The sequence below is a fragment of the Nitratireductor sp. J20-h4 genome, assembly GCF_056780505.1.
Genome location: NZ_CM165557.1, coordinates 3,316,684 through 3,432,026 on the forward strand (window position 1 = coordinate 3,316,684; position 115,343 = coordinate 3,432,026).

At 64.3% G+C, this 115,343-nt stretch carries 89 protein-coding genes and 1 pseudogene (2 of these 90 only partly in view); 34 read left to right on the forward strand and 56 right to left on the reverse strand.

Annotated features, from left to right (window positions below; all coding sequences use genetic code 11):
• The 3 genes from ACT2B0_RS15985 to ACT2B0_RS15995 form a co-directional block, all read right to left on the reverse strand.
• A protein-coding gene (locus tag ACT2B0_RS15985; protein WP_473459146.1) for a sugar ABC transporter ATP-binding protein crosses the window boundary here: on the reverse strand, window positions 1-144 show its beginning. 1,416 nt of this gene lie to the left of the window's left edge; the window shows 144 of its 1,560 coding nt (coding positions 1-144); its start codon is at window positions 142-144; its stop codon lies beyond the left edge, outside the window.
• 33 nt (window positions 145-177) lie between these two features.
• Window positions 178-1,149 carry a substrate-binding domain-containing protein gene (locus ACT2B0_RS15990; RefSeq protein ID WP_473459148.1) on the reverse strand — a complete coding sequence of 324 codons (972 nt, stop codon included), beginning with the start codon at window positions 1,147-1,149 and terminating at the stop codon, window positions 178-180.
• A 328-nt stretch (window positions 1,150-1,477) separates the two neighbouring features.
• On the reverse strand, window positions 1,478-2,386 hold the full coding sequence (locus tag ACT2B0_RS15995; protein WP_473459150.1) for a dihydrodipicolinate synthase family protein: 909 nt from the start codon (window positions 2,384-2,386) through the stop codon (window positions 1,478-1,480).
• Between the two features lie 129 nt (window positions 2,387-2,515).
• Between ACT2B0_RS15995 and ACT2B0_RS16000 the strand changes: the two genes are divergently transcribed.
• The 5 genes from ACT2B0_RS16000 to ACT2B0_RS16020 all read left to right on the forward strand — a co-directional run bounded on the left by ACT2B0_RS16000 (window position 2,516) and on the right by ACT2B0_RS16020 (window position 7,576).
• Window positions 2,516-3,154 carry a GntR family transcriptional regulator gene (locus tag ACT2B0_RS16000; protein WP_473459152.1) on the forward strand — a complete coding sequence of 213 codons (639 nt, stop codon included), beginning with the start codon at window positions 2,516-2,518 and terminating at the stop codon, window positions 3,152-3,154.
• A gap of 136 nt (window positions 3,155-3,290) precedes the next feature.
• Window positions 3,291-4,811: a UxaA family hydrolase gene (locus tag ACT2B0_RS16005; protein WP_473459154.1), complete on the forward strand. Its 1,521-nt coding sequence runs from the start codon at window positions 3,291-3,293 to the stop codon at window positions 4,809-4,811.
• Window positions 4,812-4,988: 177 nt separating this feature from the next.
• A complete protein-coding gene (locus tag ACT2B0_RS16010) occupies window positions 4,989-5,969 on the forward strand; it encodes a helix-turn-helix transcriptional regulator (RefSeq protein ID WP_473459156.1) in 981 nt (326 codons plus the stop codon).
• A 207-nt stretch (window positions 5,970-6,176) separates the two neighbouring features.
• Window positions 6,177-6,974 (forward strand): SH3 domain-containing protein, encoded by a 798-nt coding sequence (locus ACT2B0_RS16015; RefSeq protein WP_473459158.1) that lies wholly within the window; start codon window positions 6,177-6,179, stop codon window positions 6,972-6,974.
• A 59-nt stretch (window positions 6,975-7,033) separates the two neighbouring features.
• The gene (locus ACT2B0_RS16020) at window positions 7,034-7,576 is read left to right on the forward strand and encodes a hypothetical protein (protein ID WP_473459160.1); all 543 of its coding nucleotides are present in this window, start codon (window positions 7,034-7,036) and stop codon (window positions 7,574-7,576) included.
• Between the two features lie 152 nt (window positions 7,577-7,728).
• Here the strand turns inward: ACT2B0_RS16020 and ACT2B0_RS16025 are convergent, their stop codons facing one another.
• The 20 genes from ACT2B0_RS16025 to dctP all read right to left on the reverse strand — a co-directional run bounded on the left by ACT2B0_RS16025 (window position 7,729) and on the right by dctP (window position 29,676).
• Window positions 7,729-8,775, reverse strand: coding sequence for a permease (locus ACT2B0_RS16025; protein WP_473459162.1), 1,047 nt, complete (start codon window positions 8,773-8,775; stop codon window positions 7,729-7,731).
• 435 nt (window positions 8,776-9,210) lie between these two features.
• Window positions 9,211-10,326, reverse strand: a complete 1,116-nt coding sequence (locus ACT2B0_RS16030) for a nucleoside hydrolase (RefSeq protein WP_473459164.1) — start codon at window positions 10,324-10,326, stop codon at window positions 9,211-9,213.
• Between the two features lie 13 nt (window positions 10,327-10,339).
• A complete protein-coding gene (locus tag ACT2B0_RS16035; protein WP_197434996.1) occupies window positions 10,340-11,200 on the reverse strand; it encodes an ABC transporter permease in 861 nt (286 codons plus the stop codon).
• 1 nt (window position 11,201) lies between these two features.
• Complete coding sequence (locus tag ACT2B0_RS16040; RefSeq protein WP_473459167.1) at window positions 11,202-12,104, reverse strand: ABC transporter permease; 903 nt, start codon at window positions 12,102-12,104, stop codon at window positions 11,202-11,204.
• Window positions 12,105-12,157: 53 nt separating this feature from the next.
• Window positions 12,158-13,504: an ABC transporter substrate-binding protein gene (locus ACT2B0_RS16045; RefSeq protein ID WP_473459169.1), complete on the reverse strand. Its 1,347-nt coding sequence runs from the start codon at window positions 13,502-13,504 to the stop codon at window positions 12,158-12,160.
• Between the two features lie 21 nt (window positions 13,505-13,525).
• Window positions 13,526-14,587, reverse strand: coding sequence for an ABC transporter ATP-binding protein (locus ACT2B0_RS16050; RefSeq protein ID WP_473466036.1), 1,062 nt, complete (start codon window positions 14,585-14,587; stop codon window positions 13,526-13,528).
• Window positions 14,588-14,715: 128 nt separating this feature from the next.
• Complete coding sequence (locus ACT2B0_RS16055) at window positions 14,716-16,134, reverse strand: L-fucose/L-arabinose isomerase family protein (protein WP_473459171.1); 1,419 nt, start codon at window positions 16,132-16,134, stop codon at window positions 14,716-14,718.
• Window positions 16,135-16,250: 116 nt separating this feature from the next.
• Window positions 16,251-16,988: a GntR family transcriptional regulator gene (locus tag ACT2B0_RS16060; protein WP_473459173.1), complete on the reverse strand. Its 738-nt coding sequence runs from the start codon at window positions 16,986-16,988 to the stop codon at window positions 16,251-16,253.
• 44 nt (window positions 16,989-17,032) lie between these two features.
• Window positions 17,033-18,511: an aldehyde dehydrogenase family protein gene (locus ACT2B0_RS16065; protein WP_473459175.1), complete on the reverse strand. Its 1,479-nt coding sequence runs from the start codon at window positions 18,509-18,511 to the stop codon at window positions 17,033-17,035.
• On the reverse strand, window positions 18,508-19,428 hold the full coding sequence (locus ACT2B0_RS16070) for a tagatose 1,6-diphosphate aldolase (protein WP_473459177.1): 921 nt from the start codon (window positions 19,426-19,428) through the stop codon (window positions 18,508-18,510). Before ACT2B0_RS16070 ends, ACT2B0_RS16065 begins: the two co-directional genes overlap by 4 nt.
• Window positions 19,425-20,444: a dihydroxyacetone kinase subunit DhaK gene (locus tag ACT2B0_RS16075; RefSeq protein WP_473459179.1), complete on the reverse strand. Its 1,020-nt coding sequence runs from the start codon at window positions 20,442-20,444 to the stop codon at window positions 19,425-19,427. Before ACT2B0_RS16075 ends, ACT2B0_RS16070 begins: the two co-directional genes overlap by 4 nt.
• Entirely contained in the window at window positions 20,441-20,989 is a 549-nt protein-coding gene (locus ACT2B0_RS16080; RefSeq protein ID WP_473459181.1) for a DAK2 domain-containing protein, read from the reverse strand. The genes ACT2B0_RS16075 and ACT2B0_RS16080 overlap by 4 nt, the downstream gene beginning before the upstream one ends.
• Complete coding sequence (locus ACT2B0_RS16085; protein ID WP_473459183.1) at window positions 20,986-21,822, reverse strand: sugar phosphate isomerase/epimerase family protein; 837 nt, start codon at window positions 21,820-21,822, stop codon at window positions 20,986-20,988. Before ACT2B0_RS16085 ends, ACT2B0_RS16080 begins: the two co-directional genes overlap by 4 nt.
• Window positions 21,823-21,879: 57 nt before the next feature.
• A complete protein-coding gene (locus ACT2B0_RS16090; RefSeq protein ID WP_473459185.1) occupies window positions 21,880-23,529 on the reverse strand; it encodes an acetate--CoA ligase in 1,650 nt (549 codons plus the stop codon).
• A complete protein-coding gene (locus ACT2B0_RS16095; protein ID WP_473459187.1) occupies window positions 23,522-23,905 on the reverse strand; it encodes a Zn-ribbon domain-containing OB-fold protein in 384 nt (127 codons plus the stop codon). The genes ACT2B0_RS16090 and ACT2B0_RS16095 overlap by 8 nt, the downstream gene beginning before the upstream one ends.
• The gene (locus ACT2B0_RS16100; protein WP_473459189.1) at window positions 23,902-25,065 is read right to left on the reverse strand and encodes a thiolase family protein; all 1,164 of its coding nucleotides are present in this window, start codon (window positions 25,063-25,065) and stop codon (window positions 23,902-23,904) included. Before ACT2B0_RS16100 ends, ACT2B0_RS16095 begins: the two co-directional genes overlap by 4 nt.
• Window positions 25,062-26,255 carry an MFS transporter gene (locus ACT2B0_RS16105; protein WP_473459191.1) on the reverse strand — a complete coding sequence of 398 codons (1,194 nt, stop codon included), beginning with the start codon at window positions 26,253-26,255 and terminating at the stop codon, window positions 25,062-25,064. Before ACT2B0_RS16105 ends, ACT2B0_RS16100 begins: the two co-directional genes overlap by 4 nt.
• Window positions 26,256-26,685: 430 nt before the next feature.
• Window positions 26,686-28,017 carry a TRAP transporter large permease gene (locus ACT2B0_RS16110; protein ID WP_473459193.1) on the reverse strand — a complete coding sequence of 444 codons (1,332 nt, stop codon included), beginning with the start codon at window positions 28,015-28,017 and terminating at the stop codon, window positions 26,686-26,688.
• Complete coding sequence (locus ACT2B0_RS16115) at window positions 28,014-28,553, reverse strand: TRAP transporter small permease subunit (RefSeq protein WP_473459195.1); 540 nt, start codon at window positions 28,551-28,553, stop codon at window positions 28,014-28,016. The genes ACT2B0_RS16110 and ACT2B0_RS16115 overlap by 4 nt, the downstream gene beginning before the upstream one ends.
• Window positions 28,554-28,620: 67 nt before the next feature.
• Entirely contained in the window at window positions 28,621-29,676 is a 1,056-nt protein-coding gene (dctP, locus tag ACT2B0_RS16120; RefSeq protein WP_473459197.1) for a TRAP transporter substrate-binding protein DctP, read from the reverse strand.
• Window positions 29,677-29,905: 229 nt separating this feature from the next.
• Here dctP and ACT2B0_RS16125 point away from each other — a divergent pair, with 229 nt between their 5' ends.
• From ACT2B0_RS16125 to ACT2B0_RS16135, 3 genes are read left to right on the forward strand one after another with little or no spacing between them, the layout of a single operon-like run.
• A complete protein-coding gene (locus ACT2B0_RS16125; protein WP_473459199.1) occupies window positions 29,906-31,240 on the forward strand; it encodes an FAD-dependent oxidoreductase in 1,335 nt (444 codons plus the stop codon).
• Between the two features lie 9 nt (window positions 31,241-31,249).
• The gene (ilvD, locus tag ACT2B0_RS16130) at window positions 31,250-32,917 is read left to right on the forward strand and encodes a dihydroxy-acid dehydratase (RefSeq protein WP_473459201.1); all 1,668 of its coding nucleotides are present in this window, start codon (window positions 31,250-31,252) and stop codon (window positions 32,915-32,917) included.
• Between the two features lie 19 nt (window positions 32,918-32,936).
• On the forward strand, window positions 32,937-33,623 hold the full coding sequence (locus tag ACT2B0_RS16135; RefSeq protein ID WP_473459203.1) for a GntR family transcriptional regulator: 687 nt from the start codon (window positions 32,937-32,939) through the stop codon (window positions 33,621-33,623).
• 612 nt (window positions 33,624-34,235) lie between these two features.
• Here the strand turns inward: ACT2B0_RS16135 and ACT2B0_RS16140 are convergent.
• The 12 genes from ACT2B0_RS16140 to ACT2B0_RS16195 all read right to left on the reverse strand — a co-directional run bounded on the left by ACT2B0_RS16140 (window position 34,236) and on the right by ACT2B0_RS16195 (window position 48,233).
• Window positions 34,236-35,258, reverse strand: coding sequence for a phosphotransferase family protein (locus ACT2B0_RS16140; RefSeq protein WP_473459205.1), 1,023 nt, complete (start codon window positions 35,256-35,258; stop codon window positions 34,236-34,238).
• Window positions 35,259-36,848, reverse strand: a complete 1,590-nt coding sequence (locus ACT2B0_RS16145) for an AMP-binding protein (protein WP_481658412.1) — start codon at window positions 36,846-36,848, stop codon at window positions 35,259-35,261.
• A 23-nt stretch (window positions 36,849-36,871) separates the two neighbouring features.
• On the reverse strand, window positions 36,872-38,080 hold the full coding sequence (locus tag ACT2B0_RS16150; RefSeq protein WP_473466039.1) for an acyl-CoA dehydrogenase family protein: 1,209 nt from the start codon (window positions 38,078-38,080) through the stop codon (window positions 36,872-36,874).
• 10 nt (window positions 38,081-38,090) lie between these two features.
• Complete coding sequence (locus tag ACT2B0_RS16155) at window positions 38,091-38,846, reverse strand: SDR family NAD(P)-dependent oxidoreductase (protein ID WP_473459209.1); 756 nt, start codon at window positions 38,844-38,846, stop codon at window positions 38,091-38,093.
• Window positions 38,847-38,979: 133 nt separating this feature from the next.
• Window positions 38,980-39,897: an alpha/beta hydrolase gene (locus ACT2B0_RS16160; RefSeq protein ID WP_473459211.1), complete on the reverse strand. Its 918-nt coding sequence runs from the start codon at window positions 39,895-39,897 to the stop codon at window positions 38,980-38,982.
• A gap of 65 nt (window positions 39,898-39,962) precedes the next feature.
• Entirely contained in the window at window positions 39,963-41,999 is a 2,037-nt protein-coding gene (locus tag ACT2B0_RS16165; protein WP_473459213.1) for an alpha-ketoacid dehydrogenase subunit alpha/beta, read from the reverse strand.
• Window positions 41,996-42,769, reverse strand: a complete 774-nt coding sequence (locus ACT2B0_RS16170; RefSeq protein WP_348488485.1) for an SDR family NAD(P)-dependent oxidoreductase — start codon at window positions 42,767-42,769, stop codon at window positions 41,996-41,998. Before ACT2B0_RS16170 ends, ACT2B0_RS16165 begins: the two co-directional genes overlap by 4 nt.
• A complete protein-coding gene (locus ACT2B0_RS16175; RefSeq protein WP_348488484.1) occupies window positions 42,766-43,551 on the reverse strand; it encodes an SDR family oxidoreductase in 786 nt (261 codons plus the stop codon). Before ACT2B0_RS16175 ends, ACT2B0_RS16170 begins: the two co-directional genes overlap by 4 nt.
• Window positions 43,552-43,556: 5 nt before the next feature.
• Window positions 43,557-44,561 (reverse strand): ABC transporter permease, encoded by a 1,005-nt coding sequence (locus ACT2B0_RS16180; RefSeq protein ID WP_473459216.1) that lies wholly within the window; start codon window positions 44,559-44,561, stop codon window positions 43,557-43,559.
• On the reverse strand, window positions 44,558-45,553 hold the full coding sequence (locus ACT2B0_RS16185) for an ABC transporter permease (RefSeq protein WP_473459218.1): 996 nt from the start codon (window positions 45,551-45,553) through the stop codon (window positions 44,558-44,560). Before ACT2B0_RS16185 ends, ACT2B0_RS16180 begins: the two co-directional genes overlap by 4 nt.
• Window positions 45,540-47,009, reverse strand: coding sequence for a sugar ABC transporter ATP-binding protein (locus ACT2B0_RS16190; RefSeq protein WP_473459220.1), 1,470 nt, complete (start codon window positions 47,007-47,009; stop codon window positions 45,540-45,542). The genes ACT2B0_RS16185 and ACT2B0_RS16190 overlap by 14 nt, the downstream gene beginning before the upstream one ends.
• Before the next feature lie 105 nt (window positions 47,010-47,114).
• On the reverse strand, window positions 47,115-48,233 hold the full coding sequence (locus tag ACT2B0_RS16195) for a sugar ABC transporter substrate-binding protein (protein WP_473459222.1): 1,119 nt from the start codon (window positions 48,231-48,233) through the stop codon (window positions 47,115-47,117).
• A 281-nt stretch (window positions 48,234-48,514) separates the two neighbouring features.
• On the opposite strand from ACT2B0_RS16195, the gene ACT2B0_RS16200 reads away from it, so the two are divergent.
• The 5 genes from ACT2B0_RS16200 to ACT2B0_RS16220 all read left to right on the forward strand — a co-directional run bounded on the left by ACT2B0_RS16200 (window position 48,515) and on the right by ACT2B0_RS16220 (window position 54,666).
• Window positions 48,515-49,513, forward strand: a complete 999-nt coding sequence (locus ACT2B0_RS16200) for a LacI family DNA-binding transcriptional regulator (protein ID WP_473459224.1) — start codon at window positions 48,515-48,517, stop codon at window positions 49,511-49,513.
• A 104-nt stretch (window positions 49,514-49,617) separates the two neighbouring features.
• Window positions 49,618-51,087 (forward strand): sugar ABC transporter substrate-binding protein, encoded by a 1,470-nt coding sequence (locus ACT2B0_RS16205; protein WP_481658413.1) that lies wholly within the window; start codon window positions 49,618-49,620, stop codon window positions 51,085-51,087.
• Complete coding sequence (locus ACT2B0_RS16210) at window positions 51,084-52,652, forward strand: sugar ABC transporter ATP-binding protein (protein ID WP_473466042.1); 1,569 nt, start codon at window positions 51,084-51,086, stop codon at window positions 52,650-52,652. Before ACT2B0_RS16205 ends, ACT2B0_RS16210 begins: the two co-directional genes overlap by 4 nt.
• Window positions 52,621-53,634 (forward strand): ABC transporter permease, encoded by a 1,014-nt coding sequence (locus ACT2B0_RS16215; protein ID WP_473459228.1) that lies wholly within the window; start codon window positions 52,621-52,623, stop codon window positions 53,632-53,634. Before ACT2B0_RS16210 ends, ACT2B0_RS16215 begins: the two co-directional genes overlap by 32 nt.
• Window positions 53,635-53,646: 12 nt before the next feature.
• The gene (locus ACT2B0_RS16220) at window positions 53,647-54,666 is read left to right on the forward strand and encodes an aldo/keto reductase (protein WP_348452654.1); all 1,020 of its coding nucleotides are present in this window, start codon (window positions 53,647-53,649) and stop codon (window positions 54,664-54,666) included.
• A gap of 180 nt (window positions 54,667-54,846) precedes the next feature.
• On the opposite strand, the gene ACT2B0_RS16225 is transcribed toward ACT2B0_RS16220, so the two are convergent.
• Window positions 54,847-55,224, reverse strand: coding sequence for a hypothetical protein (locus tag ACT2B0_RS16225; RefSeq protein ID WP_473459230.1), 378 nt, complete (start codon window positions 55,222-55,224; stop codon window positions 54,847-54,849).
• 314 nt (window positions 55,225-55,538) lie between these two features.
• Between ACT2B0_RS16225 and ACT2B0_RS16230 the strand changes: the two genes are divergently transcribed.
• Together ACT2B0_RS16230 and ACT2B0_RS16235 are read left to right on the forward strand one after the other, a co-directional pair.
• Window positions 55,539-57,533, forward strand: coding sequence for a beta-ketoacyl synthase N-terminal-like domain-containing protein (locus tag ACT2B0_RS16230; RefSeq protein WP_473459232.1), 1,995 nt, complete (start codon window positions 55,539-55,541; stop codon window positions 57,531-57,533).
• 58 nt (window positions 57,534-57,591) lie between these two features.
• Complete coding sequence (locus ACT2B0_RS16235; RefSeq protein WP_473459234.1) at window positions 57,592-61,734, forward strand: SDR family oxidoreductase; 4,143 nt, start codon at window positions 57,592-57,594, stop codon at window positions 61,732-61,734.
• Window positions 61,735-61,946: 212 nt separating this feature from the next.
• Here the strand turns inward: ACT2B0_RS16235 and ACT2B0_RS16240 are convergent, their stop codons facing one another.
• From ACT2B0_RS16240 to ACT2B0_RS16250, 3 genes are all read right to left on the reverse strand, one after another.
• Window positions 61,947-70,466, reverse strand: a complete 8,520-nt coding sequence (locus tag ACT2B0_RS16240) for an SDR family NAD(P)-dependent oxidoreductase (RefSeq protein WP_473459236.1) — start codon at window positions 70,464-70,466, stop codon at window positions 61,947-61,949.
• Window positions 70,467-70,807: 341 nt separating this feature from the next.
• Window positions 70,808-71,659, reverse strand: coding sequence for an ACP S-malonyltransferase (fabD, locus tag ACT2B0_RS16245; protein WP_473459238.1), 852 nt, complete (start codon window positions 71,657-71,659; stop codon window positions 70,808-70,810).
• A 193-nt stretch (window positions 71,660-71,852) separates the two neighbouring features.
• Complete coding sequence (locus tag ACT2B0_RS16250) at window positions 71,853-72,737, reverse strand: 4'-phosphopantetheinyl transferase family protein (protein WP_481658414.1); 885 nt, start codon at window positions 72,735-72,737, stop codon at window positions 71,853-71,855.
• Between the two features lie 171 nt (window positions 72,738-72,908).
• Here ACT2B0_RS16250 and ACT2B0_RS16255 point away from each other — a divergent pair, with 171 nt between their 5' ends.
• Complete coding sequence (locus ACT2B0_RS16255) at window positions 72,909-73,745, forward strand: amidohydrolase family protein (RefSeq protein WP_473459242.1); 837 nt, start codon at window positions 72,909-72,911, stop codon at window positions 73,743-73,745.
• A gap of 51 nt (window positions 73,746-73,796) precedes the next feature.
• On the opposite strand, the gene ACT2B0_RS16260 is transcribed toward ACT2B0_RS16255, so the two are convergent.
• From ACT2B0_RS16260 to ACT2B0_RS16285, 6 genes are all read right to left on the reverse strand, one after another.
• Entirely contained in the window at window positions 73,797-75,482 is a 1,686-nt protein-coding gene (locus ACT2B0_RS16260; RefSeq protein WP_473459243.1) for a beta-ketoacyl synthase N-terminal-like domain-containing protein, read from the reverse strand.
• An 88-nt stretch (window positions 75,483-75,570) separates the two neighbouring features.
• Entirely contained in the window at window positions 75,571-76,614 is a 1,044-nt protein-coding gene (locus tag ACT2B0_RS16265; RefSeq protein WP_473459245.1) for a MupA/Atu3671 family FMN-dependent luciferase-like monooxygenase, read from the reverse strand.
• A gap of 108 nt (window positions 76,615-76,722) precedes the next feature.
• Window positions 76,723-77,658 carry a sugar ABC transporter substrate-binding protein gene (locus ACT2B0_RS16270; protein WP_473459247.1) on the reverse strand — a complete coding sequence of 312 codons (936 nt, stop codon included), beginning with the start codon at window positions 77,656-77,658 and terminating at the stop codon, window positions 76,723-76,725.
• A complete protein-coding gene (locus ACT2B0_RS16275) occupies window positions 77,655-78,650 on the reverse strand; it encodes an ABC transporter permease (RefSeq protein ID WP_473459249.1) in 996 nt (331 codons plus the stop codon). Before ACT2B0_RS16275 ends, ACT2B0_RS16270 begins: the two co-directional genes overlap by 4 nt.
• Complete coding sequence (locus tag ACT2B0_RS16280; protein ID WP_473459251.1) at window positions 78,650-79,648, reverse strand: ABC transporter permease; 999 nt, start codon at window positions 79,646-79,648, stop codon at window positions 78,650-78,652. The genes ACT2B0_RS16275 and ACT2B0_RS16280 overlap by 1 nt, the downstream gene beginning before the upstream one ends.
• Window positions 79,645-81,144 carry a sugar ABC transporter ATP-binding protein gene (locus ACT2B0_RS16285; protein WP_473459253.1) on the reverse strand — a complete coding sequence of 500 codons (1,500 nt, stop codon included), beginning with the start codon at window positions 81,142-81,144 and terminating at the stop codon, window positions 79,645-79,647. The genes ACT2B0_RS16280 and ACT2B0_RS16285 overlap by 4 nt, the downstream gene beginning before the upstream one ends.
• Window positions 81,145-81,477: 333 nt before the next feature.
• Here ACT2B0_RS16285 and ACT2B0_RS16290 point away from each other — a divergent pair, with 333 nt between their 5' ends.
• From ACT2B0_RS16290 to ACT2B0_RS16305, 4 genes are all read left to right on the forward strand, one after another.
• Window positions 81,478-82,182, forward strand: a complete 705-nt coding sequence (locus tag ACT2B0_RS16290) for a GntR family transcriptional regulator (protein WP_473459255.1) — start codon at window positions 81,478-81,480, stop codon at window positions 82,180-82,182.
• 7 nt (window positions 82,183-82,189) lie between these two features.
• Window positions 82,190-82,519 (forward strand): L-rhamnose mutarotase, encoded by a 330-nt coding sequence (locus tag ACT2B0_RS16295; protein WP_348452527.1) that lies wholly within the window; start codon window positions 82,190-82,192, stop codon window positions 82,517-82,519.
• A 292-nt stretch (window positions 82,520-82,811) separates the two neighbouring features.
• Window positions 82,812-84,323, forward strand: a complete 1,512-nt coding sequence (locus ACT2B0_RS16300; protein ID WP_348452525.1) for a UxaA family hydrolase — start codon at window positions 82,812-82,814, stop codon at window positions 84,321-84,323.
• Window positions 84,324-84,429: 106 nt separating this feature from the next.
• Window positions 84,430-84,957, forward strand: a complete 528-nt coding sequence (locus ACT2B0_RS16305) for a flavin reductase (RefSeq protein WP_473459258.1) — start codon at window positions 84,430-84,432, stop codon at window positions 84,955-84,957.
• Window positions 84,958-84,985: 28 nt separating this feature from the next.
• On the opposite strand, the gene ACT2B0_RS16310 is transcribed toward ACT2B0_RS16305, so the two are convergent.
• Window positions 84,986-85,969: an aldo/keto reductase gene (locus ACT2B0_RS16310; protein ID WP_473466045.1), complete on the reverse strand. Its 984-nt coding sequence runs from the start codon at window positions 85,967-85,969 to the stop codon at window positions 84,986-84,988.
• A gap of 237 nt (window positions 85,970-86,206) precedes the next feature.
• On the opposite strand from ACT2B0_RS16310, the gene ACT2B0_RS16315 reads away from it, so the two are divergent.
• Window positions 86,207-86,953, forward strand: coding sequence for an SDR family NAD(P)-dependent oxidoreductase (locus ACT2B0_RS16315; RefSeq protein ID WP_473459260.1), 747 nt, complete (start codon window positions 86,207-86,209; stop codon window positions 86,951-86,953).
• A gap of 12 nt (window positions 86,954-86,965) precedes the next feature.
• On the forward strand, window positions 86,966-87,805 hold the full coding sequence (locus tag ACT2B0_RS16320; protein WP_473459262.1) for a fumarylacetoacetate hydrolase family protein: 840 nt from the start codon (window positions 86,966-86,968) through the stop codon (window positions 87,803-87,805).
• A gap of 172 nt (window positions 87,806-87,977) precedes the next feature.
• Here ACT2B0_RS16320 and ACT2B0_RS16325 read toward each other — a convergent pair whose 3' ends face one another.
• Window positions 87,978-88,220 carry an acyl carrier protein gene (locus tag ACT2B0_RS16325; RefSeq protein ID WP_473459264.1) on the reverse strand — a complete coding sequence of 81 codons (243 nt, stop codon included), beginning with the start codon at window positions 88,218-88,220 and terminating at the stop codon, window positions 87,978-87,980.
• 30 nt (window positions 88,221-88,250) lie between these two features.
• Complete coding sequence (locus tag ACT2B0_RS16330) at window positions 88,251-89,795, reverse strand: SidA/IucD/PvdA family monooxygenase (protein ID WP_473459266.1); 1,545 nt, start codon at window positions 89,793-89,795, stop codon at window positions 88,251-88,253.
• Between ACT2B0_RS16330 and ACT2B0_RS16335 the strand changes: the two genes are divergently transcribed.
• Window positions 89,776-94,074 (forward strand): non-ribosomal peptide synthetase, encoded by a 4,299-nt coding sequence (locus ACT2B0_RS16335; RefSeq protein WP_473459268.1) that lies wholly within the window; start codon window positions 89,776-89,778, stop codon window positions 94,072-94,074. The genes ACT2B0_RS16330 and ACT2B0_RS16335 overlap by 20 nt on opposite strands.
• A 291-nt stretch (window positions 94,075-94,365) precedes the next feature.
• On the opposite strand, the pseudogene ACT2B0_RS16340 reads toward ACT2B0_RS16335, so the two are convergent.
• Both ACT2B0_RS16340 and ACT2B0_RS16345 read right to left on the reverse strand, forming a co-directional pair.
• Window positions 94,366-94,476, reverse strand: a pseudogene (locus ACT2B0_RS16340) (IS630 family transposase); the annotation flags it as partial.
• A 653-nt stretch (window positions 94,477-95,129) separates the two neighbouring features.
• Window positions 95,130-96,232 (reverse strand): IS3 family transposase gene (locus ACT2B0_RS16345; RefSeq protein ID WP_473458804.1). Its coding sequence is split into 2 segments (ribosomal slippage): window positions 95,130-95,971 and window positions 95,971-96,232, totalling 1,104 coding nucleotides; the frame shifts between segments, so codons are not numbered across the junction.
• Window positions 96,233-96,496: 264 nt separating this feature from the next.
• On the opposite strand from ACT2B0_RS16345, the gene ACT2B0_RS16350 reads away from it, so the two are divergent.
• On the forward strand, window positions 96,497-97,186 hold the full coding sequence (locus ACT2B0_RS16350) for a UTRA domain-containing protein (protein ID WP_473459271.1): 690 nt from the start codon (window positions 96,497-96,499) through the stop codon (window positions 97,184-97,186).
• 15 nt (window positions 97,187-97,201) lie between these two features.
• Here ACT2B0_RS16350 and ACT2B0_RS16355 read toward each other — a convergent pair whose 3' ends face one another.
• Genes ACT2B0_RS16355 through hutI form a run of 5 tightly spaced genes read right to left on the reverse strand, consistent with a single transcriptional unit; the run spans window position 97,202 to window position 103,041 of the window.
• Window positions 97,202-97,771, reverse strand: coding sequence for a HutD/Ves family protein (locus ACT2B0_RS16355; protein ID WP_348393611.1), 570 nt, complete (start codon window positions 97,769-97,771; stop codon window positions 97,202-97,204).
• A gap of 1 nt (window position 97,772) precedes the next feature.
• Window positions 97,773-99,470: a urocanate hydratase gene (gene hutU / locus ACT2B0_RS16360; protein ID WP_473459273.1), complete on the reverse strand. Its 1,698-nt coding sequence runs from the start codon at window positions 99,468-99,470 to the stop codon at window positions 97,773-97,775.
• A gap of 13 nt (window positions 99,471-99,483) precedes the next feature.
• Complete coding sequence (gene hutG / locus ACT2B0_RS16365) at window positions 99,484-100,299, reverse strand: N-formylglutamate deformylase (RefSeq protein ID WP_473459275.1); 816 nt, start codon at window positions 100,297-100,299, stop codon at window positions 99,484-99,486.
• Complete coding sequence (gene hutH / locus ACT2B0_RS16370) at window positions 100,299-101,828, reverse strand: histidine ammonia-lyase (protein WP_348393608.1); 1,530 nt, start codon at window positions 101,826-101,828, stop codon at window positions 100,299-100,301. The genes hutG and hutH overlap by 1 nt, the downstream gene beginning before the upstream one ends.
• On the reverse strand, window positions 101,821-103,041 hold the full coding sequence (gene hutI / locus ACT2B0_RS16375) for an imidazolonepropionase (protein WP_473459277.1): 1,221 nt from the start codon (window positions 103,039-103,041) through the stop codon (window positions 101,821-101,823). Before hutI ends, hutH begins: the two co-directional genes overlap by 8 nt.
• A 104-nt stretch (window positions 103,042-103,145) precedes the next feature.
• On the opposite strand from hutI, the gene ACT2B0_RS16380 reads away from it, so the two are divergent.
• Window positions 103,146-104,483: a formimidoylglutamate deiminase gene (locus ACT2B0_RS16380; RefSeq protein ID WP_473459279.1), complete on the forward strand. Its 1,338-nt coding sequence runs from the start codon at window positions 103,146-103,148 to the stop codon at window positions 104,481-104,483.
• A gap of 34 nt (window positions 104,484-104,517) precedes the next feature.
• Here the strand turns inward: ACT2B0_RS16380 and hisC are convergent, their stop codons facing one another.
• Window positions 104,518-105,633 (reverse strand): histidinol-phosphate transaminase, encoded by a 1,116-nt coding sequence (gene hisC / locus ACT2B0_RS16385; protein ID WP_473459281.1) that lies wholly within the window; start codon window positions 105,631-105,633, stop codon window positions 104,518-104,520.
• Between the two features lie 71 nt (window positions 105,634-105,704).
• Between hisC and ACT2B0_RS16390 the strand changes: the two genes are divergently transcribed.
• From ACT2B0_RS16390 to ACT2B0_RS16430, 9 genes are all read left to right on the forward strand, one after another.
• A complete protein-coding gene (locus ACT2B0_RS16390; protein ID WP_473459283.1) occupies window positions 105,705-106,481 on the forward strand; it encodes an SDR family NAD(P)-dependent oxidoreductase in 777 nt (258 codons plus the stop codon).
• Between the two features lie 107 nt (window positions 106,482-106,588).
• Complete coding sequence (locus ACT2B0_RS16395; protein WP_348393605.1) at window positions 106,589-107,761, forward strand: ABC transporter ATP-binding protein; 1,173 nt, start codon at window positions 106,589-106,591, stop codon at window positions 107,759-107,761.
• Window positions 107,758-108,855, forward strand: a complete 1,098-nt coding sequence (locus tag ACT2B0_RS16400; protein ID WP_348393604.1) for an ABC transporter substrate-binding protein — start codon at window positions 107,758-107,760, stop codon at window positions 108,853-108,855. Before ACT2B0_RS16395 ends, ACT2B0_RS16400 begins: the two co-directional genes overlap by 4 nt.
• A gap of 193 nt (window positions 108,856-109,048) precedes the next feature.
• Window positions 109,049-109,948: an ABC transporter permease gene (locus tag ACT2B0_RS16405; protein ID WP_348393603.1), complete on the forward strand. Its 900-nt coding sequence runs from the start codon at window positions 109,049-109,051 to the stop codon at window positions 109,946-109,948.
• Complete coding sequence (locus ACT2B0_RS16410; RefSeq protein WP_473459286.1) at window positions 109,945-110,742, forward strand: ABC transporter permease; 798 nt, start codon at window positions 109,945-109,947, stop codon at window positions 110,740-110,742. The genes ACT2B0_RS16405 and ACT2B0_RS16410 overlap by 4 nt, the downstream gene beginning before the upstream one ends.
• Before the next feature lie 49 nt (window positions 110,743-110,791).
• The gene (gene hisD / locus ACT2B0_RS16415) at window positions 110,792-112,120 is read left to right on the forward strand and encodes a histidinol dehydrogenase (RefSeq protein ID WP_348393601.1); all 1,329 of its coding nucleotides are present in this window, start codon (window positions 110,792-110,794) and stop codon (window positions 112,118-112,120) included.
• Window positions 112,120-113,118: a zinc-dependent alcohol dehydrogenase gene (locus tag ACT2B0_RS16420; RefSeq protein ID WP_473466048.1), complete on the forward strand. Its 999-nt coding sequence runs from the start codon at window positions 112,120-112,122 to the stop codon at window positions 113,116-113,118. The genes hisD and ACT2B0_RS16420 overlap by 1 nt, the downstream gene beginning before the upstream one ends.
• Before the next feature lie 77 nt (window positions 113,119-113,195).
• Window positions 113,196-114,419, forward strand: coding sequence for a hypothetical protein (locus ACT2B0_RS16425; RefSeq protein ID WP_473466051.1), 1,224 nt, complete (start codon window positions 113,196-113,198; stop codon window positions 114,417-114,419).
• Window positions 114,416-115,343: the 5' portion of an alpha-hydroxy acid oxidase gene (locus ACT2B0_RS16430; protein ID WP_348393598.1), read on the forward strand. 242 nt of this gene lie beyond the right edge of the window; the window shows 928 of its 1,170 coding nt (coding positions 1-928); its start codon is at window positions 114,416-114,418; its stop codon lies off the right edge, out of view. The genes ACT2B0_RS16425 and ACT2B0_RS16430 overlap by 4 nt, the downstream gene beginning before the upstream one ends.

Genomic DNA, 115,343 nt, shown 5'->3' on the forward strand with positions numbered 1-115,343 from the left:
GATCTCGCCGTGTCGCATGGCGAGATCCACGCCCTTGAGCGCGTGCGTCCCCGGAAAGCGCTTATGAACGTCCTTGAGTTCGACGAGAAACCGCTCTTGCTGGCTGGTTTCAGCGGTTCCGCGTGGTTGATCAAGTAAGGTCATCGTCTCCCACCGGGTTGGTTCTTGCGCGGACTCTCAGTCGATTTTCGGGTTGAGCAGTTCCTGCGAACGCTCGCTGCCCATATTCTCCTGGGTGATCACGTTGACCCCGGTGTCGACCATCTCGGGCACCTTTTCGCCCTTCGAGGCCGCATAGGCAATCTTCACCCCGTCATAACCCATCCGCATCGGATCCTGGATGATGAGCGCGGCGACGATGCCGTCGGCAAGATGCTGAACCAGCTGCTCGTTGCTGTCGAAAGCCACGATCTTGATCTGGTCCTGAAGGTTGTTCTCCGCCACGGCCTGGCTGACGGCGACCGCCATCTTTTCGCTGCTCGCGAAGATGCCACGCAGCTTGGGATTGGCCAGGATCACATCGTTGGCGATGTTGAGCCCGGTCACGATCTGGCCGTCCGCGACCTTGTCGGCCACAATGCGGATATTGGGATATTTGTCGGCCAGAACGGCTTTGAAACCCTCTGCCCGCTGATCGAGCGATTCCGCGCCCGGCACCGAGGTGATGAGCATGACGTCGCCCTCGGCGTCGCCATGAGCCTTTGCGATCGCCGCGGCCAGCGCCTCGCCAGCCGCGCGGCCGCCTTCGACATTGTTGGTGGTGACGAAGGAGGCGTAGGCATCGCTGTTGGCGCCTGAATCGACACCCACCACGATGGTCTTGGTTGCGGCCTCGTCGATTGGCTTGCCGAGCGCCTCGTATTGCGACGCGGCGATCACGACCGCGAGCGGATTGTTGGCCACGGCATTTTCGAGTACCGAGATCTGTCCGTTGATGTCGGAATCGGTCTGGGGACCGAGTTCGGCGATCTCGATGCCGAGTTCGTCGCCGGCCTTGCGGGCGCCCGCCAGAAGCACGCGCCAATAATAGGTCGAGGTATTTTTCACGATCACCGGGATCGTGCCTTCGGCGGCGGCAGTCGTCGGCGTTGCGGCGTGCGCCGCTAGCCCGATGATCGCCGCCGCGATCAGGCTTCTGGTTTTCAGCATGGTCCTCTCTCCCTTTGTTGCCCGGCCCCATGACCGGGCTTTCGGACATGTCCCGGTTCCGGGTGGAACCGCGACCGTCTCTCGTTCAGTCGGCCCGGTCGCCTGCCGCGTCCGGACACTGGGTCCGGACGCGGACTGACGCGATGTCAGGGCCGACCGGATCGGTCATCGCCGCGCGAACGGTTCTCCTCCCGTCCGGCGCCAGGCGACTGGTTCATGCGGGACAGCGGTAAACGCGCCCTTATCATTCGTCTTCGTCACGCCACGCGCCCTCCGCCGAAACGGGGATGCCGGGCGCGCAACCGCCTCCGACCCGGGGCCGGCCGCGTCAGGCCGCCTCTGCGGCCCGCTGCTTCAGCGCGGCGATCGCCGCCTTGACCACCGCCTCGACCTCGGCCCGCTCCTCACCCACAAGATCGAGCCGCGGGCGACGGACATGTTCGGGCGCGCCGTAGACGAGATGCTCGGCAAACTTGATGTACTGGACGAGCTTGACGCTGGTATCCAGATGGAACGCCGGCATCAGCAGCCGATAGAGGGCGCGCGCCTCGGCGTAGCGGTCGGCCTTGCACATCTCGAACAGGGCGACGCACTCGGCCGGCCACACATTGGTCATGCCCGATACCCAGCCGACCGCACCGACGGCGACGCTCTCCACGATCAGGTCGTCGATGCCGCAGAAAACCGCGTAGCGATCCCCGACCCGGTTGTAGATGTCGGTGATGCGGCGCGGGTCGCCGCACTCTTCCTTGACGCACATGATCGTGTCGACATCGGCGAGCGCTTCCAGCTCGTCAGGCCCGACATCGACCCGGTAGGCGAGCGGATTGTTGTAGATCATGATCGGCAGGTCGCTCGCCGCACCGACGGCGCGATACCATGCGACCGTCTCGCGCGGGTCGGTGCGATAGGCGAGGCTGGGAAACACCATCAGCCCGTCGACGCCCATGCGGAGATAGTCGCGCGCAGCCGCCGCCGCGGCGTCCTCGGAAAGATCGGCCAGACCGGTCAGGACCGGCACGCGGCCCGCCACGACGTCGCGCGCCGCCTCGATGACGGCTTCCCGCTCATCGGCGCGCAGCGACGCGTTTTCACCCAGCATCGGCAGCATGATCACCGCCGAAACCCCATTGACCACCAACCGGTCGACGCTTCTGCGCGTGGCGTCGAGATCCAGGCTCCCATCCGCCTTGAGTTTCGTCGTTACGGCTGGGAACACCCCGGTCCAGTTGATCATTGGTCGTCCCTCTCATTCTGCAGACCGGTCGCCACCGGCTATTTGCCGAATGTATACATTCTTCATTCGACCTTGCAAGAGGGAAACGAAACGCATAGCAATATTTGTCACCAGATGGATTCCCGCTCCATGAACAAACCCCTGATCGAAAAGAACACGGTTGCCGACCAGGTCTGCGTCGAGCTCAGGCGTCGCATCGTTGCCGGCGAGTACGAAAGCGGCATGCGGCTGCGGCAGGAAGAGATCGCCGCCGAGCTTGGCATCAGCCGGAGCCCGGTGCGCGAGGCGCTACGCCAGCTCGAGGCCGAGGGGCTGGTCACGCTCACCTCGCAAAAGGGCGCCAAGGTCGCGCCGATTCTCGCCGAGGAGATCACCGAACTCTTCGAACTCCGGCTGCTGATCGAGCCGCACCTTCTCGCGCTGGCGATCCCCGCCAGCACCGAAGCGGACTTCGAAGCGGCCGAAAAGACCATTTCTGAGATGAAAAACGCCGATATGTCGCAATGGAGCAAGCTGAACTGGCAGCTTCACTTGCAGCTCTACCAGCCTGCCCAGCGGCCGACGACACTTGGCAAGCTCGAACGAATCCACCAGACGATCGACCGCTATCTGCGCGTTCAGGTGACGCTGACCGACGGCCGCGAAAAGGCGCATGAAGAACATCAGGCGATCCTGCAGGCCTGCCGTGATCGCGATACGGAACTGGCCACGGCAATGCTGCGCAGTCACATCCTGGCTGCGGCGCGCTCCTCGCGCGGCGTGAGCTAGGCCCGCGCCCGCGGGACTTTGCGCGCCGATGCAGGGGCAGCCGGCGAGCGCCAGCGCGCCGTATGCGCATCGCCCCTCGACGGCGGCGTCTAAATGTGCTCAAAATGCATAATGTCGACATTTTGAGGAGTGAGAGATGCCCGACCGTTTGCTGCGGCTATCGCCGAACGACCACGTCGCCGTCGCGCTGACGGCGCTGGAACCGGGCGAGACGCTGTCGCCCTTTTCAGACGCCACGGTTCGCGACCCGGTGCCGGCCGGGCACAAGGTGGCGCTGCGTCCGGTCGGGACGGGCGAGCAGGTTCTGCGCCTCGGCCAGCCGATCGGCATCGCCGCCAGGCTGATCGCGGCGGGCGAGCATGTCCACATGCACAATCTCGACTATCCGGGCTCGCTCGCCGGCCACACCATCACCGTGACTCCGCCGCCCGCTTTGACCAACCGGGAGCCGCCGACCTTTCTCGGCTATCGCCGCGACGATGGCCGGGTCGGCACGCGCAACTATATCGGCGTCCTGACGACAGTGAACTGCGCCGCCGGGGTCGCCCATCTGATCGCCAATCGCTTTGCCGACCCGGCCTGGCGCAACGACCATCCCCATATCGACGGGGTGGTGGCGCTGAGCCACGGCAGCGGCTGCAGCGTCTCTGACGGCAGCCCCTCGATGGACATGCTGCGCCGGGTGCTCGCCGGGTATGCCCGCCACCCCAATTTCGCCGGCGTGCTGATCGTCGGCCTCGGCTGCGAGGACAATCTGATCGAGCTTTTGTGCGAGCAGGAGGGGCTTGAGCTCGGCGGCACGGTGCGCAGTCTCACCATCCAGGAGGTCGGCGGCACCCGCGCGACGGCCGATGCCGGCGCCGCGATCGTGCGCGAGATCATGGCCGAGACCGGCAACCAGGGCCGCGAACCCTTTCCGGTTTCGCAGCTCTGTGTCGGCCTGCAATGCGGCGGCTCCGACAGTTTTTCCGGCATCAGCGCCAATCCGGCGCTCGGCGTCGCCGCCGACATCCTGGTCGGTTACGGCGGAACCGCGATCCTGTCCGAAACGCCGGAGATCTACGGCGCGGAGAACCTGCTCCTGCAGCGGGTCGCAAGCGAGGATGTCGGCCGCCGGCTGATCGAACTGCTCGACTGGTGGAAGGACTACACCGCGCACGAGCCCAAGGGTTTCGACAACAACCCCTCTCCCGGCAACCGCGCGGGCGGCTTGACGACGATCCTGGAAAAGTCCCTGGGTGCCCTGTCCAAGGGCGGTTCGACGACGCTTATGGAGGTCTACCCCTATGCCGAAGCCGTGCGCAAGCGCGGCCTGGTGTTCATGGATTCGCCCGGCTACGACCCGATCTCGGTCACCGGCCAGATCGCCGGCGGTGCCAATCTGATCTGCTTCACCACCGGGCGCGGCTCCTGTTTCGGCTGCCGGCCCTCTCCCTCGCTGAAGATCGCGACCAACAGCGCCATGTATCGGCGCATGCAGGACGACATGGATGTCAATTGCGGCACCGTGCTCGACGGCGAGGCCTCGCTGGAGGAAGCCGGCCAGGCGATTTTCGAGGCGATGGTGCGCACCGCCTCCGGCGCGCCGACAAAAAGCGAGCTGCTCGGTTACGGCGAGCACGAGTTCCTGCCCTGGCACGTCAACGCCTGGGTCTGAGACCGGCCCGGACAGGCGACCGCCACGACGATGCAAACCGCAAGCGTGGGCTTGACAGTGCCGCCGATTTTGCTGCCATCGGCGCGCCGCGTCCGTTTACAGGACGCGGCGGTCTCGAAGCGACGACGCTCGACATGTGGCGCGGCACGGGCACCGGAATGAAAGACGAAGCGGCCGATGCGGGAAAAAGCTGAAAATATTTCGGAATTTCTTCTCGGCCTTTACGCCCACGCCGCCGAATCGTCCCCGGACGAATTCCGCCGCCAGACCTTGCGGCGGCTCGGCGGGCTGATCGCATTCGACTTCGCGCTCTGGGGCGGCGGCCGAGCCGACGACAGACAGGTGAGCGACCTGACCGCGCTCGGTCAAACGCCGCGCGTGCTCGATGACTGGTCGGCGGTGGCCGACACGGATGCCTTTTGCGACATCACGCTGAACCGGCTCGGGCAGACCGCGCGTTTCGACGACGTCGAGAACTATCGCCGCACCCCCGCCTACAACGAGCACTGGAAGCGTTTTGGCGCCCGGCAGATGATGGCCACCATCGCGGCCGAACCGCAGGACGGGTATGTCAGCTTCGTCGGGCTCTGTGCCGACACCGAAAACGCGATCTTTTCCGATACCGCGCGCAGGCTCAAACACACGCTGATGCCGCATCTGTCGGCTGCACTGCGCATCAACCGGCGAACGACGCTCTACCGTCACGCCGACCGCGACGAGGCCGTCGGCCTGATCGATCGCGACGGCTGGGTGCTGGCCTCGCACGGGGCGTTTGCCGAATTGCTGCGCGGCGAGTGCGACCGGCCGGACCGGCTGCCGTCCGCGCTGCGCGCCGCCCTGCCGCGCGGGTTGCCCTGGCAAGGCCGGACGATCGCCGCGACCGCGGAAAAGCTCGGCGAACATTTTTTGCTGCGTGTGCGCCGTCTCGGACCGCTGGCCCGTCTGTCCGCCCGGGAGCGCGAGATCGCCCGACATTACGTCCACGGCCTGACCTATCGCGAAATAGCCGGCACACTCGGCATCGCCCCGTCGACGGTCCGCAACCACATCTTCAATCTCTACGCAAAGCTCGAGATCGCCAGCAAGATCGAACTGGCGCAACTCCATCGCCAGGAAACGGGCGCCGCGTCGCGTGCCGGTGCGCCGCAACCCGCCTGATGCGCGCCTCGGCGCCTCCTTGTCTCAGCCTCACGGCACTTGCTTTCTTCTCACATAGTCGGCGGTGGGGCATTTGGCCCATTCACGCCGAGCGTACCTGTTTGATATTGCTCTTTGACGCGCCGCTAGCGGATCGCTCGCGACGGCAATCTGTACTGCGGCTACGATCACGCCCGGGCTAAATCGCACATGGCGGAGGATGAAGAAATGAGACAGGGACGCGACGGCGGCAGGAAACTCCTGATGGGATGGGTGATCGCGGCCGCGCTCGCCGCCGGTTCCATGCCGGCGCGCGCTGAAATCGACGGCCATGGCCCCGACGCCTGGCGGGTGACCGGCGTCGCCGCACGCGACGTGCTTTATGCCCGCATGGGACCGGGAACGGCCTATCCGGTCTTAACCCGGTTCTCCTCTGACGAGCGCGGCATGCAGCAGGTCACCTGCGTGCCCTATTACACGCCCGCCCATCGCGCCGCGATGTCGCCGGCCGAATTTTCCGCCCTGCCGCCACGCTGGTGCCTGATGCGCAGCGCGGACCTGGCCAGGGCCGGCTGGGTCAACGCCGCCTATCTCGACCCCGATCATGGCGGGCCTGCCGGCGGCGACGTCGGCCACGAAACGGGCGACGATCTCATCGTCGCGGCGGAGGAACTGGTCAGAACCCTTTATGAGATGCGCTCGATCGAGGATTCGGGCGGCAACACCGGGCTCTACCGTCTTCAGGGTGCAAAACGCTATTTCCATCTCGAGGTCGCCAGGGCGTTCGTGTCGGGCCAGGCCGGCGCCGATCCGATCTATGGCGCGCAGGATTTCGACGGCCGCTGCGAGGAGCCGCGTCGGGACGCCGACAGGCCGATGTTTCGCGGCATGATCACCGTCCATGTCGACTGCGTCAATTTCGGCCGGCCGCAACGCGCGACCTACAGCCTGCGGGCCGATCCCGATCAGGCGGGAGCGCCTGTACGGATTTTCCGTATCGATCATGACGGCTGGTCCTTCCCCTGATGTCTCCCGCGCCCTGCGCCGCTACGTCCCCATCGCCACCGCACGAGGAAACCTGGATCATGCACAGTTCCGTTCGCCGCATCGCCGCACTGACGCTGACAACCGCCGTGGTCCTGTCCGCGGGAAAGTCCATCGCGGTGGAAACCACCCCGCTGGGGACCGTCACCGCGGTCATCGACACGCAGGCCTATCAGGGCGAAACGCTGCGCGTTCCCAGCGAGGGCTCGGCGACGGCGACGCTGCGTGATTTCGGCCCGCTCAGCCGCGTCTCCGTTCAGGCACACGCCGTGGGCGGCAAGAGCCGGATGACGAACGTCCTGGTCCTGGAGTTCTCCTTGATGGGTGCGGGACCGGACGCGCCGATTTCCGATCTGAACCTGTCCTGGTGGCCCGAAGGCATGGGCGCGCCGTTTTATGTTGCCGGCGACGAGGGCGGCTCGGTCGAGATGACCCTCGACGCCCTGACGCTCGCCGGCGATCCCGAGATATCCGGTGCCTTCGTCGCACGGCTCTGCCGCAAGCAGGGCATGTTTTCAAAGCCGGATGCCGACGCTTGTATCGACGCGAACGGCACGTTCGAGACCACTTTGGTCAAGGAGTAGGCCGGCACCAAACGGCTCCGGCGTGTCGGCCAGGAAATTGCCTGGGCCGCGTCCGCGGCCGGCTTGACCGGCGGACAGGCCGGGCGGCCGTGCGGCGACGAAGCCGGTCTTTGCTCTCCGGGCCACGCTACGACCCCGGGCCTATCGAGCCGTCATAGCCATGCCTGGTAGAGAAATCCGCTCGCCAGCGATCCGGCCAGAGCCAGGACGATATAGAGGGCAAACACCGGACGGCGCACGAGGGCGAAGACCGCGATCGCCGCGGGCAGCGACGTCACGCCGCCGGCCACGAGAAAGGCAAGCCCTGCCCCCGGCGCCATGCCCTGCTCGATCAGGCCCGACACCAGCGGCAGCGCCGCATAGCCGTTCAGATAGGCCGGAACGCCGACCAGTGTCGCCGTGACGATCGGCACGAACCCCGAACCGCCGAGCGCCAGGGCGATCCATTCCTGCGGAACATAGGCCAGCATCAGGCTTTCCAGCAGAAAGGCGAGGCTGAGCCATTTGACAAGAAACAGCGTCGCTGCGCCGGCTGCGCGCGCAAAGCGGGCACGCCGCTCGGGTTCGGACCAGAACGCCCAGGCGACCGCGCCTGGCGCGCGGATTGCAGATGCGCCGCAGCCGCCATTGCCAACGCCCGGCCGCAGCGGCTCGCCGAGAAACCCGATCCGCATCAACGCATGGGTCGCATAGCCGCCGAACAGGCCGAGCCCCACGGCCGCGAACGTCTTGGCGAGCGCGAACTCGAACCCGAGAAGCCCGGATGTCAGAACGAACATTGACGGGTCGATCACCGGTGAGGCGAGCCAGAACGCCATCACGCCGGACAGCGGAACCCCCATGGTCAGAAGCGCCGCGATCAGCGGGATGACCCCGCACGAGCAGAACGGCGACAGGGCGCCAAAGGCGGCGGCGACCGCGATCATGACCAACGGCGAACCGGCAAAGACGCGGGCGATCAGAATGTCGGCGCCGCTCGCCGTCGCATAGGCCGCAACCGCGATCGAAAGCACGAGATAGGGCGCCGTCTCGATCAACGAGCCAATCACGAACCCCAGGCTGAGCCGCGCCTGGGCCGGCGCCACGACGGCGAGCAGGGCCAGGATCAGGGCGGTGACGAGCCAAACGCCGCCGCCGCGCCACGCCTCGCGGAAAAGTCCGGATCCCCGATTTCCGATCCGCAAAAAAGTTTCCGTCATTTCGACCTGTCCGTTTTCGCTTTCATCGCACAAAGGACACGCTTTGCCGCGCCATGATCCGACACGCCTTCAGCGCGCGAACGCGTCCGTCGCTGTGGCAGCACGCCCACAAACTATATATCTAGTTTTTTAGTTTAATCAAGTGTCTTCGAGCCCGGTCAACCGGGTTCCGGAGATCGACCTGCGCGCCGTCGCCGCCTCGAAAGAGGTCCTCGATACGGTCCGCCGGGGGACCGCGCTGCGCATTGCCCACGCAGTTAACCATCCGGCAGGAGCAAAAGCCCTGACCTGCCGCGGACAGACACCGGCCTTTTGGGCAGCGCCACCCGGCCGGCAATCGCCTCGATCAATTGTCGCTGTCCGTGAAAACCGCGCGGCTGGAGATCGGCTTTCCCGCCCCGGTCCGGTGGAACGAAACGGCGCCGGCTTGACGCCTCAGCGCGGCGGCTGGCGCTCGAGCACGGCGTAGAAATCCTCAAAGATCGCGTCCCGGTTGATGTCGAAGGCTTCCAGCATCGCATGCCGCCCGCCGGGATGGCGCCAGCAAAGCTCCTCGTCGAGGACGGGGGATGTCGTCAGCGTGGTGGCGACGTAGCCTGGGTCGAACAGCCAGGCGATGTTGATCACGTCCCAGATCACCCAGGTCTTGGTCTGCGGCTCGCTGATCGCGAACATCTCGTGCAGCGGATTGTGGGTGTAGAGATGGAAGAGATAATCGCCGATGGCGCCCCGGCCTTTGACGAAGCGCTCCATCTCCGGCAGCGATATCTTGAGCTGCGCGCCGACATGGTAGCCCGGCAAATAGACATGCGGCACGCCGCAATCGAACAACAGCCGCGAGGCCAGCCGGTCCTGCACCAGATTGAGCGACGGCTTGTTGGAAAACGGCGCGTGCGAGGGAAAGCCCGAGGTCCACACCACCACGATGTTTTCGATGATGTCGGGTGCCATCAGCAGGGCCGAGGCGACATTGGTCAACGCCCCCATCGCGGCGATGTAGAGCGGCCCGTCGCCTTTGGCGCGCGCGCGCTCGATGATGAACCGCGCCGCCGGCGTGTCGAGCGGTTCCTCCAGGCTGGTCAGATAGCCGGGCGAGCCGCGAAACGCCTTGCCGGCGGCCGGCAGATGGCACTTGTCGAACACGCGCAAAATTTCCTGATAGGAGAGCTCCGCACCCTCCTCGGGCCCGACGAAGCGGATGTCCTCGGCCCGCCGCCCGGCCGCGACCACCCGTTCGGCCCAGCCGCCGAGCCCGCCCATGAAGCGCTCCTCCTCGGCGTCCTTTGGCCCGCCGGCGCGCACGATTTCGGTGCTGCGGATCAGCCCGTCGCGATGATGCGCAAAGGAAAACGGCACCGCGGTCACCCCTTCCAGATCGAGCCGCCCGGGACAAAGCAGCGCCCAGGCGAGCGCGTACTGGTCGTCGATCTCGTTGGCCGCGTCGGTGTCGATGATCACCCGCGGCCGCGCCGCGGGTCGTCCCAGACGTTCTCTCACCAGCTCGGGAGAAAGAGTGGGGAAGCGCTCCAGGATCGAAGCCGGTGTCGTCATGATGGTCGTGTCCTCAATTTCCGAAACCCTTGCCGAACGCCTCTTCCTTGATGAAGCGTTCCGACAGGATGAGCAGGATGATCCCCGGCAGGGTGACGATCAGCGTGATGCCGGCGGCCGAGGCGTCGAGCGTGCCGCCGGAGATCTTGGAAAACAGCAGCGTCGGCAGCGTGACGATCTGGCCCTGGCCGAGGAAAAAGGTCAGGAGGAAGATGTTGGTCGACACCAAAAAGGTAAACAGCGCCCCCGCCACCACGCCCGGCAGCAGCATCGGCAGCGTCACGCGCCACAGGATCTGCCGGCGATTGGCGCCCAGGATCATCGCCTGTTCCTCGAAATCCCGGCCCAGCCCCTGATAGACCGCCGTCAGCATGCGCACCATGTAGGGAATGGTCGGGATCAGATGGGCGATGATGATGCCGACATAGCTGCCGGCCAGGCCGAGCCGGATGAAGATCATCAACAGCGCGATGCCGATGGCGGCCTCCGGCACGATTAGCGGCAGGGACAGGAAGAACTCGAACGCGCTCTTGCCGCGAAAGCGCTCCCGCGCAAGAACCCTGGCCGCGGGCAGGCAGATCGCCAGGCAGATCACCGTGACGACGCTGCCGATGAAAACGGTATTGACCGTCGCCTCCCAGACCCGCGAATAGGGCGAGAACACATAGTCCCAGGCGAGCGGCAGCATCGACTTGTCGCGCTGCTCCAGCCACCAGGTCGACGGCAGCAGGTCCGGCCAGGCCCAGCGGAATGCGAAACTCTGGATCAGCAGCGGAATGAACGGCCCCAGAATGAACCCGGCGATCACGATCAGATAGAATTTCTGAAACGGCGACAGGCGCTCCGACAGGCTCTGCACGTTTTTGAAGGCCATCTCAGTTCCGCCCCATATTCATCTCGTAGCGCCGGTAGGCGGCCAGATAGGCGAAAAGGATGACCCCGGAGACGAGGCCGATCGACACCACCGTCGCCATGCCCTGAAGCTGCAGCGTGTAGTCGGCGTCGTTGAAATAGCGCCACGCCACCACCGGCAATGTGTCGGGAAAGCCGCCGCCGAGGATGAAGGGCGCTTCGAAGGCGCCGACATTGAAGGCGAAGCAGATCAGCGTCGAGGACACGATACCGGGCAGGATCTGCGGCAGGGTCACGCGGAAGAAAATCGTCTTGCGGTCGGCCCCCAGGATCGCGGCCGCCTCTTCCGTCTCGCGCCCGATACCCAGCAACACCGCATAAACGGCAAGCGTGATGAAGGGCACCTGTTTCCACACATAAACGGCGATGATGCCCCAGCCGTAATGGGTCTTCAGGATCTGCGGAAACTGGCCCGGATCGTCGATCAGCCCGGCAAAGGCGGCGAGCCTCGACAACATGCCGCCATTGCTCAGCATCAAGACGGCGAGCGCGATGCCGACCGTATAGGGGATCATCAGCGGCAGCTTGTAGAGATATTTGTAGAAGGTCTTGCCGGGAAACGCCTTGATCAGGGCCAGCGCGAGCAGCACCGCCAGCACCAGCGCGATCACCGTCGACACGGTGGCGTAATAAAGCGTCAGCCCGAGCGACCACCAGAACGATGCCGACGACCACAGCGCCCCGAAATAGGAAAAATCGGGAAACGTGTTGACCCCGAACCAGGGCGCGAAGCCGAGCGACTGCAGCACCGCCAGCACCAGCGCCCCGCCGAACAGCACGAACAGCACCGCCAGGATCGGCGTCAGTTGCAGGATGACGCGCAGCCGCTCCCGTCTGCGCATCGTCTCGTGTCGTGCCTGTGTCACCGTAACCTCCGGGCGCGGGCAGCCGCCGCCGCGATGCGGCGGCGGCGATACCGTTACTTGCTCAGGTTTTCCGCCGCGCGCGCGACGATGTCGGCGATCGGCGCGTCGCTGCCGCGCTCGATATAGTCCAGCCAGGTCGCCTCGATCACGTCGACCAGAGTGGCGTTGGTGTCGGGGGCGGTGTTGGCGTCGAGTTCGGCCGGGTCCACGCCGGTATGGCCGGGCGAGGCCGCCGCGAGTGCTGCCGCGTCTTCATCCGACAGTTTCCAGGGGTCGATGCCGGCCGGCATGCCGACATTCTTCAGCTTGGAGACCTGCGAAGCGACCGACGTCATGTAGTTGACGAGCACCAGCGCCGCGGCCGGGTTCGGCGCGTTCGCCGGAATCGCCAGATAGTTCTTGTTCTTGATCATGTTGCCCTTGGGAAAGATGAATTCCTGCGCTTTTTCCGGATAGGTGCCGGTCGCAAGGCCGGTCGCCACGGCATAGAGGCCGAACTTGCAGTTGAAGTTCACCTCGCCGTTGAGGAACAGCCCGTCCAGCGCGGCATTGTCTTCGGGATAACGCGGCTTGCCGCCATTGGCGTCCAGAAGCAGCGGCTCCAGCCCCTTGAGGTATTCCAGACCCGGCGTGATCAGGCGGGCGAGTTCGGCCGCACCGATCTCGTCGAGCGAGGCCTGGAAGGCCTCCGCGCCGTTGCCGTCCGGATTATGCGCATAGATCGCGGCCTGGACGAAGGTGTTGCCGAGATAATGCGGCGGCTTGATATAGGTGAACTTGCCCGGATTCTTCTCCAGATAGGCGCGCAGTTCCTCAAAAGTCGACGGCACATCGCCGGCCTCGACCCGGGCCGCATTGACCGCGCACACATATTGCTCGCCCGACCACGGCATTTCCTTGCCCTCGGTCTCGACGCCGAAATCCCGGAAATTGAGCAGCGAGCGGCTGTCGGACTCATCCCATTCGATGTTGACTGCGTTCGGCAGCAATTGTGCGAAGCTGCCGAACAGCGCGTCCTGGCGTTTCAGGGTGGCGAAATTCTCGCCGTTCAGCCAGATCGCATCGACGCTGCCTTCGCCGACGCCCTTGCCGGAGTTCATCTCTGCCAGCACGAGGTCGATGGCGTCCTTGGTGCCGGTGATGCGCACGGGATTGAGCTTGACGCCCTCCGCCTCGAGCGCCGGCGCGACCACGCGGTCCATCCACACGTTCAAGACGTCGTTGCCGCCCCAATAATAGAGATTGACGGTTCCTTCCTCCTTGGCCCGCGCCTGAACGTCCTCCCAGCCGGCCGATCCGTCCAGAAACGCGGCGCGGAACTGCTGGGCCTGTTCATCGGCAAAGGCCGCTGTGCCGTACATCACGAGCGCGGCGGCGAGAAATTGTGGGGTCGATCGCATAGTTTCCTCCCGTTGGTGCAATCAAGTCTCGGTTTGGATCGTTCGTCTGGGCATCAGCCAGATCCGGTCCGGCGCAATGTCGAGCCACACGGTGCTGCCGACATCGACAAGCCGGCGCGACTGCTCGCTGACGGATAGGCGCGCCTCGCCGCACGCCACCGTGTAGTTCACGTTGGCGCCGAAAAAGTCGCGCGCCACGATCTCGCCGGACAGCGCCTGGTGGGTCGCCGCGTCGGGCCGCTCGAGCATGTCGATCGCCTCCTCGCGCAGCACCACGTCGATCTCCTCGCCGGTCCGCAAATCCGCGCGCGGCGAGACCTTGAGCGTGCCGAAGGCCGTTTCGGCACGGTCGGGCGCGGCAAGCCGGGCGGCAAACAGATTGCTCGCCCCCATGAAGTCGGCAACGTCGGTCGAGCGCGGCTGTCGGTAAAGCGTGTCGGGCGTGTCGTACTGGGCGAGATGCCCGTCGAAAATCACCGCCACCCGGTCGGCCAGTTCCATCGCCTCGACCTGGTCGTGGGTGACGAAAATCGTGGTGATGCCGAAACGCTGCTGGAGATCGCGAATGAAGCGCCGCATCTCGCCCCTGAGCTTGGTGTCGAGATTGGCCAGCGGCTCGTCCATCATCAGCACCGACGGCTTGGTGATCAGCGTGCGCGCGATCGCCACGCGCTGCATCTGGCCGCCGGAAAGCTGGGCGGGAAACCGATGCCGAAACCCGCCGAGCTGAACGACGTCGAGGATCTCGGCGAGCCGTTCTTCGATTTCCGCCTTGGGCACCTTGCGCACGCTCAGTCCGAAGGCGACGTTTTTTTCCACCGTCATGTGCGGAAACAGCGCATAGCGCTGAAACACCATGCCGACATTGCGGTCCTGCACCGGCAGATGCGACACGTCCTGATCGTCGAACATGATCTCGCCGCTGGTCGGCGCTTCAAGCCCCGCGACCATGCGCAAAGTGGTGGTCTTGCCGCAGCCCGAGGGCCCGAGCAGCGCGACCAACTCACCGGATTCGATCGTCAGATCGATATTCTCGATGGCGGTGAAGGTGCCAAAGACCTTACGCACACCGCTGAGCTGCACCTTCGTCAAGCGCCGGTCTCCTCCCTGGCTCTACCGCATCCAACCAATTTGTTAATACAAATTAATTCTAATCACGCGACTGTGTCAACCGGGTTCGGGCATTTCCCGAGGCGGCTGACAAACTGTTTTCAGGCCGGCAAACCGGTGTAAGCGCGGATAGGCCTGAGCCGCGCGAGCGCGCCCCAGGCGGCGAACTCTTCGAACACCTGCGCCCAGCATCCCGCAACGAGAACGAAATGATGTTCGAGCCCGTGTTCCATGACCGTTGTGACGACGTCGTGAGCGCTGAGCGGCCTGTCCGACGCGGGCGCGGCGAAACTGCCCACCCATCCTCGACAGCCGGTAAAGCCGCTCTCCGGCGCGCCGTGCACGGCAGCCTCGAGCGCGAACAGGGCCTGACCGTCTCGCGCGACGCGCAGGATCGTCACCGGACCCTCGGCGAACTGGTAGTCGGCGATCGCGCCGAAACACGGGCCCGCCTCGGTCCCGCGCCCGATCATCGGATGGTTGATCCACGCCGGGCGCTGCTTGGCCATGTAAAGCGGCCCGCCGCCGCCATGCCACATCAGGATGCGGTCGGCGTCGAGATCGGGCGATGTCATGTCGAGCAGGCAGCCCACCCGCCCCGTCGCGGCGGAAACCGCGAGCTGGGTCACCGCGCCGAGCACGTCGCCCTCGGATGCGACCGGCAGATTGTCGACCTCTTCCAGCCAGCTGAAGGCCGCGCCCGGATGCATGCCCGGTGCCTCCTGCAGCGCCGGCCAGTCCGACACCGCCAGCGCATCGTAGTCTCCGTCGCGGGCGATCGCGCGCAGCGCCAGCACGGCGCGCGCGGTGAGCGCCATCTGTTTATCAGACACACCGCGAATATCGGCCGCCGCCGCCATGCGCGAGACCTCCTCGGCGACGGCGCCCTCGCCCGCCGCGGCCATGCCGGCCGTCATGCGATGCATATGGATATGGTCGACTTCGACCCCGAGTTCCGCCTTCAGCGTGTTGATGGAAACGTCCATATTGTAGAAAGTCGGCGCCAGCCCGCCGACGACGCCGATGCGCGCCGTCCGCAGCGCCGCGCGCGCCGACAGCGCCCTGATCGTCTGGCCGAGCCGGGACTGCAGGGCGGGATCGCCGGGCGCGCCGAAATACCACTGCACCGGAGCACGGGCGAGGTCGCGCACGCCGCGCGCAATCGACATGCTCATATTGAGCGACACGAAATTGTTGAGCTGGATGTCGCCTTCGTGGCACGGCTCCGGCGTCGCCCACACGCCCATCGGCACGCCCGCGACGGCGATCTGGCGCGCGACGTCGCCCATCGTAAACCCGCCATGCAGCAGGAGCAGAAACTCGGCCCCTTCCGCCAGGCAGTGGTCGACCGCCTTCTGGGCGGCGCGGCCGTCCATCGGGATCTCCGGCGCAACGACCAGGCGGGCGCCAAGCGCGTCCAGAAACGACTCGAGCATGGCGACGGCCTCGGTGAAGACGCCGTGCCGCTCCGGAAAATAGCTGGGCAGCGACGCCCGGATCAGACCAACGGTTATCGGCATTGCAAACGAGCTTCCCTGTGGAACGGCCTCATGACCGCGCGCCGGTGCTGCGGGCCAGGCGGCGATGAAACGGGCAGAGTGAGCGGCATCGCCGAAACCATGAAATCAAAACCGCGTTAGCTGAGCTGTTCCTGGCGCCGGCTGCCGCCGAGATTGAAGGTGATCGGCGTGTTGCGGAAAACCTCTTCGAAAAACACCGTGCCCTGTTCGTCGTCGAAGGCGGTGCAGGCCTGGACCAGCAGCGGCGTCTGCACCGGCACCTTCAGGAAGGCCCCGATTTCGTCGGACGCGACGCAGGAGCGGATCGTCTCGCAGGCGCGGCTCCACTCCAGGCCGAAACGGCCGGACAGGACCCGCAGGATCGACTGGTCCTGCCCGGTTTCGGGAAAATCCTCTTTTGAGATGCCTGCCACCCGTGCGGTGGGCAGCCAGGTATTGACCAGCATTTTGGGTTCGCCGTCGACGGTGCGCAGCCTGCGGATGCACACCACCGCATTGCCCAGCATGTCGCTGATCGCCTCGGGCGCGTCGTCGTCGAAAAACGTGATGTCGATAAACCTGGCGCCGGGCTCGCGGCCCTCTTTCAGCACCGAATCCGTGAACGAGGTCAGGCAGGTGCTCGATGGCGGCGACAAGGTGTCGACCAGATAGCCGCTGCCTTGGCGCGCGACGAGATAGCCTTCGCTCACCAGCATGTCGAGCGAGCGGCGCACGGTGACGCGGCTGACATCGAACGTGGTGGCGAGCGCGTCCTCGGTCGGCAGGCGCGTGCCGACGGAATAATAGCCGTCCTGCAGGCGCTTGCGCAGCGTGTCGTAGACGCGCTTGTATTTCGGACCCGGCTTGTCGTTCATGGCGTCACCACCCGCATTAAGATCAATTTGTCCGACTCTATTGATCACAGTGTGGATTGCCAAACGCTCTTTGTCTGGCTGTAGAGCGCGATCGCCTCGCGTCCCATCTCGCGGCCATAGCCGCTTTGTCCCATGCCGCCGAATGGCGAGGCCGGATCGGTTTCGCCCCAGCAATTGGTCCAGATCGTGCCGGCTTTCAGCGCCGCCGCCATCCGGTTGGCGCGTCCGAGATCGCGGGTCCACAGTCCAGAGGCGAGCCCGTAGATCGTGTCGTTGGCGCGCGCCAGCACCTCGTCTTCATCGGCAAAAGGCAGCACGCACAACACCGGACCGAAGATTTCCTCGCGCGCGACCCGCATGTCGTCGGCAACCCCGGTCAAAATGGTCGGCGCGACGAAATAGCCGGAGCGATCAAGCCGTACCCCGCCGGTCGCGCACGCGGCCCCCGCGGCGACGCCGTCTTCGACATAGGAAAGCACCGTGTCCATCTGCTTGTGCGAGATGACGGGCCCCAGATCGTGGCCGGGCTCTGCCATGCCCGGTCCCACCGACAGCGCATTCGCCAGCTTCGTCAGGCCGTCCACCACCCTGTCGTGGATCGTCTGATGGACATAAAGCCGGGCGCCGGCGGTGCATGACTGGCCGTTATTGCCAAATAGCGCCCAGAAAGCGCCGGGGATCGCGCGCTCCAGATCCGCATCGGCGAAAAGGATATTCGCCGCCTTGCCGCCGAGTTCCAGCGAGACCTTTTTCAGGTTTCCGGCCGAAGCCTCGACGATCCGCCGGCCGGTTTCCGTCGAGCCGGTGAAGCCGACCTTGCCGACGCCTGGATGGGCGGCAAGCGCTGCGCCGGCCTCGTGGCCCAGGCCCGGCACGACATTGAGCACGCCCGGCGGGAAGCCGATCTCCAGCGCCAGGTCGGCGAGATAAAGTACGCTGAGCGGCGTCTGCTCGGCCGGTTTCAGGACGACCGCATTACCCGCGGCAAGCGCCGGCGCCAGCTTCCACGCCGCCATCAGCAGCGGATAGTTCCACGGCGTGATCAGCCCGCACACGCCGACCGGCTCGACACGCGTGTAGTTGAAACGATCCGGCACCGAGACCGGAACCGTCGCACCCTCGATCTTCGACGGCCAGCCGGCGAAATAGCGAAAATGCCGGGCCGAATAGACCGCGTCGACGTCGCGCGCCACCGCAAACGGTTTGCCGTTGTCGAGCGCGTCGAGCTGGCCGAAAACGTCCCTGCGCGCCTCAACCGCCTCGGCGAGCCGCCACAGAAGCTGGCCGCGATCGTGCGGCGTCATCCGCCCCCAGGGGCCGGCCATGGCCGCGCGCGCGGCCTCGACCGCGGCGTCGATCTCGGCCACGCCGCCGGCGGCGACCTCTGCGATCACCGCTTCCGTCGACGGGTCGACCACCGCCAGCCGCGACGCGGCCGCGACGCGGGCGTCGCCGATCCGCGCCCCCTGCGGCGTCGCCAGGAACGCCTCGACCTGTGGCAGCGGGGAAAGGCTTGTGTTCATGACACCACGGCGGCCAGCCGCGCGAGCCGCTCGCGGCCCGGTCCGCGCATCCACGCTTCGGCCGCTTCCGGCCCCTCGGCGCCGTAAACGGCAATCGCGTCGCTCCAGATCGCACGCCCGCACATGAAACCGGCCATGTCGACGCCCGCCGCCCGCGCCAGGCCGAGCGCGCCCTCGAACTGCTCGAACGTGACCCCGGCGCTCAGATAGACGATCGGAATGTCGCCAGCGGCGTCTGCGGCGCGGCGAAACGCGGCCTCGGCGTCCTCCCGGCTCATCGACGGTTCGCCAAAACCCTCGACAAAATTCAAATTTACCGGGACTTCGACCTTCAAAACGTCGATTTCGAAGCGCGGATCGGCAAAAATACGTGTCGCCTCGGTCACAAGTTGAGGTTTTAGGGCGGCAAAATCCGACGAGGCGCCGTCCGGCACCGCCCGGTCATAGACGATCGGCTCGAACAGGAACGTCACCCCGGCCGCGCTGCATTGCCGGCCGATATCGGCGACGAGGGCGAATTTCCTCTCGTTGATTTCGGCCGGGTCGCGCGGCCCGAAATAGAGAAAGAACTTCAGCACGCGCACACCGAGGCCGGGATAGTCGGAAACGCTTAGATTGTCCGGCAGCACGGTGATCCGGTCTTCGTTGGAGATCCGGTAGACGTCGGCCTCGAAGGCCAGCATTTTCTCGCAGCCCGGCGCGAAATGCGGCAACAACTCGCGCCCATGGGCGGCGTCGACCAGCAAGGTCGTCGCCTGGCCGCTGAGCGCCTCGACCACGAGCTGCTTGAAGCGGAACAGATCGTCCGGCGCCGCCGCCGGCCCGCGCGCCTCGCGCAGCGCCTTTTCCAGCCCGCTGCCCTGGTCGATCGCCACGCCGCAGATCGGCTTTTTCAGGAAAGATCCGGTTGCGGTCATGCGCAGTGGTCCTCGATACGTGGAAAGAAGGGGCTGTCGGAGGGGGCGCACCACAAGTCGAGCATGCGCTTGTCGGGCTCCAGCAGCGAAATCGAAAACCCGCCCATCTCCTGGGTGGTGACGTAGGAGCCGATCATCGGCGCGACCGCGTCGATGCCGCGCCGGGTAAGCGCGGCGCGGGTCTCGCGGTAGATGGTCAAGAGCTCCATCAAGGTGGTGCCGCCCATGCCGTTGACGATCACAGCCGCCTTCGCGCCCTTGGCGATCGGCCGGTCTGCGAGCAGCGCGGCGACCATGCGCTCGACAAGCGCGTCCACAGGTCCGACCTTGACCCGGCCGATGCCGGGTTCGCCGTGCACGCCCATGCCGAGATAGATTTCATCGTCGGGCAGGCAAAACATCGGCTTGCCGGTCAGGGGCGAAACGCCGGGCCCGACCGCCGCGGCCAGCGTCGCGGTGCGCGCGCGAACGGCTTCGCCGAGCGCGACAAGCGCGTCGAGCTCCATGCCCTGTTCGGCCGCCGCGCCCAGGATCTTGTAGATGAACATCGTGCCCGGCGCGCCGCGCCGGTCGTGCAGCCGGTCGCGCGGCGCCGAGGAAATGTCGTCATACATCGGCAGCGCGCGGACCTTCAGCCCTTCTTCCTCAGCCAGCATCACCGCCGCGCGGCCGTTGATCATGTCGCCCGAATGCTGCGAGATCAAAAGCAGGGCGCCGGCCGGTCCGGCGACTTCGCGAATGCCGTCGAGGATCAGATCGGCCGAGGGCGCCGCAAAGACGTCGCCGACCACGTTGGCGTCGAGCAGTCCCACGCCGACGAAGCCTATCGCGATCGGCTCGTGCCCGGACCCGTTGCCGATCAGCAGCGCCACCTTGCGGGCGGGGTCCTTGACCTGCCGCGCCCGGACCACGATCCGCGTGTCCTGCGCGCCGCGCCGAACCTGCGGGTAGGCCGCGACATAGCCGTCGATCATGTCGTCGACCATGCGCTCGGCGCTGTTGAAGAGCTTTTTCACGACACGTCTCCGGTTTCGGCCAGCGTCTCGAGCAGATGAACAACCGAGGTCGCGCCGGGGTCGACATGACCGACGCCGCCGCCCTCGACATATTGCGCCCGCCCGCGCCGCGCGGCCAGATCGCGCGTGGCCTCGCGCCCGGCCGCCGCAGCAGTCACCGCCTGCGCCAGCGAACCGCGGCGGGCAAGCGCGCGCACCGCCGGCGCCAGCGCGTCGACCATGCTCTTGTCGCCCTCGGCCACCTGGCCGAGATCGCAAATGCGCGCCTCGGCCCGCGCCAGCCCGTCGGCGAGCGGCGTGCCCGCGTCGAGATGCAGTTCGATCTCGTGCAGGATCAGCCCGAACAACGTCCCGGAAGCCCCGCCGGACGCACGCATGAACGCCTTGGCCCGCAAGCCGGACCCGGCGGCGGCCGCCTTGACGAGGCCGCGCCGCATCGTCGTGCCGTGATCGCCGTCGCCAAGCGCCGCGTCGAGCGTGTTGAGCGGCTCGACCAGCCCGTCGAAACGGGCGGCGAGTGCGGTGAAATAGGCCTCGGCGCTCATGAAAACACCCGCTTCATGAAGGAAAGCGCCGCGCGCGCGGCCTCTGTCGGATCGGCCTCGATCGCGCGCCAGATGTTGAGATCGGCGCTGGTGGGATGGCCCGGCACGACGAACATCTCCGCCGTCACCCAGCCCCGGTAGCCGATGGCGCGCAGCGCCGCGGCGCTGGCGGCGAAATCGTAGCGGCCCGATCCGGGTACGCCGCGATCATTGTCGGAGACGTGGAAATGGAAAAGCCGGTCGCCGGTCGCCTGGATCGCGGCGGCCGGATCCTTTTCCTCGATATTCATGTGAAACGTGTCGAGCAGCACGCCGATCTGGGCCGAACCGGTCGCTTCGGCGATTGCGCCGGCCTCGGCGGCGGTGTTGGTCAGGTCGGTCTCGAAACGGTTTACCGCCTCGATGCCGAGCCGCACCCCGCCATCGCGCAGCCGGCCGTCGAGACGGCCGAGCGTTTCGGCCGCGCGCGCGGCGCGGTCGGCCTTGCGGGCCGGCTCGAAAACACCCCACGGCGCCGCCACCACGCCGGCCAGGCTTGCCGCGCCGAGCGCCTGGGTCGTGGCGATCGCCTCGGCCATGACCGCCTCGGCCCGCGCGCGCATCGCGGAATCGTCGGAGGTCGGATCGGCATCGGCGCCCAGACCGGTGGAACAGGTCAGTTCCAGGCCGAGCGCCTGCGCCTGGCGCCGTAGGTCCGCGGCCCGATCGAGCCCGATGCCCAGAAGCGAGAGCTCGACGCCGTCGAAGCCGATATCGGCCGCTGTCGCCAAGATCGGCGCCAGGTCGTCCGACCAGCTCCGCATCCAAAGTCCGGCGTGGATTCCGAATTTCATTGCGACATGCCCCAAGGCTAAATGTACGAACAGATTAGTATGAACGAATTTGTTACGTCAACCGCCTTCTGCCGCGCGCAGCGCCTTGCGGTTGATCTTGCCCGACGAGGTCATCTCGAACGCCTCCACATAGGCGATCTCGCGCGGCGCCTTGTAGGGCGCCAGGCGTTGGCGCACATGCGCGCGCAGATTCTCGCCGAGTGCGGCATCGCCGGCATGGCCGGCCGCCAGCCTGACGAAGGCCTTGACGATCGCGCCGCGCTCGGCGTCCGGCTTGCCGATCACCGCCGCCTCGGCGACCGCCGGATGGGCAAGCAGGCATTCCTCGATCTCGGCCGGACCGATGCGGAAACCCGAAGATTTGATCAAATCGTCGGAGCGGCCCTTGTACCAGAAATAGCCGTCGGCATCGCGCACCGCGAGATCGTGCGTGCGCATCCACGGGCCAAGCCGCAACTCGGCTTCCTTGTCCGGGTTGTTCAGATAACCGAGAAAGCGGGTCGGCGCGCCGGCAGGCGTGACGATCTCGCCGGGCTCGCCATCTTCCACCTCCCCGCCCTCCGCGTCGACCAGGCGCACGACATGGCCGGGATAGGCGACGCCCATCGAGCCGGGTTTGCGCGGGTAAAGCGCCGCGCAATTGCCGATCAGATGATTGACCTCGGTCATGCCGTAAAACTCGTTACAGACCACGCCGAGCCGGGTCTCGGCCCAGTTGAGCGTGTCGGCCGCCAGCGCCTCGCCGCCGGTGCAGATCACCCGCAGCGCCAGATCGTATTCGGCGCGCGGCTTGGCCGTCTGCGCCAGGCGCTTGATCGCCGTCGGCGCCAGGAAGGTGTGGGTCACCTTGTGACGCGCCATGAACCGGTAGGCCCAGTCGGCCGAAAACCGCGCCTCCGACGTGACCACCGGCCGGCCGGCGAGCCAGGCCGGAAACAGCATGTCGAGCAGTCCCCCGACCCAGGCCCAGTCCGAGGGCGACCAGAAGACGGAGTCCCCGTCGCCCAGCGACAGATTGAAGAACAGATTGATCGACGGCCGATAGGAGGCAAGCACCCGGTGGCCGTGCAGAATGCCTTTCGGCATACCGGTCGACCCGGACGTGTACATTAACAACGCCGGATCGTCGGCGCCGGTATAGGCGGGCTCGAAATCCTCGGGCGCCGGCCCCGCCAGGATGGCGGCGAGATCCGGCTCGCCGCCGGCCGCGCCGCTGACCAGCACGTCGTTGAGATCCGGGAAAAAGTCCGCCGCCGCCTGTCGCAACGGCGCCCAGGCCGCCTCGGTGGTCAACAGGCAGCGCGCCGCGCAATGGTTGAGCGCATGCGCCAGCGCGTCCGGACCGTAGAGCTGCGACAGGGTCACCGCCGTGCCGCCGAGCTTGCAGACCGCCATATGCGCGATCGCGGTTTCGGGCCGCATGCCGGTATGGATGCCGATCAGGTCGCCGCGCCCGTAACCGAGCGTACGCAGATGCGAAGCAAGCGCCGTCGCCGCGCGGTCGATGTCGCCGAAACTGTAGGAGACGGTCTCGCCGTCGGCCTGTTCGAACACCATCGCCGTGCGCGAACGCGCGCCGGCGCCGAGATGGCGCCCGACCGTCATGGCGAAAATATTGGCGTCGGCCGGAATGTCGATCGCCAGCCCGTCGCCCTCCCGCTTCAGGCCGATCCCGGCCAGCGCCTCGGCGCTCCACTGATCAAGCATGATCGTCGTCCTCGTTTTCCAGATAAAGCCAAAGGCCGGGCCGCGCGTCGGGCGGCGGCGCCAGCCGCCCGGCGGCGTGTCGTCGGGCGGGATTGACGAGCGCCACCGTCGCCAGCCCGTCGGCCCCGTCGAAACGGGCGAGCGCGAACGCGCCGTTTTCGGTGTCGGCGCGCCGCACGACCCGCGCCCGGCCCGTCAAGGCCCGCCAGGCCATCTCGCGCCCGCCGCACGCGCCGCAGATCGGCCGCGGCGGAAAGCTGGTCGCTGCGCACGAGGTGCACTGCGCGGCGAGCGCCCGCCCGTCTCGAAGCGCGTCGAAATAGGGCGCCAGCGTCCCTTCCGGCACTGTGTAGTCGAGGGTCAGCCGATATTTCATCGCGCGCCCTCCAGAATGCTGACCGCGTTCAGCGTCGCCACGCCGCCATGCGTGTCGGCGAGCGCATAGCGCGGCGGCGTTGCCACCCTGCGCCCGAAATAGCGCCCCTCCAGCTGCAGCGCGCAGGCCAGCACCTGCGCCACGCCGGTCGCGCCGACCGGCGCCCCCTGGCCGAGGAGGCCGCCCGACAGATTGACCGGCAGCGCGCCCTCGGCGGCAAACACGCCTTCGCGCTCGGCCCTGACGACGTCCACGGCCAGGCCGAGACCGTCGAGCGCCTGGAGCTGCGCGCCGGAATAGCTGTCATAGATCTCGGCAAGACCGATCTCGGCCACCGTCGTGCCGGCTTCGGCGAGCGCGCGCCGCATCGCCACGCCCTTGGCCTCGAAACGCCCGGGCCGGGCCCGCTCGCCGAGCCGCACCCGGTCGTTGGCGACCCCCATGCCGGCGATCCGCGCCCGTCCCGCCCCGACATCCGGCAGCGCCGCCGCGCCGGCCAGGATCACGCAGGCCGCGCCGTCGCTGAGCGGCGAGCAGTCGAGCCGGCGATAGGGCTGGGCGATCACCGGCGACGCGGCGACGTCGGCGGCTGCGATGTCGAGCGGCAGATGGGCGTTGGGATTGGCGCGCGCGTTTTGTCGGTTGCGCGCCGCGATCGCGGCGAAATCGGCCTCTATGGCGTCGGTCTCCTCCATGAAGGCCTGCACCGACAGCGCGTAGAGGCTGGTCGAATCGATACCGGTCATACCGTCGGTCCAGGCGTCGAAGGAGAGGCCGTAAAGCGCCCCGACCGCGGCCCCCCGCAGGTGCGAGGCCGACGGCTCCAGGCCGAGCACGGCGACACGACGCGCGCGCGCCGCCATCACCATGGCCGCGCCGGCGTGAACCGCCAGATGGCCCGACGCGCCACCGCCCTCGACGCGTTGCGCGGCGATGCCGAAAAGTCCGAGCTCGTCGGCGATCAGGGCTGCGGGATTGAGCTGCAGGGTGAAGAAATCGCTTTCCGAGGCCAGCACCAGCGCATCGATGTCGCGCGCTTCCAGCCGCGCATCCGACAACGCGTCGAAGAAGGCCGCGCGCGCCCAGTCGCGCAATCCGCTGCCGTCCTTGCGCCGGTTGAACGGCGTCATCGCGCCGCCGGCCACCACCACACCGCTCATGATCGCCTCGCCATAGTGGGCACGGCGCCGGGCGGGTCGAGCCTCATCAACAGGCCAAGGCCGACCGCGTTGACCGCAAGCGCCAGCCACAACAGCCCGGAAAAGCCGAAGCGGGCCTGCGCCAGCGCGCCGAGCGCCGGGCCGAGCGCCATCATCAACAGGCCGATCATCGCGATGACGCCGAGCGCCCGGCCGATGGCGCGGCTGCCGAGATGGCGTTCGGCCGTCTCCGGACGCAGCACGGTGTGGATGCCGAAACCCGCGCCCTGCAAAAGCACCGCGACAAGCGCAAGCGCCGGCAATTCCGGCGCCGCCAGCAAAAGCAGCGGCGGCACCAGCATGAAGACGAACACGACCCGGCACAAAAGCACGCTCGACACACCCGGCATCGCGCCGAGCGCCAGCCGGCCGACGATCTGCGCCGGACCGATCAGCGCCAGGATCAGATGGGCCGACGCGCCGAAGCCGGGCCGGCCGGCGAGCGCCGCCGGCAGGTGAAACAACAGCATGCTGTGCGACAGGATCAGCGCTGCGAAACTGGCGCCGATCAGAAGCGTGCGCGCGCGCAGGCTGGCTGCAAGCGGCGGAGCGGCCACGCGCTCGCGCGCCTCGACGCCCTCCGCCTCGCCCGGCAGGGCAAGCGCTGCCAGAACGGCTCCGGTCGCAAAGACAAGCACGATGCCGCGCCAGTCCAAGACCGCGCCCAGCACGGCGGCCAGCGGAAAGGTCACCAGCGAGGCCAGACCCGCAACCAGCGTCACGGCGGCGATCGGCGCGCGCGCGCGGTTGGGAAACCGGCGCACCACCAGCGCGAAACAGGGATCGTAGAGGGTCGCCGCCATGGCCGGGCCGAGCACGAGCATGCCCGCCACGAAGACCGGATAGCTTGGCGCCACCGCGATCAGCACCAGCGCCGCCGCGCCGCAAAGCGCCCCGCCGGCAAGCAGCGCCCGGCCGTGGCCCCGGTCGATCAGCCGGCCGCAGAACGGCGCTGCCAGCGCCCACGCCAGGAGCCCGCCGGTCAGCGCCGCCGACATGACGATCGGGGTTTCGCCGAAGGCAGCCCCGATCCGAGGCAACAGCGCCGCGAACAGGTAGAAAAAGGCCGACCACAAAAGAAGCTGCGCCGCGGCATGGCGCAGGACATAGGCGCGCTCGCTTCGCGACAGCTCGCCCCATCCCCGTACCATCGGTCCTCCCGCCGCGCTCAAGATCATATTAATTTGTTACTACAAATTGGCCGGGAAGCAACCCCTTTTGCCCCAATCCCGTCGAAAAGCCCGAAATGGCGGCGCGACCAAGCCGGGCCGCCGCCCGGCCAGGTCGAAGAAACACGCAAAAACTCTGTCCGCCGAATGATATGTCGATGAGGGTTGCAACGAGGGCGATGCCCGTCAGGGCTCGAACGCGGCGTGAGTTCGACCGGCGCGCCGGCGGTCGTGCCCGGCGCGCCGGTCGTGGCGGCGTTTACGGGCGGGCGACAAGGCAGCGGAAACATCGCCTGCCTGTGTCAGGTCGCCCAGATCAGCGAATTGGCAGGACCATCCGCACACGGCGCATCCGCGCCGCCGGCATCGTCCGGGCGCGACCGCCCGGACGACAATGTCGTCAACGCTGTGCTCAGAAGCCCAACAAGACACCCGGAAGCCAGGTGGCCAGTCCGGGGAACGCCGCCATGATGGCCAGGCAGATTGCCTGCAGCACCAGAAACGGCACGACGCCGCGATACATGTCGGTCAGCGTCATCTCCGGCGGTGCGATGCCGCGCAGATAGAAGATCGCGGGCGCCAGAGGCGGCGTGAGGTAGCTGGTTTGGACGATCAGCAGGATCAGCATGCAGAACCACACCGGGTCGAACCCGGCATCGCGCACGAACGGCATGAAGATCGGGATGAAGATCAGAATGATCGAGATCCACTCCAGGAAGAACCCGGCGACGAAGACGATGCCGAGAAAGATCGCCAGCATGACCGCCGGAGAGACGTCGAGATCGCCCAGCACGCCGCGCAGCTGGGTGATGCCGCCGACCGAACCGAAGGCGACCGTGAACATCGACCCGCCCAGCAGGACGAACATGATCATCGCCGTCACGATCAGCGTCCGCCAGCCCGCATCCTTCAGCATCGTCAGGCTGAGCGTACGATAAAATCCGGCCAGCACGACCGCGGCCACGGCCCCGATGGCGGCAGCCTCGGTCGGCGCGGCCACGCCCGCGATAATCGTTCCCAGCACGGCGCAGATCATCAAAAGCGGCGGGATCAGGGCCTTGAGCGAGATCCACAGCTTGTCGATCAGCGGCATCGAATCGGCAAGGGACGGATCCGGCCGCGGCGCCTTGTGCGGCTGGACCACCGCGACACCCACCACGTAGACGAGGTAAAGCAGGGCCAGGATCGAGCCGGGCACGATCATCCCCACCATCAGGTCGCCGATCGAGACATCGGCCACCGGCCCGAGAATGATGACGACGACCGAGGGCGGGATGATGGTTCCCAGCGATCCGCCCGCGCAGATCGTACCGCTGATCAGGCTTTTGTCGTAGCCTTGGCGCAGCATCGGCGGGATGGCCAGCAGGCCGATGACGGCTTCGGTCGCGCCGACCACGCCGGTCGAGGCGGCGAAGATGATGCTCATCAGGATCGTGCCGACGGCAAGCCCGCCCGGCAGCCGCCCGGTCCAAAGCTGCACGGCGCGGAACAGCTGCTCGGCAATGCCGGACCGCTCGAGCACAGCGCCCATGAAGACGAACAGCGGCACGGCCGCCAGAACGAAGTTCGACGCGGTCTCGTCGATCTTCTGGGTGAACTGGAACAGGATCGGCCGCAGGTTGAAATCGAACTCGATCAGCCCGAAGACGAAGCCGGACACCATCAGGGCCAGGGCCACCTGGACGCCGCAGAAGATCAGCACGAACAGGCAAACGAACATAAGGACGGGCAACAGCTCCATCATCGCGCCCGCTCCTTCGTCGTCAGCACCGCGACGGCGTGCAGGATCTTCGCGACCACCTGCAGCGCCAGGAGAACGAAACTGGCGAACATGATGGCGCGGAACGGCCAGGCGGGCGGGTTCCATGCGCTCTTGCCGGTCGTGCGGCCGGACGCGAACGCCTCGGCCATGTAGTCGAACAGGGCGTGGCTGATCAGCACGCAGAACGGCAGAAAGAGAACCGCCAGAAAGACAAGGTCGATGACGGCTTGCCCCCGGGGTCCGAACTGGCTGTAAACGAGATCGATGCGCACATGTTCGCCGCGCATCAGCGTGACCGCCCCGCCGAGCAGAAAATACGTCCCGGTCAGCATGTAACCGAGCTCGAAGGTCCACGTTGTCGGAACGCCCAGAATCTTGCGGGCGATCACCTCCCACACGGTGACGATCACCAGCGGCAGAAATAAGAGCGCCGCCGCCGCGCCGCTCCAGAGCGTCACCCTGTCCAGATGCGCGGCCAGCGTGCCCGGCCAGCCCGAATTCCGGTTGGCAAAATCCATATGAATGCCTCGATGAGAAAACGATTATGGCCGGCCCATAGGGCCGGCCATTGCGACTGTATTACCCTCAGCGTTCGATCTTGCGATACCGCTCGGCTCCCTGCCACAAGGCATCGAACTCTTTCTGGCTCTGCCAGACGCGGGCAAACCATTCATTTTCCTGAGCGTTGCGCTCCGCATAGGCCGCACCGGCCTGGTAGATCGCTTTCTGCACCTCGGGGGCAAGGTCGATGACCTCGTTGCCCTCGTCCTCGTAGAACGTCTTCGCCAAGGCATCGCGCTGCCCGAAGGTCATCCAGCAATCGAGCGTCACCAGACGCGCCGCGTCCTGAAGCAGTGCGCGGTCGGCTTCCGAAAAGCCTTCCCAGACCCTGGGGGAGATCACCAGCTCGAAAGGCGCCACCGGCTGGTGCGCGCCGGGCAGGATCACGTATTTCGCGACCTGGTGGAAACCGGAGGTCTGGTTCTCGCCAAGGCTACCGGACTCGACGGCGTCCACGACCCCGCGTTCGAGCATCGTGTAGACCTCGCCCATCGGCGCGGTAACCGGCGCCGCGCCCAGTTCGGACGATATTTCCAGCCACGCCCCGGCGGTCCGCAACTTCAGACCCTGAAAATCCTCGAGCGTGCGCACCGGCTTGTTGGAGTGCAGGAACACTTCCGGCGTGCGGATGCCCAGCGGCATCGAGACGAGGTCGAATTTGTCGGCCCGGAACTCCTGCCACAGCTCGCGCCCGCCACCGACATAGAGCCAGTGAAGCATCCGCTCGCTGTCGAAGGACCCGGCAAAGCCCCCGAACAGGATCGTCGTGCGATCCTCGCCCCAGTCGTAGCCCATCCACGTATGCCCCATGTCGGCCACGCCGTTGCGGACGAGATCCGACACTTCCAGGGCCGAGCCCAGCGTACCCCCGGGATAGGTTTCGATCGTGATCCGGCCGTCGGTCAGGCGGGCGACTTCCTCTGCATAGGCGTTCGCCATCAGTTCCATCGTATACCCGCCGCTCCAGCTGGTCGCCATGCGAAGGGTGATCTTGTCCTGCGCCAGAGCCGGCGACGCTGCGGTGGCCATGGCAAGTGCCGGAGTGGTCAGGGCCGCGCCCAAAAGTGATCTGCGTTTCATCGGTTCCTCCAAAGAGATCATTAACGCCGCGTCGTCGGCGTCCGAACGCTCCAGCGCGCCCAATCGACCATTGACGGGATGGCGAGCCGTAGAATATTAGTAATATGTCAGTTGTCAATATTTCCTATCAATTAGATAATTTCTGTTTAAAAACATTATGTTGACGAAAAATCATCTAACATACCAGAGCGCATGTCGAACTGAGAAATCCTGAGAGGAGATCGTATCAATGGTCGAAGCGGATCGCAGACCGGTCGAGAGAATCGACGCGGACATTCTGGTGGCCGGAGGAGGGGCGGCCGGCGTCGCCGCCGCGGTGACCGCCGCGCGTTCGGGCGCGTCGGTGGTCCTGGTCGAACGCTACGGCTTCTGCGGAGGCGGCGCCGTGGCCGGCCTGTCGGGAACCGTATGCGGTCTTTACGAGGCCACGGACCGCACGGACCGCGCGCCGCGGAAGGTCGTCTTCGGCTTCGTCGACGACTTCATCGCCGAAATGGAAAAGCGGGGCGGGCTGACCGATCCGATACGGTATGGCAAAACCTGGACGCGCGTGCACGACCCGCTGATCTGGCGCGAAGCGGCCGATATGCTGCTGTCCGACGCCGGAGTCCGCGTCATCTACCACGCCGAGATTCTGGCCGCGCTCTGCGAAGGACCGGTGCTCGAAGGCGCCCTCGTCTCCACTGTAACGGGCAGGCTCGAAATCCGGGCGAAAACATGTGTCGACGCCACCGGCGACGGCGCGCTCTCGGCCATGGCCGGCCTGGAGACCTATATGGGCGACGGCCACACGGTGCAGAACCCAACCATGGTCTTCCGCATGTTGAACGCGGACGTGACGAGGTTCCAAAACACCTACGGCAGCGACAGCATCATGCCGGTCGAGGTCAGCGAGCTGATCGCGAAGGCCGACGGCAACGGCTACTCCCTGCCCCGTCGTAAGATCTGGATTTTCCCGACCACGCGCCCCTCGGAGCTGATGTGCAACTGTACTCGCATCGTCGGCGAGGACGGCCGGGAACTCAACGCGACGCTGTGGCGGGATTTTTCCGAGGCCGAGGTGCAGGGACGCCGGCAGGTTCGCGAATATGCGCGCTTCTTCCGCGACACGCTTGCGGGTTGTGAGAACACCGTCGTTAACGATACCGGCGTGCAGGTCGGCGTTCGCCAGACCCGACAGGTGCGCGGACGAGCCACGCTGACGAACGCCGACGTGGTGACCGGCGCCAAATTCGCCGACGGGATCGCCCGTTCGCCCTGGCCGATCGAGCTTCACAGCGGCGACAAGCCCCGCGTGGAATGGCTGCTGGAGGATTGGTACGAGATCCCGTTCGGCTGTTTCGTTCCCCCGGCGTCGGAGGGCCTGCTGACCGCGGGGCGCTGCCTTTCCGCCGAGCACGAGGCCGTCGCCTCGGCCCGCGTCACGGCGCAATGTTTTTCATATGGGCACGCCATCGGCCATGCCGCAACCATCGCCGCGCGGGACCGGCTTTCCGTTCACGCCATCGACGGACGCGATGTGCGCCTCCTACTGAACCAGGATGGCGCCGGCCTCGGCAACTAGGAGATTTCAATGAGCTTTCGCAGCAATTTCACGCCCGGAACCACACGCTGGGCCGTCCGAAGGGCGCAATGGATCGCCATGGGTATCGACGAGGCGGATTTCGACAAACCCAAGATCGCCGTCGTCAACAGCTCGTCCGGCCTGTCGGTTTGCTTCCAGCATCTCGACGCCGTGGCCGAGACGGTCAAAAAGGCGATCCGCGACGCAGGCGGGCTGCCCTTCGAGATCCGGACCGTCGCCCCGTCCGATTTCGTGACCTCGGCCGGCAAGCAGGGCCGCTACCTCATGCCCAGCCGCGACCTTCTGGTCAACGACATCGAAGTCCAGGTCGAGGGCGCGGAACTGGACGGCATGATATTGCTGTCCTCCTGCGATAAGACTACGCCCGCCCATCTCATGGCCGCCGGACGCCTGAACGTGCCCGCGATCATCCTGCCCTGCGGATTCCAGCTCGGGTCCAACTGCGGCGGACGCGACAACGACATCGAGGAAGTCTACAAGGCGGTCGGCGCCGTGAAGGCGAAGAAGATGACGCTGTGCGAACTCAAGGAAATGACGCGCAGCGCCATTAACGGTCCCGGCGTGTGCGCGGGCCTTGCAACCGCCAACAGCATGCACTGCATGGCCGAAGCGCTTGGCATGGCCCTGCCCGGCAACGCCCCGATTCGCGCCGGCTCGGCGGAGCTGGACACCTATGCCCGCAAAGCCGGCGCCCGGATCGTCGCCTTGGTCGAACAGGATATCCGACCCCGCAGCATCCTGACGCCGGCGGCCTTCCGCAACGCCGTGCGGGTCGCCACGTCGATCGGCTGTTCGGTCAATGTGGTTCGGCACCTGACGGCGACCGCCGCCGAAGCCGAATGCGACGTCGATATCCTGGCCGAGTTCGCAGCCGCGGTCGAGCTGCCGCAGATCACCCAGATCAGGCCCAACGGCCCCGACCGGATCGAGCAATTCGCTGCGGCCGGCGGCGTCTCCGGGGCAATGGCCATGTTGCTGCCGACGCTTGACGGCAGCGTTCGAACCGTCAGCGGCGCGACCCTGGCCGAAAACCTCGCGGCCCGCCCTGCCCCCGATCCCCAGATCATCCGCCCGCTCGACGCGCCGTTTCGCACTGAGCCGGGCCTGGTCATCGTGCGCGGCAATCTCGCCCCCGACGGATCGGTGGTCAAGCTCTCGGCCGTGCCTGCCTCCGTTCGCCGCTTCCGCGGCCAGGCCATCGTTTTCGAGAACGAGGCCGATGCCATCGATGCCATCGAAAGCGGGCAGGTCGGCGCCGGCAAGGTCGTCATCCTGAGAATGCTCGGCCCAAAGGGCGGACCCGGCACGGTCTTTGCCGCGTCTTTCATGGCGGCGCTGGTGGGAGCCGGTCTTGGCGCCGATGTTGCCGTCGTCACTGACGGCGAGCTTTCCGGCCTGAACAGCGGCATCACCATCGGCCAGATCATGCCCGAAGCCGCCGAGCGCGGGCCGTTGGCCGCGGTCGAGGACGCGGACATGATTGCCATCGACCTCGAGGCGCGAACGATCACGCTCGAGATTTCAAACGACGAGCTTGCCGCTAGGATTGACGCCCTGCCGCAGCGTCCGCGCACCAGCGAACGCGGCTGGCTGGCCATGTACCAGAAACTCGTGCAGCCTCTGTCGAAAGGCGCAATTCTTCGCGTAGATGAATGACCATGAGAGGACCCGGAGCGTGAAGGACGAACCCAACAGCACCCAGATGGCGAAGGCCTACGCGGAACTGGAGCGGCGCATCGTGTCGCTCCAGCTTCTCCCCGGAGAGGTCGTGTCGGAAAACACGCTTTCTCGGGATCTGTCGATGGGCCGTACGCCCGTACGCGAGGCCCTTCGCGAGTTAAGTCGCGAAGGGCTTGTCGTTATCATGCCCAAGCGGGGCGTGGTGATCGCGGAGATCGACGTGATGCGGCAGCTTCGTCTGCTCGAGTTCCGCAGGGTCGCGGAGCGCTTCGTGGTGGAATCGGCCGCGCGCCGGGCCAGCGACGTCGAGAAGCGCCGCTTCGCCAATTTAACCAGTGAGATGTTGCGGGCCTCCATCGCGGAGGACGGCGAGACGTTTCTGGATCTCGACCGGCAGTTCAACGAAATGATCATCGAGGTCGGCCGCAACGAGTTTGCCGCCGCCTCCATGCGGCTGAGCCAGGGGCTTTCTCGCAGGTTCTGGTTCGCCTATTACCGGCATTACGACAATCTCTCCGAGACGATCCGCCTGCATGCCGAGATCGCCAAAGCCATATCCCTGGGCGACCCGGAGGCGGCCGGAACAGGGCTCAACCGGCTCATAGACAACGTCGAAGCGTTCACCCGCGCAACGCTTGATTTCGAGAGCGGCTGGCTGCGGCGCCCCCCGGAAACGAGCTGACGAAACCGTCCGGTCTCTGCGAACCGATCGCGCCGCGCAAAACCATCGCCGCGCGTCGTCCTGGCCCTAGCCCGCCTCTCGTCGACAACAACCAGACGCGCCCACGCGACGCAGCCGCGCCGGTTGCGCGACACCCCCCGGGTTGAGTCAGTAACGTCAAGCCATCAATTTTGGTAAAGTGGCATCTTGCGCGCTCGTCACAGACAAAATGGTATCAGATAGCGGTTGATTTAATAGTATTTCCTTATCACTACTGCGATGGCTTCTAGCCACCGATACCGGCATTCGATGCGAATCTCCGTTTGAAACGAACAGGCATGCGGTCAAAAACACGCTTATTGTTCATTGATACGGCCGGTCGACTTGAAGATTCAATTCGAAACGGTCGATCAGCGTGTCGATTTTTGGTGCTCGGCACATATGACGCAGCGCCACATTTACCTTCCCGCAACCGCGATCGCGCCCGCCTGGAGCGTTTCCAGGCGAAGTGGAAGCCGGTTCGCCGCTCGGAAACGCGTCAAAACGATAGATTAGGGCCGGTCTGCGATTCCGCGAAAAGCGGAACGGCTTTAGAAAACCGCGCCATCAGCAGCGACATCGCGATGTCGGCGATCAAGCGCGTCTCTTTGCTTCGGCGATGTCCAGCGCTCTGATGGCAAAGCGTTCAGCGAGCGGCCCCAGTTCCGCGGCATGCTTGTCGACCGCGTTTCCGCCGCGGGCGCGGTCGGCAATGCCGACGAAAATCACGGCGAAGCGGAACAGGGCAAAGACCTTGTGAAACCGCCGCAGCGGGGCCGCGTGGGGCATCCTGCCCATGTAGCGCTCGACGAACTCGCTCTCTTCCGGCAGGCCAAGCACGTCCAGGTCGAGCCCCAGAATGCCGCCATATTCGTCCGGCGACGTATGCCATGGCATGACACAGAAGCCCAGATCGGCAAGCGGATGTCCGAGCGTCGACAGTTCCCAGTCGAGGATCGCGACAACGCGCGGCTCGCTTGGATGGAAGATCATATTGCCGATGCGGAAGTCGCCGTGCGCCAGCGTCATCTGGCCGTCGTCCGGCGGAAGATGCTCCGGCAGCCACGCGACCAGTCTGTCCAGCGCGGGAATCGGCGGGCTTTCCGACCCGCGCCACTGCTTGGTCCAGCGGTCGATCTGGCGTTTGAAGTAGTTGCCTGGCCGGCCATAATCTTCAAGACCCACATCCGCCGGCCTGATCGAGTGCATGGCCGCCAGCGCGTCGGCAAGCCCCATCCATATCGCGCAACGCTCTGCCCTCGGGAGCTCCGGCATTGAGCAATTGGTGAATATCCGTCCCTCGACCTTCTCCATAAGATAAAACGGCGTCCCGAGAAGCGCCGGGTTGTCATGAAAAAGGATGGGCCGGGCGACGGGCACGCCCGCCGGATACAGCGCTTCGAGCACCCGATACTCGCGCTCGACCGCATGGGCGCCTTTCAGGATCGGACCGTTCGGCTTTTTGCGCAACACCATGCTGGCGTCGCCATGGCTCACGAAATAGGTCGGATTGGACTGCCCCCCTGCAATGCGCGTCAACTCGAAGCGGTCTGTCCTGCCAAAGCTCTTGTCCAGGAAATCGCGCAGTACCGCGATGTCGAAATCGGCGTCCGTCATTTAGTCTCGCGCTCCGGTACCAAGGCGTTCGCGTAGGATGAACTTCTGGATCTTCCCGGTCGCCGTGCGCGGCAGTGCGCCAAATGCGAAGTGCTTCGGCACCTTGTAGTGTGCCAGATGATCCCGACAGAACAGCCGCAGTTCCTCGGCGTCGAGGGTCTCCCCATCCTTCAGTTCGACAAATGCGCAGGGTACTTCACCCCATTTCGGGTCGGCCTTGGCGACCACCGCCGCGAGCAGGACGGCGGGATGACGGTGCAACGCGTTCTCGACCTCGAGGCTGGAAATATTCTCGCCGCCGGAGATGATGAGGTCCTTGGCGCGGTCGCGGATCTCGATCTCGCCATTGGGGAAGCGCACGGCCAGGTCGCCGGTATGAAACGCATGATCGGCAAATGCCTTCTCGGTCGCCTCCGCGTCGCGATAGTACCCAGCCATCAAGGTATTGCCCCTCAATGTGATCTTGCCCACCGAAACGCCGTCCCACGGCAGTTCCTCGCCATCGTCCCCGATCACGCGGATGCTATTCGCGGTCGCATGCCGGCTTCCCTGCCGGGCGAGTTGTGCCGCCTTTTCCGCGCTGCCGAGCGTTGCCGCCTCCTCGGGTGGCACTTCGCAAAGCGTGACCGGTCCGTAGCTCTCAGTTAGCCCGTACAGATGGTGGAAATCGAAACCCAGCGCTTCAAGTCCGGAGATCAGCGCCGCCGAGGGAGCCGCGCCGCCGGACGCGGTCAAAACGCGACGCGACGAATTGTAACGCGCGCGCGCCGGATGATTGAGCAGCATGTAGAGGACGACGGGCGCACAGGCCATGTGCGTGACGCCATGCTCACCGAGGGCCCGGAATATGTCGGCCGGGTCGACACGGTCGAGACAGACGTGAACGCCGCCGGCGGCCGTGACCGCCCATGTGTGGCACCAGCCATTGCAGTGAAACATCGGCAGGGTCCACAAATACACCGACCGATCGTTCAGGCGCAGCGCCAGCACATTGCCGATTGCATTCAGATAGGCGCCGCGATGATGGTAGACGACGCCCTTCGGATCGCCGGTCGTGCCGGAGGTGTAGTTGACGCAGAGCGGCTGCCATTCGTCCGACACGCTGTCGAAAATGTCCCCAAGGGGTTCGGCGTCGCCGCCAAGAAAATCGCCTTCCTGCGCTTCCAGTTCGACGAAGGCCACACCGGCCTCGGCCGCTGCCTTGCATGCAAGCTGCGCGCACGGGGGATCGGCGATCAGAACCCGACTCTCGGCATGGTTCAGGATATAGGCAACGCCCGCTACGTCGAGGCGCGTGTTGATGGTGTTCAACACGGCGCCTAGCATCGGCACGGCGTAATGCGCGGCCAGCATCTCCGGCCTGTTTGCCGCCATGACCGAGACCACGTCACCGGCCTTGACGCCGCGCGCCTTCAGGAAGGTTGCCATGCGCGACACGATGTCGGCGAAGCCCGCATATGTCCACGTCCTCTCGTGCCAGATGACGGCCGGTTTGTCCGGATAAACGGCAAGCGCCCGGTCGAGAAAGGCCACCGGGCTCAGCGGCTGAAAATTCGCTGCCCGGCGGGCAAGATGTGGTTCGTTGCGCATCTGTCTCCTCCTGCCTTGGGCTGTCAGCCGCCTTCGGCGTCCCAATGCCAGAAGCCGCGCCCTTCCTTCCGCAGAAGGCGGTCGAGCACCATCTTGTGGACCTCGTCCGCCCCGTCGACGAGGCGCGCCTGACGGGCGTAGCGATAGATCCATTCGAGCGGCGTATCGGTGGAATAGCCACGCGCTCCATTGATCTGGATTGCCGTGTCGGCGGCCTTGTGAAGAAGGTTGGCGACATGGATCTTCGCCATGGACACTTCCTTGCGGGCAAAACGGCCATGATCGAGTTCCCAAGCCGCTTTCATAACCAGAAGCCGGCCGATCTCGATCTGCATGGCAAGGTCGCCAAGCATCATCCGGATGCTCTCGCGCTCCGACAGTCGCTGGCCGAAACCGAAACGTTCGCCGGCATAGGCCCGGGCCAATTCGACGGAGCGTTTGGCCAGGCCGAGCCAGCGCATGCAATGGGTCAACCGTGCCGGACCAAGTCGCATCTGCGTCACTTTCAGCCCGTCGCCCTCCTCCATCAGCACGTCTTCGGCCGGGATTTCCAAATCTTCGAAGATCAGCTCGCAATGACCGCCATGTTCTTCAGGCCCCATGATCGGAATGCGCCTGTCGATCCGCCAACCCGGCCGGTCGCGATCGAAAAGAAACGCAGTCAGACCCTTGCGGGGGTCGTCCGACGTTTTCGCCATCACAATGAAATGCTGCGCGTTCTCAGCCCCGGTGATGAACCATTTGCGGCCGCGAATGATGTATCTGTCGCCGTTGCGTTTCGCCGTCGTCAGCATCATCGAAGGATCGGAGCCGGCGCCGGGATGCGGTTCGGTCATCGCGAAGGCCGAGCTCACCTTTCCCTCCACGATCGGCTTCAGCCAGCGCTTCTTCTGGGCCTCGGTCGCCGCCTCTTCCAGCACCATCATGTTGCCGTCTTCAGGCGCGGCGGAATTGAAGACCACGGGCCCGAAGATCGAGCGGTTCATCTCCTCGTAGCAAACGGCCATGCCGACCTTCCCGAGCCCCTGCCCGCCAGTTTCCTTCTTCAGTTGCAGGCACCAGAGCCCTTCCGACCGCGCCTTGTCACGCAGCCGCTCGAGGTGATCGCGCGCGATGTTGCCGTGCTCGTCATAGGCATCGCGGCGCTCTTCAAGAGGCATGATCTCAGCTTCGACGAACCGGGCGATTTTCGTCCGGTACGCCTCGATTTCGGCGGAAATGGTGAAGTCCATTGTCAGATCCTTACATTGAGGAAACCAGATGGCCGCCATCGACGACGATTTCGGTGCCCGTCATGAACCGGCTGGCATCGGAGGCAAACAGCAAGAGCGGGCCATCGAGGTCCTCGAACCGTCCCAGTCGGCGCTGCGGAATCCGACGGATCATCGCCTTGCCGGCATCGCTGGCAAAAAAGTCGCGGTTGAGATCCGTTTCTATGTAACCGGGACACAGCGAATTGACGCGGATATCATGGCGCGCCCATTCCAGAGCAAGCGCGCGGGTAAGCTGAATGACGCCTGCCTTGGCGGTTGCATATGCGGCCACTCCACCGGCAACACGCAAACCGGCAATAGAGGCGACGTTGACGATCGTCCCACCCCTGCCAGCCTCGACCATCCGTTTCGCGGCCGTCTGAGCGACACGGAAGACCCCGCTCAGGTCCGTGTCGATGACACGCGCCCATTCGTCCGGCCTTATGTCGAGCGCCGCACCGCCATGGGCAACGCCCGCATTGTTCACAACGATATCGTAGGGGCGGGCGTCTGCGGGGAGAGCCGCACTGACCGAGGCGTCATCCGTGACATCCAGATGCACGATCTCGCTGTTGCCGCCATGCTTGGAAATCTGGCTGGCGGTTTCCTCCAATGCAGCCATGCGCCGGGCTGCGAGCGTGACGTGGGCGCCGGAACGCGCAAGGACTTGCGAGACATGCCTTCCGACGCCCGACGAAGCGCCCGTGACGAGGGCGCGGCGGCCGGTAAGATCAACACTGATCATCACTGTTTCCTGTCCATCCGAGGCCCGGGCCGATGGGTCGCTCGCTGAGCGCTATCGTCCAGTCCCTCAGTCGCACCGTTCCGCTTCGATCGCGGTGCCGGACGGGGCGCGCAATCGCGCCCCGCCACGCTTCCTACGGCTCGAGCGTCTCGACGAACCATTTGGTGGCCATGGCCGCAGCAACCTTGACCTTCGACTTGTCGGAATAGAGCGTCATGTGGGACGTGTGCGGAAGCACTTCGAGCTTCTTCCTGGTCGTCGGCACCTGGTTGAACGCATTGATTTCCAGATCCCACAGCGTGAGGTCGTCGCCCTCCGCCACGATCATCAGCGTCGGCGTGTTGTAGATACGCTTCACGAACGGGCCCACATCATAGTTCATGAGCAAATCGACCGATTCCACCGTGCTGCTGTTCTGGTAGAGCGGAGCCTCGGATTCCTTGATCGCCGTGAAGGTGCGAACAGTCTCCGGGAAGGGCCAGGACGAGACTTCGTTGGCAGAGTCTTCCGTCGCGTGAGGCAGGTAAAGTTGCTCGCCGGGCTTGTCGTAGCGCAACGCGCGATCCCTGAGAATGAGATCCCACAGAGCGCGGAACTCCATGGTTCCATGCGCGCGCCGCATGTTCTCGTAACCGTCGATCACAGGGATCTGGCTGACGATTGATTTCACCCGCGGATCGATCGCCGCGAGGATGAGCGCGTGGCCGCCCGAATAGGAAATGCCCCACACGCCCAGCTTGTCTTCATCGACGAGTTCGTGCCGCTCGAGGAAGCTCAGCGCGTTCTGATAGTCTCTGACCTGCATCCACGGATCGAGATGCTGGCGGTTGTCTCCGTCGCTGACGCCGAGATTGCGATAATCGAAGATCATCGCATTGATGCCCGCTTCGGCGAATGCCTGCGCGTAGATCGGCATCACGATCTCGCGGACATAACACCAGCCGCCAGCCAGCACGACAGTTGGCGAGCGCCTGGACTCGTCAGCCAAATACAGCCAGCCACGAACGGTGTCGCCCTCGGACTGAAATTCTACATCCAATCTTTTGACCATTATTCTCTCCTTAGACAAGCAATCGATTGCATCTTGTGGTATGAAATGTCCTTGTTCGGCTCCATTCACTGTGTCCGGTAGCAGACCTCCCGCGCCGCTTCGGCTATGCGCGCGGCGTTGGGGATGAGAGCGCGTTCCAGTTCCGCATTGTAGGGCATCGGCACCTCGTCCATCCCGATCCGGGCAACGGGAGCGTCGAGATGGTCGAATGCGTCTTCCATGATCCGCGCTGCGATTTCGGCGCCGCTTCCGTAGGAACGCCAGCCCTCGTGGACGACCACGCAACGGTTGGTCTTGCGCACCGAAGCGATGATCGTGTCCATATCCAGAGGGCGCAGCGTGCGTGGATCGATCACCTCGGCCTCGATGCCGTCGCGGGCAAGCGCCCGCGCCGCCGACAGCGCCTGGCTGACCATCGCCATGGTCGCAACGATGGTGACGTCGCAGCCTTCGCGCTTGATGTCCGCCTTGCCGATCGGCAGCGTGAAGTATTCTTCGGGCACTTCACCCATGCTCTGCTGGTAGAGCAGCTTGTGCTCGATGAAGACGACCGGATTGTCGTCGGCGATCGCCGCGGCAAGAAGCCCCTTGGCGTCATATGGGTTCGAGGGTGTGATGACCGTCAGACCGGGGACATGGGAGAACCACGTCTCCAGCGATTGCGAATGCTGCGCAGCAAGCCGAATGCCTCCGCCCTGCGGTCCCCTGATGACGAATGGCACCTTGGTCTCGCCGCCGAGCATGAAGCGGAGCTTTGCCGCCTGGTTGACGATGGCGTCCATCATGTGGGTGACGAAATCGAAGAACTGAACCTCGACGATCGGCCTGAGGCCGGTGAGCGCCGCGCCGACAGCCGCATTCATGATCGCGTTTTCGGAGATCGGCGTGTCGCGGACCCGTGCCGGACCGAACGCATCCTGCAGCCCCATGGTGCAGCGGAAAAGCCCGCCGATCTTGCCGACATCCTCGCCCATCACGATGACGCTGTCGTCCCGCTCCATGGATTGATGCATGGCTTCGCGGATCGCATCGACATAGCCGATCTTGCGGTCGCCAGGAGGCGGCGCATCGGCGGACGGATGCCGCTCGGCCTGAACGGCTCCGGCAAGGATTTCACAAGTGGGCTCACCGGCTTCGAGAGCCCGCCTGACGGCGGCGTCGAGTTCCTTGTCGGCCTTAGACCTGATATCGGCCAATGCCTCTTCGCCAATCTGCCTTTCCGAAAGCATTCTTCCGGCGTGAGCGATGGGGTCGCGCTCCGTGCGCCACAAATCCTCCTCCTCCACAGGGCGGTAGGAGGGAAGGTTGGTTCGCATGGAGTGATCGCCCCAGCGATAGGTCATGCCCTCTATCAGCGAGGGCCCCTTGCCCGCGCGTGCACGCTCGACGGCACGTCCGACCGCGGCCATGACGGCCACGACATCGTTGCCGTCAATCGTCTCGCCGGGGATTCCATAGGCGTTTGCACGGACCGAAATCTGCGGCACGGCGGACGCACCGGCAACGGCGAGCGACAGTCCGTACTGATTGTTTTCGCAGAAAAATATGACCGGCAGCTTCCATAGCGCGGCAAGGTTGAGGGATTCATGGAAGATCCCTTCATTTGCCCCGCCATCGCCGAAAAAGACAACGCAAACCTGATCGCTGCCGCGGATCACCGCAGACAGGGCCGCGCCCGTTCCGATGCCGAGTCCCGCTCCGACGATCCCGTTCGCACCGAGAATACCACGATCGATGGCGGCGATATGCATGGAACCGCCGAGGCCGCGCCCGTATCCGGTCTCCCGACCCAGCAGTTCGGCCATCATCCGTTCTGTATCGGCACCCTTGGCGATGCAGTGGCCGTGACCGCGATGGTGCGAGACGATGTAATCGTCCTTGCGAAGCATCACGCACGCGCCGGCCGCTATTGCTTCCTGTCCGACACAGGAATGGGCGGTTCCCTTGATGTCGCCGCTGTCGAAGAGCGCCTGTGCGCGCTCCTCGAAGCCGCGAATGCGCAGCATGTCGAGATAGCCGCGCTGCAGCAGGTCCGTTTCCGGAACGAAGTCCGGAACCGGTTGCAGCGCCTTGCCGCTATCACGACGCAGCTTGGCGATCATGAGAACAGGCAGCCCCCGTTCACGTCGATTGTCGCGCCGGTGATGTATTTGCTGTCCGGCGAAGCCAGGAAGTTGATCGCATCGGCGATCTCGGATGGATCGGCGGCACGACCGAGCGGGATCTTGTCCCATTCCGTCTTCTTCATCTCCTCAAACGTGACGCCGCGTTTTGCCGCCTCCTCGTTGAGTGCATCGAGGTGCATGCTGGTCGCCACATTGCCAGGCGCGACAGTGTTGACGCGGATATTGTCCTTCGCCAGTTCGTCGGCCGCCGTGTGGGTCAGCGAGATGAGGCCTGCCTTCGATGCGCAATAGGCGCCGAAAAAGCCATGGCCGCTCTTACCGTACCAACTCGAAACCGTGACGATTGCGCCGCCATCGGCCTTCTTGAGCGCCGGGATGAAGTGCTTCATCAGCAACATGTTGGCGCGAAGATTGACGTTGAAGACGCGGTCCCACTCGTCGACCTCAAGGGTCTCGATCGCGCCGACCTCCTGAAGCACCCCGGCAACCAGGGCCAGGAGCTTCAGCGGTGCGCCGATCTCGGCCACGGCGTCATCGATGGCGCCATAGGTGGCAGAATCGGTAATATCGGCAGCGACGCCAACAACTTTCTGGCCGGCGCCGGTCTGGACCGCCGAGGCGACATCCCTGATCGAATCGTCCCGATCTACGAGGACCAGTGACCAGCCCTCCTTGACCAGACGTTCGGTGGTCGCGCGGCCGATACCTCCGGCCGCGCCCGTGAGAATTCCTGTGCGTGCGCTCATTGCAGGACCATGCCTCCATCGATCAACACGACCTGACCGGTCATGTAGTCAGACTGGGGGGACCAGAGGAACCTGACCGTTCCGAGCACGTCCGTCGGCTTTGCGACCCGGCCGAGAAGAATGGAATCGGCGAGCCCGGCCATCGCCTCGCCCGGCGCGGAGCTGGCGCCCATCTCCAGAAGGTCGGCATCGAGCTTTTCCCAGAGCGGGGTGTCGACCACGCCCGGGCCGAAAGCGTTGACGGTAATGCCGTTGCCGGCAAGCGCCCGGGCGCCGGCCTGCGTCAGGCTGATCACGGCCGCCTTGCTCGCGGAATAGGGTGCGAAATCCGGAAAGCCGGAACGGCCGGCGATGGAAGCCGTGTTGATGATCTTCCCCTTGGTCCCGTCCTCGATCATCGCCTTGGCTGCTTCCTGGGTACCGATCAGCACGCCGAGCGCGTTGACGTCCATGATGGCGCGCCAGATGTCTTCGCTCGCCTTGAGGAAGGGCTCGGGCTTGTTGAAGCCGGCATTGTTGATCATGACATCAATGCTGCCGAACGCCTTGCGGCACGCGGCCACGGCTTCCGCAACCTCGCTGCGTTTGGTCACATCGGCCTTCGCGAAGAGGATGTTTTCGCCGAACTCCTTGGCGAGTTCTTCAACCGTGGCACGGCCGACCTCCGGATCGACATCGGCGATCACAACGCCGAAACCGTCCTGGAGAAGACCGAGCGCGAGCTCGCGCCCGATGCCTCGAGCCGCGCCTGTGACGACGGCTCCTCCCTTAGCATTGCTCATCGTATTCAACCTCCGTTCGAATTGGTTGTTGTTGCGTGTTGGAGACCGGCCCGCAGCGGCGTCGCCCTGGCCTGCCTCCGTTTGCCGAGCCAGTAGTCGAGCAGAAGCATCGCGAGCAGGATGCCGCCGATCGCGATGCTCTCGAATGATCCCGGAATGCCGCCAAGCGCGACGGCCGACGAAATCAGCCTGATGATGAGCGCGCCCAGCAGGACATTGATAACGGTGCCCCGCCCGCCCTCAAGCGGGATGCCGCCGACGACCGCGACAGTAATGCCGGCCAGAAGAAAGCTCTCGAAGCCGAGCCCCGAGGCCGAGCCGGACCGCAGCGCCGCCAGAATGCCGGCCGATGCGCCGAGCATGGCCGAACCCGCGAAGGCGACCATATAAACGCGGGCCGTGGATATCCCCGAGCCCCGCGCCCGATCGAGATTGCCGCCGACAGCATACATCGAAAGGCCGAGCTTCGTGTACCGCAACGCCACCCCGACAAGCCCGATCACGACGAGGCAGATGACGCCGAGAAGGGTCAGCGGCCCCCACTGGGCGACGAGGCCATCGGAGATCCAGAACATATCGAAGGGCAGGATCGCTGGCCGCTCGGGTGTCATGACGAGGGCAAGGCCGCGTACCCCGATCAGCATGCAGACGGTCAGAACCAGCGAGTTGACGCCGGTACGGTTGATGACATAGCCGACCGAGGCGCCGTAGAGCCCCGCCGTGAGAAGGGCCACGACGATCCCCAGCGCCAGGGACGTTCCCGCCAGCGACAGGGCGATGATCGCGGCCACGGCGGCAACCGAGGCCACAGCCAGATCGAGCTGTCCGACGATCATCGTCAGCATGATGCCCGCGCCGATAAGGCCGATCAAACCGACATTTTCGATGATTGAGGATGCATTGGCGATTGAAAGGAAGCCCGGCACCGTGACGGCAAGGCCGACCACCAGCGCCAAGAAGATGAGGATGCGGACCTGGATCCCGGTGTCCATCTTGACGAAAGCGTTCATCGGCCCCTCGCCTTCAGGATCGTCATGGAGATCAGGACGGTGCCGGCGAGAAGCCCCTTGAGCAGTTCGCGCGTTCCCGCGTCGATGCCAATCAGCAGCATGATGTTGCCAAGCATGGTGAGAACGATCGCGCCATAGCCGGCGCGCCAGAGCTGCCCTTCGCCTCCCTGGATCGCAATGCCTCCGACCAACACCGCGGCGACCACGTCGATGGTCAGGCCGCGGAACATGTCGCTCTTGGCCTGCGAAACCTGGCCGACGACGAGAATGCCGACAACCGCCGATGCGAGCGCCGCGACGACGAATGCGATCATGATTATGCGCTTTGTGGGGATTCCCACGATTTCTGCCGCGGCCGGGTTCGCACCCGTCAGGAGAAGCTGCCGCCCCAGCTTGGTGCGCGCCAAGAGGAACGAGCCGATCGCCAGCAATATCAGGAATATGATTGCCTGGTTCGGTACACCGAAAGTGGTCCCGCCGCCCAGCCAGGCGATCGGGTTCGGGCTCAGCGTGATGGTGCGGTTATCCGCGAGCATCACGACGGTACCGAACAGCGCCGAACCGAATGCCAGCGTCGTGACGATCGGGTTCAGCCCGCGCGAGACGAGATAGCCCTGAATCAGGCCCAGCAGGATCGCCACCGCGAATGCCGCCAGGATCGCGAGCGCGACTGGCGCGCCCGCCGCGACAAGGGCCGCGAACACGAAGGCGGACGTCATCGCCTGCTGTTCGATTGACAGGCTGATGAACTTGCCGGAAATCGTAATCGCTGCCGTACCCACGGCTGCGATGCCGGTGATGGCAGAAGCCTGCACGATGGCGATGATGTTGGGTGCCGTGCCGAAGCCGTCGACCGTGAGCGCCGCGATCGCGCCCAGCGCGACGATTGGCACGAAGGGGCCAAGATCGCGCAGCCATTGGCGATCCGACGTCACCGCATTGGCCGGCAGCCGCCCGGACGGGACGGTGTTTTGGGCTTCAGAGTCCGCCATGAGTAATCCATGTAGCCAGAGCATCTCGGGAGAGTTCCTCGGTCGGCGCCTCGTGCACCATGCGGTTGGCATGGAAGATCAGGACACGGTCGGCGAAACCGAGCACCTCGTCGAGATCGGAGCTTGCGAAGAGGACCGCCATACCCTCTTTGGCGAGGTCGCGCAAAAGGGTATAGATCTCGGCGCGCGCACCCACGTCAACGCCGCGGGTCGGCTCTTCGAGCAGAAGAATTTTCGGGTCGCTGGATAGCCATTTGCCGATGGAGACCTTCTGGGCGTTGCCTCCCGAAAGCGCACTGACCTGCCTTTCGCGATAGGCGGGCAGGATGGTCATGCGGTCGGCCACCGGGGCCACGGAACGGCGCATTGTCTGGGGATTGGCCAACCCCCACAATCCCGAGGCGGAAAGCGCCGGTGCGCTCAGGCTTTCCCACACGGCCCTGTTGTTGAAGAAGCCGTCGTGCTGCCGGTCTTCGGAGCAATAGGCGATGCCCTCGCCGGTCGGCGCTCCGCCCTTGTGCGCATCGCCAAACGCGATCTCGCCCTGATCCAGATCGGAAATGCCGAAGATTGCCCGCAGCGGTTCAACCAGTCCGCTGCCAAGCTGCCCGCATGTCGCAACGATTTCTCCCGGTTGCAGCTCGAAACTCAAAGGCTGAATCAGCTCGGCAGTCCTGACGTTCTCCAACCGGACAATCGGCCCGGTCCGCGCGGCGCCTGCCTCGGGACGCTCCGGATAGAGTTCTTCGAGCTCACGACCGATCATGGCGTGAACGACACGGTTGATTGTGGCGTCGCTCTGCTGAAAAGTGTCGGCGAGTTCGCCGTTTCGCAGCACGACGACATCGTCACAAATCTCGTCGAGTTCGTTCAGCCGGTGGGTGATGTAGAGAATGATCTTGTTGTCGGAGACGAGCCTTCTCACCGCTTCATGGACGAGATCGATATCGTGGTCGGCGAGCGCCGCGGTCGGTTCATCCAACACCAGCAGCTTGGCGTCCTGCGCCAGCATGCGCGCGATTTCGATCAGCTGGCGCTCGCCGATGGTCAGATCGGAAACCTTTGTTTCCGGTCGGACCTGGTCGAGGCCAAGGCGCTCCAGATAGGGCTTGCACCATTCCGCGGCATGCCGGCGACGGAGAATCTGCGCCGGGCCTGCCAACAGAAAGTTCTCGGCAACCGTCAGGTTGGACAACACGCTGATTTCCTGCTGAACGACGGCCACCCCGGAACGCAATGCCCTGGAGGGACTGGAGAGATCGACAGCCGAACCATCGATCCGGATTTCGCCAGCCGAGGGAGGAACCAGACCGGAGAGAACCTTTACCAGGGTCGACTTGCCGGCGCCATTTTCTCCAAGAAGCGCGGTGACCTTGCCACGCGCAGCCGAGAAGCTGACGCCTGAAAGCGCATGCACTGAGCCGTATGATTTGGATAGCTTATTGATCTCAAGCATGGTCACCGCACCGGAAAACGGCAATCGAAAGAAGGGGCTGCGGAGAGACTGCCGGCGATGCCGGCAGATGACCGGGCCGCACGATGCGGCCCGGTCCATTGCGCCTCAATACACGCAGTGATCCTCGAACGATCCGCCCCAGAGCTTGAAGTTTCCAAGCCTGTCACCCGCCGTCGCCGGATCGGCGCCGACCACAACCTGCGGGTTGGGAATGATGTTCTTCTTACTCGGAGCAAAATTGAAGTCCGGCCGGGCGTCGGCATCGTCGGGCGCAACGTACGCGCCGTCTTTGACGGTTTCGCCGTACTCGAAGTAGCGCGCAACGACGTTGATCGAGAACCAGCCTTCAAGACCTGCCGACTGCACGCCGGTTGCGAATGCCTTGGCGGATTCTACGGCCGAGATGTCGGCGATACAGGTCGCACTGACGAGGTAGACGTCTTCACCCGGCTTCAGGCCGACTTCCTCAAGCGCCTGGACGGCGCCGGTGACAGGACCATCGGACATGCCGTAGACAAAATCGATGCCCTCGCCGCGAATGCTCGGGATGAGCTGGCTCATCGCCTTGTAGCCGCTGGCATTGTCGAACCCAGCATATTCCGTGGCGATGATATTGAAAGGCGCGTCCTTGGTCGCGTCGAGGAAGCCGGCTTCGCGATCCTCGCCTGCCGAATAGCCCGGAATGAATTTGAGGATAACAAGGTTGCCACCTTTGCCGGAAAGCTCATTGCCGTTTTCCACGAAAGCTTCGCGTGCGGCGAGCGCGTTCCGGCCAGCGACCTGGCCGTTGAAGAAATCATCGACGCCGGCATAGGCAACGACCATGTCCTCGGCCTCGGGACGAACCGCCTGGTTAACCTGAAACACGGGAACCCCGGTGCGGCTGAGGCGGCGGAGGGTTGCAAGACCGGCCTGGTTGTCGGCCGGCCACCAGACATAGGCCGCCGGCTTGACCGGCGAACTGATGCGCTGCTGAGCCTGCGCGTCCTGTTCCGTCTGGTCGAAATTGTTTTCGATAATGGTCAGCTTGTAGTTCGCTTCTTCCGCGCTCTGTTCGGCACCGCGAATCCACTGAGCAAGATAGGCATTGCTGCGGCTCGGCATCAAAACGACGATTTCCTTGTCGTTGCCATCCAGCTTGCCATCGGGCTCCTGTGCCATGAGCGAAGCGGGCAAGAGTGCCGCCAATGAGGCTGCTAACGCGAAAATTCTGCGACCGAGCATTGTATTCCTCCCAATTGATGGGCAAGACTTAGAGTGTGAAAATCTGTCTGTCAATCGATTGCAAAGAGTGATTCGACCACTCTCTCGGAGAAAATGACCATCTTGAAAATGCGTGTGCGTGTTTCGAGCCGCCCCGGAAGGAGGCTTGCAATCACAAATGAACAAGTCCCTCGTGAAGGGAATCGGGCCAATATTCATGCCGTATTTTCGGCGTATCCGCGCGGGCATTACAGACCAGGCACGGGGCATTGGAGGGAAAGACCACGATGAGGCGGCCAAGCATGAAAGAGCTTGCGGAGCGGCTAGGCGTAGATCGTTCTACGGTCTCGCGCGCACTGAGCGAAGACAAGGCGCATCTGGTAGGATCCGAGACCCGGGAAAAAGTACGCAAGATGGCGATGGCCTCCGGCTATCGCCCGGACCTGACCGCCGCGGCGCTACGCCGCGGCCGGTCCCAGACCGTCGGGGTTCTGGTCCCCGACCTAGAGAACGAAACCTTCATCGGCGTCATTAGAACGATAATCGGAGCGCTGAATTCCGGCGCGGGAACGCCTGCCACGACGCCGCTGATCGCCGAGACACAGGATCGGCCTGCTGATGCCCGAAGACTCATCGAGACCTATTTGTCGCGTCGCGTCGATGCGATCATCTCGCTGGCCTCCACGGAGGCCGATGAGGAGGTCCTGGCCGAAGCGGCGCGTGAGGTCCCGGTCATACTGGCGGTCAGAAGCCTTGCCGCCCTATCCCTGCCCTCGGCGCTGTGCGATGACCGGGCCGGAGGCGCCATCGTCGCCCGCCATTTCGCCGCGTGCGGCCACAAGACGGTTTGCCAGGTTCGCGGTCCGTTGCTGGCGACGACGTTCAAGAACCGTGCCCAGGGCTTCTCGGCAGTATGCGCCGAAAAAGGCATCCATGAGCCTGCCGCAGCCATCCATGCCGAGCACGCCAATTCCGCGACAGGCAAGCAGATGCTCGATGCGGTCATGCGGGCCTCTCCGAGACCGACCGCGGTTTTCGCGCATAATGACGCGCTCGCGATCGGGCTCATCGAAGCCATGCGCGAACGCGGCCTTCGAATTCCGGAGGATATCGCCGTGGCCGGCTTCAACGACATCAAGATGGCGCAGGTTCTCGCGACGCCGCTCACGACGGTGGCCTACCCCATCGAGGCGGTCGGCAGGCATGCCGCGCAACTGGTGCGATCGCTCATCGCCGGCAACCCGGCACCGGAGCAGAGCGCACCTTTCGTTCCCGAACTGGTGATCCGGCGGTCGACCTGAATCGAGCGCGCCGACGGGGCGGCGCGCGCCGCCCCTCCGGCCCTGCCGAGAGCCGACCTTGACAAGAAAAGACGTGGCAGGCAACATTATGCAATCGATTGCTATTGGCGCATTGGGAGGTGCGCGATGGGTATTTCTCACTCGAAACCTTGAATCCGGGGCCGCTTGCGCAAATGGCGGGCCATAGCGCCGTCTGCCCGTGGCGTCGCCTGCACGTGTGCGCCTGGACAATCACAACATATCGGACAACGAGCACCCAGCTCGGGCCGGTTCGTTCTATTTCACTTTGCAATCGAGTGCATTCAATCAATCTCAGGAGGATCACAATGTCTGACGAACAGAAAATCAAGCACTATGCCGGGAGGATCCAGAACCCGATCTCACGGCGCGTATTCACCCAACTGGCGGCAGCGGCAGGCATCGGCGTGCCACTCGCCTCCGCCTTTGGCGGCGCCGCCTTCGCCCAGAAGAACGCCAAGGCGGCAACCTGCGTGGCAACGCCGTCAAACGACTATTGGGCGGCCTTTATCAAGGGCTTCAATGCCACGGCGACGGCCCTCGAAATCGAAGCGACTGAACTTTACCACAACAACGACGCGGCAAGAGAGCTCAGCCAGGTGCGGGGGCTGCCGACACAGGGCGTCAACATGCTAATCAACACCGTGGTCTCGGCCGGCGAAGTGCCGATGATCGCCAGGATCTGCCAGGAAAACCAGGTCTACTACTCGGCGCTGTGGGAGACCCCCGCCTGGTTCAGCCCGGTCGATGTCGGCCCCTATTTCGTCAGCTACATGACAGCCAATTCCGTCGAGGCGGGCTATCAAGTCGGCAAGGCGCTGTTCGAATCGATCAGCGGCGAAGGCGAAGTCGTGCACATCAAGGGTCTGGCGACGCCGACCGACGATGCGCGCACGGCGGGCATGATGAAGGCCGCCAAGGAGTTCCCGGGGATCACGATCGTTGGCGGCCAGCGCGGCGACTGGGTGCGCGAGAAAGCCCGTACGGTGATGCTCTCCATGGTCACCGCCTATCCGAACATGAAGGCGGTCTTCGCACAAAACGATTCGATGGCCCTTGGCGCACTCAGCGTCCTGAAGGAGCGCGGGCTGACCGACGTCAAGGTGGCCGGCATCGACGGCCTTTCGGAAGGGCTTCAGGAAGTCGCCAAGGGCGATCAGTTCGTCGCCACGAACACCTCCATGGGACCGTACCAGGCCGGCTTTGCCGCCGTCCTGCTCTTCGATTCGTTGATGGGTTGGAAGGCAAGCCTGCCGGAGCGCCTCCTCTATACCGGCTCGCTTACAGCCACCACGGCCAATGCGGCCGAGATCGATGAGAAGATCTACAAGAGCGCCGAATTCCCGTTCGACTGGGCGAAAATGAGCCGCACGCTGAACCCGGACAGCTGGGATCCGCAGAACCAGATTGTCCCGATCGATCCGTTCACTCATTGGGCAGGAGCGGATGGCGAGAACCGGCTGAACGCCGCCTACAGGGAAGGCGGCTGGCAAGCCGAATTCGAGAGGGTGACGCAACTCTACGCCGATCACTACAAGGCCGGCCCCTTCAAATGAGCCTGCATAACCATGTTGGTCGGCCCGAAAGGGCCGGCCAGACCACGGCCGCGCCGGCGCTTCAGCTTGAGGGGATATCGAAGTCCTACCCTGGAACGAAAGCGCTCACCGACGCCAGCCTCGTGCTCCGGCGCAATCACGTCCTCGGGCTGGTCGGCGAAAACGGCGCCGGCAAATCAACGCTTTTGTCGATCATCAACGGCACGGTTCGCCCCGATGCCGGAACAATCCTGATTTATGGCGAGCGCGTCGGGTTCGGACACCCGGCCGACGCCGCGCGCCATGGCGTAGCGACCGTTTTCCAAGAGCAGGGTCTGATCTCCACCATCCCTGTCTATGAAAACATCTTTCTCGGCCGCGAAGGCAAGTTCAATTCTGCCGGCGTCCTCCGTCAAAAGGCCATGATCCGCGAAGCGCGCGAGGTGTTGGAAGAGCTCGGCGTCGACGTCGATCCGAAGACGCTCACCGGTACCCTGCCCTTCGGAACGCGACAACTCGTCGAGATCGCCAAGGCCTTCGCGCTGAGCCGCGTCTATCCCGTCGAACCGATCATACTGCTCGACGAACCGACCAGCGCGCTCTCCGACAACGAGACCTCCAAACTGTTCGACGGCATGAGACGCTGGCGCGAACGGGCGTCCTTTATTCTCGTCTCACACCGTCTGTCAGACATTTTCGAGACATGCGATGAGGTGGTCGCCCTGAAGGACGGGCAGGTTGTCGATCAGCGACCGACGCGTTCGACCAATGAGGATCAACTGCACGAGCTGATCGTCGGTCGTCAGCGAAACGAGGAATATTACCGCGAAGCCATCCAGCGCGATCCGGGTGAACGCATCATGCTCAGCGCCAGGAGCGTTTCCAAGGCCGGCGAGTTGCACGACATTTCGTTCGACCTGCGCGAGGGGGAGGTTCTCGGCATTGCCGGCGTGCTGGGGTCGGGCAAATCGACGCTCGCCAAGATGATCGCAGGCGCGGAAGCCCAGACGGGCGGCGAGATCTCGATCGGAAAGGACCGGCTCCGGCCGGGATCGCGGCGGGACGGCATCAGGCACGGCATCGGCTATGTGCCCGCCGAACGCAGCATTGCGGGCGTAATCGGGTCGGACAGCATCGACTGGAACATCACGCTGCCCAATCTTTCCCAGATCAACGTCGGCATTCCCGGTGTAATTTCGGCAAGGCGCGGGCGCGAAATGACGAGTACCTGGATGGAGCGGCTGCGCGTGCGTGCCCCCGGTCCCGCCGTCATGTGCCGGACGCTCTCGGGCGGCAACCAGCAGAAGGTCGTTTTCGGCAAATGGCTCGCCGGCAAGGTCAGGATCCTGGTTCTTGACGATCCGGGGCGCGGCCTCGATGTCGGGGCCAAGGAAGACATCTACTCGCTGATCAGGCAACTGGCCGCGGACGGAGCGGCCATCCTTCTCGTTTCCGACAATCTTCCCGAGCTCATCGGCCTTTCGAACCGGATCATCGTCCTGCGTGACGGCAGGATTTCGGCAGAGGTCGACGCGCCGCGGGACGCCAAGCCACATGAAGTCGATGTGGTCTCGGCAATGGTTTAACCGAGGTAATCCCAAGATGCTCAAGACTGTAAACCATTTCTGGTCCGATATGACGCTCCGCAGCACGGTGCTGCCCATCCTCGCGATCATCGTATTGATCGCCTACTTCTCGATGGTCAATCCGCTGTTCTTCTCTTCGGCCAACGCGCTGAATATCGGCCGCCAGTCAGCGGTCCTGCTGATGGTGTCGCTTGCCGGAACGATGGTGATCCTTATCGGCTCGATCGACCTTTCTGTCGGATCCCTCGTGACTCTGACCGGTATTCTGGTGGCGATGTCTATCGATTCGCTCGGCGCCGGCGGCGCGACCCTTGTGGGTGTCGGGGCCGGCGCGCTGGTCGGCTTCGTGAATGGCGGACTTGTCACCGTCTTGCGGGTGCCGTCCTTTCTGGTGACGCTTGGCATGCTGTCGATCCTCGCGGGGATCACCAACCAGATATCGCAGGGTCGCTCGATCCTGTTCATGAACGAGACCCTGCCGACGCTGGTCAACGGCTCCTTCGTGCTCGGCATTCCGAACGTTATCTGGTTCGCGCTGATTGCCACGGTTCTCCTGACTCTGGTCAGTTTCCGCACCGTGCTCGGGCGCTATCTCTTCGCCCTCGGCGGCGGCGAGGTGGCAGCGGCCCATGCCGGAATTCCCGTCAACTACTACAAGGTACTCGCCTTCATGCTTGCCGGAGCGATCTGTGGGCTGGCGGGCGTGCTGCTCACGGGTCAGGTCGGGGCGGGAACGCCCACCGCCGGCAGCGCGTTGCTGCTCAACTCCATCGCCGCCGTGGTGATGGGCGGCACCGCCCTCTCAGGCGGCGTCGGCGGACCACACCGCACGTTCCTCGGCGTCCTGGTGATTGCTATCCTGACAAACGGCATGGACGTCACCGGCGTCAACAGCTTCACGCAGGACATCGTGAAGGGCTTCGTGATCATTCTCGCGGTCTCGCTCACGATCGACCGCTCGAAATACGCATTCATCAAATAGCAAGGAGAACCCATGAAAGCCTCGGAGAAGAAGAAATTCGGCCGAACCGGTCTCGAAGTCACGGCAATGGGCTTCGGCACGGCGCCGCTCGGCAATCAGTTCCGGGTCGTGCCCGAGGAAGATGCGCGCGAGGTCATCAAGGGCGCCTGGGATGCGGGCCTTCGCTATTTCGACACCGCGCCAGTATATGGCCACGGCCTGTCCGAGCACCGGCTCGGCGAGTCGCTAAGGGGACGGCCACGCGACGAATACGTGCTGTCCACCAAAGTGGGCCGGCTGCTCAAGCCGGTTCCCAGCAGCAACGTCACTTCCGCGTTCTGGGAGGAATGTCCGCCCTTCGAGATCGTCCACGACTATTCATACGATGGCGTGATGCGGTCCTTCGAGGACAGTATCCAGCGCCTCGGCGTCGGACGGATCGACATTCTGTTCATTCACGACATCGACACATGGACCCATGGCGAGGAACTGCAGAAGCAGTATTTCCGCACTGCAATGGACAGCGGCTACAAGGCGCTCGAGACGTTGCGCTCGCAAGGCGTCGTCAGTGCGATCGGTGTCGGCTGCAATGAATGGCAGGTCTGCGAAGCGGCCCTGCGCGAGCGCGACTTCGACTGTTTCCTGCTCGCCGGACGCTACACGCTTCTGGAGCAGGACGCGCTCGATACATTCCTGCCGCTCTGCGAAGAACGCGACGTCGCCATCGTGCTTGGCGGCGGCTTCAACAGCGGCATCCTGGCGACCGGCGCAATTCCCGGTGCGCATTACAATTACGCCGAAGCCGAAGAGCCGGTGCTGGAGCATGTCCGCAAGATCGAAGCGGTCTGCAAGACTTTCGACGTGCCACTCAAGGCCGCTGCCCTGCAGTTCGTACTCGCCCATCCGTCGATCCCGACAAACATTCCCGGCACCCGCACCAGGAAGCACCTCGACGAGAATATCGGCCTGATCGGCCACGCGATACCGAGCGAATTCTGGAGCGAGCTCAAGAAGCAGGGGCTGGTCCGTGAAAACGCGCCGACACCATCCTGACAAACACGAAAATGTTCCGCTCCGCCGCGCGCCGGTCAACATGGCTGAACAGATCATCGCGCCGGCGCGGCAATGCCGTCACCTGCCGGAGGCCGCCCACCCGCTTGCACGGCGGGTTGGCAGCGGTGTTGTCGCTCGTTTCCGGTGATCCTCCCCTTTTGAGTTTGTCCACCTCTACGGTTAGGACATGGGAGGATCACAGATGGCGATCAAGCGAGCGAAGCCTGAAGAAATCGAGGGGGGGACCCGCCTTGTGCGACAGTCCAGCGGCTTGGCGAGGAGCTTTTGCCAGACCTCGCAGGCGGTGGCGACGATCGCTTCGCAGGTTTCGAAGACACGGTGTGATAGCCGGATGGCGGTAAGGTAGTGCCTGACATTCTCGACCGGATCTAGTTCCGGCGCCCGTGAGGGCGGGAAGATCGGGATAATGTTCTTCGGGGTTTTCAGTCTGGCGGTGGTGTGCCAGTCGGTGCGATCCATGATCAGCATCGCGCGGGCGACATCGCCGCTGATCTCATCGATATGGCGTTGCGTCGCCTCGGTGTCGGCGAAGGGCAACGCGCGTGCGGCACCCGTTTTGCGGATCGGGCAGATGGCCCCGCGGAAATGTGCTGTCGCGCATCTGCTGCCAGTCGTCGGTTGGCCCCGCCCGTCTTCACAGGTTCTGGCACAATCGGCGCTCTGCCCTGTGGCGGTTCTCGCAACGCCCACCCCAATCGGGTGAACAATACCGGGTTTACATCGCCACTTCTGTTATATTAGTGTAATTCAGTTGAATATCCCCGCGTAGCGCTGGGCTTCCACGGCGTGCTGCCGTTTCTGGTGCGCGGCCCTTTCGGCCCGCTCGGCGTGGGACAGATGTTCGGCGTTCGATGCATCGCGCCATGCCCGCCGGCGCGTTCCCATCCATCTGGCGACGAGGTGTTTCGCATGGCACTGGTGAGCGGAAATCCGAAGGAACGGCACGGGTGAAGGAGTCCGTACGCGGCGGCGGCTCCGCAACCGGCAGCCAGCATCATGGCGCGCCGGTGCCGCATAGGGATCAGCATGGGCTCGACCCGGTCGCCGTGATCGGCATCCACGCTCGCTTTCCCGGATCCGTCTGCGAAACGCTCGACGAATATTGGCAAAACCTGGTCGACTGTCGCGACTGCGTCGGCGTGCCCCCCGATGACCGATTTGCGGCCGCAGCGGCGTCGCAAACGGGCTCCAGCGGCGTGCGCGAGGGCGGGTTCATCGGGAACGTCGATGCATTCGACGCCGCGTTTTTCGGCATTCAGGAGGAAGAAGCAAGGTTGATGGACCCTCTCCAGCGCCTGGCGCTGGAATCCGCCTGGCATTGCGTCGAGGATGCCGGCTACCGGGCGACCGATCTCAGCCGAGAAGAGACCGGTGTCTTCTTCGCGACCGGCAAGTCCGACTACGAGGAGCTTCTCTATCGCGATGGAACCGCCGTCCACGCCAAACTGGCGACGGGCGTGGCCACGTCGATCGTGCCCAACCGGGTCTCTTTCGCGCTCGGCCTTACCGGTCCAAGCCTGGCCGTCGACACCGCCTGTTCCGGCTCGCTGGCGGCGTTGCACCTGGCCGCGCAGGCGCTGCGCAATGGCGACTGCACGACGGCGATCGTCGGCGCGGTCAATCTCATCCTTCATTCAACGCTGTCGCTGTCGCTCGAGGAAGACGGCGCCCTGAGCCCCGACTGCCGCACGAAGAGCTTCGACGCGGCCGGCAACGGCTATGCGCGCGGCGAGGGGGCGGCATCGCTGCTTTTGAAAAGGCTCGATGACGCCGAAGCCGACGGGGATCACATCTACGGGTTGCTGATCGGTTCGGCGATCAGCCATGGCGGCCGCGCCAACTGGCTGACGGCGCCGAATGCGGTCGCCCAAAAACAGCTCATCGTGAAGGCCTGGCGACGGGCCGGTGTCGATCCGCGCTCGGTGGGCTACATCGAGGCGCACGGAACCGGTACGCCGCTGGGCGACGCCATCGAGTTCAACGCGATCAGCCAGGCTTACGGCGAGCTGGCGGCCGGCCAGGAGAGAGACGCGCAGCAGCGTTGCCGGATCGGCTCGGTCAAAGCCAATATCGGTCACGTGGAAACCGCTTCCGGACTGGCCGGTGTGGTCAAGGTGCTGCTGGCGATGAGGCACGGCAAGATCCCCGGCAACCCACATCTCAACACCGTCAACCCGATGTGCGACACCGACGGCACGCCCTTTCGCTTCGTACGCGAAACCGAAGACTGGCAGACGCCGCGCGGCCCGGACGGCAGCGCGGTCCCCCGCCGCGCGGCAATCAATTCCTTTGGCTTCGGCGGAGCCCTGGGACATGCGGTGCTCGAGGAACGCCGGGAAACGAACGCGGGCGCCGACAACCAGATCTCGTCCGCGCTCCCGGTTCTGCCGCTGTCCGCCAAGGACGAGGCCGGCCTGCGCCGCTATGTGCAAAGGCTGCACCGGTTCGTGAAGTCATTGACCGGCGAACCCGGTCCGGCGGACGATCAGAGGCCGGATTTCGACGATTTCGTCTACACGTTTCAGGTCGGACGCACCCCGTTTCCTGTCCGGTCGGCGCTTGTAGCGCAAGACTGGACAAGCCTGGCGGAGTTGCTCGCCAGATTGGACGCCGGCGACGAGGATTGCAACATTCTGCGCAAGGGACGGGCTCCGCTGCCTGCGGCGGCGCCGCGCGACGAACTCACGGAATCGACGGTGCGCTTCGCCCAACAATGGGTGGATGGCGAAAAAGTGGATTTCGCCAGCCTTTACACTCGCGGCCAGCGACGGCGCGTTTCCGCACCCGGCTATCCTTTCGCGCGCTCGCGCCTCTGGTACCACGCGAGATTGCAGCCCGTGGCTTGACTGGCGGAGGCCGCAGCAAGGGTCGACAGGTTCGAAAATCGGATGACGAGGCGAGGTGATGAACGCATTCGAAGGAATACACAGCGGCGGGGAAAGCCACGACCATCTGGAGGCGGTCAAGACGGTGGCGGCCGCGGTACTGGACATGCCGGCCAACGACCTCGATCCGGACGAGGCACTTGGAAATCTCGGCTTCGATTCCGCCTCGCTCAAACTCTTCTCGACGCGGCTTTCGGATCGCTTCGACATGCGCGTCGATGCCGTTTTGCTGTTTGCGCACCCGACGCTGCAGGCGCTGAGCGCATATATCGCCCAACAAAAGCCCGGCCGGACACGCCCGGAACAGCCGGAGCAAGCGCGCGCCGAGCCCGCCGCGCCGCAAACCGACCGCAGCCGCGACATCGCCATTGTCGGCCTGGCGTGCCGGCTGCCGGGCGCGGCGTCGAAGGAGGAGTTCTGGGCCAACCAGCTCGGCGCCAGGAACTGCATCCGCGAAGTTCCGAAGCGGCGCTGGGACTGGCGGGCCCTGTCGGGCGATCCGCTGCGCGATCCCGGCCGCACCGACGTCAGATGGGGCGGCTTCATCGAAGGCGAGGACCTTTTCGCGCCCGAGTTCTTTGGCATCTCGGTCTATGAAGCCGAACTCATGGACCCGCAGCATCGCCTGTTCCTGAAGACGGCGTGGGAAGCGATCTGGGATGCGGGCTACGACCCGAACGGGCTGGCTGGCCGGTCGGTTGGCGTGTTCGCCGGTGTCCAGTTCCAGGACTACCAGAAGCTTCTCGACCAGAAGGGGATGTCGAGCGCACAAATGTTGACCGGCAGCGCCCATGCAATGGTTGCCAACCGGGTATCGTTTCTCCTGGACGTGCATGGTCCCAGCGAGGCGATCGATACAGCCTGCTCGAGCAGCCTCGTCGCGCTTCACAACGCCGTTCGGGCCATCCGCAGCGGAGAATGCGATCTTGCCCTCGCCGGCGGCGTCAACCTCCTCCTGACGCCGGATCTGTTCGTGATGGGCCGGCAACTCGGCGTTCTGTCTCCGACCGGCCAGTGCCGCACCTTCGATGCCGGCGCGGATGGCTATGTGCGGGCGGAAGGCGTCGGCGTTCTCGTGCTGAAGCCGTTCGAGACGGCCGTGCGCGACCGCGACCACATTTACGGCGTCGTCAAAGGCACGGCGGTCAATCATGGCGGCAAGGCGGCTTCCCTCACCGCGCCGAACAGTCCCGCGCAGGCCGCCCTCGTCATGCGTGCGCTCAACGACGCAAAACTCTTACCGAGCGACATATCCTATGTCGAAATGCACGGTACCGGCACCGAACTCGGCGACCCGATCGAGATGGAGGGCGTGAAAGAGGCTTTCCGCACCTTGAGGAGACAAAGCGGCCAGCAACCGTCTGCCTGTGCCGTAGGTTCGGTAAAGACGAATATCGGCCATCTGGAACCAGCTGCAGGGGTTGCCGGGGTCATCAACGTGCTGCTTTCCCTGAAACACGGGGCTTTGCCCGGGCTTTCCAACTTCCGCAACCTCAATCCGCGTGTCGTGCTCGACGACGGTTTCGTTCTCCAGGCCGAAACCGGCCCCTGGCCCGCAAACGCCTCCGACGGAGCCCGCGCCGCCATCGTGAATTCCTTCGGCTTCGGCGGCGCGAATGCCTCGCTCGTCGTGCAGCAACATGTCGTGCCCGCATCCAGCCGGGATCGTGCCGGAGAGGTCTTTGTTCCGGTCGCGGCTTCCGATCCCGATCTCTTGAAGGCGTATGCCGCGGCATTGGCGCGCGTCGTTCGCAATCCCGAACACGGGTCCAACCTGGATTTCGAGCTCGGCGATATCGCCTTCACCCTGCAGCAGAGGAACGAGAACCGCCCCGCCCGCGCCGTCGTGCGCGCATCGTCGCGATCCGAACTGCTGCGCGGGCTCGACGCGATCGCGCTCGGTGAATCTCCGCCGGGAACCCTCGCGATGTCGGGATCGACGGCAGGTCAAACCTGGCCGGCGCACGTCGTGCGGTGGTTGGAGGGCGGCAGCGCCGACTGGCCGGACATTCCCGAAGCGCGGCGATTGCCGCTGCCGGTTTCGCCGTGGCCGGACCGGAGCTGTTGGTTCGAAGCGCGGCCGGCTGTGGAGGACGAGGACAGCCGCGAGCGGGCCGAGATGGCCTATCTGCAGCCCGGCTGGCGCGAGGCGGCCGCAGGGTCACCCCGGCCGCTCGACGAAAAATGCATCTGGGTGATCGGCCGCGACAACCAACAGATCGCTGACTTCACGCCGATTCTGCGCGGCATGCTTCCCCCGACGGCGAGACTGGTCACGTCGCTGATCGAGGGGCGCGCGGTCGCGCCCCAACCGTCGTTCGAAAACTGGAACGCCGAGAACGGCGCCCCGGACCTGATCGTCGTTCTGCCTGCCGGGGCGAATGCCGCGGAGCAGGCCGACGAGGTTCACATCCTGTTCGAACTGATAAAGGACCTGATGGAACGCTCCTTCGGCCGGCAGATCGACATCTTTCATGTCGCCCGCGGCGATTTCGGCGTCAGGCCCGCGGACGACGCTCTTCCGGCGCTGGCGAAATCCGCCTTCCTCGAAAACGAGCGACTGAGGGTCCATTCGCTCTATTTCGCCAACCTGAACGGGCAGGACTGGCGGCGCCTCGTGGCCCTCGAGCTCGCGGCGACACCAGCGACGACACCCCAGACCATCCGCTACGACGGCGCGCGCCTGGTCTACGGACTTCAGCCGGCATCGGTGCCCGAGCGGCAGGCGGGAGACGGCCTGTGGTTTCGCCACGACGGCGTCTATCTTTTTCCGGGCGGCGCCGGCGAACTGGGCTGCAGGCTGGTCGAGAGGCTGCTGCGCGAGGTCGATGCGACTTTCGTCATTACCGGCCGTTCACCGCTCGCCGGCGTCGTCAAGGATCGCGTTGACGCGCTGGCACGCAAGGCAGGCCGGTCCGACCGTGTGCTCTATGTCCAGTGCGACATAGCCGACCGCGCGCAGACGCAGGCGATGGTGGCCGACATTGTCGGCCGCCACGGACGCCTGAACGGCATCGTCAATTTGGTCACCGCTCACAACGACGCCTATATCTACAACAAGCAGTGGGAGGATTTTTCCGCGGTGATCGCGTCCAAGGTGGCAGGCAGCGTCAATCTGGACCTGGCCACCGCCGAACTGGACCTCGATTTTGTCGTCGCGTTCTCCTCGCTGGCGTCGTTGGGGTTTGCCGGAGGTGCGGACTATGCCTACGCATGCGCATTCCAGAACGCCTTCGCCAACTGGCGCAACCGCGAGGTCGCAGCCGGGCGGCGGCATGGGCGCAGCTACGCCGTCAGCTGGTCGCGCTGGAAGTGGGACAAATACGTCACCGAAGACGTCGATGCCTGGTTCCTGTCGCTCGGCTACCAATTCATGGATGCAGACACCGGCATCCGCGCCTTGCGCGACGTCATGGCACAGCCGGTCGCGGATATCCTGGCCATGTACGGCGACCGTGACCGGATCATGGGCCATCTCGATCCCGCAAGCGGATTGCTTCTGAAGCGGCGAGGCGGCGAGGCGGTTGCCGCGCCGGGCCAACAGACCCTGCCGCAGTCCCCCACCCCCCACGCGACCGCAGCATCGCCGGCCACGCCGGATCGTCATGCTGCGGCGACCGAGGCCGCCGCTCGACCGCCTCGAAGCGAATATGGCGATCTGGAGGGAGACCTCGTCGCGATCGTCTGCGAGTTGCTCAAGCTGGACGATCTCGATTCCCGGACATCGCTGCCGTCCGTGGGCCTCGATTCCGTCATGGCCATCCGGCTGATCATGCTCATCGAGCAGCGTCTGTCGAAATCGCTGTCGCCCAAGGAACTGCTCAGCAACCAGACGGTCGCCGAGCTTGCCGCGCACATAGGATCGACGGAAAACCGGCCCGAGGCGGCGGCGGCCAAGGACGATCTGGAAGAAGACCTCGTCACGATCGTTCGCGAGTTGCTCAAGCTGGACGATCTCGACCCTCAAACGCAGTTGCCTTCCGTGGGCCTCGATTCCGTCATGGCCGTCCGGCTGATCATGCTCATCGAGCAGCGGCTGTCGAAATCCCTGTCGCCCAAGGAACTGCTCAGCAACCAGACGGTCGCCGAGCTTGCCGCGCATATACGATCGACGGAGAGCCGGCCCAAGGCGGCGGCGGACCGGCGGGCATTGACCGCGTGAGCGCCGTTCCGGTCATCTTAAAACCGTTCTGCATTTCATTAAATCGCAGATCGGTTTTTGCTGATTTTCTTGACACGTTTCCGGACGCCGAGCCGGCGCCGACTTCGCCTGGAGACGCTTTATCGCCATAAGCCCGATCGGACGGCGAGCGCAGCCCGAGGGCGATGCCGGCGGCGGCACCTCCCTCCCTGCGGCAGAAATGGGCCGTCGCCTCACGCCGACTGCATGCCCTCGTTGAACATCCTGGCGCCATGCTGCCCGGTCTCGCCGTGCCTGTAGGATTCAGGAATGCGAACCACGATCTTGCCGACGCTTTGCCTCGAGGCCAGATGCCGATAGGCCTCGACGATCTCGTCGAACGCGAAGACTTTTCCGATCGTTGGCGACACGGTTCGGTTCGCAAGCAGGTCGAGACCGTCCCTCATATAGGCCATCGCGGCGGCCGGATTATCAAGCAGCAAGCGCCTCAAATCGAGACTGTGAAAGCTCTGGTTGTTGTTCATGACGGAAAGGTCCACCGATTTCGCCGATCGCAGCGCGGTCATGGCGAGTTCGACGTACCGCCCGCCGGATGACAGGCATCGGATCCCCTTCTGCAGGGCATCGTCCGGCAATGTGTTGATCACCACATCGACCCCCTTGCCGGCGGTGCGCCGCTCGATCTCGACCTCGAAATCGTTGTCGCGATAGTTGAAGACGTGATGGACACCGCGTTCCCGGAGAAGTGCGATCTTGTGGTCGGACCCGACCGTGGCGAATATCTCCGCGTCTCGATGTTTGGCCATCTGCACGGCGATGAGGCCGGTGCCGCCGGCGGCGGACTGGATCAGGATCCGCTCCCCTTTGCGCAGATCGGCTTTGCGGAAAGCGCCGACCATCGTCGATGTTGCGATGGGGAACGCGCTTGCCTCCTCGAAGGAGACCGAGTCGGGTTTGCGCAGCAATTGCGTCTCGCGGCAGGTGACGACGCTTCCCTGCCCGCCGAGCCGCTCCCCCATCACGGCGATCACCGGGTCGCCTACCGCGACCGTCGTGACCGCGCTGCCGACCGACGCGACGACGCCGCTCGCCTCGAATCCCGGGGTAAAGGGATAGCCGGGCATGGTGGGGTACATGCCGGAGACACAAAGCAGGTCTCCGAAATTCAACGAGAACGCGTGAACGGCGACATGGACCTGATCCGGCTCGAGGTCCGCGAGCGTGCCCTCGACCAGGCGGATATCATCGATCCGGCCGGGGTTCGTCAGAAGCACATGGTGAAATTTCAGCGGGCTCGTCTCTACCGAAACCGTCGGTCGCGACACGTCGGCGTGTTTCGGTTTGCGGCCACGCGCGAGGATGGCCTTCAATTCGACGACGGTGGCGGGGGAGGATTGGACATCCCGAGGCCCATTCCCGGCCGGCGGGACGATCGACTGACCGAAATCCGCGCAGATCTTCGCGCAAAGCCTGTCGACCGTGTTGAAATCGAAGATCGCGATCGTCGGCAGATCGATACCCAGCGCCTGGTTGATGTCGTTCACCAGCCCGACCGAAACGATCGAATCGAATCCGTATTCCGAAAACGGCCGGTCGCTCTCGATCCGCTCGCGTTTCATGCCCAGCGATTGCGCGACCTTGTCGAGCACCACGGCACGGACATGGTCCGCCTTCGTATCGCCTGCGGACCGGGCCGCGGCCTGCATTCCGATTGCCGCGTCAGGCATCGTTGCCTCAGGGTCGGCGTGCATCCGATCTTCGGCGGCCGCGGTCTCGGGTTGGAGTTTGCCGGCGAAGTCCGCGCAAATCTTCTCGCACAAGCGATCAACCGTGTTGAAGTCGAAGATCGCGATCGTCGGCAGATCGACACCCAGCGCCTGGTTGATGTCGTTCACCAGCCCCACCGAAACGATCGAATCGAATCCGTATTCCGAAAACGGCCGGTCGCTCTCGATCCGCTCGCGTGCCATGCCCAGCGATTGCGCGATCTTGTCGACCACGATCTCGCGGACATGGCTTTCGTTCGATCTCTCCTGCGGCGGGCGGGTCGCCGGGGGCGGCGGGACCGGCGCCACCTCTGCGCCACCGGCAGGCTCGATCCGCTGCTGGCGGACCACGCCATCGCTCTCCGCGACCACCACTTGCTGCCCCAGCCCGATCGCTTGCGACGCTGGAAACAGCACCGTCTTGAAGCCCTCGCCGATCAGAACGCGTCGCCAGGCATCGGCGGACAGGCAGGGCGAGCCCGACAGGCGTACGCTCTTGTCTTCCGACAGCCACCAACCTTCTAGAAGGCCGAAGGTCAGATGCAGGAACAGCGATTTCTCGACGATCTCGTTGAGCAGCAGCAGGCCGTTGCCGCGCAGGAGCGCCTTGGCATTGCGCAAGGTCCGCCGGATGTTGCGCGTGGCGTGCAGAACGTTGGTCCCGACGACGAGATCGTACTGACCGCCATCCAGGCCCTGGTCGGCGATCGGCTTTTCGACATCGAAGATCCGGGTCCGAAAATACGGGTTCTCCGCCCCGAAAACACGCTCGCCATGCGTAAGGAAGGCCCGTGAAAGGTCGGTATAGCAATAGTCGTCGATACGGTCCCGATACCCCTTCAGCCGCTCCAGGACCCGTGCGCTGGTGCCGCCGGTGCCGGCGCCGACTTCCAGAATGCGGATGCGCGCCGTCGGGTCCTGCGCGGCCCGCTGCTCGATGAAGCCGACGACCGTGGTCGCGACGATCTCGTTGAAGTAGTCGGCGACGGGATTGTCCTTGTAAAATCCCTCGACCAGCGCCATCGAGGCGTTCGGAAAGAGGATGTCCGTCGCCCGCGTCGCGCCGCTCAGGATGTCGGGCAAGGCACGCATGGTCTTGTCGAGGAGTGTGACATTGGCAGCCAGGGCCTGCTCCGACAGCCAGTGGCTCCGGTGCGCGTCCCACTCCCGCCAGGCCGCCGCCTCGTCCGCCTCCGGGCACGCCAGCCTCCAGTAGGCCTTGCCGTCGCTCGCGAGATAGTTGTCGTCGGCGAGGGCGGTCAGGCTCTCCGCCAGCCATCGCTCGTAGAGATCGCGAAGTCCCAACGCGGCCTTGATCCCGTCAAAGTCCGTGGGCGAGGCCGGAAATCCGAGCTTGCAGAGTTGGGCCCAGAGCAGCCGGCGCAGCAATCGTTCGATCTCTTCGAAACCCGCCGCCCTCTCTGGCCGCATCTCTTGCGCCTGTGTCGCGACCGAGGCTTGCAGCCCCGCAAGCGTCGACGGATACGCCGCCGGATTGACGCTCACCTCATCCGAGGCGACGCCATCTTCGGCGGCGAACGGCCGGGTCGGCTTCAGCAACACGACCTGATCTTGTGCCGCACGCAAAAGCAGTTCCAGCGCCGCCATGCTTTCCTCGGGTTCCAGCGACCCTTGCCCGAGCCGCGCCATGCGTTCGCGATACGCCTGTGAGGCGACGATGCCGACGGACCCCCAATAACCCCAGTTCATCACCTTGACGGCGCATGGCAGGTCCTGCGCCAGGCGATGGGCGAACGCATCCTTGAAGGCGCAGCCGGCGGCGTAGTTGCTTTGTCCCGGCGGCGCCTTGAAACTCAGCATCGACGAGAAGAACAGGGCGAAGTCGAGAGGGTCGCGACCGAACACCCGCGCCAGGTGAACGCTACCGTCGACCTTGACCGACAGCGCCTCCAGAAAGGCCGCTTCCTCCATTCTGGCCAGGCTGGAATCGTTGAGGACGATCGCCGAATGGACCACGCCATGGACCTGGCCATGCGCGCGCCTGACCAAGTCGTGCACCTGCCCGAGGGCCGCCTCGTCCGACGCGTCGGCAACATGATAGTCCGGCGCCGGGCCGAGTGCGGCAAGACGGTCGATCTTCGACTGGATCGCCGCGTTCTTGGCGCGCCGGCCGATCCAGATCACCTGCGCCTGATAGGTGCGGATCATGTACTCGCTCCAGACCTCGCCGATGCCGCCGGCGCCCCCGAGCACGACATAGACGCCACCGCGCCGATACGGGCTGGGGCCGGACCCCTCGAGCCGGCTGGGCAGCAGGACGCGGCGGTACCACTCGCCGTGCCGGTATCCCCACGGATTGCCGTGTCCGTCCGCAGGCATTCGCAGCACGGAGGCGACGGGCCAGTCACCGTCGCGGGGCATGTCGAGAAGACGAACCCGCCAGGTCGGATATTCCTTCGCCATCGAGCCTATCAGACCGTGCATACCGGCGTGGGTCGGATTCAACGCCTCGCCGCGTTCGATCGGCAGGGTTTGCGTCGTGACCACCGTCCATCCCAGCGGCCGGTCGCCATAGCCAAGTCCGAGCAGCGCCTTGATGAAGCGGAAACATTGTAGAACGCCGCGCCGCTGGCCTTCGACCACCGCCTCCCCCAACGGCTGGGCCGGCGGATCGTCCGGCGCGAGCCAGACGACGTGATCGATGGCTCCCCCCGCATGAAGCCGATCCTCGATCGCCTCCACGCCGGACGCCGGTTCGAGCTCGATCAGGCGCGCCTGCGGATAGAGGGCGCGAAATTCCGCCCTGCGCGCGGCGCTGCCGCCGACAATGGCCACCGCCGCAGAGGCGGTCGGCCACATGTCGCCGAGTTCGGGATCGGTCGTCTCCCACGCCGGCGTCAGCATCACGGCATCGCTATCGGCCGGCATCGTCGCGGGGCGCGTTTCCTCGCCCTGTCGCGCCGCCCGCATGGTAAAGCCGCGCAATGCCACGCTGGTTCGCCCGTCGTCGTCGCAAATATCGATATCCAGCTTGCGCAACGTCTGCGACGCATCGCGACCATCGCTGTCGCGCACCCAGGCCCAGCCGCTGGACGGGCTTGGGCCGAACACGGCAACCGCTTCCGCCGTGAAGGGCAGCGACAGGCCACCCTGTTGCGCCTGCGCGAAATCCAGCCCCAACGCCGCCTGCAAGGCGCCGTCCAGAATGCTCGGATGGAGCCCATAACGAGCCACATCATCCCGCACCGGATCGGGCAAAGCCAAGCGGGCGAGGACCTGTTTGCGTCCGTGCCGATCGGTCGCGACGGACAGTTCGGCCATGCTGCGCTGCGCCGCGCCGTAGTCCAGGCCGATCGCCCGGAACCGTTCGTAGCACTCCTGCGCCGGGATCGATGTCGACCGGCATTGCGCCCGCAGCGCCGCTATGTCGACGACCGGGGCTTCGCGCTCGGCCAAAGGCACGGCCCGCCCCTGGCAATGCAGAATGCGTTCGCCGTCCCGCCCCCCGGCAGCTTGGGTCGATACCTCCCACGCTATATCGGCCCCGTTGCGCGCCGACAGGCCGATCGCAACGTCCACCGCGCTATCGTCGACCGCGATCGACTGCGCCCACACCACGTCCTTCAGTTCGAGTCCCGCCCGCCACGACGCGTCCCGGCCCGACTGCGATACGGCCGCACGCGCCATCTCCAGATAGGCGACCGCCGGAAACACCCGCCGCCCTTGCACCACATGGTCGGAGAGAAAGAACTCGTCGCCGCAAAAGCGTGTCAGGAAGCGTTGGGCCGACAGGTCGGATATATTCGCTTGCAAAAGCGGGTGGGCAAGGCCGGCGCGCGCGGCGTCCAGCCCGTCCCCGGCAGGCTGGGTCTTGGTCGCGGTCGGTTTCGGCGGCAGCCAGTAGCGGTCCCTGGCGAACGGGTAGGTCGGCAGCGCCAGGCGGGCCGGCCTGTTCTCGCCACAAAGCGCCGCCCAGTCGAGCGTGACGCCCTTCACCCATAGCTCAAGCAGCCTCGCGTGCTCGCCGTTTTCGACCCATCTCGCCAGGTTTTCCCGAGGATCGGCGGCGACGGCGCCGTCTGCGGCCTCGGTGTTGCGGGCGACCCTGCCGCGCTGAAGGCCTTCGATCGCGGTCTCTCCGGCCAGGTAAGCGCGCAAGGTCGCTTCGAGCTCTGATATCGAGGCCGCGACGATCCCCAGGCGCATTTCCATCGGCTGGCGCCCGACCTGCAACGTGTAGGCAAGGCTCGCGAGCTGCTCGTCGCCCAGCGGGTAGGTCGCGATCGCATCGAGCAATTGCCGCGCGCGCTCCTTCAACCGCTCCTCGGTCTTGGCCGACAGCACCACCATCGCCGGCGCTCCGGTGTCCGCTGCGAGATCGGACGCATCGGCTGGTTCCACATATTCCTCGACGATGAGATGAGCGTTTGCGCCGCCGCTGCCGAACGAGCTGATGCCGGCTCGCCGCGGCAGCGCATCGCCGTCCCCGTCGCGCAACGGCGTCCAGGGCCGGTTCTCGCGCACGACGTAGAACGGCCCCTCGTCGAGCCGGATATGCGGATTGAGATAGTCGCAATGAAGGCTCTTGACCAGCGTTTGATGCTGCAGTTGCAGCAACACCTTCAACAGACCCGCCACGCCGGCCGCTGCTTCCAGATGTCCGATATTCGTCTTCACCGAACCCAGCCCGCAATAGGGCTCCGCCTGGGCGTGCCGGCAGTCGGCGAAGGCTTCGGTGAGCCCCCTGACCTCGGTGGGATCGCCCAGCGCCGTTCCGGTGCCGTGCGCCTCGACATAGGTGATGGCGTCGGCCGGCAAATCGGCGCGGGCGAGAGCGCGCCTTACCAGTGCCGCCTGCCTGACATTGCTCGGCACGGTCAGACCCGCGGTCTGCCCGCCATGGTTGACCGCCGTTCCGGCGATGAGCCCGTGAATGCGGTCGCCGGCGGCCAGAGCCGCGTCCAGCGGCTTGAGCAGGAACATGACGCCGCCCTCGCCGCGAACATAACCGTCCGCGGCGCGGCCGAACGTCTTGCATCGCCCGTCCTTGGACAGCATGCCGGCCGAATAGAACGCGACGCTGGTGGCCGGATGGCACATGATGTTGACGCCGCCCACCAGAGCCTGGTCGCACATGCCGTTCTTGATCGCCGAGACCGCCTCGTGCACAGCGACGAGCGAGCTGGAACAGGCCGTATCGACCTGGATGCTCGGTCCGTTCCAGTCGAAGAAATAGGAGATGCGGTTGGCAAGCAGGGCGACGGATGTCGACAGTCCGAAATGGCCGTCAATATGCTCGAGCTGCTCGCTGCACAGGCGCAACTGATAGTCGGAGCCGCTCGCCCCGACATAGACGCCCGTGTCGGTCCCGGCCAGCGCATGCGCCGAATACCCGGCGTCCTCGACGCACGACCAGGCCAGTTGCAGCATCAGTCGCTGTTGGGGATCGAGTGTGGCGGCATCCTTTGGAGAGATGCGGAAAAACAACGGGTCGAACTCGTCCACGCCGTGGATGAAGCCGCCCCGGTCGATGCCGCGATGCGTGTCGCTCGGGTCGATCCCGGCGGGCCAAGCCCATCTGCCGGCAGGCATCCGGCCGACCATGTCCTTGCCGTCGCGCAATATCTCCCAGAAGCTGTGCCTGTCCTCGACCCCCCCCGGCAGCCTGCACGCCATGCCCACGATCGCGATCGCGTCGCCTTTTGCCGTAGGTGTCTTGCGTCTTTCGGCTGGCGGGGAACCGGCGGCCGGCGAAGCGCTCGCCTGCGGGGTCTCTGGGAGCTCGGCTCCCTCGTTGTCGGGTTCCTGCGGAAGCCGCTCCGCCAGATGCGTGGCGATACGCTCGCACGTGCCGTGCTCGGCGAAGAACGTCGCCTCCAGCCGTACGCCGAAGGTCGCGCGTATGCGCTCCCGGAGGTCGAGCAGGTCCGCCGAATCCATGCCGAGCTCGAACAGGGGTCGCGCGACGTCGATCTGCGCGCCATCACCGGCGTTGAGGATCGCCGCCACGGTCGTGGCGATGAAGGATTCGATCTCGCTCACGCCGACCGGGACCGCCGTTGCGGCGGCGTCGACCGACAGTTCCTTGCGCTGCCGGCACCCTTCATATCTGACCAGGACGCCAAAGCCGCTATTTTCGTCATCGCGCGGCCGGTAGTTCGCAACCAGCCTTTCGATTCGGGCGCCGTGCATTTCGTGAAAGCGAAGCACGGTGTCGACAAGCCGCCCCTGTTCGTTCCGCAGCCCGATATAGCGGGACATGTCCACGCCCTCGTGCTTGGCGTAATCCTTGCAGCGCGTCACACCGATGACGGCGTCTATGCCCGGCGTGGCCGCGCAGTACTGAAGCATGAATTCCAGAAGCTGATCGCCATAACTCCTGTCCTGCATTTCGGGCAGAACGTTGAGCGCCAGCAGCAGCGCCAGCGGGCCGGCGTCGTCGTGCAGCTTGCCGACCGTGAACATCGTCGAATCGCCGAAATCGTCGTTCACGACACGTTGCGAGTAGACGGCGCCGACGAGACCGCGTTCGTTTTCAAGCACGAGCTGGCCGGCCGGATGGCGGGTCAACCGGCCGCGGATCATGGCCGAGGAGGCACGGCTGCCGACCGCCCAACATGATTTTTCCAACGCCGCCAATGTCGGCAGGTCGGCCTTGGCGGCAAGACGAACGCTGTAGTCGCGATGCCTGAAGCGCACGGCCGAGAACGCGTCCGTATCCGCCATCTGCCCCAATTCGAACGCCGGACCGGCATCGGGAAAAACCCCGCCGCCCCCCAGCGCCAGCAACAATCGTTGCGGATCCCGCATCCAAGCGATCGCGCAAGACGGCTCCAAAGCGGATTGCTGGGCCAGAACGGTCAGGCCGTGCCGCTTCAGCGACGTGCCAAACGAGCCGGCATCGAAGAGCAGGCTTGCCGCCGCCATCGCTGCCGCGTCGGGTTCCGTATCCACGGCCGGAGCATGGATATAGGCAGCGTTTTCGAGATCCGTAACGCCGAGCGCGGCCAGTTGTTCTGCAAGCATCGCACCGCTGTCGCAGAGACCGGGGACAACGCGAGCGGAGGAACCGGCATGGTCGGTGTCGGGGTCGGGGTTCAAGCCGATCAGCATCGGCAACGAACGGGGTGGCAGGTGCCGATACTCGGAGCGCAACGCCCGCTCGAGTTGACCGGATAATGAGCCTGCGCCGAAGCCGATATCGACGATGTATTTCGGAGCGCCGTCCCGGAAGCACTGGTCCAACAGCAACCGCGCCGGAGCTTCAGCGATTTTCGTTGTGGATGTGTTTGCCATCGTCTCCCACCGTGCGGGTTCGCCAAGGCGGCACAGTCGCCCGGCCGCGGCCGCGACTTGCCTGGAACGTGTCAGTGAACCTGTGCGACGAGCTTCGTCAGAACGTTACCCGGTCCGACTTCCCTGAATTCGGTCACGCCGAGGCGCCTTAGATGGCGAACCGTGTCCTGCCACCTGACCGGGCTGGTGATCTGTCTCACCAACAGATCCTTGATCGCCGCGGAACCGTTTTCGGCCGGATAAGGCTGCGCGGTGACGTTCGACATCACGCCGACGCGGGGTTCGCCGAAAGAGAAATCCGCCAGGGCAAGGCGAAACGCGTCGGCGGCATCTTGCATGTAACGCGAGTGGAAAGCGGCGCTGACCGGCAGCGGAATGAACATGTCGACATGCGGCTTGAGTGCCGTTTCAGCGGCCTCGATATCCGGTTCGGGACCGGAGATGATGGTTTGGCTTGGCGAATTGTGGTTGGCGATGTCGATCGTGGACAACGCATGATCCTCGATCAATCCGGCGAGCGTTTCGGCATCCGGGCCGATCACCGCGGCCATGGCGCCGCCGCGCGCCTGCCCCATGAGTTCGCCTCTCTTCTTGACGAGCCTGAGCCCGGTGTGAAAGTCGAACACGCCGCTGGCGAAAAGCGCGTTGAACTCCCCCAGGCTGTGACCCGCGACATAGGATGGAAGCCCGTTCTCACGCATGGCGCGAAAATAATGCAGGGCGTTGACGACATAGAGCGCCGGCTGCGTGAACTGGGTCTGTCTCAGCCGGCCGTCCCGATCCTCGAGGCACAGGGCGCGAATGGAATAGCCGAGAATCTGGTCGATTTCGCCCTCGAGCCTGCGGAATTCGTCGTGCTCGAACCACTCGCCTCCCATGCCGCGATGCTGCGAGCCCTGCCCCGGAAAGATAAATGCTTCCATGTCCGCGTGACCTTCCTTCCTCCGTCCCGCCGCCACGGCAAATCAGCCGGCTCGTGTTTGGCGCCCCCCTTGCGACCGTTTGCGCCGGAGAGGCATTGCTCCAATCGACGGCCCCGCAGCCCGCCGGCATGCGCCTGATCGTTTGTTATTTTAATATAATAGAATGCGTCGAACAAGTCGGGCACGGCCCGGATCATCGTTTTTGACCTTCACCGTCGCCAGATGCGGCTTGCCCGCGCTCACCCCAGGAGGGCAGGTTGATCGGTTGCGCCCGTCTGAGCACGAGATCCGGCTCGACGGATGTCGAGACCGCGATGCCGAGGGCGTAGCCCATCAGCTGAAGGCTGCGAAACGTCCAGCGCCAAGGATTGTCCGCGATGGCGTTTGTGAAATGCACAGCCGGCCGCACGCCATCGACGTCGAACCAGACGCCCTCGACCGGCAGCGACATCCCCAGGCCCCGCGCCTTTAGGTAGGCTTCCTTCAGTGTCCACAGCGTGAAGAAGAACGCACCGCGCCGATCGTCCGCCAATGCATCAAAACGGGCTTGTTCCGGTGGCGCGAGGACGCTTTTCGCCAGGTCGTCGACAGGGCCCGCTCGGGCGCGATGTTCGACATCGACGCCCAGTTCGGCGACGCCGCCCACTGCGCAGACGACCATGCCGTGGGTGTGAGAGAGGCTGAAATGCAGATCGCTGACGCCGTGGCAATCGGCGATATAGGGGCGCCCATGGCGATTGGTCGCAAAGCGCCAGTCCCTCGGCGCGATGTCGCGATAGCGCGACAGGCTGGTGCGCACGAGGCCCCGCACGGCGAGAAATTGTTGGCGGGCCGATTCCGCTTTGAAAAACTCGTGACGCTGCCGCTCCTCGCGGCTCAGGAGTTGCAGGCAGTCGGCTTGTTCCGCCGGCGAGAAATGGTCGAGCGGCACGTACCATAGGTCGATGCGCGTCCGGCGCGATGGCGCCGCGGCCAGGTCGTCGGCCCGGCACGAACCGCCGGCGAGAGCTGAGGCATGGCTGCGCAACGCCGTACGACCGCGATCATCAAGCCTGCAAAGCGGGGTGCCGCTGCTCATACTCGCCCCTCCTTCCATAGTGTCGTTAGAGAACGAATGGAAATCACCGGTTCAAAAGAATAGAATACTAGTATAATGATTGGGTCAAGCGAGGCGGGCCCGGGCAAAACTGCCCCTCCGCCGGCTTTGCCCGGCCGGGCCACCTGACGGCACCAGAATGAGGACATCACAATGATCGTCGACGCGCATCATCATCTGTGGAAGCCGGCGCGCAACGATTATGACTGGATGCGCGGCGCACCCGACATCCTGTTGCGCGATTACCTTCCCGATGATCTGGCGCCTGCGCTGCAGCGGTTCGGCGTGGTGAAAACCATCGTCGTGCAGGCGGCCCAAACGCGGGCCGAAACCGACTTCCTGCTCGACCTTGCCGGAAACACGGATTTCATCGCCGGCGTGGTCGGCTGGCTCGACCTGGAAAGCGACGATTTCGGCGCTCAGCTGTCGATCTACCGAAACAGGCCGAAATTCGTCGGAATCCGGCCGATGCTGCAGGATCTGCCCGACGACGACTGGATTGTGCGGCCCAAGGTGATGCGCAGCCTTGAGGCGATCGCCAAAGCCGGCATCGCGTTCGACTTCCTCACCTACCCGCGCCATCTCGGCCATGTCGCCACGGTGCTGGAGGAAATACCGGGGCTGCGGGCGGTGATCGACCACCTGTCGAAACCACCGATCGGTTCCGGCGAACTGGATCCCTGGCGGGCGGCGATCGAGCGTGTGGCCCGCTTCGAGAACGTCTACTGCAAGCTCTCCGGGCTGATTACGGAAGCGGACCCGGCAGACTGGCGCGTCTGCGACCTGCAACCCTATGTTCATCACGCGGTCGCCTGTTTCGGACCGGAGCGGCTGATGTTCGGCAGCGACTGGCCGGTGTGCCGGTTGGCCGGCGAATATGGAGACGTGCTTGCGGCGACGATGCGCGCCCTGCCCGCCGAGCTGAGCGCGGATGCGAGGATCTTCTCCAGCAACGCGGCGCGATTTTACGGGCTGAAACCGAGCGATTGAGGGCGCAGCGGCACCGGTCGCGTGGCTCGATAGTGCCATGAACGGGGCGGTTTATTCGGCGCGGACTTTGGGCAGGGGGAAGTAGCGGCGGCGCAGCGGCGTCGGATCGATCGCCGTGCGTCGCCCCGCCTTCAGGACCTCTCCCCAGTCGAGCGTTTCCCCGGCAAGCCAGTGCTTCAACGCCGCGCCGACCCGTTCGTCCGCGCCGACCCCGGCATCCTCCGCGTTCTCAAGACGCTCCGCGCCCCGCGCGAGATCGCAGAGCCGCATCGCGAGTTCGTCCCCCGATGAAACCAGAAGCGCTCTCCGGCACGCGCGATGGGTTCTGCCGGCGGCGAGGGTGAAGGCGAGGTCGGCGAGCGATACCGACGCCTCGCGGTCAAGCCATTGCAGCAGCCGCCCGGCCTGCTCGCGCAGATCGTCCGCCTTGTCGCCGGAAAGCAGAATGGGAAGGAGTCCCGGCGCCGTGTCGACAGCGGGCGGGCGCGGCGGTTCGCTCAAGACGATGTGGGCATTGCATCCGCCCAGCCCGTAAGCGTGAACGGCGGCCGTGAAAGCGGCCCGCCCGGTCATCGCCGAAAGCTCCCGAACCGCGATGTTCTCGGTCAGGATCCGGCAAGCGCCGGGGCGTAGCTCCGTGTCTTCCACGATGCCGCGATGGCCGCGTGTCGCCGGCACCACCCCGTGCCTGATCGCCATGACGATCTTGATGATCTGAGACATGCCGCCGGCCGCCTCGAGGAAGCCGATATTGCCCTTCACCGAGCCGACGCGGACACCCTCGGCAAAGACCGCCTGAAACGCCAGCAATTCGCTGAGATCGCCGCCGCCGCCGTTCCCGTGCGCCTCGACATAGCCGACCTGCCGCGGATCGATCCCGTGGCGGCGATAGGTGCGGCGGACCAGATCGGCCTGGGCGGAGGCATCCGGCCGCGTGAGACCGCCGGACGAGGCACCCTGATGATTGACGCCGTTGGCCAGGATGAGGGCATGAATGGTGTCGCGGTCGTCCAGCGCCGTCTCCAGGGGCTTGATCACCAGCGCGGCCACGCCCTCGCCCAGCACCTGCCCGCCGGAATCGCGGTCGAACGGGGCGCATTCCCCCGACGGGCTGAGCAGGCCGAGTTCCTGCAGCATCACGAGCCTGCTCGGTTCCAGGAGCAGGCTGACGGCCCCGACGACGGCCTGTTCGCACTCGCCGTTGCGGATCGCCTCGACCGCGCGGTGGACGGCGACGAGGGCGCTGGAGCACGCAGTGTCGACAATCTCGCTCGGCCCGCGGAAATCGAAGACGTAGGAAATCCGGTTGGGCACCAGCGAGCGGGCGCTGCCGGCGGCGAGATAGATACGCGAAATCTCGTCCCAGTCTCCGGCACGGGCGTAGAATTGAAAGTCCTGATTGTACATCGCCACGAATGTGCCGGTCGAGCGGCGCCGAAATTCCTCCGGCGCATATCCGGCGTTCTCGATCGCGAGCCAGGCTTCCTCCAGCATCAGACGCTGATGCGGATCGATTGTCTCGGCTTCGCGGGGAGACAGGCGGAACAGGCCGTTGTCGAAGTCCAGGACGTCGTCCAGCGCCCCCACCTTGGGCACGGCGATCCGGTCGTTGCCGCACCAGGTCCATCGCTCGCGCGGCGGTGGCGAAAAAAGGTCGGCCCCGCCGATCAGGGAACGGTGATACGCTTCCGCCCCCCGGCTGCCGGGGAAGCGGCACGACATGCCCACGATTGCCATCGGCGAACGCGCACGGCCCGCGACACCGCGCGGCGCGATGTTGTCCCCAAGCGCTTGGTCGGCAGCCGCCTGCATGTCGCGCGCAAGCCTACGCGTCGACCGGCTCGAAGCTTCTCTTGAGCTCGGCCAGGTAGGGGAGATTCGCGCGGATGTCGGCGAGAGACGGACCGTAGTCGAGCAGGCACGCGATCTCGTCCACCCCCGCCGCGGCAGCCGAGAGGGCGAATTTCCGCGTGTCGCCGACCGTCCCGAAAAGTGCTGCCGTGTTGAAGTAGCGTTCGAACGAATATTCGGCCATGTCGTCGATCTCCGCCGGAGAAAGTTGCCGGCCGACATCGACGGCCTTGCCCTGGAGATGACTCGACAGGCTGGTCTTGATGTATTGCAGGAAAGGCCCACGCACCGCGCCATGCACGACGTCGATGTTGTCGTGGACGAACGTGTGCAGCATCAGCGTCACCGTGCCGGCGGCGGGATCGTGGCCGGCTTCCTCGCGGCCCTGCCGATAGAGCCGAACCTTGTCCGCGAGCTGCTCGAGCGAAATCCCCGCCAGCATGGTGAGGACGTTCATCCCCAGTTCACCCGCCTTGCGGAAGCTTTCCGGCTGCTTGGACGCCGTCAGCCAGAGATTCGGCTCGGGCTGAACGGGTCGGGGATAGGTAACGATCTCCGTCGGCACCTGGTCCCCGTTCGGATAGGCGACCCGATGACCTCGCCAGAGCCTGCGGATCTCGTCGATACGCTCGAGCCAGATGTTGCGCAGATCCGCGTAGGAGGATGGCGAGAGCACGAAATCGTTGACGTTCCAGCCGCTCGCCAGCGCGAGGTCGACACGCCCGTCGGAGAGGTGATCGACCACAGACCAGGATTCCACGATCTCGGCTGGATGATGCAGCGGCACCACCACGCTGCCGGCCCGCAGGCGGATATTTTCCGTCACCGCCGCCAGATAGGCCGCGACGACGGCCGGATTGGGATAGATGCCGCCAAGTGTATGAAAATGGCGCTCCGGCATCCACACCGCCTCGAAACCGTGCCGGTCGCCGTAGCGGGCGATTTCCGAGATGACGGCGTAAGCGCCGCCGGCTTCCTCGGGATAGGAATTCGAGAAGCACATGAGGCTGAACTTCATGGTCGCTCTCCGATTGCTTCGCCGCCCGCTGGCGCGGCAAGCGTCTTTGGCATCGCGCGCTACCGCCGACGCGGCCGGCCCGGACGGTCCGGGCCGGCCGTTTGAACGTCAGAACGCCGGCTCGACCGACTCCACGTTCTCCTTGGTCACGACGGTCAGCGGAATCGGCAGTCGGTCCTTGACCTCCTCGCCATCGAGGATGCGCGCCATCGTCTCGATCGCCAGCCGGCCGTCCTCGACCGGCGACTGGACGATCGTCGCGTGCATCTCGCCGGTGCGGATGGACTCGAAGGCATCCTTCTGGCCGTTGATGCCGACGATCGGCGGGGTCGGCTTGGACGGATTGGCTTCCTTCCAGGCATCGATGAAACCGCGCGCCATGGTGTCGTCATTGGCGTAGACGCCGTCGAGCTCGTCGCCGAAACGGGTGATGAGGTCGCGGCTCACGACCAGCGCCTTCTGCTGGTCGAAGTCGGCATTGACCGTGTCGAGCACCTTGATACCCGAACCGATTTCCTTGAGCCGGTCCTCGAAGCCGCCGACGCGGCCGATCGTGGTGCCGTTGCCCGCCTGCCCGGCGATGATGACCAAGGAACCCTCGCCGCCAAGCGCCTCGTTGAGCGCGTCCGCGGCCATTTCGCCCTCCTCATAGACGTCCGGTCCGGTGAAGGATGTCACGAACGGTTTCGCCTCCTCGCCCATCGGCGAGTTGATGAGAATGGCCGGGATTTCGGCTTGCTGGGCGCGCGCCAGCCCGGGGATGTAAGCCTGTGGATCGAGAGGCCACAGGATGATCCCGTCAACGCCGCGCGCCACGCATGTGTTGATCTGTTCGGTGCCCTTCTGGACGTCGAAGTCCTGGCTGAGGCTCAGGATCTCGATCTGCAATTCCTTGGCGCGCTCCTGAAGCGCCTCGTTGGCCGGCGTCGCATAGGCATGCGAGTCGGCCGCGTTTACGTAACAAACCGTCTTGGCCCGCGCCAAGCCGGTCGATGCCAGCATGGCCACAGCGGCCACGTACAACAAATTCCTCTTCCCAATCATGCGCTTCCTCCCTGTTTGATTGGATTGCCTTGAACGAGCGAAGGACGGCTGGCCGTGGCCTTCCGCCTGGTATTGACGGTGCGGTCGAGCACGACGAGCAGGATCAGGATGAACCCCGAGACGACCTGCTGGACGTAGGCGGGCACCGACTGGAACTCCATCGCCACCGTTAGCGCGCCGATGGTGAGCACACCGCCCAGCGTGCCGAGGGCGGATCCCTTGCCGCCCTCGATCCGGGTCCCGCCGACGACGACGGCCGCGATCACGGTCACGATCAGAGTGGAGCCGAACACGGGCGAGCCGGTGTTGGTCACCAGGCTTTGCAGCACCCCGGCGAGGCCTGCCAGCGTGCCGGCAAAGACGAAGCCGAAGAAAAGGATGCGCCCGGACGCGATGCCGCTTTCCTCCGCCGCCACCGCATTCGACCCGACGGCGAAGACGTTACGCCCCGGTATCGTGCGCGTCAGCCAGAAATGAAGCAGCAGGATGAAGGCCACGAACAGCGCGCTGCGAACCGTGAAAATGTCCAGGTAGATCTGGGCCAGGGCGAGCGAGAACATGATATCGGTTCCCGTCACCGGCTGGCTGTCGGTGATCCAGTGCGCGATGGAGCGGAAGATCAGCATCGTGGCCAGCGTGAGAACGAGCGAATGCACCTTCAGGCCGACCACCAGGGCGCCGTTGATCGCACCCGCCACCATGCCCACGACGACGCCCGCCGCGGCGGCCGGCAGGATGCCGAGCTGCGGCTGCAGCATGATCGACACAATGCCTGCCAGTGCGAACACCGAACCGGCCGAAAGGTCGATCTGGCCGGCGATCAGCAGGACCGTGAGGCCGATGGCGATCAGGCCGATCGTGGCGGCACGGTCGAGCCCGAGGCTGAGCGTCGTGGCGCTCACATAGCCGGGCACGAGCATCGCCGAAACGATCAAAGTGAGGCCGAGAATAATTCCGACCCTGTACTGCAGGGCGAGCGAGACGTACCGCATCACGCGCCTCCCCGCTTGCGCAGCGCGGCATCCATGCCGACGGCGCAGACGATCAGCGTCCCGAGCACGAAACCCTGCACCGGCGTGCGAACCCCCTCCAGCACCATCACATTGGTCAAGAGCTGCACGAAGACCAGGCCGGCGATGGCGCGGGGAACCGAACCGAAGCCGCCGATGATCGAGACCCCGCCGACCACGACCGCGGTGATGGCGCTGAACTCGTAGCCGGTACCGACCAGCGGACGGGCGCTTTGCAATGTCAGCCCGAGCAGGCCGCCGCTGACGCCGGCCGCCAGGCCTGTGATGACGAACGCGCCCGCCTTGACCGCGCGAACCGGTACCGCGCTCGCTTCGGCGGCGCTGTAATTTCCGCCCGTGGCCAAGGTCCACCGGCCCCAGAAGGAACGTGACAGGAGGATATGGCCGACGACGGCGATGGCCGCGAAGATGAGCGCGACGACGGGGATGCCGAAGAGCCTGCCCTTGACCAGTTCGGCGGAGGCCGGGTTGGTACCGTAGACGATCACCCCGCCGACCGCGGCTTGGACGATGCCCAGGCCGATCGTTCCCACCCCCAGCGTGGCGATAATGGGATTGACGCCGAAATAGCCCACCAGGACGCCGTTCAAGAGCCCGATCGCACCGGCCAACGCAACCGCGACCACGAATGACGGAACCGGTCCGATCATTGGCTGAAGACCGAGGGAAAGGATGGCGCCGCAGGCGATGGTCGCCGGAACCGAGAGGTCGGCGAGCCCGCCGACGACGAGCACGAACGTCATGCCGACGACCACGATGCCGACGATCGACATCGAGGTCAGCACGTTGAGGAAATTCCCGGTGGAGAAGAAGGCGGCGTTGGCGATCGAGCCGTACAGCACCACCGCGAGGATAGCGATCAGCAACCCCGCCTTGGACAGCGCGTCCACAAACTTGCTGCCGCGTGTGAAGCGGTCGCCGGACTTCATGCGTGCGATGTCTACAACCCCGTCGGTCATGCGACCTCCTCGCCCGTCGCCAATGCCATGATCCGCTCCTCGCTGAGCGCCTTGCGATCGAGCGGCGCGGAGGCGTGACCGTCCCGCATCACCACCACCCGGTCGCAGACGCCGAGAACCTCCGGCAGTTCCGACGAGATCATGAGAACGGCCATGCCCTCGGCGACCAACTGGCCGATAATGTTGTGGATTTCCGCCTTCGCGCCGACGTCGACGCCCCTCGTCGGCTCATCCAGAATGAGCACCGACGGCTTGGCGGCCAACCATTTGGCGATCACCGCCTTCTGCTGGTTGCCGCCCGACAAGAGATTGATCCGGCGCTCGCCGTCCGGCGGCGAAATCGCGAACTGGGATACGTACTGGCCGGCGAGCGCGCGGTCGGCGCCACGGCTGATGCAACCCAGCTTGCTGAGCTGCCGCAGGATCGGCAGGCTGATGTTCTCGCGCACGCACATCGCCGGAACGATGCCGTCGCCCTTGCGGTCCTCCGGCACATAGGCGATGCCGGCTCTGACCGCGTCGGACGGCGATCTGATGGCCGGCTCGCGCCCGCCGAGCCGGACCGTGCCGCCGGTCAGTTGGGACAGGCCGAAGATGGCGCGCGCGACTTCGGTGCGTCCCGCGCCGACCAGCCCGGTCAGGCCGAGGATTTCGCCGGCCCGCACGTCGAAGCTCACATCGCGGAAATGCGCGCCGTCGCTGATGTTCTCCACACTGAGCACCGGGGCGCCGATGGCCGCGGGACTCTTCGGGAAGACATTGCTCACTTCCCGCCCGACCATCAGGCTGATCATTTCGGCGGCGGTTATGCCCTCGATCGGCCGGGTTTCGATCATGCTGCCGTCGCGCAGCACGGTCACCTCGTCGGCGATCTGCAGAACCTCCTTGAGCCGGTGGCTGATATAGACGATGGCGATCCCGTCGTCGCGCATCTTGCGCAGGATCGAAAAAAGCGCGGCGGTCTCGTGTTCGCTGAGGCTGGACGTGGGCTCGTCGAGCACGATGATGCGGGGATCGGCGGCATAGGCCTTGGCGATTTCGACCAGCTGCTGCTGGCTGATCGACAAATTGCCCAGCCGTTCGCGCGGGTTTATCGCCGCGCCCAGCTCCTCTAAAACGGCGGTCGCCCTGGCGATCATCTCGCGCCGGCGCAGCAACGTCCACTTTCCCGGCATGCGGCCGAGATAGACGTTTTCCGCTACGCTTAGATCCGGAACCAGGTTGATTTCCTGATGCACCATCCGCACGCCGAGCGCCTGCGCGTCGGCGGGGCGGCGCATGCGCACCTCCGTACCGCCGACCCTGATCGTACCGCTCGTGGGCGGATAGGAGCCGTTCAAAACCTTCATCAGAGTAGACTTGCCGGCGCCATTTTCTCCCACGACGGCATGGACACTGCCGAACTTTACGGAGAAGTTGACGTTGGACAGCGCCTTCACGCCTGGAAACGTCTTGGTGATCCCCTTCATGTCCAAGGCGCAATGAGCGTCTGTCATGTCCGGCTTGGTTCCTCCCTGGCAGAACCGGTCGCTGCCTCCACAACGACCGCGTGTATGTTATGTTAGTATAACAGTTCTTTCAAGCGGCTGCTTCTTCCTGGATGTCCGTCGCTGTGTTGAGAAGCCTCCCCACGGCCGAAAAAGGCCGATGCGCAACGCATCGCTTCCCCGGCGCCGCCTCTATTGCACTAATATAACAGTCGTGACAAGTTGAATCTGACGTCAGGACGTTCGGGGCGCGGTCGACAGGACGCAGCCCGGCTTTCCTAAACGTTTGACATGCTAGTATAAGGGTGATCATTGCCGACGAACGGCAACGTGGATGGTTTCATGGACTTCGACCCGACTACCCTGAACCGGGCCCTCCCGCTTCGGGATCAGATCTATCAGAAGATTCGCAACATGATCGCGGTCGGACGGCTGAAGCCCGGCGATCCGATCAACGAGGTGGCCATCGCCGAAGCGCTCGGCATCTCCCGCACCCCGGTGCGCGAGGCGGTCAAGCGCATCAGCGACGAAGGTCTCATCAAAGTGCTGGCGCAGACCGGCACCTATGTCGCGCCCATAAGCCGGGCCGACCTCGAGGAAGCCTATGTGATCCGCCGCGCGCTGGAAATGGAAAGCGCCAGGCGGGCCGCGCCGAAATTCACCGCGTCGTCGGCCGAGGCGCTCGAGGACAATATCGCCGCACATCGTCTCGCGATTTCGCGTGGAAAATACGCCAGAGCCATACAACTCGACGACGTGTTCCACCGCACGATTGCCGAAACCAGCGGGTTTCCGATGATTTGGAAAGCCGTCGACATTTCGAAAGCGCAGATGGATCGTGGCCGTTACCTAGCGATCCCCAAGCCGGGTTATGGCGAACAGACGATCAAGCAGCATGAAGCGATCCTCGACGCCTTGAAACGCCAGGACGCCGAGGGTGCCGCGCTGGCGATGGAACATCATCTCGAGACGTCGCTCCACAACGCTATCGAAGTCGCCGGAGAGCTGGGCGCCAAGGTCGCGTCTTCGACAAACGAGGCAAAGTAGGCGCGGCATGAAGAGGATGGGGCTTTGCATTTCCCTGAAGGCCGAGGCCATCGAGGACTATAGGCGGCTCCACGCCGATGTCTGGCCCGAGGTCCTCGACGTCATCAGCCGGGCCAATATCAGGAACTATTCCATATTCCTGCGGCAGCCCGAGAACCTGCTCTTCGCCTACTGGGAGTACCACGGCGCCGATTTCGCGAAAGACGCGGCCCAGATGGGCGAATCGCCGGCAATGCGTAAATGGTGGGAATTGTGCGATCCCATGCAGACCCCCCTGCCGACACGCGCCAAGGGCGAATGGTGGGCCGCCATGGAAGAGGTCTTCCATCTCGATTGAATCCGGTCCGTCGGGATCACCCCGACAGCGCCGTTCAGCCAGGCCGGCAGCCGGAGCCACATGCCCCGTGACCGCGACGGGTCCGGGAGAGCGGCTTCGCGGCGGGGCGCTCTTTTCGCCCTCCTTCATGGTTCCCTGCGACCGCCGCAAAAACGTCGCACGCCTGCGCATGTCGATCGGTTGAGCAGGTTCGTGCCGCCGGATAGCGCTTGACCCGCAACGTACTATTATATTAGTATTCTAATCATCCTTTCGGCGGAAAGTCGAAACGGCCCCAATCCGAGTTCATTTGATGACGCGCTTTATTAAACTGTTCGAAGCCGACAACATCCTGCTGGCGGTAAACCCGCTGAGCGTCGGCGAGAAAGCGGGGGACGTGGTCGTTGCGACACGCATACCGCGCGGCCACAAGATGGCCCTGCGCGATATCGCGGCCGACGAGGCCATCGTGAAATACGGTCAGATCATCGGCTTTGCCCGACAGCCGATCGCAGCGGGCGACTGGGTGCACGAGCACAATGTCTATCTGCGCGACTTCGAGCGCGACCATGCGTTCGGCGCCAATTCGCGCCCCACCGACATGGTTTCAAAATCCGACAGGGCGACGTTTCAGGGCTTCAAGAGGCCGGATGGCAAGGTCGGCACCCGAAACTACATCGCAACGCTGACATCGGTGAACTGTTCGGCCAGTGTTGCCCGTTTCATCGCCGACGAGGTCAACCGCTCCGGCGTCCTCGCCGACTATCCGAATGTCGACGGCGTCATCTCGCTGGTGCACGGCACCGGCTGCGGCATCGACGTCAAGGGTCCGGCCTACGATGTCTTGAAGCGCACGCAATGGGGTTTCGCCACCAATCCGAATGTCGGCGGCGTGCTGATGGTCGGCCTCGGCTGCGAGGCGTTTCAGATTCCGCGCTGGATGAAATCCTACGGCATCGAGGAAAGCGCGACGTTTCGCGCCATGACCATTCAGGAATCCGGCGGCACCCGCAAGACCGTCGAAGCCGGCGTCAAGGCGATCGTCGAGATGCTGCCGATCGTGAACGCCGCCGAACGCACGACGCAACCCGCCTCCGAACTTGTCCTGGCTCTCCAGTGCGGCGGATCGGACGGCTATTCCGGCATCAGCGCCAATCCCGCCCTCGGCGCGGCGGTGGACCTTCTGGTCGCCCAAGGCGGCACCGCCGTCCTGTCCGAAACGCCGGAAATCTACGGCGCCGAACATCTGCTTACCTCGCGATCGGAGACCCGGGAAGTAGGCGAAAAGCTCATCGAGCGCATTCGCTGGTGGGAGGCCTATACCGCCAAGCACGACATGGAGATGAACAACAACCCGTCGCCCGGAAACAAGCTTGGCGGTTTGACCACCATTTTGGAGAAATCGCTCGGCGCGTTGGCCAAGGGCGGCACGACCAATCTCCGCGCCGTTTTGGAATATGCCGAGCCGATCCGCGAGCGCGGCCTCGTCTTCATGGATACGCCCGGCTACGACCCCGTTTCGGCAACGGGCCAGGTCGCCGGCGGCGCGAATGTTCTGTGTTTCACCACCGGGCGGGGCTCGGCCTTCGGCTGCAAGCCCACGCCCTCGATCAAGCTCGCCTCCAACTCCGTCATTTTCGAGAAGATGCGCGAGGACATGGACATCAACTGCGGAGACATTCTGGACGGCACCCCGCTTGCCCGGAAAGGCGAGGAGATCTTTGCCGAAATCCTTCGTGTCGCGTCGGGCGGCTCGACCAAGTCGGAGTCGCTCGGTTATGGCGACAACGAATTTGTGCCGTGGAGCCTCGGTGCCACGATGTAGATCGCGCACGGCGCCCGCCCATGCGGCCGGTCAAGCCGATCCAGCGCGGGCCCTTCGGGGGACCGGAGAGTCCGATGATGTTTCGAGAGCCGCGCCGGGGACAACATTGCTGAAGACTGGCCAGATCGAGCCGCGCTCCTACCGGGACGCGATGGCGAATTTCGCCGGCGCGGTCCATGTCATCACCACAAACGGCGCCGCGGGCCGGCGCGGCGTAACCGTCATTGCCGCCTGCTCGGTGTCCGACACCCCGCCTACGGTGCTCGTGTGCCTCAACCGCGACAACCGGGCCAACGACTGCTTTGCCGAGAACGGCGTTTTCGCACTCAACACGCTTGCGGCCGGGCACCAGCCGCTCGCTGCGGCATTCGCCGGCCTGACCGGCCTGACGCAGGCGGACAGGTTTGCCGCGGCTGAATGGGAGACGATCTCCACCGGAGCGCCTGCCCTGTCGGGAGCAATTGCCGTTTTCGATTGCCGGATCGTGGCAATCCAAACCGTCGCCACCCACCGCATCCTTATCGGCAGGGTTGCAGGTCTGCGTTGCCGCGACAGCACAGAACCGCTGCTCTATTTCAGAAGGGACTACAGGGGGCTGCAGCGCAGCAGACAGCTCCGCGCCACAGTTGACTGACGCCGGGCGCGGACCGTTTCATCCGTATTCACGCCCGCGCCGCACCCTCGTCGATCAGCCCGTCGCTCCGCAGCGCGTCCCAAAGCGCGTCCGGCAGCGACATTTCGAACCATTCGACATTCTGCAATACGTGATCGGGGTGCTTTGCGCCGATCAGGACGGAGGTCACCGCCTTGTGCCTGAACGGGAACTGTATCGCGGCCGCGGCAAGCGGCACGCCGAACGCCTCGCACGCCGCCGCCAGCCTGTCCGCCTTCCTGGCGATCTCCTCGGGAGCGTCCTGATAGTTGAACTTGCGGTTGCCCGATCGTCCGGCGGCCAGAATGCCGGAGTTGAACACGCCGCCGATCACGATCGACATGCCGTTGGCGTGAGCCTTGTCCAGCAGCGAATTGGCGTTTTGTTCCAGAAGCGTATGACGCCCGGCAAGCAGCGTGCAATCGAGCCGGGCTTCGTTCATGGCATCAAGCACCACATCCGCCTCGTTCACGCCGAGGCCGAAACCCTTGATGATGCCGGCCTCGCGCAGATCGCTCAGCGCGCGAAAGCCGCCGCCCCTGGTCAGCGCTGTCCAGTGGGCATCGGCGCGTTCCGCGTGGGTCAGCCTGCCGATGTCGTGAACGAACAGCATGTCGATCCGCTCCCGACCCATGCGCTGCTGGCTGTCGTCGAAGCTGCGCATGATCGCGTCGTAGGAGTAGTCGAACACCTCATGGAAGGGCAGCCCGTTCCGCCATCCCGCATCGAGCGGATTCTTCTCAGCGGCTTGCGGCAGCTTCCGTCCCGGGCGCTCACGCGTCATGAGACGGCCGACCTTGGTGCTGACCACCGGCTGCGAGATCGAAACGCGCTCCCGTAAGAAGTGGCCCAGCATGTGCTCGGCACGGCCCAACCCGTACATGGGAGCGGCGTCGAAATAACGGAGTCCGCAATCCCAGGCCGCCTGCAGCGTGGCCAGGCAGGTCCGATCGTCGACCGGCGCATAGAGACCGCCCAGCGAAGCGCACCCCATGCCGAGCGCGGTTACATCCAAACCCGTCCGTCCGACGCTGCGTGTCTCGCTCGCTTTCACTCTGCCTCTCCTGCGAATGGCGCCATTTTGTCACTGCGGCACTTGTCGGTCCTGTTACACTAATATAATAGATCAAATCAAGCCATTGCAGGCTGCGCGCGGGGCGCGACCGACCCCAAAGCCTCGTTCGCGCATCGTGCGATCTTCAGGCAGAACCGAGCGGAGTAAATCATCGACATGAACAAGATCGATCTCAACGGCCAGCATGCCGTCGTCACCGGCGGAGCTCAAGGGCTTGGCTTCGCGATGGCCAAGCGCTTCGTCGCATCCGGCGCCACGGTTACCTTGTGGGACATCGACGAGGCGCAGCTTCAGGCAGCCCGCGACGAGCTCGGCAATGCAACGTCGACGCAGATTGTGGACGTGGCCGACTGGGACTCGGTCAAGACGGCGTGCGACAGGACGGAAGACGCCGCGGGCGGGATCTCCATCCTTGTCAATTCGGCCGGCATCGCCGGCGCGGCCGCGCCGCTCGATACATACGAGATCGCGATGTGGAAGGCGGTCATCGACATCAACCTCAACGGCACCTTCCACGTCAACCGCGCCGTGGTTCCGGGCATGAAGGCGCGCAATTACGGGCGCATCGTCAACATCGCGTCGGTCGCCGGCAAGGAAGGCAATCCCAACGCCGCCGCCTATTCGGCCTCGAAAGCGGCGGTGATCGGAATGACGAAGTCGCTCGGCAAGGAACTCGCCGAATACGACATCGCGGTCAACTGCATCTCGCCTGCGACGGCGCAGACGCGGATCCTTGAACAGCTCACCCCCGAACACATCGACTATATGCGTTCGCGCATCCCGCGGGGCCGCCTTCTCGAAGTCGACGAAGCCGCCGCGATGGTCGCCTGGCTCGTCTCCAAGGAGAACAGCTTCACCACCGCCGCGACATTCGACCTGTCCGGTGGACGCACGACGTACTGAAAGGCCAAAAGAATGAAGTTTCTTCGCTACGGACCCGCCGGCTCCGAAAGGCCCGGCCTGCTGGACGATAACGGGCATATCCGCGACCTCGGCGGCGTCGTCGACGACATTGGCGGCCGGTGGCTCGCCGATCTCGCCTGGATGCGGGACGTCGCCATTGCCGGCCTGCCGGTGCTCGAGGAACCGCAGAGGCTCGGCCCGTGCGTGGCCGGCACCGGCAAGTTCATCTGCATCGGGCTCAATTTCGCCGACCATGCGGCGGAAGCGGGTCTGGAGGTTCCTCCCGAACCGGTGATCTTCATGAAAGCCACGTCGGCGATGTCTGGACCGAACGACGATATCGTCATTCCAAGAGGATCCGGCGCGACCGATTGGGAGGTCGAACTCGGCGTCGTCATCGGCAAGCCCGCAAAACATGTGTCGCAGGACGAGGCGCTGGACCATGTCGCCGGCTATTGCGTCGTCAATGACGTTTCAGAACGCGACTTCCAGAACAAGCGGTCCGGTCAGTGGACCAAAGGCAAATCGTGCGACAGCTTCGGTCCGACCGGCCCCTGGCTGGTCACGCGCGACGAGATTGCCGATCCGCAGCAACTCGCCATGTGGCTGTCGGTCAACGGAGAGACCATGCAGAACGGATCGTCGGCGACCATGGTCTACGGCGTTGCCCATCTCGTGAGCTACCTGTCACAGTTCATGACCCTGCACCCGGGAGACGTCGTGTCCACCGGCACCCCGCCCGGTGTCGGGCAGGGTTTGAAACCGCCGCGCTATCTGAAACCCGGCGACGTGGTGGAACTCGGGATCGAGGGCCTGGGCGCGCAGCGGCAGAGCGTGCGCGCGCATGCCTGACGCGCCACATCGGCAGCCCCGCGAGCCCGTCGATGCTGGCGGGCCGGCGGCCGATGGCCTGCGCCCGGCTCCAGAGCCTTTCCAGGCAAGGCGGAAGCCGGTCCGCCGTTTAGACATGCGCTAAAACAACGAGGTGGGGCCGATCTGCACGTCCGTGACAAGCAGATCGGCCTTACGCGGCGCAGAGAAGTTCGGCCAACTCGCCGAACGATCTGGTGAAGATGTCCTCGAGCTGAGGCCGCACGCCGAATTCCGCCTCGATCTTGTTGGCAAGGATCGGCGCGACCAGCGAATCCCCGCCCACCTCCAGAAAATAGGTCTGCGGCCCGATATCCTCGCACTTGAGGATCGCGCGGGCCTGCTCCAGGATGCGCTCCTGCAAAACCGCTTGATCCACGCGCGTAGTCTGGTTCATCGTCATCGCTCCATTGCGTCCTGCCGAAGCTCATTCGCCTGCCGGCAAGCGATCTTCGACGGCGTTTTTTGCCGGTTTCGCGGCCTGTGAACATCGCCCGGTCCAGACGCGGTCGCGGTATTCCTGTCCGGTGAGTATCGGCTGGCACGGGCCGAGAGCCCGCGCGACATGCTGCGCGGCATCGGCGGTGAAAAGCTCCCCGCCTATCGCCGAAACCAGTTGGGGTATGCCGTGGCGAAATCCGCTGACTTCGGCGGGATTGCGGCCATTGCTGAGAAGGGCGCCGGCGCCGAAGAAGTGGATGTCCTTGAGACAAGGTGCGGTCCCGGGCTGCTTCTCGGTGAAGGCGAAGCTCGGAGACAGATAGGGATGACGCGCGAGATCTTCATGCTCTTCTCCAGCCGGCGGCCGGTAGCGATCCCGCCACAGTGCGATCTGGTCGACGATGTTTCTGAGTTCGGGACGCGCGCGGAGATCGACCTTGTAGCCGGTTCCGGCGATGACGAAATCGAATTCGAAACCCGTGTCGCGCCCGCCAAGTCGAAGGGAAATTGTGACGCCATCCGTTTCGAGAAGCGGGTCGCGCGCGCCGAGATGAAGGTGAAACGTGTCGAAGCGCGTTGCGCGACGTACCGTATCGGGCACCGGGCCCTGGGCGCGCCGGCACAGCGCGCTCATGATTGTCCAGCGCTCGGCATCGGGCAGAAGCCGGAAATGCTCTACCGATCCCGGGTAATAAAGCATCCGCATGACCGACAGGCGTTCGAGGTCGTCATGGCGGCAGAACAGATGCACCGAAGCCGCGCCATGCTCAAGCGCAACCGCTGCGGCGTCGAACGCCGAGGAGGCCGCGCCGAATATGGCGATGCGCCGCCCCCGCAGCGCGGCGAAATCGATGGGTTCCTCCGCGTGCGCATAAAGTTCGGCGGGCAGGGACCACGCGATGAAGGCAGGCATATTGACGCCTCCGCTACCGGCGAAGCCGGTCGCCAGAACGAGCTTGCGGCAGACCTCCTGCTTCGGGCGACCGTCAACCGACAGTCGAAGCCTCAGTCCCTGTTGCGCCGGCTCGATACTTTCCAGCCGTGTCCCGAACCGCACCGATACTCCGACCATCTTCCGGTACCAGACCAGGTAGTCGGCCCAGTCGAGCCGTGAGATGGACCGCATTTCGGCATACGCCGCCTCGCCGTGACGCGCTTCGTACCAGGCCTGGAAGCTCAGTTCCGGTATACCCAGCTCCGGCCCGGGGAGATGCTTGGGCGATCGCAGCGCGTTCATGCGCGCCGTGGCCAGCCAGATACCCTCCCCGCCCTCGCCGGCCGCGTCGATGACGGCGGTTCGCGTTATCCCGGCGCGGCGCAACGCGAACGCGATCGCCACGCCGGACTGGCCGCCACCGACGACGACGACGTCGTGGTCGGTACTTGCCCGCTCGGGGATCCAGTTGTCGGGATATCCACCGTGACGCTCGATCGCGCGCTGGGCGGTTCTGTCGAGCGCCTCGGCAAACGAATGCATGCCGTCCGCGCACGGATCGGTCCGAAGCTCGCGGATGTCCAGGCCCTTCCGCATCGAGCACCCTCTCTGCCTTGGCGATCCATGGTCCGGCGCGCGCCAGCCAGGCTTTGCAACCTTTGCAAAGCGGCACCGATCGATCTTTCCAAGAGTGAGTTGCCGCGGGCTTCCGGCGAGCCAACCACCCTTCCTCTCTCGACAGCGTTACACTAATATAATAGAACCTTCAAGGTCTGACGCTCCCCTCGCGGCGTCAGCGATGCGGAACCAGGAGGAGCATGGAATGGTTGAGCCATCGGCGCCGGCGGAGCGCGCGAAGAGTGAAAAAGCGTCGTATCTCCTGGAAGGCATTCAACAGGCGTACTGGGTCGGACAGGGTGCTGAGCTCGACCTCAGCACCCCTGCCACCTACTATGTCGAAGTGGACGTTCCGGGCGGGTTCAAGACCGAACTGACACCCGCTCTTCAGCGGCTCCTTCGACGCCATGACATGCTGCGGGCGGTGATCTTGCCGTCGGGAGAGCAGCAGGTTCTCGACGAGGTCGGACCGTACGAGATCGAATTACTCGACCTGAGAGACCTTCCAGCAACGCGGCGGCGGGAACGGCTCGAGACGCTTCGGACCGAAATCAACGCCGGGGCGCTGCCCACGGACCTTTGGCCTCAATTCGACATCCGTGCGACGCAGGACCGGGCCGGATTGCGCCTGCATATGCGGTTCGCGCTGTGGATGATGGACGGCTGGAGCTTCCACCTTCTTCTGCGGGAATGGCTCGCCCTGTGCGCCGACCCGGCCAGCGCCCTGCCACCGATCGAAATGTCGTTCGCAGACTATGTTGAGGCGCAAGGCCTGGTCCGGCAGGGACCGAGATGGCGGGCCGCCTGGGATTACTGGCAGCCGCGCCTGGGCGACTTCCCCGGCCCGCCGTCCCTGCCCTTGACCAGCAGGCTCTCCCTCGACCGGCGCCCGCGGTTCCGACATCTCAGCCGGACGATGTCGGCGCAGCACTGGGCGAAAACCGTCGACATCTGCGCACGGTTGCGCATCCCTCCAAGCCTGCTGGCATGCGCCGTCTACACGGAAGTGCTCTCCCGTTACGCCGGCAGCGGCCATTTCGCGATCACGGTTCTCTACTCCGGCCGTTTCCAGCATCTGCCGCGCGCCGCCCAGACATTCGGCAATTTCGGAACCACCATCCTGCTCGAGGTCGACGCTTCCCGGGACCGCTCGTTCGTCGAGCGCGTGCGTGGCCTGCAGCGCCAGTTCTGGCGGGATGCCGAGCGGATCGAGGTCAGCGGCATCGACATCTCCCGCGCGATGCAACAGCGCGCGGGAACCGGCCCGGGCATGAGCGTGCCGGTCACCTTCACCGCGGTCACGGGCCCCGCCGGCCCCGAGGCCACCGGAAATCCAACGGCGCGCATCGATCACGACACCGCGCGCCTCCAGGTTCCGCAGGTCTATCTCGACCACCAGATGCATTTCGGCGATGACGGGTCCGTGATCTTCAACTGGGATTATGTCGAACAGATTTTCCCCGCCGGTTTCGTGGAGGAACTGTGCCGGGCGCATCGCGACTTGTTCTTGAGTTTGGCTCGGGACGAGGCGCTCTGGAACGAACGGGATCCCAAACCATACAAGCCGGCGCCGCCGACGCCTGCCACCGCCCCTTCCGCCGCGCCGGAGCGGCTGGAAGCGGCATTCGAGCGTCAGGCGGCCGACCGTCCCGAAAACGTCGCGGTGATCGCCGGCGATCGGCGCCTCACCTATGCGCAATTGCGTCGCCTGGCCGTCGCGACGGCCGGCGAGCTGCGTCGGCGCGGCGTTGCGCGCGGCGACCTGGTCGCGGTCTCGCTGCCCAAGGGCTGGGAACAGATCGTCGCCGTTCTCGGCGTCCTCTATGCGGGCGCCGCCTATGTTCCCGTCGATCCGGACCTGCCGGCCGAACGCCGCAACGTGCTGTTTTCGCAAAGCAAGGCAAGGTTCGTCCTGACACGGACGCCTCTGGAGGGAGCGCTGGCCTGGCCGGCCGGCCTGCAGCGCGTCTGTGTCGATCTGGTGCGCGACGACGGCCAGGACGCACCCCCGCCCGCCGAGGCAATGGCGACCGACCTTGCCTACGTGATCTTCACCTCCGGCTCCACCGGTGTCCCCAAGGGCGTCATGATCGATCACCGCGGCGCATGGAACACGATCGTCGATCTCAACAGCCGCTTTTCGCTGCAGCCCGCCGACAGGATACTCGCCCTTTCGTCGCTCAGCTTCGACCTTTCCGTCTACGACATTTTCGGAACGCTCGCCGCCGGTGCGACGATCGTCGTTCCGGACGCGGAGCGAGCCAAGGAGGCTTCGCACTGGCGCGACCTCGTGCAGCGCCACGACGTCACGGTCTGGAACTCGGTTCCGGCGCTGATGCAGCTGGCGGTCGAAGGCGCCGGCGGCGCCGTGATGCCGTCCTTGCGTCTGGTCATGTTGAGCGGGGACTGGATCCCGTTGACCCTGCCCGAGCAGATCCGTCCGGCGGCGCCGGGAGCGGAAATCTGGAGCCTTGGCGGAGCCACCGAGGCGTCGATCTGGTCGGTTCTCTACCCGATCGGACGCATCGATCCGGAATGGCGTTCCATTCCCTACGGCCACGCGATGGACCATCAATCCATCCACGTTCTGGACGCCGATCTCGCCGTGTGCCCGCCATGGGTGCCCGGCGATCTGTATATTGGCGGAACTGGGGTCGCGCTGGGATATCTGGGCGACCAGGCCAAGACGGCGGCCAGTTTCATTCGCCATCCGACCACCGGCGAGCGCCTTTATCGCACCGGCGACATGGGGCGCTATCTCGCCGATGGCGAGATCGAATTCCTGGGGCGCAAGGATTTCCAGGTCAAGATCCAGGGCTACCGCGTGGAATGCGCCGAGGTCGAGGCCGCGCTGCTCTCCGCACCCGAGGTCGCCGCCGCGGTGGTGGTGGCCGTCACGGACGGCGCCGGGACGCGCCACCTCGCCGGTTACGTCGTCCCGAAAGCGGCGGGCGCGCCTCTCGATCCGGCCGGGTTGCGGGAGCGGCTTCGCGCGATCCTGCCGGCCTATATGGTGCCTACCTATTTCGTCTCGCTCGACAGGCTGCCGCTCAGCGACAACGGCAAGGTCGTCCGCTCGGCCCTGCCGGCGCCCGATTTCGGCGTCCGCGAGGCCGCGAAGCGTTCGCCGGCTCCGCCGAGAGACGCGCTGGAGGAAGCAATCGCCGCGCTCTGGCGCGACACGCTCGGTACGGACGGGGTCGGACGGGAAGACGATTTCTTCGCGCTCGGCGGTTCGTCCTTCGCCGGCATGCGCCTGATGGCCAAGCTCGAAGAGCGCTTCAAACGCCGGTTTTCCTTCGCCACGCTCGTCAGCTACCCCACGGTGGCCAGCATCGCCGATCTGTTGCGCGGCGACGGTGACGAGCAGGCCGACGCGATCCTGACACCGATCCGGCACGGTCGCGAAGGCCCCGCCCTGTTCTGCGTCCACCCGATCGGCGGCAACGTCATGTGTTATGTCGGGCTCGCCCAGGCGCTGCGGCCCGGCCGCGCCGTCTATGGATTGCGGGCGCCAGGGCTGACCTGCGCGACGCAGGCGCCGTTGGATTCGATCAAGGATATGGCTGTTCGCTACCTGGAAGAGATCCGCGCCGTCCAGCCGGACGGCCCCTATCATCTCATTGGATGGTCGCTGGGCGGGCTGGTCGTGCAGGAGATGGCGCGCCGGCTGGAGGCCGGGCACGAGACGCCGGGCCTGGTGGCCATGATCGACAGCGCGGCGCCCGATGCTCCGGTCGCGGGCTCCGCGGTAAATCCGGCCGAACGCTTCGCGGGGTTCGTGAACGACCTAGCTGCCGTGGCAAAGCTGCCTTTGGCATGCACCAAAGAGGAATTGACCCCACTCTCCGCGGATGAGCGTATCGCATGGCTGACGGAGCGCATGGAACGGTATGGCGTGCCGACGAACGCGGTCGCGATGAAAGCAGTCTATGGCGTTTTCAGCGCCGGCTCCATGGCCCTCGGCAAACACACACCCCGCGCCTTTGGCGGAAGGCTTCTGCTTTTCGCCGCGACGCAACGGCCCGATGCGCGATGCATGCAGGAGGACTGGCGGGCGACCATACCCGAAATCGAAATCATCGAGATGGACGCGGACCACTATTCCATCATGCAGCCGCCGCTGATCGGCGAAATCGCGTCGACGATCACCCGGGCCATGGCAACGGCCGAGGCGGAAGGGGCGCAGTCGGAGACCGGCGCAAGAACCGCATCGTCCAGGCCCGTCGCGCAGCTCCGCACCTCGCAGCAGGCCTGACTCCTTGCCAGGAAAAGCCGGTCGGCCCCTCTGTCCGGCATGGCGCGCCGATGCCGGGCGCGGCGCCGTCCTGAACGGGCCTGGGAAAGTCGCGCGACGCTGGAGCAGAATCCGGCACCGAATTGAACCGCGCCGGGATGGTCGGGAGCTCCAACTCCCGAATAGGATAGTGTCTGATGAGCAAGACAACCAACACGCGCTCCGCCGAGGTTGGCACCCGCGCGGTATGCATTGGGCTGCCACATGGCGGGATCATGCCTCGCGCCGGGTAGCCGTGGTTACGGTTTCCCCGAAGATCGGCTGTTCGTCGAACCAGGCTGTGCGGCGGCGCAGGACATCGGGACGCCGCTGCCCAGCGGCGTGCGCCGTTTTTTTGAACGTGATGCCGCGCCGGTCGAGGAACAGCTACACCGTCGATGCTCTGGAATTGGCGACGGTAGCAGCCGAACCGTTCGGGGTCGTCAAACAGAGCGGGTCCATGGTTCAACGACCGCCCCGTCGAGCCTGTCGGTTTTGAGTTGGTTCGTCCTCAGAACGCGATCGGTTCCAAGGTCCCGGCCGCCCTACAGGAAGGATCCCGGTGGCGCGGCCGGCCCGACACCGTGAAAAGAAGCTCGCCCCCCCCCCACACTCCGGCGGCCCAAACTTCGATCTCAGAGCGGAGGGGGAACTCCACTCTCCCGAAAACAGCAGAGGTATCGGGGCTCGGATCAGGGCGCACGCCGCTGGTTCAGTCAAAACAAAACCCCGCCAACCGACTGGTTTAGCGGGGTTTTTGTTGTGCCGATTGGTTGCGGGGGCACACAACCACCGATACCAACATTCGCTACAAGCGACTGTTTAGGAGAAGCGCCTTGCCATCCCTCGCTTCGACACATAGGAAACGCGCGCCCAATTGCCCGGCCACCTCCCCAAGAAACAGTTCGACTAGGTCCACGAGACCGGTGACCCAACGAGATGCACGCCGCGCAACTTCTCATATTGATCAGGGGCTTACTCACAGTGCTCTGAGACCGAACTTTGGAGCGCCGGTGGCTGGAGTTTTCCGGCTTTCTTCACGGTGACGGGCTGGCTTCGCCACCGGGATTTTGTAATGCGATCGGGACGTTGTATCCGATCGCCGAGTGAGGCCGAACCTCATTGTAGTATCTACGCCAATCCTCCAACTTTTCGCGGGCATCCGCAAGACTCAGGAACCAGTGTGCGTTCAAACACTCGGCCCGCAGCTTGCTGTTAAAGGCTTCGATGAAGCCGTTGTCCGTAGGCTTGCCCGGCCGTGAGAAGTCGAGGGTGACATCGTTCGCATAGGCCCACAGATCGAGGTCCCGGGAGATGAACTCGCTGCCATTATCGACCCTGATCGTCTTCGGATAGCCGATACGGCCACATACTCGCTCGAGCGTCTGGACGACATCCTCGCCGCGATAGGAGAAGCGCGGATCGACCGCTGGGCAATAGCGGGAATGAGTGTCGACAATGGTCAGGACACGGAGCTTCTTGCCGGTCGCGATCTGGTCATGGACAAAATCCATGGCCCACACATCGTTCGGTCCGATGGCCTCCTGGCGATCCTCCCTGAGCTTGGCCTTCACCCGTCGCTTGGGGTGCTTGTTCCTGAGCTGTAGTCCCAACTCATTGTAAATCCTACGGGTCTTCTTCATGTTGATCGTCCATCCCTCACGACGCAACAGCACGTGGACACGCCGGTAGCCGTAGCGAACCCGCGTCTCGCAAATTTCCTTGATCCTTCGTTCGAGCGCGGCCTGACCGGTGCGACGGGACTTGTAGTGGTAGGTGGAGGTCTCGAACTTCAGTGCCTTGCAGGCCCGTCTGATCGATATCCCCCAGTCCACCAGCATCCCGTCGACCAGCTTGCGCTTCCGGGCAGGCCTCAGAGCTTTCGGCGAATGACGTCCTGCAGCATCTCGCGATCAAGCGTCAGGTCAGCGACGATCTTCTTCAGCCGACCGTTCTCGTCCTCAAGGGCCTTCAGCCGGCGCATCTCATCTGGCAACAGTCCAGCATACTTCTTCTTCCAGTTGAAATAGGTCGCCTGGCTGATCCCGGCCTTGCGGCAGATCTCTGCCACGGGCACGCCGTCATCGCCCTGCTTCAGAATGAACGCCTTCTGCGCGTCCGAAAACTTCGATGCCTTCATCGCTCTCCGCTCCATTCCAGCCAGGGAAAACTAAGCGGAAAAATCTAACCAAAAGCGATCCAGTTTGTGGGGATCAGAGCAACAGAAGCCAGCCGATAACGCTCGGAACTATATCAGCGGCGCGACACAAAGCCGAGCTACAGTTCTTCTTCCAACATTATGCATTGAATGCCGCAATGCCTGTCGATATGTATAGATAATATCAAGATCGTTCAGAGGCGAGCTGTGCCAGCTTCCAATTTCGAATCATTGCATACTCGGATTTTGGAGGACATCCGTTCAAAGATCATTGATGGCGCCTGGCCGCCGGGCCATCAGTTGGACAAGGAAACCGAACTCGCTGTGCAATATGGCGTGTCCCGGATGACAATGAACAAGGTTCTGACCGAGCTCGCGGCAAACGGCTTCATCATTCGGCGCAAACGTATAGGCACCTTTGTCGCGCAGGCGCGCACCCAGTCTGCGGTGCTGGAGATCAACAACATCGCTGAGGAGGTCGCAGCGCTTGGGCGGCGCTATGCCTGGAAGCTCAGTTCTGAAGAGACCCGGCCCCTTTGCGCCAACGACCTGCGCGTCCTGGGAGTGAAGCGTGCGACGCTCGACGATACCGCGATTTGTTTGAAAGGCTTGCATTCCGCGGATGACGAGCCCTTTTGCCTGGAAACCCGGGCGATCAACTTGACTGCCGTGCCGGCCGCCGCCACGGTTGACTTTGAGAAAAATGTTCCAGGCGCCTGGCTGCTTAGTTCCATGCCCTGGTCAAGCGTGCGCCACTCGATCCGTGCGATCAACGTATTCGGACGGGATGCGCATCTGCTGCAATTGTCAGCGGGCTCGGCCTGTCTTGAGATCCTGCGCAAGACCCAGATCAACGACAACTGGATCACTTTTGTGCGGCTTCTGTATCCGGGTGAGTCCCATCAATTGATTGCTGAGTTCGGTGAACAGAGTTGACGCAAACCGGCTGGTCTATCCGGCCACGGCAAGATCAACGCCTTCTTTTTCAAGAACTATGTCAATGACCATTGCTCCGTCTACAGGTGTCACAGGGGCATCCACAGCGATCCGTTGCAGGTCATGCCGTTCAAGTCCAAGGTCGGGCAGCGCCACCCGCGCGAACAAGAACCGCTCTACTCCTCTGGGTAGCGGAACTGCTGCATGGTCGGCAGCGATGACCCGCACACCGAAGGGCGCACGCACCATGACGTTGAGATCAAGAAGCGCGGGGCCAAGCAACTCTGCATGACAGGCGACGTCTCCGGGAAAACTCACCGGGCCGGTTGTGGGATCCACCGTCAGTGGCGGAGCATCCTCGAAGGTGAGCCGCATCGCTCCACCCTCGATTACGGTGAGTGATCGCCGAACCCCTGGAAATCGGGAGAACGGGCCGGACTGTCCGACCCGCGCAGTGCTGATCCTCCAGCGGAAGTCGTCGTACCCCGCCCCCTCTGGCATGCAGAGGATTTCGGCGGTTTCGCCACCGCCATTCTTCCAGGGGGCAAAACGCCGTTCCGCCCCCCGATGGATCTCGCCTTTCATGTCATGTGCCCAGGATGCGCGGCAGGCGCAGCCCATGCTGGCGGGCGCACTCCAGAGCTTCGGGGTATCCGGCGTCGGCGTGCCGCCAGACACCGGAGGCGGGGTCGTTCCACAAGACGCGCTCAAGTCGTTTTGCGGCTTCCGGTGTGCCATCGGCGCAAATCACCACGCCCGCATGCTGCGAAAAGCCCATGCCGACGCCACCGCCATGGTGCAGCGACACCCAGGTCGCACCCGATGCCGTGTTCACCAGCGCGTTGAGCAGCGGCCAGTCGGACACGGCGTCGGAGCCGTCACGCATCGTCTCGGTTTCCCGATTGGGCGACGCGACCGAGCCGGAATCGAGATGGTCGCGCCCGATGACGACGGGGGCCTTGAGTTCGCCGTTTGCCACCATTTCGTTGAACTTCAACCCCGCGCGGTGGCGATCGCCGAGCCCGATCCAGCAGATACGCGCCGGCAGCCCCTGAAACGCGATCCGATCGCGGGCCATGTCGAGCCAGCGATGCAGATGCTCGTTCTCGGGGAAGAGCTCCTTCATCGCCTGGTCGGTCTTGTAGATGTCCTCCGGGTCGCCCGAGAGAGCCGCCCAGCGGAACGGGCCTATGCCACGGCAGAACAGCGGACGGATATAGGCAGGAACGAAGCCCGGGAACGCGAAGGCGTTTTCCATGCCTTCTTCCTGAGCCATCTGGCGGATGTTGTTGCCATAATCCAGCGTGGGAATTCCAGCGTTCCAGAAGCCGACCATCGCCTCCACATGGTCTTTCATCGAAGCACGTGCAGCCTTGTTCACCGCCTCGGGATCGCTCTCCTGACGCGCGCGCCATTCGGCCACGGTCCAGCCCTTGGGCAGATAGCCGTGATAGGGATCGTGCGCCGAGGTCTGGTCGGTGACGATATCGGGACGGCCGTTGGGAACCGCCTCGCCTGCCTGAACCCGGCGAAGGATTTCGGGGAAAACCTCTGCGGCATTGCCGATCAGCGCCAAGGATTTCGCCTCGCCAGCCTCGGTCCACCGGCCGATCATTGCTAGCGCCTCATCCAGACTGTCGGTTTTCTCGTCGCAATAGCCGGTGCGAATCCGGAAATCGGCGCGTGTTTCATCGCATTCCACGGCAAGACAGCAGGCACCTGCCATCACTGCGGCGAGGGGCTGTGCGCCGCCCATGCCGCCAAGACCGCCGGTGAGAATCCACTTGCCGGTGAGATCGCCGTTATAATGCTGACGGCCAGCCTCGGCAAAGGTCTCGTAGGTGCCCTGAACGATGCCCTGCGCGCCGATGTAAATCCACGAGCCAGCCGTCATCTGGCCGTACATCATGAGGCCCTTCTTATCGAGCTCGTTGAAATGCTTCCAGTTGGCCCATTCGGGCACTAGGTTCGAATTGGCGATCAGAACACGGGGCGCATCCGCGTGGGTGCGAATGATGGCAATGGGCTTGCCCGACTGAACGATGAGCGTTTCGTCGGCTTCGAGATCCTTCAGCGATGCGACAATGGCATCGAAATCGTCCCAGGTCCGGGCCGCGCGGCCGATGCCGCCATAGACGACCAGTTCATGCGGATTCTCGGCCACGTCCGGATGCAGATTGTTCATCAGCATCCGGAGCGGCGCTTCGGTCAGCCAGCTCTTCGCGTTCAGTTCGGGGCCGGTGGGCGGGAAAACATCGCGCTGGTTGTGACGGGGATTGGTCATCGGATCGTCCTCTTCAACGGGGCCTGTCAGCAGGTATCGCGGTGTTGGCCGCAGCACGCAGAATTTCGTTCAGTATCTGGTTCAGCTCGCCACGCAGGCGAGTTGTCTTTTCAGCATCAAGGACAAAGGGCGGCTCTTCATTCTCCAGATGGGAGGCCTGAGCCAGCTCCATCTGCAAGGCGTGGAATCCTTGTTCCGGCCGCCCATAGTGACGGGTGGTCCAGCCTCCCCGGAAACGACCGTTGAGCACATGCGTGCGGCCGGTGGCCGCGGTGGCGGCCATGGCGGCCTGCTCGATCTCCGGCGCGCAGGTGCCGCCCATGTTGGTACCGATGTTGAAATCGGGAAGCGTGCCTTCGAACAGCCAGGGGATGACCGGGCGGATCGAGTGGCAGTCGTAGAGCACGGCATAACCATGGATCGCACGGACACGCTCAAGCTCGGCCATCAGGGCTGTGTGATAGGGCTCGTGAAACGCCAGCCTGTGCCGGGCGATCTCCGCGTCATCGGGTTCCGCTCCAGCCTGCCAGATCGGCACGTTGTCGAAGGTCGAAAGGGGCACGAGTCCAGTGGTCGACTGACCGGGATACAGAGAGACCCCCGACGGATCCCGGTTCGCATCGATCACATAGCGATGGAAGGTCGCCCGAACCGTGGTGGCATTCGGAACCAGCCCCTCATAGAGCTTTTCGATATGCCAGTCCGTGTCGCGGAGGAGCAATCCTTCCGCGTTCAGCTTTGCGGCAATGTCGTCGGGAACATAGGTGCCGGTGTGAGGAAGCCCCAGCACCAGCGCGCTGTCGCCCCGGGAGACGAGAACCGGGTCCATCAGAACACCTCCGGAAGCAGCTTCTGCACCGGCGCGACCAGCGCACCCGTATGGACGAGCTCTGCCGCCTTTTCCAGATCGATCGCCATATACCGGTCGTCGCCGACGCCAGGCACGTCCTGCCGGAACCGGGTCATTGCAGCGATCAACTGATCCGAAGTGGTCAAGGGGCCGCGCAGTTCCACGCCCTGCGCGCCTGTCAGTGCCTCGATGCCAATGATGTGGAACAGGTTCTGGGTCATCTGCAGCAAGCGCCGCGCCCCGTGGCAGGCCATGGAGACGTGATCTTCCTGATTGGCCGAGGTGGGCGTGGAATCGACCGAGGCCGGATGGGCAAGCTGCTTGTTTTCGCTCATCAGCGCTGCGGAGGTTACTTCCGCGATCATCAGGCCGGAATTGAGGCCGGGCCTGGGCGAGAGAAAAGCCGGCAGTCCGAAACTCAGGGCCGGATCCACCAGCATGGCAATGCGGCGCTGGGCGATGGCGCCGATCTCGGCAACCGCGAGCGCGATCTGATCGGCCGCGAAGGCCACCGGCTCGGCATGGAAATTGCCGCCCGACACCACCTCGCCGTCTGACAGCACAAGCGGATTGTCGGTCGCGGCGTTGGCCTCGATCTCGAGTGTTGCCGCCACCTGCCGCAGGAGGTCGAGACAGGCACCCGTGACCTGCGGATGACAGCGCAGGCAATAGGGATCCTGCACGCGTTCATCATTGTTCATGTGGCTGTTGCGGATCTGGCTGCCTTCCAGAAGGTTTCGCAAAGTTGCCGCGACCTCGATCTGCCCGCGGTGGCCACGCAATGTGTGGACTTCCTCGGTGAAGGGAGCCGTCGATCCCATGGCCGCGTCGGTGGACAGCGCGCCCGAAACGAGGGACGCCTGAAGCGCCCGCTCCGCGCGGAACAGACCCGCCAAGGCCAGCGCCGTCGAGACCTGCGTTCCGTTGATCAGCGCAAGTCCCTCTTTCGCCGACAGCTCGACGGGGGAAAGACCGGCACGGAGAAGCGCCTCACGCGCGGGCAGGCGCTCGCCCTCATGCCATGCCTCCCCCTCGCCGATCATGGCGGCGGTCATGTGCGCGAGAGGTGCAAGATCGCCCGATGCGCCAACCGACCCCTTCTCGGGGATGACCGGCAGCACACCTGCCTTGAGCATGGCCTGCATCAGCGTCACGATTTCAAGCCGGACCCCGGATGCTCCACGGCCAAGAGACATAAGCTTCAGCACCATGATCAGGCGGACGATTTCCGGAGCGAGCGGAGCGCCCACACCACAGCAATGGCTTAGAATGAGGTTGCGCTGCAGGGTGGCAACTTCGGCGGCTTCGATGCGGATGGAAGCCAGCTTTCCGAAACCGGTATTCACGCCGTAGACCGGTGCGTTGCCTTCCGCCACGCTGGCAATGCGCCGGGCGGCACGCTCGACGCCCGGAAGCGCGCTGTCACACAGAACCACATCGGTCGCGTTCCAGTAGATGTCGGCGAGGGTGCGTAGTGAGACCTGGCCGGGGATCAGCGTTTCAGCCATGAGAAACGGCTCCTTTGAATACGCGTTTATGGAGATGCTTGAGGCCGAGCCGTCCGACAAGCTGTGCCGGAGCCTCCGCATCCCAGATCGCAAAGTCGGCTGAGGTCTGCGGGGTCAAGGCACCGATTTCACTTTGAAGGCCGAGGGCCCGCGCGGCATGAGTGGTAACCCCGGCAAGGCATTCGTCCACCGTCATCCCGAACAGAACCGCGCCCATGTTCATGGCGGTCAACAGCGACGAAACAGGTGAGGTGCCGGGATTGCAATCGGTGGCAAGCGCCATCGGCACACCCGCCGCCCTGAGCGCTGCGACCGGCGGCTTGCGGGTTTCGTTCAACATGTAATAGGCGCCGGGCAAGAGAACGGCGACGGTCCCCGACGCGGCAATAGCTTCAACCTCTTCGGCTTCCGCATATTCGAAGTGATCGACCGACAGAGCGCCAAATTCGGCGGCCAATCGCGTGCCGCCCGAACGCGTCAGCTGCTCGGTGTGCAATTTCACCGGCAGGCCAAGCTCTCCCGCGGCTGCGAACAACGGTCTGATTTCTTCCGCGGAAAAGGCGATCGATTCGCAAAAGCCATCGACCGCATCGACCAGCCCTTCCGCATGGGCCTGACGGAGGCCGGCGATGGCGACGTCGCGGATATACTCCGCCCTGGTTCCATCGAAATCCGGCGGCATGGCATGAGCGGCGAGCCAGGTGGTGCGGATCCGCACGGGCCGGATGCCCTCCAGAGCGCGCGCGGCGCGCAGCATGTTCATTTCCGCTTCGATCGCCAGCCCGTAACCGGATTTCACCTCTATTGTCGTGACACCTTCGGCCAGGAGCGCATCGACGCGGGCAAGCGAAGCCGCCACCAGCCCTTCGGGATCCAGCGCCCTCGTGTCGCGCATCGTGGAAACGATACCGCCACCCGCCCGCGCGATCTCCTGATAGCTTGCCCCCTCGAGCCGCATCTCGAACTCGCGGGTCCGGTCGCCGCCATGCACGATGTGGGTATGACAGTCGACCAGGCCGGGCGTCACCAGCCGCCCCTCACAGTCGATCACGCGATGACCAGCCCGATCGGCGTTTTTTTCCACCGCCGCGATCCGCGTGTCGGAAACCACGATATCGACCGGCTCACCGCTTCCGCCGGCCAATCTGGCATTGGTCCATATGGTCGCTTTCGACATCGTTCCCTCTTCGAAATTCGACTTTGCACCAGCCATTATATAAGTATATACATAATGGCAAACGGATTCAAAGATGATTCTTTATCTTCGTCGCGCCTGCGGTCGGGTGGATGATCCGGGACTGTGGAAAAGGACAAGTGATGATCTTTGCAAAGAGGGCGCTGCTGCCTTCGGGGTGGGCAGAAAACGTCAGGATCTCCGCAACAGACGGACGGATCACCGGGATTCTGGAGAAAACGCGGCCGCAACCCGGTGACACCTGTGTCGACGCGCTGGTTGCGGGAATGCCGAACGTCCACAGCCATGCCTTTCAGCGCGGCCATTCCGGCCTGACGGAAATGCGCGGAGCGGGACAGGAGAGCTTCTGGACCTGGCGCGAGATGATGTATCGCTTCGCATTGTCGGTCGGCCCCGAGGACGTTTCAGCACTCGCCGAGATGGCCTATGTCGAGATGCTGGAAGCGGGCTACACCCGCGTGGGTGAATTTCACTATCTCCATCACGATCCCTCCGGAGCGCCCTATGCCGATCCTGCCGAGCTTTCAGGGAGAATATTCGCCGCCGCAGAGACGAGCGGAATTGCACTGACGCATTTGCCGGTGTTTTACGCCCATGGCGGTTTCGGACCACAGCTGGCTGACGAGGGCCAGCGCCGCTTTCTCCATGGCATCGATACATTCATCGCCCTGATCGAACGCTGCGAGCAGATGCTGACGCGGCAACAGGACCGTGTCGGCTTTGCGCCGCATTCGCTGCGCGCGGCAAGCCACGAGGATCTCACCGCCCTGATAGCCGCCCTGCCCAGCCGCAAGCTGCACATCCATATTTCCGAGCAGGTAAAGGAGGTGGAGGATTGCCTTGATCACTACGGACAGCGCCCGGTCGAATGGCTGCTGAGTCACTTCAACGTTACGGAGGACTGGTGCCTCATCCACGCCACACATCTGACGGAGGCAGAAGCCACGCGGCTCGCACGATCTGGAGCAGTCGCCGGACTGTGCCCCGTGACCGAGGCAAATCTGGGCGACGGACTTTTCCCCGCGCCGGACTTTCTCGTTGAAGGCGGGCTGATTTCGATCGGAACGGACTCCAATGTACGGATCGACGTGGCCGAGGAACTGCGGATTCTGGAATACGGGCAGCGTCTGACGCACCGAGCGCGCAATGTTCTGGCGCAAGAAGGTGGATCGACCGGGCGGCGGCTCTTCGATGCCGCGCTAACCGGAGGAGCACAGGCGCTGGATGCCCCGAAGGCTGAAATTGCTGCCGGCGCTCCTGCGGATCTGGTGGCTCTCTGCGATCCGCTGAACCTGACGCAGGACGGCGACCAGTTGCTCGACCGCTGGATCTTTGGCCGGGACATGGATGTGGACCATGTCTGGGCGGCAGGCGAACATGTGGTCGAGGCTGGCCGGCATATCCGCCGGGAAGCGGTGCAGGAGCGCTTTGGCGAGGTGCTGCGGCGCGTTCTGTCCTGATTTCGACCCGGACCGCACTCTTTTCAACAAGACCTCACGGCCTGCGCTGGAGGAGCCCGCCCAGCGCATCCAGAAACTGATCGTTTTCCCACGCCAGACCGACGGACACGCGCAGGAAATCTTCATATCCGGCCTGCTTCCAGGGCTTCACGATAACACCGAGATCGATGAGCTGATCGGCGACCTGTTCGGATGGGCGCTGGCAGTTGACGAACAGAAAATTGCCCTTTGAGGGCAAGACCTCGAGCCCCATGTCAGCCAGGGCGCCGGCCATGCGTTCCCGCTCGCGCACCGTCTGGGCCACAGCGACGGCCATCTCATCGCCGTGCTTCATGGCAGCCAGCGCGGCAGCCTGCGCCACACCATTCACGTTGAACGGAGTGCGCACCAGGTTCATCGCACGGATAACATCTTCACTGTTCGACACACCGTAGCCGATGCGCAGCGCAGCCAGACCATAGGCCTTCGAAAAAGTACGCAGGACCAGCAGCGGCTTGTCGTGACTGGCGAGCCGGTCGAAGCAGGAGACATAATCCGGTCCGGCGGCGTATTCGACATAGGCTTCATCAAGGCACAGCAGGCTGTCTGGATGTTGTGCCGCGAGCAGGGCATCCAGCTCGTTCGGCACCAGCCACACACCCGCCGGATTCATGGGATTGGCAAGCAGTGTGAGGCGCACGGGGCGGGCAGCCGCCGTGTACAGCGCGTCCAGATCGATCCTGCGTTCACAGGTCAATCCGATGCGCGTGACGCGCGCCCCCATCATGACGGCGTAGTCTTCATGCAGAGGAAACGAAGGGAAAAGCGTCACCACCTCATCGTCCGGCCGCAAGACGGTGCGGGCCAGAACGTTCAGCAGATCCTCGGAGCCATCGCCAAAGATCACCCGCTCTTTCGCAACACCCGTCTTTCGTGCGATTTCCTCAGCCAGAGCCCGCGCCGAGGGGTCCGGGTAGATATGGGGCCGGGAAATGGCCCCCGCCATCGCCTGTTTCACTGCCGGATTCGGCCCATAAGGGTTTTCGTTCGAGCCGAGTTTGGCGATCTTGCGGCCGCCCGCGCGCTGCGCCACATCTTCAAGCGTGAGGCCGGAGTTGTAGCGCTTGAGCGTGTTGAGCTCTGATCTCGCTGAGAATCTGGGGGGCTGCATGGGAATCTCCGTTGACTCGATCTTTTTAACAGCCTAATTATGTATAGACATGTCAAGAGGAGGGGGGCCTCATGCGCAACAATAATCATGGCTTATCCGACCTGAACTTTGATTTCTCGGGAAAAACCGTTGTTGTGACCGGAGCGAGTCGCGGCATCGGACGCGAGATTGCGCTTGCCTTTGCCCGCGACGGAGCAAAACTGATCCTGACGGCCCGCAGCGCCGGGGCTCTGACCCCCGTGGCACGCGAGATCGAAGCGCTTGGCAGCGAGGCCGACTGCATCGCGCTTGATCAACGCGACGTGAAAACGATCCGCGAACGGATTGACGCGCTCGGTCCCATCGACGTTCTCGTCAACAATGCGGGCGTGGAAGAAGTTCGCGAGACGCTTTCGGTGGACGAAGCGCTCTGGGACAAGGTCGTCGACACCAACCTCAAAGGCGCATTCTTTGTAGCACAGGCGGTTGCGGCCAAAATGGCCAAGGGGAAGGGCGGGTCCATCATCAATCTGGCCTCGCTGACATCCTATGTCGGCGTGCCCGGCGCAGTGCCGTATGGCGCTTCCAAAACCGGCATTCTCGGCATCACGCGGGCCCTGGCGGCCGAATGGGCTCCCCTGGGGATCAGGGTCAACGCGATTGCTCCGGGCTATTTCGAGACCGACATGACCAGCGTCTTCTATGAGGACAAGGCCTGGGTGGAAAAAATGATCGCCAACATTCCCGCAGGCCGCCTGGGAGAGCTATCCGACCTCACTGGTGCTGTAGAATTTCTTGCATCCAGCGGTGCGAATTACGTATGCGGTCAATGTATCGTAATCGATGGGGGTTATCTGGCAAAAATATAGCCAGATGAAAATTTTCGACGTCGAACTGGCCCATTTTTTTGAAAAGTATATATTTATAGTCAGAAGGTGCTTAGCTTCTCTCAGCCGCACTGATATCAGGGACCAAGATGACCGACCATCCAGCCACCAAATCCAGCGCAACACAGCCGGCCCGCGAGATAGCGGTGCGAGCCAGTAATGTTTCGATGGACTTCGGCAGCGGCGTGCTTGCGGTGGACAACGCCAGCTTCGAACTTGAAAAGGGGCGGTTCCTGACGATCCTCGGCCCCTCCGGTTCCGGAAAGACGACGCTTTTGCGGATGATTGCGGGTTTTCAGGAACAGTCCGCAGGTGAGATCACCATCTATGGCAAGCCCGTCCATGCCACTCCGCCGCACCGCCGTTCGATCGGAATGGTGTTTCAGAAACTGGCGCTTTTCCCCCACATGACGGCCGCCGAGAACGTCGCCTTTCCACTCAAGATGCGCCGGTTCAATCCGCGCAGCATCCCGGATCGGGTAGAGCAGTTCCTTGAGCTCGTGAGGCTGCGGGGCTATGGCAACCGGCGGATCAACGAACTTTCAGGCGGCCAGCAGCAGCGCGTTGCGATTGCCCGCGCCCTGGTGTTCGAACCCGACCTCCTGCTGCTCGACGAGCCACTTGCCGCGCTGGATGTGAAGCTGCGTGAGGAAATGCAACTGGAATTCCGCCGCATTCAGCATGAGCTGGGTGTGACCACGATCAATGTGACCCACGACCAGCGCGAGGCGCTTGTTGTTTCGGACGACGTGATCGTCATGGATGGCGGGCGCATCCAGCAGCACGCCCAGCCTGTCGATCTGTACCGCGAGCCGGCCAACCCCTTTGTTGCCGGTTTTCTGGGTCTCTCATCCTCCATCGAAGGCACGGTGACCGCTGATGGCAGGCTGAAGGCCGGAGACGAGATACTTCAAGGGGAACCCGTCGGCGACGTTGCGTCTGGAACGCCGGGGCTTGCAGCCATCCGCGCCGAGCAGATCCGAATGGGTGCTACCCGGTCCGCACTCCAGGCCTGCGATGTGGCGCTCGACGGTCTCGTGCGCGACACGATCTTCGAAGGCGAACGCCAGATGTATGTGGTGGAGGCGGCGAAGCTGCCTGGGGTCGTCTTCAACGTCTACCACCACGACCCCGACAGCTTCGATCTGTTCCATGTGGGGGCCAGCGTGGCCATCGGCTGGAATCGCCGGGACATGAAGATTTTCAAGAACTCAGCGAAAGAACAACACCAACCGAGTCGCAAAAGAGGAGAGTACCGATGATCAAGACCTTTACCCGCCGTGGCATCCTTCGGGCCGGCGCAGCAACAGGCAGCGCCGCGCTGCTCGCGTCCCTCCCGACAACCCGTGTTTTCGCACAGGAACCGGAGAAGCCTTCCGAGATCATCGTCCGCGCCTGGGGCGGCGAATGGGTCGATTCCCTCAAGAAGGGCGTGTCAGACCGCTTTACGGAAATGACCGGCATTGCCGTGCGCCACGATCTCACCGAAGACAACGAGATCCAGCCCAAGGTCTGGGCTGCCGTCGCCCAGAACCGCATTCCGCCGATCCACATCAACTGGGACACCACGACCAACGCGACCAAATCGGCACTGCGCGGCGTGACTGAAGACATCTCTGACCTGCCGAATCTCGCCAACACCACCGAGCTGGCAAAGCCGGTCGGTCTTGAAGGCTTTCCGATGGTCAACACCTACGGTTATGTCTACGTGCTCGCCTATCGCCCCGAGGCGTTTCCGAACGGAGCACCGAAATCCTGGCGCGATCTGCTGGATCCGAAGTTCAAGGGTCGCGTCGCCCTTTACAATGACGGTATCGGCTTCCACTTCCCGGCACAGGTCGCCGGCGGCGGCTCGCTCGACGGCATTCCGGACGCAATGGACCCGTGCTGGGATTTCGTTCGCGAGATGAAGGCGCAGAATCCGCTTCTGGGCGAGGATCCGGACTTCACGACCTGGTTCCAGAACGGTGAGATCGATGCCGCCTGCACCATCTCCACCAATGCGCGCGCCGCCAAGAAGAACGGCGTCGATCTGGCCTGGACCGTGCCGGAAGAGGGCTGCAAGTTCGACACCGACTGCCTCTGGATCCCGAAGGGTCTGCCGGAGAACGAGCTCTACTGGGCCAAGCAGTACATCAATCTTGCTCTGTCCACCGAAAGCCAGCAGATCTGGCTCGATGGTCTGGGCCTGCCCGGTGTCGTGCCCGGTCTCACCCCGCCCGAGGGCCTGGCAGGCGACCCGTCCTATCCGACCAAGCCCGAAGATTTCGAGAACCTGATCCGGATCTCCTCGGCTGTGCAGGTCCAGAACGAAAGCGACTGGTTCGCGAAGTTCAAGGAGATCATGCAAAGCTAGAGCCTCATCATCCTCGCCGGCGAAACCCACGGTTTCGCCGGGCACGGACTGAGGCGGCGTGCCGCCCAACTCCTCTGCGGCGGCGCGCCACGATTCTCCTTCTGCACTGCTCCAGCGGAAAGCCAAGATGCCCGAAACGCTATCCAAGGACCAAGACCGCGCCTCGTTCAGATACCCACTGCGGTGGCGGATCATGGATTTGTTCAACGGAGCGCTGGACAGGTTCTGGCCATCGCGCATGAAACCCTATTCCGGCTGGGCGTTGATCATGCCCGCCCTGCTTCTCGTCGGCCTGCTGGTTCTGGGGCTTCTGCAGATGGCGGAAAGCTCTTTTCACACGCTTGACCGCGCCACCTTCCTGCCGTCCGGGGACTACACTCTGGAGAATTACGGCACCGTTTTCGAGAGCGCGACCTACGGACGGGTGATCTGGCGCTCGGTGCTTGGCGCGCTTCTGACAGTGGTTTTCACTCTCGCGCTGGCGCTGCCCTATTCCTACATCATGGTGCGCACGCATAGCGCAACGGTGCGCAAGGCGCTGCTCATCATTCTGTTTTTGCCGTTTTTCATCGGCCAGGTCGTGCGCGCCTACGGCCTTTTGATCATCCTCGGCACGTCGGGCGTGGTGAACGATGCCCTCGGGCTGGTGGGTGTCGAGCCGATCCGCCTGCTCTTCAACTTCCCCGCCGTGGTCTTTGGCCTCGTGCAATACATGCTGCCCTTCGCCGTGCTCATGCTGGCGCCGGCCCTGACCGCCATTCCACGTGAGACGGAAACGGCCGCCTCGTCACTGGGGGCGAACTGGCTTCAAAGCTTTCGTCATGTGGTGATCCCGATGGCCAAGCCGGGCCTGATTGGAGCGGGGCTGGTCGTCGGCACGCTCGCGCTTACCGATTTCGCCATGCCGGCGATGCTGGGCGGTGGCTCGCAGGACTTCATCGCCAATGCAATCTACGACCAGTTCTTCCGCACCGCGGATCAGGGCCTTGGCGCGGCGCTGGCTCTACTTCTCGTGGTGCTCGGCTCTGTCTTCGTCGGCATCGTGATTTCGATCTTCGGTGCGGGAACCCTGGGAATGGGAGGCAAGCAATGACGGCCACTTCGCAGCGCATCCTGTTTTGGGGCATCGTCTGGTTCTGCATCCTGATCCTGTCCGTTCCCACGATCATCGTCGTCGGCGCCTCGGTCACCACCGAAAACATGATCGCCTTCCCGCCCACGGGTTTTTCACTCAAATGGTATGAGGAAATCGCAATGGCGCGGGATCTGCGCCAGGCCTTTGTCCGCTCGCTCCTCGTGTCGACCATCTGTCTGATCGTGTCGGTGCCGGTGGGCACGCTTGCCGGGCTTGCCCTGTCGCGCTTCCGGATACGGTTTTCGAACGCGATCCAGATCTATCTGCTCCTGCCCTTCACCATCCCCCTGATCGGATCGGGTATCGGCATGATGCTTATTTTCGGCGAATGGCGCGTTCTGGGCAGCCTATGGCCCGTGGGCGTGGCGCTGGCCGTCATCAATCTGCCCTTCATTATCTGGTCGGTATCCTCCTCGGCGGCGGCGCTCGACAGCGACCTCGAACTTGCAGCGGCGAGTTGCGGAGCGGGACGGTTCGAGACCTTCTGGTTCGTCACGCTCCCCGGCGTGATGCCCGGCGTCATTACCGGTGGCCTTCTCATGTTCGTGCTGGCGATGACCGAGTTCCTGGTCTCCCTGCTTCTGACCGACGCGCGAACGGTGACGCTCCCGGTCCAGATCTACAACAACATCCGTTCGATCATCACGCCCGACCTTGCCGCGATTTCCTCCGTCTTTGTCGTCATCGCGCTCTTTGCGGTCTGGCTGCTCGATCGGCTGGTGGGTCTCGAAATCTTCCTGAAATCCAAATGAAGACCTGGCGGCTCCGCGCCGCCGTCCAACCTGACTGAGAGGATCCGTTATGGCTGAAGTAAACGTCCAGAAACTCGCTGGACTTGGAAAAGCGGAACGTGCCGGCCTTATCCGCCGGTCCGAATCCGATCTCTCCTTCTTCCTGGACAAGGTGCAGCCAATCATCGATGCAGTGAAGTCGGAAGGCGACGCCGCACTTGTCCGCTTTGGCCGCGATTTCGACAAGGCAACGCCGCTGACCGCCGAAACGCTCAAAGTGTCCGAGGCAGAGTTTGACGAAGCCTTTGCAGCGGTGGACGATAAGGTGATCGAGGCGATCCGCTTCGGCATTGAGAACATCCGTACATTCCACGAGGAACAGGTGCCAGAGCCCATGTGGCTCAAGGAAGTGCGCCCCGGCGCCTTTGCCGGCGACCGCTATCTGCCCATCAACTCGGTGGCGCTCTACGTGCCGCGCGGCAAGGGTTCGTTTCCCTCCGTCACCATGATGACCTCGGTCCCCGGTGTCGTGGCCAAAGTCCCGAACCTCGCCATCTTCACGCCGCCGGGGCCGGATGGCAAAGTCGACGCCGCCACGCTGGTGGCGGCCCGCACCGCCGGCGTCGAAACGATCTACAAATGCGGCGGCGCTCAGGCGGTCGCAGCGGCTGCCTTCGGCACCGAGACGGTCAGGAAGGCGCAGAAAATCGTCGGCCCGGGCAGCCCCTGGGTTGTCGCCGCAAAGCGGCTTCTGGCCGGCATCATCGACCCCGGCCTGCCGGCAGGCCCCTCCGAAGGCATGATCCTTGCAGACGATACGGTGTCCGGTCGGCTCGCGGCCATGGATCTTCTGATCGAGGCGGAGCACGGTCCCGACAGTTCGGCCTGGCTCGTCACCCCTTCGGAACGGGTGATGGAAGAGGCGCTCGCCACGCTGCCGGAACTCTGGGGCCGGATGACCGAACAGCGTGTCGAGTTCTCCCGTACCGTGCTGACCGGAAAGTCCGGCGGCATCGTGCTCGCCGAGAACATGGAAGATGCCTGTGCATTCGTGAACGAATACGCACCGGAGCATCTTGAGATCCTGTCGACCAAGCCGTTCGACTATCTGGGCGAGATCACCGAAGCGTCCGAAATCCTGCTGGGCACCCATACGCCCGTGTCCATCGCAAACTTTGCGCTGGGGCCGAATGCGGTGCTGCCGACTTCCAAGGGTGCAAACACCTATGGTCCTTTGTCGGTGACGGATTTCGTCCGCCGCAGCTCGGTCGGATATGTCACCGAGAAGGGCTATCCCGAGATGGCACAGGCGGCCAAGACGCTTGCCGAATACGAAGGCTTCTCTTCGCACGCCAACGCCGTCAGCGACCTTCGGCTCGAATATCTGAAAGACATGTGATGCAATCGGTCCGGCTGCATGGTGTCGGGGATCTGAGGCACGAGAATGTGCCCACTCCGCCGGCCCCCAAACACGACGAGGTCACGCTCGCGGTGGCGCTCGCAGGCATCTGCGGCTCGGATCTGCACAATTATCGGACTGGGGCGTGGATTTCCCGCGCCCCCTCCATCGCCGGGCATGAGTTCACCGGAACCGTGACGCATCTGGGTGCGGACGTAACCCATATCGCCATCGGCGATCGGGTGATCGTTGACAGCCGCCATGTGTGCGGAACCTGCCCCGCCTGCCTTGACGGTCTTAGCCAGGTCTGCGCCCGGCTTGGCTTCATCGGCGAGAGTATCGACGGCGGGTTTGCCGAACATGTCACCCTGCCCGCCCGCAATGTCATTGCGGCACCGGACGGCGTTGCGGATCGCCATCTGGCGATGGCCGAACCGCTTGCGGTGGCGCTGCATTCACTGAACCTCATGGCCGTGCCTGGTGGCGCCGAAATCATTGTCACCGGTTGCGGGCCAATCGGTGCGTTGATCGCGCTTCTCGCAACAAGGGCGGGGCACCCGGTGCGCGTTCTCGACCGAAACGGGGATCGCACCGAACTGGTTTCAGGGGCTACCGGGGCCAGAGTGACAAGCCTTGAGGAGCTTGAAAGCCATCGCTTCCGCCATGCGATCGACACCACCGGTAACACGCATGTCATCCGCAGCCTCATGGCGAACATCGCCGGGACCGGCCGCCTCGGACTGGTGGGGATCGGCAACGCGGCCGAAATGATAGACCCGGTGCAACTTGTCGAGCGGGAAATCGCGCTGATCGGCTGTCACGCCTTCGGGGACGAGCTTGTGCAGATCACCGCGATGCTGCCCGAACTCGCACCACACCTAGACCCCTTCATCTCCGCCACAATTTCGCTGGCCGATGTGCCCGCGGCCTATGAACAGCTTCTCTCCGGAGAAGCCGCGGGGATCAAGACGCTTATCCACTGCGGGAGACCAACATGACCACCGAGACCAGCGCCCTGTCGCGCACCGCCGAAATCCGCGCCGTGGCGCGGCAGGACGCGGCCCGCGCTGCCGGGATGCTCGAAGCCTTCATCTCGGGTCTCTTCGACATTCCGGTGACGGACCTCGTCATCAATGTGGACCAGTATTCGCTGAATTCGCTCAATGGCTTTTTCCGGTCGGGCACCGAGGACTTCTTCTTCAAATTCCACCAGGAAGAGGGTGAAGAAGAGATGACGGGAGAATATTATCGGGCGGACATCCTGTCCGGTGCCGGTCTGCCCGTGGATCAGCCGGTCCACATGTCCACGCTTCCCGGCGAACAGCTTCTGGTCTATCGCCGCCGTTCGGACCCGCGTTTTTCCGACATTCTGTTCGAACTCGACCAGAAGCCGGATGCCGCGGCGATCGAGCGCGCCCGGCAGGCGGAAACCGAACTGAACGATCAAATCCTGAAAGTCGCACGCGCGACGCTCAGCCCGATAACGCCCGAAGAGGCGGCAGCGGAGCCGATACACCGCCTGTTTTTTGAACGACTTATCGATCTGCCCGGCGGGCACTATCCCGGTGGACGGCTGGCCCGGTTCTATGTGGGCAAGCGCTTTGATTTCCCGAACGGCGTGTCGCTGTACTGGGAAGACATCGCCGACGCGACGATACGGGTCAACGGAGTGACCTATGCGGGTACGCTGCGACAGGCGTTCGACGCGGCGCACCGGCGCTACACGCCCACTAACACCGCATCGGCGGGCGGGATCGTGGCGCATGGCGACGCACACAATGCCAATGTCTGGTACATGCGCTCGAAGGAAACCGACCGGCTGGCTTTTTTCGATCCGGCATTTGCCGGTAACAAGGTGCCGGCACTTCTGGCCGAGGTGAAATCCACCTTTCACAACATCTTCGCGCATCCTTTCTGGCTCTATAACCCCGAAATGGCGGCCGAGCGCTATCAGGCGGAAGTCCGGCTGGAAGACGGTGTTGCGAGTTTCGAGACGGACTGGCGCCCCTCGCCGGCACGGCTGGCGCTTCTCGAGGCCAAGGCAACATCATTCTGGGTCCCCTGGCTGCGTCATCTGCGAGATGAAAACCTGCTGCCTGGCGACTGGGAAGAGATCATCCGCACCGGGCTTTTCCTCTCCCCCACTCTTGTGATGAACCTCAACGCGGGTGAAGGCGCCGACCGGCACAATCCCGTTTCCTCCGCCATCGGACTTTCGGTCGCGCTTTCGGCGGCGTCACGCCCGATCGACGGGGCGGACATGTTCACGCAGTTCTTCAACAGGATCCGGCCGGAATGAGCCTCGATCGTCGGTATCAGAATGTCGAGGACTTTGCCGCTGCCGCCCGCCGGCGTCTGCCACGTATCTTCGCTGATTACATCGACGGTGGGGCATTTTCGGAAACGACATTGAACCGAAATCGGACGGGTTTCGATTCCTATGCGCTGCGGCAAAGGGTGCTGACCCCACTCGCGCCGGCCACCGATCTTTCGGTAACCGTCGCGGGACGGCACGCCGCCCTGCCTTTTGGGCCCGGACCGGTTGGTTTCATGGGTCTCTATCGACGGAACGGCGACATCGCGGTCGCACAGGCGGCGGCGAATGCCGGTGTGCCCTTTATCCTGTCGACCTTCTCCATCAACGGACTGCGCACCATCCGGCAGGCCACCGGTGCGGTGCCCGATTTCCAGCTTTATCTCGATGAAGACCCGGACGTGAATGCGGCACATCTCGAAGCCTGTCGCAGGGAGGGTGTGAGCCGCATTTTCCTGACTGTGGACACGGCCATCACCTCGGTCCGCGAGCGCGATGTCAAAAACGGGTTTCGCAGTGTGGACCGAATGACACCGGGGCTCATGTGGCAATTCGCAAGACGTCCCGGATGGTCCTTCGATCTCCTGCGTGGCGGATTTCCCGAGGTGGAACTGGTCAAAGGCAGACCCGAATTCGGACGCGGCGCGCTGGCGCAGGCCGGAAACCTTTCGCGCAGGCTCGACAAGAACCTGACCTGGGACACGGTGGCAAAACTGCGTGATGACTGGTCCGGGCAGCTTTTCGTCAAGGGAATATCCGACCCCGAAGACGCCGCGAAAGCCCGTGACGCAGGCGTCGACGGCATCGTTCTATCCAACCATGGCGGACGCCAGCTGGACCACGGCCTCGCCACCATATCTCAGATCGCCGCTGTCCGACAGGCACTCGGCCCCTCGGTCGCGCTCATGG

Excerpts from the sequence above, each read along its gene's own strand:
- ACT2B0_RS16220 (WP_348452654.1), top strand. The coding sequence starts at position 53,647 with ATGAAAGCCTCGGAGAAGAAGAAATTCGGCCGAACCGGTCTCGAAGTC.
- ACT2B0_RS16405 (WP_348393603.1), top strand. The coding sequence starts at position 109,049 with ATGGATTTGTTCAACGGAGCGCTGGACAGGTTCTGGCCATCGCGCATG.
- ACT2B0_RS16125 (WP_473459199.1), top strand. The coding sequence starts at position 29,906 with ATGGTCGAAGCGGATCGCAGACCGGTCGAGAGAATCGACGCGGACATT.
- ACT2B0_RS16400 (WP_348393604.1), top strand. The coding sequence starts at position 107,758 with ATGATCAAGACCTTTACCCGCCGTGGCATCCTTCGGGCCGGCGCAGCA.
- ACT2B0_RS16255 (WP_473459242.1), top strand. The coding sequence starts at position 72,909 with ATGATCGTCGACGCGCATCATCATCTGTGGAAGCCGGCGCGCAACGAT.
- ACT2B0_RS16355 (WP_348393611.1), bottom strand. The coding sequence starts at position 97,771 with ATGAAAGGCGAGATCCATCGGGGGGCGGAACGGCGTTTTGCCCCCTGG.
- ACT2B0_RS16410 (WP_473459286.1), top strand. The coding sequence starts at position 109,945 with ATGACGGCCACTTCGCAGCGCATCCTGTTTTGGGGCATCGTCTGGTTC.
- ACT2B0_RS16000 (WP_473459152.1), top strand. The coding sequence starts at position 2,516 with ATGAACAAACCCCTGATCGAAAAGAACACGGTTGCCGACCAGGTCTGC.
- ACT2B0_RS16395 (WP_348393605.1), top strand. The coding sequence starts at position 106,589 with ATGACCGACCATCCAGCCACCAAATCCAGCGCAACACAGCCGGCCCGC.
- ACT2B0_RS16065 (WP_473459175.1), bottom strand. The coding sequence starts at position 18,511 with ATGAACACAAGCCTTTCCCCGCTGCCACAGGTCGAGGCGTTCCTGGCG.
- ACT2B0_RS16215 (WP_473459228.1), top strand. The coding sequence starts at position 52,621 with ATGAAGTCGATGTGGTCTCGGCAATGGTTTAACCGAGGTAATCCCAAG.
- ACT2B0_RS16165 (WP_473459213.1), bottom strand. The coding sequence starts at position 41,999 with ATGATCGCCAAGCTGCGTCGTGATAGCGGCAAGGCGCTGCAACCGGTT.
- ACT2B0_RS16155 (WP_473459209.1), bottom strand. The coding sequence starts at position 38,846 with ATGATCAGTGTTGATCTTACCGGCCGCCGCGCCCTCGTCACGGGCGCT.
- ACT2B0_RS16330 (WP_473459266.1), bottom strand. The coding sequence starts at position 89,795 with ATGCGGAAGGGCCTGGACATCCGCGAGCTTCGGACCGATCCGTGCGCG.
- ACT2B0_RS16235 (WP_473459234.1), top strand. The coding sequence starts at position 57,592 with ATGAACGCATTCGAAGGAATACACAGCGGCGGGGAAAGCCACGACCAT.
- ACT2B0_RS16015 (WP_473459158.1), top strand. The coding sequence starts at position 6,177 with ATGAGACAGGGACGCGACGGCGGCAGGAAACTCCTGATGGGATGGGTG.
- hutI (WP_473459277.1), bottom strand. The coding sequence starts at position 103,041 with ATGGCTGGTGCAAAGTCGAATTTCGAAGAGGGAACGATGTCGAAAGCG.
- ACT2B0_RS16250 (WP_481658414.1), bottom strand. The coding sequence starts at position 72,737 with ATGAGCAGCGGCACCCCGCTTTGCAGGCTTGATGATCGCGGTCGTACG.
- ACT2B0_RS16020 (WP_473459160.1), top strand. The coding sequence starts at position 7,034 with ATGCACAGTTCCGTTCGCCGCATCGCCGCACTGACGCTGACAACCGCC.
- ACT2B0_RS16115 (WP_473459195.1), bottom strand. The coding sequence starts at position 28,553 with ATGGATTTTGCCAACCGGAATTCGGGCTGGCCGGGCACGCTGGCCGCG.
- ACT2B0_RS16335 (WP_473459268.1), top strand. The coding sequence starts at position 89,776 with ATGTCCAGGCCCTTCCGCATCGAGCACCCTCTCTGCCTTGGCGATCCA.
- ACT2B0_RS16275 (WP_473459249.1), bottom strand. The coding sequence starts at position 78,650 with ATGCGGTACGTCTCGCTCGCCCTGCAGTACAGGGTCGGAATTATTCTC.
- ACT2B0_RS16315 (WP_473459260.1), top strand. The coding sequence starts at position 86,207 with ATGAACAAGATCGATCTCAACGGCCAGCATGCCGTCGTCACCGGCGGA.
- ACT2B0_RS16090 (WP_473459185.1), bottom strand. The coding sequence starts at position 23,529 with ATGCTTGATCAGTGGAGCGCCGAGGCGCTGGCCGGGATCGGCCTGAAG.
- ACT2B0_RS16260 (WP_473459243.1), bottom strand. The coding sequence starts at position 75,482 with ATGGCAATCGTGGGCATGTCGTGCCGCTTCCCCGGCAGCCGGGGGGCG.
- ACT2B0_RS16300 (WP_348452525.1), top strand. The coding sequence starts at position 82,812 with ATGACGCGCTTTATTAAACTGTTCGAAGCCGACAACATCCTGCTGGCG.
- ACT2B0_RS16085 (WP_473459183.1), bottom strand. The coding sequence starts at position 21,822 with ATGAAATTCGGAATCCACGCCGGACTTTGGATGCGGAGCTGGTCGGAC.
- ACT2B0_RS16185 (WP_473459218.1), bottom strand. The coding sequence starts at position 45,553 with ATGGCGGACTCTGAAGCCCAAAACACCGTCCCGTCCGGGCGGCTGCCG.
- ACT2B0_RS16290 (WP_473459255.1), top strand. The coding sequence starts at position 81,478 with ATGGACTTCGACCCGACTACCCTGAACCGGGCCCTCCCGCTTCGGGAT.
- ACT2B0_RS16285 (WP_473459253.1), bottom strand. The coding sequence starts at position 81,144 with ATGACAGACGCTCATTGCGCCTTGGACATGAAGGGGATCACCAAGACG.
- ACT2B0_RS16025 (WP_473459162.1), bottom strand. The coding sequence starts at position 8,775 with ATGACGGAAACTTTTTTGCGGATCGGAAATCGGGGATCCGGACTTTTC.
- hisD (WP_348393601.1), top strand. The coding sequence starts at position 110,792 with ATGGCTGAAGTAAACGTCCAGAAACTCGCTGGACTTGGAAAAGCGGAA.
- ACT2B0_RS16035 (WP_197434996.1), bottom strand. The coding sequence starts at position 11,200 with ATGGCCTTCAAAAACGTGCAGAGCCTGTCGGAGCGCCTGTCGCCGTTT.
- ACT2B0_RS16420 (WP_473466048.1), top strand. The coding sequence starts at position 112,120 with ATGCAATCGGTCCGGCTGCATGGTGTCGGGGATCTGAGGCACGAGAAT.
- ACT2B0_RS16295 (WP_348452527.1), top strand. The coding sequence starts at position 82,190 with ATGAAGAGGATGGGGCTTTGCATTTCCCTGAAGGCCGAGGCCATCGAG.
- ACT2B0_RS16140 (WP_473459205.1), bottom strand. The coding sequence starts at position 35,258 with ATGACGGACGCCGATTTCGACATCGCGGTACTGCGCGATTTCCTGGAC.
- ACT2B0_RS16055 (WP_473459171.1), bottom strand. The coding sequence starts at position 16,134 with ATGCCGATAACCGTTGGTCTGATCCGGGCGTCGCTGCCCAGCTATTTT.
- ACT2B0_RS16060 (WP_473459173.1), bottom strand. The coding sequence starts at position 16,988 with ATGAACGACAAGCCGGGTCCGAAATACAAGCGCGTCTACGACACGCTG.
- ACT2B0_RS16160 (WP_473459211.1), bottom strand. The coding sequence starts at position 39,897 with ATGGTCAAAAGATTGGATGTAGAATTTCAGTCCGAGGGCGACACCGTT.
- ACT2B0_RS16100 (WP_473459189.1), bottom strand. The coding sequence starts at position 25,065 with ATGAGCGGTGTGGTGGTGGCCGGCGGCGCGATGACGCCGTTCAACCGG.
- ACT2B0_RS16230 (WP_473459232.1), top strand. The coding sequence starts at position 55,539 with ATGCATCGCGCCATGCCCGCCGGCGCGTTCCCATCCATCTGGCGACGA.
- ACT2B0_RS16425 (WP_473466051.1), top strand. The coding sequence starts at position 113,196 with ATGCTCGAAGCCTTCATCTCGGGTCTCTTCGACATTCCGGTGACGGAC.
- ACT2B0_RS16200 (WP_473459224.1), top strand. The coding sequence starts at position 48,515 with ATGAAAGAGCTTGCGGAGCGGCTAGGCGTAGATCGTTCTACGGTCTCG.
- ACT2B0_RS16070 (WP_473459177.1), bottom strand. The coding sequence starts at position 19,428 with ATGACCGCAACCGGATCTTTCCTGAAAAAGCCGATCTGCGGCGTGGCG.
- ACT2B0_RS16170 (WP_348488485.1), bottom strand. The coding sequence starts at position 42,769 with ATGAGCGCACGCACAGGAATTCTCACGGGCGCGGCCGGAGGTATCGGC.
- ACT2B0_RS16110 (WP_473459193.1), bottom strand. The coding sequence starts at position 28,017 with ATGATGGAGCTGTTGCCCGTCCTTATGTTCGTTTGCCTGTTCGTGCTG.
- ACT2B0_RS16180 (WP_473459216.1), bottom strand. The coding sequence starts at position 44,561 with ATGAACGCTTTCGTCAAGATGGACACCGGGATCCAGGTCCGCATCCTC.
- ACT2B0_RS16175 (WP_348488484.1), bottom strand. The coding sequence starts at position 43,551 with ATGAGCAATGCTAAGGGAGGAGCCGTCGTCACAGGCGCGGCTCGAGGC.
- hisC (WP_473459281.1), bottom strand. The coding sequence starts at position 105,633 with ATGCAGCCCCCCAGATTCTCAGCGAGATCAGAGCTCAACACGCTCAAG.
- ACT2B0_RS16095 (WP_473459187.1), bottom strand. The coding sequence starts at position 23,905 with ATGAAATATCGGCTGACCCTCGACTACACAGTGCCGGAAGGGACGCTG.
- ACT2B0_RS15995 (WP_473459150.1), bottom strand. The coding sequence starts at position 2,386 with ATGATCAACTGGACCGGGGTGTTCCCAGCCGTAACGACGAAACTCAAG.
- ACT2B0_RS16080 (WP_473459181.1), bottom strand. The coding sequence starts at position 20,989 with ATGAGCGCCGAGGCCTATTTCACCGCACTCGCCGCCCGTTTCGACGGG.
- ACT2B0_RS16390 (WP_473459283.1), top strand. The coding sequence starts at position 105,705 with ATGCGCAACAATAATCATGGCTTATCCGACCTGAACTTTGATTTCTCG.
- ilvD (WP_473459201.1), top strand. The coding sequence starts at position 31,250 with ATGAGCTTTCGCAGCAATTTCACGCCCGGAACCACACGCTGGGCCGTC.
- dctP (WP_473459197.1), bottom strand. The coding sequence starts at position 29,676 with ATGAAACGCAGATCACTTTTGGGCGCGGCCCTGACCACTCCGGCACTT.
- hutG (WP_473459275.1), bottom strand. The coding sequence starts at position 100,299 with ATGGACCCGGTTCTCGTCTCCCGGGGCGACAGCGCGCTGGTGCTGGGG.
- ACT2B0_RS16280 (WP_473459251.1), bottom strand. The coding sequence starts at position 79,648 with ATGACCGACGGGGTTGTAGACATCGCACGCATGAAGTCCGGCGACCGC.
- ACT2B0_RS16145 (WP_481658412.1), bottom strand. The coding sequence starts at position 36,848 with ATGCGCAACGAACCACATCTTGCCCGCCGGGCAGCGAATTTTCAGCCG.
- ACT2B0_RS16195 (WP_473459222.1), bottom strand. The coding sequence starts at position 48,233 with ATGCTCGGTCGCAGAATTTTCGCGTTAGCAGCCTCATTGGCGGCACTC.
- ACT2B0_RS16150 (WP_473466039.1), bottom strand. The coding sequence starts at position 38,080 with ATGGACTTCACCATTTCCGCCGAAATCGAGGCGTACCGGACGAAAATC.
- ACT2B0_RS16380 (WP_473459279.1), top strand. The coding sequence starts at position 103,146 with ATGATCTTTGCAAAGAGGGCGCTGCTGCCTTCGGGGTGGGCAGAAAAC.
- ACT2B0_RS16310 (WP_473466045.1), bottom strand. The coding sequence starts at position 85,969 with ATGGGGTGCGCTTCGCTGGGCGGTCTCTATGCGCCGGTCGACGATCGG.
- ACT2B0_RS16265 (WP_473459245.1), bottom strand. The coding sequence starts at position 76,614 with ATGAAGTTCAGCCTCATGTGCTTCTCGAATTCCTATCCCGAGGAAGCC.
- ACT2B0_RS16240 (WP_473459236.1), bottom strand. The coding sequence starts at position 70,466 with ATGCTTGCAGAACAACTGGCCGCGCTCGGCGTTACGGATCTCGAAAAC.
- ACT2B0_RS16030 (WP_473459164.1), bottom strand. The coding sequence starts at position 10,326 with ATGACGACACCGGCTTCGATCCTGGAGCGCTTCCCCACTCTTTCTCCC.
- ACT2B0_RS16045 (WP_473459169.1), bottom strand. The coding sequence starts at position 13,504 with ATGCGATCGACCCCACAATTTCTCGCCGCCGCGCTCGTGATGTACGGC.
- ACT2B0_RS16210 (WP_473466042.1), top strand. The coding sequence starts at position 51,084 with ATGAGCCTGCATAACCATGTTGGTCGGCCCGAAAGGGCCGGCCAGACC.
- ACT2B0_RS16325 (WP_473459264.1), bottom strand. The coding sequence starts at position 88,220 with ATGAACCAGACTACGCGCGTGGATCAAGCGGTTTTGCAGGAGCGCATC.
- ACT2B0_RS16270 (WP_473459247.1), bottom strand. The coding sequence starts at position 77,658 with ATGATTGGGAAGAGGAATTTGTTGTACGTGGCCGCTGTGGCCATGCTG.
- ACT2B0_RS15990 (WP_473459148.1), bottom strand. The coding sequence starts at position 1,149 with ATGCTGAAAACCAGAAGCCTGATCGCGGCGGCGATCATCGGGCTAGCG.
- hutU (WP_473459273.1), bottom strand. The coding sequence starts at position 99,470 with ATGACCAATCCCCGTCACAACCAGCGCGATGTTTTCCCGCCCACCGGC.
- ACT2B0_RS16010 (WP_473459156.1), top strand. The coding sequence starts at position 4,989 with ATGCGGGAAAAAGCTGAAAATATTTCGGAATTTCTTCTCGGCCTTTAC.
- ACT2B0_RS16005 (WP_473459154.1), top strand. The coding sequence starts at position 3,291 with ATGCCCGACCGTTTGCTGCGGCTATCGCCGAACGACCACGTCGCCGTC.
- ACT2B0_RS16190 (WP_473459220.1), bottom strand. The coding sequence starts at position 47,009 with ATGCTTGAGATCAATAAGCTATCCAAATCATACGGCTCAGTGCATGCG.
- hutH (WP_348393608.1), bottom strand. The coding sequence starts at position 101,828 with ATGGCTGAAACGCTGATCCCCGGCCAGGTCTCACTACGCACCCTCGCC.
- fabD (WP_473459238.1), bottom strand. The coding sequence starts at position 71,659 with ATGGAAGCATTTATCTTTCCGGGGCAGGGCTCGCAGCATCGCGGCATG.
- ACT2B0_RS16105 (WP_473459191.1), bottom strand. The coding sequence starts at position 26,255 with ATGGTACGGGGATGGGGCGAGCTGTCGCGAAGCGAGCGCGCCTATGTC.
- ACT2B0_RS16320 (WP_473459262.1), top strand. The coding sequence starts at position 86,966 with ATGAAGTTTCTTCGCTACGGACCCGCCGGCTCCGAAAGGCCCGGCCTG.